This window comes from Lederbergia citrea (assembly GCF_018343525.1).
Classification (GTDB): domain Bacteria; phylum Bacillota; class Bacilli; order Bacillales; family Bacillaceae_C; genus Lederbergia; species Lederbergia citrea.
The window spans coordinates 749,727-865,069 of record NZ_JAGYPH010000001.1 but is presented as its reverse complement, the minus strand read 5'-3'; the positions used below and the strand labels follow the sequence as shown (position 1 = coordinate 865,069).

The following is a 115,343-nucleotide window of genomic DNA, read 5'->3' as shown; positions in this document are numbered from 1 at the left end:
AGGTCTAGCCATCGGTGCTGCCGGCATTTCGTTACAAAGTACATGGCTCATTATGTTAGGTGTTTATATTAGCATCGCTTCCCGTCTCCCCCACCGCTCATTAACCCATTCACTCATTGGTTTAGGTTATTTTAGCGGATTTGGATATTTTTTAGAACAAGACATAAAAATCGACGGAGTCATGTTCGTATGTAGTATTGGTTATTTAAGCCATCTCATTTTAGATATGAAATGGATCCCGAAAAACCGAAGAGGCGTTAAGTTTTTTCAACCATTTTCTAAACTCGAACTATAATAAAAGGCTGTCGAATAACCTTCGATGGCCTTTTATTTTATCCTCATTCTTTAATAAATCACCACGTAAATTTAATATAATATTATTACATGGCTCTTCAACATGTCTGTTGATTTGCGCTCCAGGCGCTTCGCTTTCCGCGGGCGTGCCGGGGAGCCTCCTCGGCGCGGGGCGCCTGTGGGGTCTCCCCTGCCCCGTACTCCCGCAGGAGTCTTCGCGCCTTCCGCTCCAATCAACAGGCGGATTCAATAAAGACCTTCATCTCAACAATAAGTGGTGAAATCAATGTTTAGGCCAAAAGAGTTTAGCCAAAGTGAATATGAGTTTGTATCTATAGACGAATTAGTTCCGGATTTACAACCTTCTACGTTTAATCGATAAATATATTGATTTTTCTTTTCTATTTGAAAAAGTTCGCCCATTTTATGGCGATGACAATGGACGCCCTACTGTTCCCCTGCTTTTTTTTAAAATGATGTTTATTGGTTATCTTTACGAATTCTATTCATTTCTGATAAAAAAATCTTTAGAATAATCGCTCACAAACGTTACCATCCTACTACCGGTTTATTTCCGAAATGGAAATTTGAATAGGACAAATCCCGAGATCTAAATGTATGCCCTAATAAAAAGGAATTAGTCTACAGTACAACAAACCGTGAGGGTTACAGCAAATACAAATCGGATTCAAAGAAATGTGAAAACTGCCCTCTTCTTTCTCAATGTACACGTTCAAAATATAAGGTAAAGGTAGTGACACGTCATGTTTGGTAGGAGCATAAGGAAAAGATCGAGACACACTTATTCAGGCTGGAAATAGTGTGTTGCAATTCTTTAGGTTGATTTCCCTCTGGTCTGGTGATTGGAGCGGAGGGCACTCTACTCCTGCGGGATTGAGAGGTCACGGGAGACCCCGAAGGCGCCAAAGCGCCGAGGAGGCTCCCGGACCTCCCCGCGGAAAGAGAGTGCCCGGAGCGGAAATCAACAGGCCACGTAGCAGGGATCATCCATTAATAAAAAATTGCCGAGAAAAATACAATTTCTCGACAGCCTCTTATGCTTACTTAATTATTATGATCCAATCCTTTATCAATGATCTTTCCAGATTGGGCATCTACTTTAACCTCGATTTCAGTATTGCCAGTTTTTATATCAATTTCATAGTAGCCATTATCCGGCTCCAAATCGACTTCCATTACCTTTCCTGGAGTATCATCAATCGCCGTCGCAATAGCTTGTACTTCAGATATTCTGAAGTTCTGTTTCATTGCGAGACTATCATTGTCTTGATCCCCGTCATCATCGGTTATTTCTTTTTCCATCTTAATGACCTCACCAGATCTAGCATCTATTCTTAAATCGATATCTAAAAAGCTGCCTTCTTGTTCAATCTCTACATCATAAATAAAGCGTCCTTGCGCATCTTTTTTCAAATCAATACTATCAACAATTCCACTTCCTGCCCTAGCAGCAATATCTTTAGCCACTTCAATCTTAATCAAATCTCCATTTTTATCTATATTTTGGTTTGTATGAGCACCTGCACCAATTGCTCCTCCAAAAAATACTAAGCCTGCTCCTAAAATACTCATTAATGTGTTATTCATCTTAAATGTCCTCCCGTTTGTTTCTTTATCTTACTTATATCTTATATTGAAATTATGAGGACACTTAGATAACAAGATGAGAATTTGATGAGAGTCTCGTATGTTGCATTCTTCAATCTGATTTTCAATCATTTTTTCTCAGCAAAATATTACATTTTTAAAAGAACTCTTTTTCCTTTTCTCTATACATACTTGTATAGTTTCATTATAATTAAAGAATCTATTACAACTCATTTACTTGAGGAGGTCTATTATGTCTGAAGGTCCTAAGAAAATTTCGTTACAAGAAGCAGTCCAACAACGCCTAGCTGAAAAAAAAGCAGCACAAAATTCAAAAGCAAATTTAAAAGGTAGCACTGCTACAAAAAAGCTTTCAAGTCAACAAACGAAAAAAGCGAGTAACACGCGAAGAAAAATGGGTACTTAACTTAAATGAAAGTTCTAAACAATAACAGCTGATGGATATAATTATCCATCAGCTGTTTTCGTGAAAACTGTAAACAGAACCCCTTACCTATTACAAAATCCTTTTTTATTTTTCGCCCTTATGATTAATTACTAACCCATCAACATGCCTTTTTTCCATTTGGCGTTCTACCTTTCGATTTTCTTTAGTTTCAAAAATAATATTAAAATCATAGTCATCTGGATATAGCTCTTTTGCCGAAATATATAGCTTCAAACGCTTATGATTATAGGTTCGTTTCTCATTTTGCACTTGAACAATATAGTTCCCCATCGAATCAGGCCCTTTATAGATGATTCCAAATTCCCCTGTAGCAAGAATACGGACATTATCACCTTGAAAAAAGTTTTCGACGTTTTCTTTGTCTAATCTTTTTTCTTGTGTTTTATTACGTGCAAATCGATTTATCGAAATTTGCTTCTCAAGTTCTTTCTTTATATATAAATCTGTCACATCCAATGCATATTCTTTTTCTTCTTTATACGTGATTCTATGTGCATCTTCAATAATCTTCGGATGCATCCCTAGTTTTAGAGCGATTCCAAAAGCTTGACTATCTCCTCCTTTTCCGATGATCAACCGGTATGTTGGCTTTAATGATTCAATATCGAATTCCATCGAACCATTGATAAAGCCATCTTGTTGGTCTGCAAAATCTTTGATTTCACTATAATGGGTAGTCGCCAACATACTTGTTCCTTTTTGGGAAAATTGCTTTAGCAATGCAGTTGCTAATCCCATCCCTTCTCCAGGATCTGTTCCCGATCCTAACTCATCCAATAAGATAAGGCTGTGATCATTAGCCTCCTTCAAAATATCGATAATATTTTTAATATGCGAGCTAAAAGTACTCAAATTTTGCTCTATACTCTGACCGTCCCCAATATCTAACAACACTTTTTGAAAAATACTTACGTGACTCCCTTCAGCGACAGGGATATGAAAACCGGACTGAATCATTAATGTTAATAATCCAACCGTCTTAAGCGTTACAGTTTTTCCTCCAGTATTGGGGCCGGTTATCACTAAGGCTTGATAATCTCTTCCTAATTCTACAGTAAGTGGAACAGCCTGTTTACCTAACAAAGGGTGTCTAGCTTCCTTTAAATAAATATGATGTGAATCATTCATTTCAACACTTCTTCCATTTATTTCACGCGAATATTTGGCCTTAGCAAATAAAACATCATAATGGACCATCGTTTCAACGGCTAAACGTATTTGTAATTGATTTTCTTCCACTAAACCAGTTAAATATGTCAAGATCCTTTCAACTTCCATCTCCTCATATGCTTTTAACGAATTAATTTCATCATGGAAGGATGATATAACTGTTGGTTCAATATATAAAGTTGCACCGGATGCAGATGTATCTAAAACGGTACCTGGAATTTTCCCTTTATGTTCTTTTTTAACAGGAATGACGTATCTTCCATTTCGTTCACTTACAATCGCTTCTTGAATGTAAGTTTTATACTTATTAGACCTTACAATTTGATTGACCTTTTCCTTTAACCGTTCATCCAAAATAGTGATTTGTTTTCGGAGCTTTAATAATTCTTTACTCGCGTAATCATCTACTTGACTATTTCGGATACTCTTTTCTATTTCCTCCAAAAGATGAGGAAGTTCTTCTATGTTGTACACATAGGCAGTAACACGAGGAGCCAAAAATTCTTTATCCTTCATGAATTTTTTCAATTTTTTACAACAAGTTAAAAAATCAATAAGCTTCATGAATTGATCTGGTCTTAAAGTGAGCCCTTTATTTAACTGCTGCAATATTTGTTCAATCCCATTTAATCCTGAGATCGGGATGCTAGAGCTTTTTTTAATAATTTCCACAGACTCTGTAACCTCATCTAACCATGCACGTATTTGCTTCATATTCGTTGACGGAATGATATCCTTAATTTGTTCTTTTCCTAAATCAGTTAAAGCAAATTCAGAAACCTTTTCTTTAATACGATTAAATTCTAATATTTCGTAAGTGTTTTGATTCAACGTTCTTTCCTCCTTTAAATGTAAAAAGCCGCAATGAACAATGTTCATTGCGGCTAAAGAATTATGAAGACAAAGTAAACTTTATCTTCTCGTCCCTACACGTCCATCCAATATGAATGGAAATAAAAAAGCTATGCCAAATTGACACAGCTACGTAGAGTCGTTTATTCTATGTGCTATGAATTGTCCTTAACTATCATCCTTTTTTAGGTAACTCAAATAAACGTTTCCGTTAGCATTTTTTTGCCCGGAACGTAAATAAAAAAGAATGACCGTATGAAATTACGGATTAGTTAAGAACGACACCATACATAAAATAATCTCCTTTATTAACAAATTAAGTTAATACCTCCCTTTAATGTACGATATATACTATTGTTTTGTCAATTGGTATTATCGGAATATTTTTTCTGTAACCGTTTTTCTAAAATTTTTTTTTAAAATGACTTTTTGAATTTTAAGTTCACATTGACTGTTAAGACCCTATTTCCTATACTTGAATAGCTAAAAATAATGAAATAAGGTGTTTAATATGGATTTTGAAATACGTTTTTTATCTTTTTATGTTATACAGGTAGATGGAAAAGATGAGGAAGCAAGTAAACAACATAAACATTTCCAAACATTAGATACAGATGAATACGATCAACATGCAATCAAGGACTTTTTAGATGGAGAGTTGACAAAAATTGTAAAGCGGAAAGTGGAACGCCATCCTAAATCAGAAGCCGCCCCCACAAAGCTTGGACATTTCATCGTTGAGCCTGGCCATGAGCTCGATTCGAATCCAAACTACAACTTGTTTAATCGATTAAGGAATGCTGAATCTAAAGCTGATTTTAAAGAAGGAAGCGAAGCATTGGTTCAATCTTATTTAGATACGAGTGCCGTGCGCGGCGGTGCCTTTCTCGTCGCCTCTGCCCGCCCCGCGAAATATTTTGATGATAAGTTTGTGTTTATTATGAAATGCGACTTCGAACCGAAAGTTGCCTCCATCGCGGATGAATCAACACTTATTCGAAATGTTGAAATGGCAATAACAACAAAAAATATGAAATCCATTCAATATCCGTATATGCCTGAAGAAGGAATGATTGAAGAAAGCGAATTGAAAATTCATCAATCCTCTCACGCAAGGTATTTTGAGGATTTCTTAAAATTTGTAGAATACGGCGAGTCAATGCCCGAAATTTTAAGGACCCAAGTAAAATCAATGGTCGAAGAGCATTTTCATGAAGTGTTAGCGGATAACAGCGAAGAGCTACAACAATTTGAGCAAGATATGGAAATTTGGGAAACTAGTCCCCAGCGGGAAATTCGTGAAAGATTATCAACTGAACAAGTCGTTGAAGCAGCTGCACAAATCGTTGAGCTTGCCCCTGAAACTGAGTTGAAAATGACAGTTGGTGAAACATTTATTAAAGGATACCTTGCCGATTTTGGCGAAAGCATTCATTTGGCGAAAGTAAATGATAGGTATGTATTACTTGTCGAAGCTGATTCTATTACCTTTGAAAAAGGTGTATCTCCGATTGAGTTTCATAGACCGGATGATTTGCATAAGATTATTGAGAGAATCCGGTTAAAACAGTAATTATGAGTAAGGAGCCTCAACTTCCATTTAAAATGCTGCTTGAATATTGATAAAAGTGTATAAGAATTCCCTCTGCCTTTTCTGGTAGAGGTTTTTGTGCTTAAATTCCATTGTTTATTCCTTGTTCTATGTCCATTAAACTATGATTTAAGGCTATTTTTTGGATTTGTCTAAATTCGGAATGATTGTCTATTTTATGGTCGGGTGATGTTCCATATATTATAATAAAGGACGGATAAAGAATTATTTTACACATCCTGAGTTAAGGGGAGGAGTGATTACTTGGACACGATTACCCATACATTATTTGGCATTGGAATCTACAAAGCTGTCAATAAAGAAAATATGAGTAAAAAAGAAAAACAAGCTCTTTTATTTACTTCTATCGGAGCAAGCCAAATTCCTGACATTGATGTGATTTCCCAGCTTTGGGACACGACCGGGCAATATCAAATGTGGCATCGAGGAATTACTCACTCTATCTTCCTTGTTCCCGTTTGGGCAGTTTTATTTTCTTTATTAAACTCGCTTTTTTTCCGTCTCAAAAACTGGCATTTCTTTTGGATTGCATTTCTTGCTGTATTTATTCACATAACAAGTGATGTGTTTAATGCGTGGGGAACTGGATATCTTGAACCTTTTTCTAACGTAAGACTGACATTTGGTACCGTTTCTATTATTGATTTTGTTATTTGGTTTCTTTTCTTAATTGCTTTTATTATCTCTAAAACGGCAAAAAGAATAAAGGAATATCGTCTTTTCCGTTTCACCTGGGCATTGATTGCACTTCATGTTCTCGTCCAATCTGTCCAAGGTTATATTCTTTACGAGCAACATAAACCCCATTATGAACAAGTGGCTTTATCAGCTAGCTTTGTTCCCTGGAATTTCTCCATTATTGGTAAAAATGGAGACACAGTAGATATTATACAAGATTCGCTCTTAACGAAAGGACGATTGATTTACCAACTACAATCGGCTAGTGATAATGATTTAGAAGAATTATTTAAGCAAAACCCAAAAGCCAGAACATTAAATGAATGGTCTCCTTTTGTTGTGGTCGTAAATAATGATCAACAGTTTGGGATTTACGATCCAAGATTTTATCGAAAAGGGCAATCATTCCTGTTTGAATACATCGAAAAAACTCAAAAATAGACCAATATAAAACCGTTATTTTTATCGTATTTGAATCTATCAATAAACAGAAAAACTGTAAGTAAGATAAATGCAAGAAACTGCGTTTATCTTACTTACATCATTTAGTTTTTATCAATTCATTAAAAAGTCTTATCTCAATCCTGAATCATTAAACCCACTTAGTTTTTATTACAACCAAATTTCTAAACAATTTGGGCTTTAATAATAACCGCAGCCACCACCGACAAAGCTTGCACCGATGATAACAAGCAGGATGAATAAGACTACCAATAAGGCAAAGCCGCCGCCACCAAATCCTACAGCACCATCCATTTAATTCCCTCCTTACTTTTTCAAGGTTATCTTATGTAATGGGAATCTTTTTGTGTGGGCTATAATTCTAATTTATCCTCGCCTCAAAGCCCCCCCCAGCAGCAGCCAGTCAGCGAACTGATTTAAGCACTAAATTATGACCGATTATCGTTAGAAATCAGCCGATTAGCTAAAAGTGGAGCAGACATCATGATTAAATATAACTGGCTTGAGCAACCACCAGGAACACTAGATTGAACGGAATTAGCAAAAAACAAGGAATAAAATTATTTATTGAAAAAGGCGTTGTCTAAAAGTCCCTAAAAGCTCATGAAGACAGGATTGCTTTTTTTCTCCCCTCCCAATCTCCATGAAAGCTAACATTTCTGGACATCTCCTTATTCAAAATAATTATTCATCTCCATAAGATTTTTTCTATTCTCTGAAGACTTTTTTGGATGTCCAAATGAGGGATTGGCAAATACGGTTGCAATTCCGCCCATGCATGCTCATGTTCAATCTCGCCTGATGTACCAAAGAAAATCTGCATACCATAATCTGATATTTCCTGAAGGCACCACCGGTATATGTAAAATTCAAAGGTTTCCAGGTGAAATTTAGCCTCGGGACGGATCTCTTTATATGTTGAAATAAATTTCCCGAAAAATTCATTTTCCGAAAAAGCCATTAAATCTCGTTCAATCGGTCCGATAGCAATCTCACCAAAGTCAATCAAATACAGATCGCCCTGCAAATCACGCATAATATTTGCATAATTAGGATCGCCGTGAGTAATAGTCCAATCCAAAGAAGCTGCTTGCAATTTTTTTTGCATAGTCTTCATTTTTATTAATGTGGCTTGAACATCATCTTTTTCTTTTATCAATAATTCTGAGGCTTGCTGCTGATAATTAGTTCTAGACTGATTCCCATTTTCCGCCGAATGTATTAGATTTAAAATGTTATTTTCAAACGGATTATCAAAAGTTTCTCTACGTAGATGTTCGAATTTCTTATAATTTATGCTATGAAAATCAGCCATCATAGTCGCAATTCGTTTTGAATCCTCTAGCGTTAACATAGTTTCATATATTGACGCCCCTTGAATAAACGGAAAAAGTGAGATTTGATATTGACCGAAATTCGCTGACACATTACCTTTATTCGTTTGAATCGGTGCTAGAACGTATTTTTTTTCATAATCATCATGTAATTGTTGAATGATTGATAATGCTTCTTCAAGATGTGATTGAGTTTTTAACGCCTTTACAAAATAACCGCTTTCATTAATGTCTTTTATATAGTAACAATACCCTTCTTCGCCTTTCGGTATAAATTGTATTTCGCTGACCAAATCGATTTGGAATCTATCATTAATAAATTCTAAAAGTTTAGCAGTATCTATTTTACTATTATCAAATTTCATAAAGTTGTTCTCCTTATACAAAAAGCTTATGGGCCACATGAGGTCCATAAGCTTTTCTTATTTCCATTCAAATGGTGTTTCTTGGTATACATAGTAATTAAGCCAATTTGAAAAAAGTAAGTGGCTATGTGACCGCCACGTTTTGAGCGGTGTCTTCGTATAATCATTGTCGGGAAAGTAATTTTCCGGCAGCTGAATATTAATCCCTTTATTTAGGTCTCGCTGGAATTCTTCTGCCAATGTTGTAGTATCATACTCGAGATGTCCGGTAATCATAATATTCTTTTCATCTTTTGAAAGAATAATAAATGGCCCGACATCCCCATTTGAAAGAAGAATAAGTTCAGGATGCTGTTCGATCTCATTCGCTCGGACACCTGTGTGACGGGAAACTGGAGCAAGAAAAACATCGTCAAATCCACGAACAAGTTTTATCGTTGGATCCGTAATATCATGCTTAAATACCCCAAAACATTTTGAAGGCAGGTCAAATTTATCAATTGCATAATGGTGATATAAAGCTGCCTGGGCTCCCCAACAAATATGCATGACAGAAGTTACGTGATCTTTTGTCCAATTCATAATTTCTTTTAACTCATTCCAATAGTTCACTTCTTGAAATGGCAAATGCTCTATCGGCGCACCTGTAATGATCATACCGTCAAAATAATTGTTTTTGACCGTCGAAAAAGTTGTATAAAACTGGTCTAGATGTGACTTGCTTACGTTTTTCGATTCATGCGTTTCCATATGCAAAAACGAAATATTTACTTGCAGCGGGGTATTCCCGAGAAGCCGAAGCAGTTGAACCTCTGTCTTTTGTTTTTCCGGCATCAAATTTAATATTAAAATATTCAATGGGCGGATGTCTTGTTTGTTGGCACGCTCTTCGTCCATCACGAATATTTTTTCTTTTTCCAAAACCTCTCTCGCCGGCATCTCTTTTGGTATATTAATTGGCAACCATAACCCCTCCTGGTGTACAAAAAACTAATTAAAACTATTATAAAGATGTTTGATTATTTCAGCAACGGTGAAATAGGAAATAACTACTCACTATCACATTTACTTATCTTCATAAAAGATAATTCGATTTCCGAAAGGGTCCCCAATTGTTATCTCTTTCGTATTCCATGGAGTATCTTCAAGGCCGGGCCGTGCATATTTATATTTTTTAGAAAGCAGCCTTGTATGTAATTCTTCAATATTTTTAACGGAGATTCTAATTCCGGAGCCAGGGCTGCTATCTCCATGGTGTTCTGACAGATGGATAACGCACTGATCATACGATATTTGCATGTATAAAGGTAAATCTTCCTCAAAACGGTGTTCCCAATCTACTGCAAATTCTAAAAACTCTTGATAAAATTCTCTTGCTTTCTGCTCATCAAAAATTCTTAGGATTGGAATCGTACCGTTCATTGAGATAGTAGGTGAACTCATTTAATTCTCTCCTTTAATTTTATGGTAATTCAATCATAATTTATCAAGAGTTTTTTTGCGAGTGCTTTGTATTAATAAACAGGTATGCTTTATCTGCACACCTGTTCGAAAAATGAATTATTTATCCAAACCTTCTAAAAACGACAGATCGATCATCCCATCGATATTATTACTTGGGATGTATTCCGCTTCTTTACTAATATCAGCCATTTCTTGTATCACTTGTTCATTTACATCTGTTGTTACTTGTAATCTTTTAAAAGCAGCTGCTGTTTCTTCTTTATTTATTTCTTTTCCTGTTAAATCTTTAATATGCTTAATAACCAAGTCCTGCGCTTCTTCAGGGTTTTCTTGAATGAATGCTACTGCTTTTTTATGTGCTTTTAAATAAGACGTAACAAGCTCTTTATTTCCCAAAAACTCTGCTCTTGCAGCTACAACTGTATTGGTTGAATCTTTCCCCCATGCAAACTGATCCCAGTCAAGTAAAAGTTTACCGTTAGCCTGCGTTTCAAGTATATTGCCCCAAGGCTCTTGTGTTGCCGCAGCATCTACTGATTTTTGAACGAAAAGCGTAGCAGTATCAGCAGGTGCAGCAGCGAATAGCTCTACTGTTCCCCCATTTGTTGTTGCGTTTAGCTTAACATCCTTAAGCGCTTTTCTTAACATCACATCTTGTGTGCTTCCAATTACAGGAATAGCCACTCGTTTACCATCTAAATCTTCTAGCTTCTCGATATTGCTGCCTTCACTTGCTACAAGGACCGCTCCTCCATTAACCGCACCGGAAATAATGTGGAATTTAGGATTTTTCACGTAAAAGTTGAGAAGAGGACCCGGACCGACTGTTCCTACGTCGATCGCTTTAGTCGTCATAGCTTCCATAAATAGTCCACCGTTATTGACTGTTTTTGTTTCAATTTTCACATTTTCTCCGAACTCTTCCTTAAAATAATCTTTTTCAAGCGCAACAATAGTAGCAATATGTGTTAAATTCGGAAAGTAGCCGATTTTTACTGTTTGGCTACCAGATTTTTTCCCCTTCTCATTTCCAGCTTGTGAACAGGCACTTAATAGTCCAATCATTAAGATAATAGCAAATGCCGATGTGATTATTTTTTTATACACGGTTCTCTCTCCCTTTTCTAAGATTGGTTAACTCCCCATTTTGTTTGGACAGAGCGTTCCAAACGCATGAATATAATATTATCCATAATCGTCCCAATCACTGCGATAATGATCATGACTGAAATTACAAGATCCATCTGTCCGAGCGATCGTCCGGTTTCCAGCAATTGTCCTAGGCCCCCACCTGCACCTAGCAATTCCCCTGCCATTAAGGCCCTCCAAGAAAAAGCCCATGCTATTCGAAGGCCAGAGAGCAGTTGTGGAACAGAGGCGGGAATAATTACTGTCCGTATAAAATGAAAGCCGCTTGATCCATATGTTTTCGCTACACGCTGATAAAGTTTCGGCACATTTGTAAAACCGCTTGTCGCACTAATCGTCATCGTCCAAGTTGCTCCAATCGTTACTATAAATAAAATGGCGAAATCATTCAGTCCAAACCAGATAATGGCAAGTGGAAACCAGACAATGCTCGGAATCGATTGAAGTGCTGTGACTAAAAATCCGAGAGTGTCCTCAACCAATTTATATCGCCAAATCAAATAACCCATGATAAGGCCTAAGAAAATAGCAATGGAAAATCCGATTAAAATTCTGCTAAAACTTTTAGCAATCGCCGTGGCAATTTGCCCATTAATTAACCCATTAAAAAGCGTTTCAAAAACTTGTGTAAGGCTCGGAAACATAAAAGCTGGCAGACCGGAAAATCTAGATGTGACTTCCCATATCACCGCTATCATCGCGATGAAGATGATCCGTCTTAAAGCTGTAGTCATCACCCATTTCCTCCTTTAACACTTTTTCGATTTCATCTTGCAGTATCGCTAAGATTCTTTGTTCAGTATGAAGTGTGACACTATCAGGCATCACGCCATCTTTTGTTGCAGGAACGGGAATAACCTCTTTGATTTTTCCTGGTCGAGTTGCAAATACAATAACTCTTTCGGATAACAAAACTGCTTCACGAATATTATGAGTAACGAAAAATATTGTTACTTTCGTTTTTCTCCAAATGTCGAGAAGTTCTTTATGAAGTACCATCCTTGTTTGTTCATCCAAAGCGGAAAATGGTTCGTCCATTAATAAAATATCCGGCTCCATTACAAGTGCCCGGGCGATAGCAACTCTTTGCTTCATACCGCCTGATAGCTGATGTGGATAAGAGTCAACGTAACGGCTAAGATGAACCATCTTAAGAATATCAAGCGCTTTAGCCTTCGCCTCTTCTTTCGGCATTTTTTTGAGTAACAGGCCATAAGTAACGTTTTCCATTACAGTGAGCCATGGAAATAATCCCGCTTCTTGAAAAACAACAACCCGATCAGGTCCAGGCTTCGTCACTTTCTTTCCAGTGATTTGGATGTTCCCGCGATCTGCTTTTTCCAATCCCGCGATTAAATATAGAAGGGTCGATTTACCGCAGCCTGAGGGGCCAACAATCGATACAAAGCTCCCCTTCTCAATCTCAATATTGATATTATCAAGAACCTTCGTCTTATTATTTTTATCATCTATAAAACTCTTTTCTATTCCGTCAATTGAAAGATACATATTTTCACCTCTAGTAAACCAAGTTGTTTAATAGGAAATACACTCCATCTATCATGATTAATCCTATGAATTTTGTCAACAATATTTTTTAAAAAAATAAACAGCAAGTAAATTCGCTGTTTATTCAAATTGAAATAGATCACTCGATAAATAACGCTCACCTGTATCTGGCGCAATACACACAACCGTCTGATTAGATGAAAGACGTTTTGCTACTTGGATTGCCGCGAAAACGGAAGCTCCTCCTGATGGGCCTAACAAGATGCCTTCCTGTTTTGCTAATTTGCGCACAGTATCATATGCCTCATGATCCTCGATTTTAAAAATTTCATCGTATACGGATGTGTTTAAAATGGACGGAATAAAGCCTGGACTAGTGCCTACTAATTTATGCTTACCAGGTTCTCCTCCCGATAAAACTGGCGAGCCAGCAGGCTCAACAACATGGACTGTAATCGAATCATTATATTCTTTTAGCGTTTCCCCTGTGCCGGTAATTGTCCCGCCTGTCCCTGAAGTTCCAACAAATGCAGCCAAGTTTTTTCCATTTGTCTCCATTGCTTCAATAATTTCTTGGGCAGTAGTTACGCGGTGAATATCAGGATTTGCTTCATTTTCGAATTGCATCGGTATATAACTATTTGGGATTTTGGCGGCAATCTCTTCTGCTTTTTTAATGGCTCCTGGCATTTTTTCATCACTAGGCGTAAGAACCACTTCGGCACCATATGCTTTTAATATATTAATTCGTTCCGCCGTAGCCGAGTCTGGCATCACAATAATGGACTTATAGCCCCGTGCAGCAGAATTCATCGCAATTCCAATACCTGTATTCCCTGATGTTGGTTCAATGATCGTAGCGCCCGCTTTAAGTAAGCCGGATTTTTCTGCTTCCAGTATCATATTATAAGCAGCGCGATCTTTCACACTTCTGCTAGGATTAAAATATTCGAGCTTTACATATATTTCAGCTCCATTCGGATCAGGGAGCTTGTTTAACTTTACCAATGGGGTGTTTCCGATTAATTGTGCAATATTTCCAACAACTCTCATGTTGTTCATCCTTTCTGTAACATGCTCGCAATAAAATGATTATACCAAACTTAAATCATATTATACACACCTTATAAATCGGATTAATCTCTATTGTAGTATTCCATTGTCTCTGCTTGATTAATTATGATATATATTAAACAACGAAACTATGTAAACCAGAGGAGGCGTATAATGAAAAAATGGCAGCTTCTGACAGCGATCACATTTTTAATACTAACTGGGACCGCATGCAGTACCGGAACCACTATATCATCAGCTAAACCACAACAAAGCAAACAAATACAAAAAGAAACTGATCCGTTTACAAAACTGGCAGAAGAAACAAATAAGGAGCTAAAGCTTGTACCTTTAGAGCTTACAGGCTATGCAGATATCATTGGCGCCACCCTTTTACAGCCAGTACACCAATCCTTCGCTGTCAATCATGAGTTCACCGTCTCCGGAAAAATTGATAAGCACGAACAGCTTTTGGGTAACTTTGTATGGATTAAAATGAAGCAAGTGGATACTAATGAACCAAATGATACATTTGAGTACTATGTACCCATTGAAGATGGAAGTTTTGAACAAGTCATTCATTTTTTTAACGGAGCTGGCAATTATTCCATAACGATTCTTTTACCTAGCACGGAACAGGAAAATTTCTTTTCGGAATTGGCTAATTTTGAAGTTATAAATGTAAATGAGACGATTGAGCGGGACATTACATATACACCAAACGGCCACGATTCAGGGCTTGTGATTCATGAACCCAGTTCTGGAATGCTTGAAGCAAATGAACTTATCCCTATATCTGGTGAAATTAAGAAATCAGCAGAAAATCAAACGGTCATGCTCCAATTAAAAAAAGAAAATGATTCTTGGCAACATGTTTTACCTGTTACAGATGGAATTTTTTCGTATAACCTCCCATTATTTTTTGGTGAAGGCATTCATGAAGTGCAAATTTATGTACCAGATAAGGAATTGGAGAATCGTTATCAATATGGTAGCTCATTCTTAGTAAACAATGTTTCTACTAAAAGGATGGAACCAATTGAATTTCACCGCGGATATGAGGAACGGGGAATTCAGCTTGAATCGCCAAAGTATGGAGGAGATCAAGCGAATCTGACGTACAAAATTAGTGGGAAAATAAACCCCAATGCACCATCAGCGAAAGAGATGACACATATGTATATAAAAACTACGAAAGGACAAGATGAAGCGCTTGATATTATTCCCATTCAAAACTTTGCGTTTGATGATGAAATCTATTTGCGATTTGGGCCTGGGGATTATGAAATGACCATTAACATTCCGGAAATTAATCAGGAAAATACAGCGTATTTTAGTTTTCATTCTGTAGCATCATTAACGGTCACGAACACCGCAAACGAAGATAAGCGGGACCTGCTGCCTTCAAGAGGCATTCAATCGGAGGCGCCGGAAATCATCGCCTTGGCAAATGAAATTACAAAGGATAAAAAAACAAATCGAGATAAAGCTAAAGCAATTTACGATTATACAGCCAAAAACATTGCCTATGATGTAAAGAAATTTAAAAACAATGATTTTAAATGGGATGATGGCGCGCTAAAGACGATCCAATCGAAAATGGGTGTCTGCCAAGACTATGCGTATTTATCTACAGCCCTTTTGCGTGCTAGCGGGATTGAAGCAAGACTCATTGGAGGTAAAGCAGGAACAGGTGCCTTTAAAGAAAACCACGCATGGGTCGAAGCCAATATTGATGGTGACTGGTTAGTGATGGACCCGACTTGGGGTGCAGGCTTTGTAGATGATGACAAGTTTGTGGCAAAATACACAGATAAATATTTTGATCCAAATGAAAAAGAGTTCAATGAGACACATATACGCGAGAAACCCGAGTATTAAATAAAAATGAAGCCGCCATTTTCCTGCTGGAACCATGACGGCTTCATTTTTGTACTCTTTGTCAACCACTCTCTTTTACCAACTGGCTATGAAAAAGACCTGCATAAAATCCTTTATTTTCTAAAAGGGATTGATGATTTCCTTGTTCAATGATGCTGCCATTGTCTAAAACGAGGATTTGATCAGCCTTCTGAATGGTGTTAAGCCGATGTGCAATGACGAAGCTTGTTCTCCCCTTCATCAACCGATACAAAGCTTCTTGGATTTTCATTTCAGTAATTGTATCAATATTACTCGTTGCTTCATCCAAGATTAATAATGAAGGATTTGACAGCATTGCCCTTGCGATGGATAATAATTGTTTTTGGCCTTGGCTGATGCCGCTTCCATCTTGTCTTAAGACTGTATCATATTGGTTTGGTAGTTTCATAATAAATGAATGTGCATTGGCCATTTTAGCAGCCTTTTCTACTTCTTCATCTGTCGCTTCTAATTTTCCGTAACGAATATTCTCTCTAATCGTCCCTTGGAATAAATAAGAATCCTGTAAAACAAAGCCCATTTTACTTCGGAGGTTGTTTCGTTTTATTTGTCTTACATCAATACCATCTATGAGGATTTCACCAGATTTGGTCTCATAAAAACGGGCTAGTAAATTGATAATAGTTGTTTTACCAGCACCAGTAGGACCAACAAGGGCAACCGTTTCTCCTGGTAAGGCACGAAAGTTCACATCGTTGATTGTTTGCTGATCATCACCATATGAAAAAGAAACATTACGGAATTCTACTTCCCCTCTTACGCGATCCAAAGTCATGCTGGACTTTATATCCCTTTCTTCATCCTCATCCAAAATTTCGAAGACCCTTTCCGCACCTGCAACTGCTGAAAGTAACGTGTTAAATTGGTTTGCGAGGTCATTCAAAGGGCGCGTGAACTGGCGAGAGTATTCAGTAAAAACAATAATCATTCCAATTGTTACGTGGCCTTTAAGGGCTAGTATCCCTCCAGCTCCTGCAATAATAGCGAAACTTAAATTATTTAACATGTTCATCAGCTTTGGAATAAAACCCGAGTAAGTTTGTGCCCAGTAGCCGGCTTTTCTTAATCGTTCATTTTTTTCCATGAAATCTGCAATCATCTTCTCTTCTTGAGAAAAGGTTTTGACAATTGTTTGCCCTGAAATTGTTTCTTGAATAAATCCATTCAGGTCACCTAAATATCGCTGCTGTTCCTTAAATAGCCGACCCGTTCGATTTGTAATCCACTTCATACCAAAGTACATTAGCGGAATTACTGACATGGTTATAAGGGTTAAGATTGGACTGAGAATCAGCATCACAGTGATTGTTCCGGTAAGCAATAAGAAGCTTGAAAACACTTGAATAATTGAACTGTTTAGCGTCTGGCTCACATTATCAATATCGTTTGTTAATCTGCTCATCAGTTCACCATGTTGCCTTTTGTCAAAAAATTTAATTGGTAGTTGATGGAGATGATGGAACAACTTCGTTCTCATAGTAAATACTGTTTTCTGGCCAATTCCAATCATCCAGTAGTTTTGAAGAAAACTAGACAACGAGAAACATAAAAAAGCAGCCGCAATTATAATCAAAATTAATCCAAGTGTATTTCCACTATTATTGGCAATATACTCATCTACTGTTCTCCCTATTAAGTAGGGGCCAAGCAGTCCTAATCCCGAACTAATTAACACTGTGAACAAAACGAGTAGCAGCTGGCCTCTGTAAACATCCAAGTACTTCCATATTTTTAAAAGTGTTATTCTCCAGTTTTTTGTTTTTGACAATTGTTTATTGGACATCCGCTAGTCCCTCCTTTGCAAATTGGGATTTGTAAATATCCTGATATAATGCAGAGGAGATCATCAAATTGTTATGGCTACCTCTTGCGATAATTTTCCCATCATCCAACAATAATATTTGGTCTGCCTTCATTGCGGTCGTAACTTTTTGAGTAATGATAAAGGTAGTACAATCATATTTCTCCAATGCTGATAGTAGTCTAGCTTCAGTTTTCAAATCAAGTGCACTTGTGCTGTCATCCAAAAAAAGCAGCTTCGGCTTTCGAATAAGCGCTCTCGCAATGGATAGCCGTTGCTTTTGCCCACCCGATAAATTGACTCCCTTTTGGCCAATTTTTGTATCATATTTATTTGGGAGCTTAAGAATCGTTTCGTGGATTTGTGCATCTTTTGCACTTTCGATTATTTCCTCCATTGAAGCGTCCTCTTTACCCCATGCAATATTGTTTGTCACTGATCCTGTAAATAGAATAGATTCTTGGGGAACAAATCCAATTTGCTTACGCAATGTTTCAAGTGTCATCTTTCTTATATCAATTCCATCAATCTTAATCGTTCCATTTGTTACATCATACAGCCTCGGAATAAGTTGAAATAAAGCAGATTTCCCTGATCCGGTAGACCCCATCACAGCGACTGTTTGCCCCGATTCCGCTACAAAGGATAAATTAGATAAAACGGGCTTATTAGTCCCAGGATATGTAAAACTTACACGGTTAAAATCTACTGTGCCCTCTAAGATGGTTTTGTCAGATGAACTTTCTGCTGTATTTGTAAGATCAACATCCGTAGCCAATACTTCAGATATACGTTGGGATGATGCTCGCCCCCTTGAGAATGCCATCGTAATCCATGTTAGGATGGACAGTGCTGAAGTAATCCGAAAACCATAGTTTACAATCGCAACTACCTCTCCTACATTCATACCTTTTTGGTTCACTTCAATCGCACCGAACCAAAGAATTAATAATATGCCAATATTCATCACGAACAAAAGTATAGGACCAATCAATTCGACAAGACGCAAAGCTTTCACTGTCTCGTCACGCAATTCTTGGTTTGCTTTATTAAAACGTTTTTCTTCAAATTTCTTTCTAATGAAGGCTTTGATTAATCGCATCCCTGTCAAATTTTCTTGCATTACATTATTTACTTTATCTAATTTATCTTGGACAAATCGAAATAATTTCCCGCTCCTTTGCATCATCCAGATGAGTAAAACGACTAGTATGGGTATCGGAAATACCAAAAAGAGAGCAAGCTTGACATTGACAAATAATGCCATTGTTGCGCCACCAATGATTAGCAAAGGAGCGCGCAAGGCAACACGCAAGCTCATAAAAACAGTGTTTTGCACTTGCGTTACGTCATTAGTTAACCGGGTAATGAGTGATGATGTTTGGAAATGAGCTAAATTATTAAAAGAAAATGACTGTACTTTTTTAAACAACGCAGCCCTCACATCAAAACTGAAACTTTGGCTCACGTGTGATGAGAAAAACGAATTGATTATACCTGCGATGAATCCGAGCATGGACATACCGACCATGATTCCTCCCCAATACATCACAGCATTAAGATCTTCCTTCAAGATTCCTTCGTCAATTATTTTTGCCATGAACAGTGGATGCCAAAGCTCTACAACTAATTCAGTAAGCATGAGCATCCATGCTACAGCCATCGCTAAACGATATGGTTTTAAATATGATAATACTTTTACCATGCGCCATCCTCCGTGCCGAGAGCAATATCCATCCCATATATTTTATACTGACTTTTCTTAATTTTATATTATATCAAAATGTCACACATATGTAAAAACGATTACAAGGTTTTGACGTCGACAATAAAGCATGTTTTCCCTCTTCATCAACGAATTAAAAAGCCGTAAATCGCGGGTAAAAATAAGGCATATTAGACACAATACAATGGAACTTATTATTAAAGGGGAATATTTATTGATGAAGAAAAACTCATTGTTTTTCGTATCACTTTTTTTCATTTTAATCATCTTATTTTCGTCTGCGCATGTGCATGTAGAAAGTAAGGAGAAAGAGATTTATATCAAGATTGATTTGTGGTCAAATGAACTACTCGTCTTAGAAAATAATAAAGTAATCAAAAAATATTCCATTGCCCCTGGAACCGAATTATCCCCTACACCTATCGGTACCTTTATGGTGACGAAAAAATCAAAGTCATGGGGAGGTGGATTTGGTTCAAGATGGCTAGGTTTAAACGTTCCTTGGGGTATGTATGGAATTCATGGTACGAATAAACCTAGTTTTATAGGTCGTAATGTAAGTAGCGGATGTATCCGTATGCGTAATCAAGACGTTGAACAATTGTTTGAAATCATCCCAAAAGGAACGATGGTACATATAGATGGACCCATAACTGGTATAGGCAAAGGAGAGTATAAAAACTTATCTGTCGGATCAAAAGGAAATTTAGTGCAGCTTGTTCAAGAGAGGTTAAAAGGGATGGGGTTGTATAATGGGCCAGTCGATGGGATTTACGATTTTCAGACAGAAAATGCAGTAAAGAAGTTTCAAAAGGCTAATGATTTTCCTATCAACGGTGTAGTCACTGTACATGAATATAGGCAATTAGGGTTATTGGAGTAACATGGCATATCGGGAAAAGGACGGGAGGAAAACCATGGTCTATCGTCGGGTACTTAAATACATATTTGTCTTGATTTTTATCTCATTTTTTATTTTTATCTGCCCTCCTAATTTCCTAGCGAAAGATTCAAAACAGGAAGCCTTTTTAAAATTTGAAAAGCAGATTTATTATTTAATCGATTCTAGTATGGAACCCTTAAATCAATTAAGCGATGACCAAGATGAGGAAAGCCTATATCATGCGGTTATAGCAACAAAACAAAAATTTGCAGATAATTCCTTAGTTCTCACTAAACTTCTGGTGCCATCCGTTCTACCAAATGATATAAAGACCTCCTTGGAACATACAAAGGAAGAAATCTTGACAGGTTTTAAAGCATTAGAGGAAAGCATGGACTACTTTGCACAATATATTGTAAATCGAGAGCCCATTTTATACGAGAAATTCATCGAGAAACGTGACAAAGGTTTTCTATATATTGATGGCGGATTAACGTCATTAGCTACGGTAAGATTGCAGTTAGATGCACCAAAGATTAGGTCAATTCCTAATGCATGGAAAGTAGGGAGAAGACAATTTTATCAGTTAGAAAAGAACTTCCTGCAAAATGATAAGGCAGTTCCAATAAAAAGTGAACATAGGTAGCAAATAGCTGCTCACACTGTAAGCAGCTTCTACTTTCCATTATAAAAATAAAAGAGTGATTTAGAAAAGTAATATCTAGTACTTTCTTGGTTTGGAGAAGCGTCCGCTCGACTCCTGCGGGATCTGCGAGACAGCCGAGACCCTGCAGGAGCGCAGCGACGAAGCGGCTCGGCGCTCGCCCCGCGGAAAGCGAGCGGTAAGCTTCGAGAAACCCGCTCTATCCAATATAAAAATAAAGACTGGAAACAACTCGTTTTTTCTGAGTTTGTCTACAGTCTGAGCTGCTCACACTGTAAGCAGCTGATTTTATTTTAAAATATTGCTACCTGGAATAGCGTCAATTCCTGTTCTTTGCAAAAGCTGTGAAACAGTCACAAATTCATAGCCTTCTTTTTCAAGGGCAGGAAGAATGATACTTAAAGCTTTAACCGTTTGTGATCGATCTCCTCCAGCATCATGGAATAACACCACATCTCCTGGTTGATGACCTGATAATACTTTTGACACAATTTTATTTACACCTGGCCTCTTCCAATCCTCTGTATCTTGGTGCCACGACCACATGATCACCCTATAGCCTTCATGTACAGATGTATTGATTATTTGATCATTATAATATCCGCCAACTGGTCGGTAAAAAGCTGGCTTAGTACCAGTAATTTTATAAAGTATATCGTCCGTCTGTCTTAACTCCTTCTTCAACGCTTCTCCTTTTTTAATTGGATTATAGTGGGTAAATGAGTGATTGGCTATTTCATGGCCTTCTTTCACTTGTCTTTTAATAATATTTGGAAACTTTTTTGCATGCTCACCAATTACAAAGAAGGTAGCCTTTGCATTATATTTGGCAAGTATATCTAAAATTTGTGGAGTAAATGTAGAATGAGGGCCATCATCAAAAGTCAAAGCAATCAATTTTTCTTCCGTTACAACATCCCATACTACGTCTCCACTTTCTTCATAATAAGCTCTCCCTTTATTTTCCCCGGCATGGGTATGAGATGCGATAGAAAAAAGCAAAATGAAAACACTGGCGACCTTAATACCTATATGATTCATACACCATGTCTCCTTTTATCCCCCTGCCCCGAAAGGCAGGGAATGTTTTACTCAAGATTGTTGCTGATTTTGTCCTGCGTTTTGTCCTGAATTCTGACCTGCATTCTGGGACCTCATGGTAGCCCCAGGTGCAATTTCCTTAGAAAATTCTGTGATTGTATTAACAGCTAATGCTGGTATGGTTGGAAGGGCATTTGTATTTGTTTTGCTCAATATATTTTGAATTGGACGCATATATTTTCCGTTTTTATATTTTTGAAGTCCGTATACCGCCGCACTCAAGCCGAGTGTTGCCAGTAGAGAAACCCAAATTTTATTCGAACCATTGTTTCTTGTACTTCTAAACATCTGATTTGTTTTCATTGGTTGCGCTCCTTTGATCTGCATTGTCCAAACGTCTTAGGACAATTATATTGTTTGCCGAGCTCAACCTGCTTATACTTTCCGGGCATTAACAATGATTCTCAGGATTCTTTAAAACTGGTTTTTCACTCGCGGATGATTTATCATATTATGATGATTGATTGATACTACATCAAGAATTGGAGCATACATATGGGTCAAAATCGAGAACAATGGTCATCAAAATTAGGATTTATTCTTGCAGCAGCGGGATCAGCAATTGGATTAGGAGCGATATGGAAATTCCCTTATATTGCAGGGACGACGGGCGGAGGAGCTTTCTTTCTTATCTTTCTGCTTTTCACAATACTCATTGGACTTCCAGTTCTTCTTGCTGAGTTTACGATTGGGCGAGGATCACAGTCGGATGCTGTTTCCGCCTATCGCTTTTTCGCACCAGGAACAGCTTGGCCTTGGCTAGGGAGAATTGGGATGGTTACTAGCTTCATCCTTTTGTCATTTTACAGTGTTGTTGGAGGATGGATTATTGTTTATCTATTCCATGCGATAACTGGCAAGCTTTATGGACTATCGGAAGAAGATTATGGACAACTTTTTACCACATCCATTTCACATCCCTTCATTTCGGTAGGTGCGCAATTTCTTTTCATGATTATAACGATTTGGATTGTGGCACAAGGAATTCAAAAAGGAATTGAACGAGCGAATCAGATTATGATGCCCGCTCTCTTCATTTCGTTTATTATTTTAATCATCAGGTCTCTAACACTGGAAGGTGCCTCTGAAGGTGTGGCCTTTCTTCTTTTGCCGGATTTTTCCGCTTTGAATTCTAAGACCATTCTATTCGCTTTAGGACAATCTTTCTTTGCTCTAAGTGTTGGAAATTCCGTTATGGTTACTTATAGTTCCTATTTAGCAAAAACAGAAAGTTTACCGAAATCGGCATCAGTGATTGTAATTATGAATATTTTTATTTCTCTTCTTGCCGGCCTAGCTATTTTTCCCGCTGTGTTTTCTTTAGGGATGGAGCCAGCAGAAGGTCCAGGACTTTTATTTGTAGTTTTACCTGCTGTATTTAATCAAATGCCCTTTGGCATGGTTTTTCTAAGTATATTTCTGTTACTATTTCTATTTGCCACCTTGACTTCAGCGTTTTCGATGCTTGAAATTCTTGTGGCGGTTACCGCAAAAGATGATTTAAATAAAAGGAAAAAGGTAACCTGGGTGATCGGAATCCTTATTTTTCTGGCCGGTGTACCTTCAGCACTTTCTTTTGGTATCATGGATAAAATAAAACTATTTGATAAATCGATTTTCGATTTTGCTGATTTCTTAGTTTCCAATGTGTTACTTCCTCTCGGTGCATTGGCTATTTCACTGTTTGCCGCCTATATTATTCCTAAAAGCAAACAGTATCATGAAATTACTACTAGTACAGGACATGGCAAGCTCATTTTTTCAATCTGGTATTTTTTGATTCGTTACATTGCACCGGCAGCAATTATTATTGTTTTTATGGATGTAATCGGAGTATTGCCGTGGTTTTTCAATTTTTTTAAATAACATATATATGGGGGAAAATCATTTATGGAAAAAGAATTGCAAATTGCCACCTTTGCGGGTGGCTGCTTCTGGTGTATGGTTAAGCCCTTTGATCAATGGGAAGGTATTCATGGTGTCGTGTCAGGCTATTCGGGAGGACATGTTGAAAACCCGACATATGCTGATGTGAAATCGGGTGAATCAGGACATTATGAGGTCGTTCAAATTACATATGATCCGAAGATTTTCTCGTATGAACAATTATTGGAGATTTTTTGGCAGCAAATTGACCCAACCGATGCTGGAGGGCAATTTCAAGACAGAGGCGACTCTTACCGCGCGGCCATATTTTACCATAACGAAGAACAGAAGATTCAAGCCGAGAAGTCAAAAGCTGCCCTTGCAGCAAGCGGGAAATTCAAAAAACCAATTGTAACAGAAATCATCCCGGCAAAAACCTTTTATCGAGCTGAAGACTATCATCAAGATTTCTATAAGAAAAATAAAGCTGAGTATTTGGAAGATCGGCAGAAATCCGGGCGTGATGAATTTATTAATCAATATTGGGATTAGCCAAAAAGATTCGACTAGGTCATTCGGTCGAATCTTTTTATGTTTACAGCTCTGTATTAGACATCGGCTAGTTATCAACTTATAATAGCGATTGTAATCATTTTGAGAGGGAGTAAATCAATTGAAAAAAACACATATCACTTTTGCATTTATTAGCATATTTTGTTTGCTTTTGGTCGGATGCTCAGGGGGAAATAGTAAAACGCCGATTAATGAAGCCCATAATCCAAACCAGCTCATCTACGCATCAGAATCTGAATACGAAAACTTAAATCCAATTCTTGAAGAAACGAATCTCGATGCACTTATTTTCCGTGGATTATTCAGATTTGATGAAAACAATGAACCAAAGCCGGATATTGCAGAGTCATATACACGTTCTAATAACGGTTTAACATATACAATCAAGCTTAAAAAAGGAATTACATTTCATGATGGAAAACCACTGACAGCAGATGATGCCGCTTTTACGATAAACGCCATCCTTGATGATCATAACGCCTCGTTTTTAAAAGCCGACTTTAATGAAATTAAGTCAGTTGAAAATAAAAGTGACGAGGAACTCATTATCACTTTGAAAGAACCGTTTACTCCCTTATTAGACAAACTAACTGTTCCGATCTTGCCTAAGCATGCATTCGAGGGGCAAGACATGAGAACGGCCCCTTTTAATCAAAAACCTATTGGTGCTGGCCCTTACAAGTTCGAAAAATGGGATAAAGGAAATAGTTTAACGCTTAAGGCATATGATCACTTTTTCGGCACCGCTCCTTCTATTGAAACAGTCATATTTAAATTTATTCCGGATAGCAATGTCCGTGCGTTACAGCTGCAATCTGGCGAAGTCGATATCGCTTTATTGGATCCTGTTCAGGCTGAAAAGTTAAAGGAACTGGACAATTTGCAAATATATGATATCCCGACTGCTGATTATCGTGCAATTTTATATAATCTAAAAAAAGATTTATGGAAAGATGTAAATGTAAGAAAAGCATTTAATTATGCAATCAATCGTTCGCAATTAGTTTCGGGCTTATTAAAAGGATATGGAAAAGAAGCATATTCACCACTGCAAGTAAATGAATTCCATAATGAAAATATCGAGAAATATGAATACAACCCGAAAAAAGCAGAACAACTATTAGACGTTGCTGGATGGAAAAAGGAAGAGGATGGTTTCCGTTATAAAAATGGCGAAAAGCTCGCCTTTACGATTACATCACCGGTTTCGGATACTGTTCGGGTAAATATGGCTAATTATGCTGCTGAAGAATTCAAAAAAATTGGTGCTGATGTTTCGGTGGATGCGCTTGATTGGAGTGTTATTTCTATCGAAGACTCAGATGCCTTCATGATAGGTTGGGGAAGTCCGTATGATGCCGATCATCATACTTATATTCTCTTTCATGCAGATCAATCAAGCTTAACGAGTACTGGCTATAATTTTGGCAGCTATTCGAACGCTAAAGTAGACAAGCTTCTGGAGCAAGGTCGAACAATCACTGATTCAACGAAGCGAAAAGCAATTTATCAAGACTTTCAAGAACAGTTAGCCAATGACCCGGCTTATAATTTTATGGCCTATGTAAACGCCATTTATGGTCTTAATAAAAATATAACCGGCATATCAGAGCGGACATTAGGACATCACGGATCCGGGTTCCTCTGGAATGTCGAGGAGTGGAAGTGGAATGATCGTTAAATGGGCAGCGAAAAGGATTGGCATGAGTATTGCCGTCCTTTTTCTTGTTAGTTTGCTTGGATTCTCTATCATGCATTTAGCCCCTGGAGACCCCGCCACAGCATTTTATGGAGGAAACGTACAAACACTTACAACTTTTGAAAAAGAGAGAATTAACCAAGCTTTTGGGCTGAATCGTTCCGTTTCCACCCAATATATATCTTGGTTAAGGGAGGCATTAGTCGGTAATTTCGGGTTTTCCTCTCGAGAAGGAAGGCCCGTGTTGGATATCGTCATGGAGAGAGTGCCGAACACCCTTATCCTCTTTTCCGTTTCAATGGTTTTCATTATTATCTTTTCGATTGCACTCGGTATGAAAGCAGGCATGAACGAGGGCTCTATTTTAGATAAAGGCCTTTCTATCGCAAGTATTGCATCTTCCTCTCTTCCCGCCTTTTGGATCGGAATCCTTCTTATTTGGATTTTCTCCGTTCAACTTGGTATCCTTCCCTCATCCGGAACAGCAGATATAAGCGGAAAAAGTGGATTTCTTGATAAATGTCGCCATTTAATTTTACCAGCATTCGTTCTCATTGTTACACATGTCGGCATTTATGCACGCTTTTTACAAGAAAATATTAAGGAAGAAATAAAAAAATACTATTGTATCGTGGCAAAGGCAAACGGTGTGAGCCAAAAAGAATTAAATAAAGGAATCTTACGCAATGCCTCCCTTCCCTATTTAAATTATTTAGGTATGACCATTCCTTCTTTTTTTGGCGGATCGATTATTATCGAATCATTATTTGCATGGTCAGGTTTAGGGCAGTTATCTGTAAAAGCGACAATGACAAAAGATTTCCCACTTTTAATGGGATGTATATTGATTACGGGAATAATCGTCGTAGCAACAATGTTGATCATCGATCTATTAACTTTTCTGCTTAACCCAAAATTAAGACAGGAGGAGATGGGCCGATGATTGTAAAAAACAAAAGAATGACCGCTATGTTCTTTTGGGGTGGATTATTTGCAATTATTTTAGTTAGTACCGTATTTGCACCCCTTTTCTCGACGCATAATCCGAACGAAATAGATTTGACTGCTGTTTACGCATCTCCCGGAAAAGAACATTGGCTTGGGACGGACAACCTTGGGAGAGATGTTTATTCTCGGATTTTATACGGAGGCAGAGTGACGTTAGCTGTAGCTGCGCTGGCAGGCTCTCTCTCCCTTTTGTTCGGTATTATTTATGGCGGCATTAGCGGCTACTTTGGCAAATGGATCGACTCTGTCATGATGAGGTTCTTGGAAGCTATGAACGCAATCCCTTCACTCATTATCATTTTGGCTTTTCAAGCAGTTTTGCACGGTGGAATTATTAGTATGGCTTTATTAATTGGACTAACAAATTGGCTCGTCACGGCTAGAATTATTAGGTCACAATTCCTCAACTTGAAAAGCAAAGAATTTGTAACAATGGCAAAAATGTTCGGAACACCTATATGGAAAATAATCACAGTCCATTTATTACGCAATAGCATCCCAGCTATTTTCGTCGTCACTCTTTTTAACTTTGCCGGTGCCATATTTATTGAAGTATCATTAAGCTTCCTTGGAATCGGCGTCCCCCCTTCTGTTCCATCCTGGGGAAATATGCTTTATCATGCACAAAATGATATTCTAATCGGCGCTTGGTGGATTGCGCTTTTTCCAGGAATCATGATCTTTATTTCAATCCTATCGATCAATTTTCTTGGAGAATATTTTAAATAAACAGCATTCGATAAGAAGGTGGTTTTTGAATGGGTGAAAAACTTTTGCAAGTTAACAAGCTTACTGTTGATATTAAGGGGGAAAAAGCCGTAGATGAGGCTAGTTTTTCCGTTAATAAAGGGGAAATCACTTGTATTATTGGTCAAAGCGGAAGCGGAAAGAGCATGTCTATTAATGCATTGCTCGGGATACTTCCCCCAACCGCTACATCAATGGGGGAGGCTTATTTTTCGGGAATGAATTTATTGGCTATGAGTGAGAAAAAATTGCAACAAGTAAGAGGTACAAAAATTTTCACTATTTTTCAGGATGCAGCGAACAGCTTTAATCCATCCATAAAAATGAAGCACCAACTTTATCAATTGACCGGAAAAAAGCTTGGACATTCATTTCCTGTGTTTAGGAAAAAAATTCATGAAATATTGCGAGACCTTCAGTTCACAGAACCACAGGCAATCACTGAGCACTACCCTTTTCAACTTTCGGGCGGAATGCTTCAAAGATGTATGGTTGCTTGCGCCCTATATACTGAACCTATACTGTTAATCGCAGATGAACCAACCTCTGCACTTGATATGATTTTACAAAAAGAGTTAATAGAGATGCTGATTAACATGAATCAAAATACAAGAACGTCTATCTTGCTAGTAACCCATGATCTTGGAGTAGCGGCGGAAGCGGCCGATGAACTTATCGTTATGCTAGAAGGTAAAGTCATTGAAACTGGTAACACACTAACTATATTTGATCACCCAAATCATCCCTATACGAAAAAATTACTTGAAGGCAGATTGTTAACATGCTAAGGAGAGAACGATATGCTTCTGAAAGTGGATAACGTTCATAAGAGCTATCGCCATACATCTAGCTGGCTCACGTCCAACCACCAGTCCCAACATGTTTTAAAAAATATTACGTTTGAAATTGCAGATAAAGAAATCGTCGGCTTAGTCGGTGAAAGCGGAAGTGGTAAAAGCACGCTTGCCAGAATATTGATGCAGCTAGAACGAGCAGATAGCGGCTGTTTGTTTTTTATGAAAAAAGAAATAGAACTAACCAAAAAATTAGCGGATAAAAAGTTTTATCAAAATTGCCAAATTGTTTTTCAAAACCATTTATCTGCCCTTAACCCTTCTTGGAAGGTACTCAATATTTTATTAGAACCATTATTGAATCTTAATCTTTTTGAGAAAAAAGCGCATTTAGATCAAATCAGCTATATGCTTAATAAATTTCATTTAAACAATGATTTGCTCGAACGCTACCCTCATCAATTAAGTGGGGGCGAAAGGCAAAGAGTTAACTTATTAAGATCCATTCTTTTACAGCCCAAACTACTCATTTGTGATGAAGTTGTATCCAACTTGGATGTCATTGTACAAAAAGATATCATTGATTTATTAAAGAAAATCAATCAGGAAATGAATATGGCTATTTTATTTATTTCACATGATTTACATGCCGTTCAATATTTTTGTGATCGCCTGTTAGTTATGAAAAATGGAGAAATTATTGATCAACAAGCAAGAAATGATGACAATTCATTCAGCTTTTCTCACCCATATTCACAAAAACTCTTTTCTTCAATCATGATTGCAGATCCAGCTAATCGACAGAAAAAATAGCGGAAATTCTCAACAGAGAATTCCGCTATTGTTCCTATTCCGTATAGCTCAAGCACCTTTGTTCTCATGAGGTAGTATAGTCAATACTATCTGGGTCAATTCTTTTCAATGGCCTTTGTGCTGGCCCTTCAATTACTTCTCCTTCATAAGAAAATCTTGAACCATGGCATGGGCAATCCCATGTACGATCACCGCTATTCCAGTTAATCTCACACCCCATATGGGTACAGGTCGTATCGACCACGAACAGTTGGCCTGCTTCCGTTTTAAACGCGCCAGCTCGTCCGCCCTTGATCGTGACAACCGCACCTTCCCCCTCTTTAATATCCTTTAATTCCTTGTCCGGTCGATCAAATTTTCCGCTAATGAGATTTGCTGCAACGTTGATATTTTCTTTTACGACCTTTTTAATGCTTGGATCTGTAACAAAACGTGAAGGAGAAAACAAATCCGTATATCGGTTGTCCTTGCCAATAATTAAGTCCGTTATTAGTAAGGAAGCAAGTATACTCGTGCTCATCCCCCATTTTTTATATCCCGTGGCAACGAATACATTATCATTGCCCTCAGATATCCTTCCGATATAAGGAACTTTATCTGGTGTGACCAAATCTTGAGCTGACCAGCGGTAGATAATCTCCTTTGCCCCAAAATTTTCTACAGCAAATTTTTCTAAAGCTTCATAATGCTTGATTTCCGGTTCACCTTGCCCCGTTTTATGTCCATCTCCGCTAATGAGTAGAGCTTCATTCCCATTAATCGTAACTGATCTAATGGAACGGGTTGGCTTTTCTGCATTAATATACATTCCTCCAGGAAACGGTTTATCCGTTTTAACAGCAAGCACATATGATCTTTTTGGAAATAATCTTGCGAAATAACCCCGACCATCATGAAAAGGGAAATGGGAAGCTGAAACGACATATTTTGCTTTCACTTTTACTCCGTTTCTAAAATGGACAACTGCTGGATTTCCATTTTCCATTTGGGTCGCAACTGATTGCTCGTAAATTACTCCGCCATTTTCTTTAATAAAATCAATCAGCTTAGATAAATATTGGAGAGGATGAAATTGTGCCTGGTTTTTCATAACGACAGCACCGACTGCATTGATACTTAGAGGAATTTCTTCTGTAAAACCGCCGTCAATCCCTAGTCGCTCGTAGGCATCCGCTTCTTTCTTAAGATCCTTGACATGGTCTTTTGAACTGGCATAAACATACGCGTCTTCTTTACCGTAGCCACACTCAATTCCATGTAAGTTAATACATTCTTCGATAAATCTTCGTGCGTTTTCGTTAGCTTCAAAATATTGCTTGGCACTTTCTTCGCCAAAATGACTGATCAATTCATCATATATTAAACCGTGCTGGGCTGTAATTTTGGCAGTTGTATGTCCAGTAGTGCCATTCAGTACAGAACTTGCTTCAAAAACAGCCACTTTGAAACCTTCTTTAACAAGGTTAAAGGCAGTCGAAATTCCAGTAATACCACCACCAATGATTGCCACTTCTACGTCGATGTCTTTATCAAGGGTTGGAAACGTTTCAAGTTTGGTTGACTCAATCCAAAATGAAGCGGGTGCATGGGGAAGTATTTCCTCTCCGGTATTCTTTGTATTCATAACTTGTCCTCCCTTATAGTTTCTCTACTACTTGATATCCCCCATTTGCACTATTTTCATGTATAAAAAGAAAAACAACTCCCGTTTTTTAAGGAGTTGTTTGTTTTAAAAACTTTATATTAACTAATTACTGGTAAAACTCGTGTTTCTTTCTCCATCTCTGATTTGCAGATTGGGCAAACTGTTTTTTCATCTGTAGAAAAGGCATCCCTCATCCAACATGAACAATCTTCATTTGTGCATGACCAAACTACTGTTTCTTCTTCAGGGATAGGCTCCTGAGGTCCCCTTCTATAAGCCATGGCAAGATCCCCCTTCTTATTAATATTTCTATTATACGCTATCATGGATCATAAACCAAATCGGTTTGTCAGTAAAATAGAAATAAGCTGGTGGAAATTGCCCTTACTATTAAGCTGATTTAGTTGACGGATAAGTCGTTTTATTTGTCTTCAATAATTGCGTTCTCATTGCAAGGATGATGGACAACACGATTGTACAAGCCAAAAATGAAAAAAACATCGTTATTCCGTTCGCTACAAACGAATATACAATTGGTGTTTTGCCGGCTTCTTTAGCATAACTTCCAAAAAATACAACACCTGAAATGAAATGCCAAAAATACCTACCTAAACTTCCAATAAAGATTCCGATTGTTAAAGCCATTATTAAACCATTCCTATTTCCTTCAGCAGCCATTTTTTGGACACTCGGGGCTAACATTCCAGCTAAACCGATGAAACTAAAAGCAATCGGATAATCGATGATTGCTTGTATTGGAGTTAAGATCCAAGCGTCTCCAGTAGCAAACTGTAAAAGCGACCATAATAAACCCGAAAATAATGCTGCCTTTACTCCCCATCTAAACGCAACAATAAAAACAGGAACCATGGCAAACGATATCGAAATAGATGGCCCAAACTTTATTGACGGCAGTAAATCCAACACCAATGCCATAGCAGCAAAAATCGCCGCTTCAATCATCGCCTGCAAAGAAATTTTCCCCATAAAAAAACCCCCTATGATTTGTTTTTCCGTACGTATCCATAGGGGAATAGAAACAGTGTTATACACCATTTCTTATTCTGCCACATCCCTGCGCTAGTATTATCTAACAGGTTCAAAGGGTCTGGATTTTTTCATCCACTCTCAGCAACTTGCTCCCCCTGTGGTACGCCGATTCAATTATACTCAAACCCCATTATAATGCAGATTAATAATAAAGCAAGCAAAGGATGGATTTAAGTTTACCGATTTTCATCCGTGCTAAAGAAATTTCGCGGGCGATAAATTTTTTCGGAAGTAAAATCGTTGCTTGATTAAAGTGAAGCTTATTTTAGACATCACCAAATAAATGTACAGTTTGGTACATTTTTTGAAAAAGGTTGGTGTGTTCGGATGAGGGTGTTGATTTCCGTTCTGGCTGGGCGCTTTCCGCGGGGCGTGTCTTGAGCCGCTTCGTCGCTTCGCTCCTGCAGGGTCTCAAGCCGCACGCTCATCCCGCAGGAGTCGCCAGCCGCCACTCCAATCAATGCGTTTCAAAATAGTACAGATCGTACCAGAATCACCAAAAACCTTTCTTATTCAATTTGTCCCTTCAAAGCTGGAGCACAAGTTGCTTAGACCGCTCGGCTTTTCTATGTACTTAAAATGCTGAATGCCCGCAGAATCCTTTTCCAATATTGCCTTCATTCCTGATGAATATCGGTATAAAAACATCCGAATTTATCATCGGCTTTAATGCCCCTTGCCCTCCTAATAACGGTATGGAAAAAGACATTTTGCTTCTCCGTTTTAAATGACATGAAGATAGTCATCATGGATATAAATAATAGCATCCTGTTTAATCTATTTAAGGTACGAACACAAATGGATTCTAATTGAAATCACCCTGGTCAAGAATCTTTTTATTGACAGCCACATTGTTGTATGGATCGTCTTCATGAAATGCTTCTAAATGGGTAAATAACCGTTTAACTGTCTGAATAGTATCGAAGGGTTCTTCAAGTGTTTTGGCAATGTCGGATTTGATAATGGATTTTCCCTTCGCTATTCCAAACAGCATATCCATTAAAAAATCCTTGTTGGGTTTTTGCATTCCGTAGCTTAATTTTGAAGAAAAGTTAATAATTGCCCTTTTCGTCGATAAAATTCCAACACACTTTTGGAGGCTTTTTCCTTTTGGCTCTGTTAAACTGAATATTGATTTTAGCAGGTTCCGTTGATTGTAGCGGAAGGCGGTGACTCCTGCGGGATGAGCGGTCCACGTGAGATCCCGCAGGAGCGAAGCGACGAGGAAGCTCACGGGCCGCCCCGCGGAAAGCGTCCGCCTAGAGCGAAAATCAACAATATTCTATAAAATAGCCTACCTTTTAAAAAGCTTAAAATCCAAAAAACCGATTTTTCATTGGTTTTTTTGGATTTTCATATAAAGGTCAAGCTTTATTTTAGGGTAAACTTAAAAAGGATGGAATAATTAGATAACTTCCATTCTTAAATAAGAGGAATCTAAAAGAAAAACATGTTATAATACTTTAGATAATGTACTATTGGAGGAATGGATACACCTTGATTACAGTAAATAATGTTGGTCTCCGCTACGGCGACCGTAAATTGTTTGATGATATAAATATTAAATTTACACCTGGGAATTGCTACGGCCTAATTGGCGCAAATGGAGCAGGGAAATCCACATTTCTGAAAATTTTATCAGGAGAAATCGAAGCGCAAACAGGAACTGTCTCGATGACACCTGGTGAGCGCCTAGCCGTTTTGAAACAAGATCACTTCCAATATGAAGAGGAAGAAGTTTTAAAAACAGTGGTGATGGGCCATTCACGTTTATATGAAATCATGCAGGAAAAAGATGCGATTTATATGAAAGCTGATTTTTCCGAGGAAGATGGCATGAGGGCCGCCGAGCTCGAAGGCGAGTTTGCTGAATTAAACGGTTGGGAAGCTGAGTCAGAAGCAGCAATTTTACTGAAAGGCCTTGGGATTAGCGAGGATCTTCATACTAAAAAAATGGCTGAGCTTTCGGGTTCCGAGAAAGTGAAAGTACTATTAGCTCAAGCCTTGTTTGGTAAACCTGACATTCTCCTTCTTGACGAGCCGACAAACCATCTTGATATAAAAGCCATTCAGTGGCTCGAAGAGTTTTTAATTAACTTTGAAAACACAGTCATTGTTGTTTCCCATGACCGTCACTTTTTAAATAAAGTATGTACGCATATTGCAGACTTAGACTTTGGTAAAATCCAAGTTTATGTTGGAAACTATGATTTCTGGTATGAATCGAGCCAACTTGCACAGCGTATGGCGCAGGACGCTAACAAAAAGAAAGAGGAAAAAATTAAAGAACTGCAAGCTTTTATCGCGAGATTCAGTGCGAATGCTTCAAAGTCTAAACAAGCAACATCCCGTAAGAAGCTACTCGACAAGATTACACTTGATGACATTCAGCCTTCATCTCGTCGTTATCCATTCGTAGGCTTTACCCCAGAACGAGAAATTGGGAACGACTTGCTTAGAGTAGACGGTCTTTCAAAAACAATCGATGGCGTAAAAGTACTTGATAATATTAGCTTTGTCATGAATAAAGGCGACAAAATAGCACTTGTTGGAAAAAATGAAATAGCCAAAACCACTTTATTTAAAATTCTTACAGGTGAAATCGAGCCTGATGAAGGAACATTTAAATGGGGCATTACAACATCACAGGCGTATTTTCCAAAAGACAACTCGGAATTCTTTGAAGGCTGTGACTTGAACTTAGTTGATTGGCTTCGTCAGTTTTCACCTCAAGATGACAGCGAAAGCTTCTTACGCGGTTTCCTAGGAAGAATGTTGTTTTCTGGAGAGGAAGTATTGAAAAAGGCCTCTGTCCTGTCCGGTGGTGAAAAAGTAAGATGCATGCTTTCGAAAATGATGCTAAGTGGGGCAAATGTGCTATTACTTGATGAGCCAACAAACCATCTTGACTTGGAATCCATTACAGCATTGAATGATGGGATGATTAATTTTAAAGGGTCCGTCCTTTTCGCTTCTCATGACCATCAATTTATCCAAACCATTGCTAATCGAATCATTGATTTAACACCAAAAGGCATAATCGATAAGCAAATGACATATGATGAGTACTTGGAAAATGAGCAGCTTCAAAAACAACTACAAGAAATGTATTCATAACCAACAACCCTTGAGACTTATCCTCAAGGGTTTTTCTTATTCATTAAGTAGGTATTGAGATTTTTTTATGATGTTTTGCAGTTTTTTAGCATTCCTATTATACATCTCTTTGGCTTCAGCCGAATCTGTTTGAAGTGCATAAGATTCAAAATCAGCCTGGCATTTCTTTAATGCTGTCAAAAGACTTTGCCTCGGTTTTGATTGTGGTAATTTGATTTTATCGTCAAATATATCTACAGTCAGTTTCCCATAAGTATCTATTTGCCCTACGAATACGTTATCGATTGCAACATTTAATTTTTGTAATTCGACATCAAGCCATGCCCGAGTAAAACCACTTGCCGCTAATGCCGAATCCACGATTTCACCTTCAAGGATAACGGTTTGCGGGACTTTTTCAGGAGCAACATCCATTTGTAGATCCGCAGGAGTTAGAGGCTGTTTCTCTTTTTTCAGCAAGACATTCAAATCTCCGTTTGATTCTAATACCGCAAATTCTACGTCTGCTACTTGAAATGCATTTTTCTTTCTAAGTAATTCTAGCAATTCATCAACAGAGTATTTTTCTTTAGTTAATGTTTCTTCTTGAATTTTTCCGTCCTTTATTACGACCGTAGATTTTCCTTCGATGATATTACGGGCTTTTTTGCTTTTAATTGCAAGCATACCCGCAAAAAATGGAATCGCAGTCCAGACAAGTAAACTGTATATACCATGAAAGAAATTCGTTTCCAATCCTGTAGATACTTCCGCTGCGATACTGCCGATTGTAATACCGGCGATATATTCAAAAAAAGATAAATGCGACAATTGTTTTTTTCCAAGCCATTTTGTAAGTAAAAATAAAATAAAGACAAGAATGGAAGATCTAATAATAATATTTAGCCATTGTGGTATGTCCATCTTGCTTGCCTCCTCTCAAGATTTTCTATATTGCAGTTCTTCTGCTTTCATAAATTCAATCCTTTGCTGTAACTCATCAATAATGTCAATCGTTTCTATCATGCAATCATGAAAAATAGCCTTTGCTTTCTCGTCTGTACTCACTTGTGCATAACGGCTTAATTCCGCTTGGATTGCTTTCATATTTGCAAGGGTTCCTTGTACATTTGCGAAAACTGTCACAATGAATCATCCCCATCTATTTATTAGTGAAGGATAGAGTATATTGCAACTCCATCCCTCAATATGTTTATTGTTGGTTATATTGTGGTTCTTCTTGCATGATTTCCTGTACACGTGGGGACAGTGAATCAATTACTGCCTGAGTTTGTTGGGCAGCCGTTTGAAACATTTGTTTTGCTTGTTGATTATCCGTATCAAGAGCGAATCCTTCCAAGCTTGCCTGAGCTGTTTTCAAACCCGTAAGAGTTTGTTGTACTTTAGTAATAACTGTCATACGATAACCTCCCAAATCTCTATTTGTTCTAGGGAACGTTTCTAGCATGTGAAATAAAAGCAACAAATATTAGAGGAAAAATAAACAAAAAAATAACCCGCATTAAAATGCGGGTCGATTTTAGTCAAGCTTAATGTATCGATATAAATGACTGACTATTACTTTCAATAAAGCATAAGCCGGTACTGCTAGGATTAATCCGACAAGGCCTCCAAACTGACCTGCGATTAATAATACAAATATGATCGTAAGTGGATGCATATTTAACTTTTTTCCCATGACAAAGGGAGAAAGAAGATTGCTTTCCGCTTGCTGTACAATAACCACTACGATAATAACTAGCAATGCTTGAAACGGAGACGTAAACAATCCGACAATTAAAGCCGGAAAAGTCCCAATCCATGGTCCGATAAAAGGAATGACATTGGTAACCATCGCAATGAGACCGAGAACAAGCGCATAATCAAGTCCAATGATTAAATAACCGATAAAGGCGAACAATCCGACACAGAAGCTAATTATTAATTGTCCTTGAATGTATGAACTTAACGCTTCATCCATATCTTCCAATACACTTTCTGCTTCTCCCTGATGTTTTTTTGGCAATATTTTCATCAAATTTGTCGGAGCATTCTTTCCATCCTTTAACATAAAAAACAATACAAATGGAATCAATGCCAGCACCATTACCATACTAGCAATTACACCGACAGTGCCTGCAATTTTGGTACCGGCACCCAGGAGAATATTCTTCGCATTCTGTTCAAATGCAGCTGTCATTTTCTCAAATGATAAATAGTCATTTTCCTGAACCTTCATAAACCAATCTTTTTCTGTTAACGATAAGGTCCACTGCTGAAGATGTTTCGTATATTTAGGTATATTTTCCTGTAATAGATTAAATTGCTTCTGCAGCTCTGGCCCGATTAATAAAACGGCACCTGTAGCACCACCCGCAATGGCAACAAAGACAATGATAATGGCCAAAGTCCGTGGCATTTTTTTTGAAAGTAGTGTCACTATCGGTCTTAATAAATAATAAAGGACTCCAGCTAAAACAATTGGTGGAAATAAAGTATTTACGATAATGACAAGTGGTGTAAATATAAAGCTAATTTTCGTTCCTAAAAAAATAATTAAAAAGATCATAATGATCGCTGTGAAAACTTTAAACCATTTTTCCTTTAACATAGTTCTCCTCTTTTCTATCTATACAATTACATCTTATTATCGCATTTTTTTATGGAATTACAATGCATTGCTACTATTAAAAATATTAGCTTATTTACTGCCTATCCGATATAATTTAATTAGCTTTACGAAATAATTAAAGGAGGATCACCTTATGCAAACGATGGAAAAACGATTAACACGGGCTGAAGTTCCCGAAGAATTAACTTGGGATTTAACTGATTTATTTCAAACTAGAGACGAGTGGGAAAAGGCGCTTCATGATATTGAAGGCGAGCTACCGAAAATAACGAAATTTAAGGGTAAGCTGGGTGAAGGTGCCAAAACATTGACAACTTGTTTAACTGAAATGGAAAATTTGCAAAAACAGATTATTCGTATTGCTACATATTCAAGTTTACGCCAGTCTGCCGACGGAACGGATCCCGCCAACCAAGCGGATTCTTCGAAGGTTGCTGCGATGATGGCAAAAGTAAATGCGGAATTATCATTTATTCATTCTGAAATTTTGGACTTGCCGGATGGCATGGTTGATACATACTTAAACGAAGAAAAGGGCTTGGAAAAGTTTTCGAAATATTTAGCTGATATACTTGAAGCAAAACCGTATAAGCTCTCTCCCGACACGGAAGAAGCGCTTGCCTCACTTGGCGAAGTATTGGGAGCACCTTATAATATTTATCAGTTAAGTAAATCCTCTGATATGCAATTTGATTCCATTCAAGATGATAATGGCAATGAGCTTCCTATGTCATTTGCTCTTTTTGAAGACCGATATGAACTTGCACCAAATACAAACACTCGCCGTCAAGCATACGAATCATTTGTCGATACGTTAAAACAATATAAAAACACCTATGCAGCAACATATGCGACAGAAGTAAAAAAACAAGTGGCATTATCTCGTCTACGCAAATATGAATCCGTGACACATATGCTGCTTCAACCGCAACAAGTGACACTTGAGATGTACAATAACCAGCTTGATATTATCCAGAAGGAACTTGCACCACATATGCGCAGATTTGCAAAGCTGAAAAAAGAAGTGCTTGGTCTCGATGTAATGCGCTTTTGCGATTTAAAAGCACCACTTGATCCTGCATTCAATCCATCAACGACCTATGAAGAAGCTTCTGAAACGATCCTTGAAGCGTTAGAAGTCATGGGTGAAGAATACCATGTAGCTATGAAAAAAGCGTTGACGGAACGTTGGGTAGACCTCGCTGACAATGTTGGTAAATCAACAGGAGCATTTTGTTCGAGCCCTTATGGCGTTCACCCATATATTTTAGTTACTTGGACGGATACAATGAGAGGCGCCTTTATTCTTGCTCATGAACTAGGTCATGCAGGACATTTTTATATGGCAGGCCGGAATCAAGAGCTTGTTAATACACGACCATCCATGTATTGCATTGAGGCGCCGTCAACAATCAATGAATTAATTCTAGGGGAACATATTTTATCAAAAGCCGAAGACGACCCGAGAATGAAACGTTGGGTTATTCTGCAAATGCTTGGAACGTATTACCATAACTTTGTAACACATTTGTTGGAAGCGGAATTCCAGAGAAGAGTGTATACTCTTGCTGAAAACGGAACGCCACTTACTGCCAGTGTGTTCTGTGAGCAAAAGGCAAACGTCCTGAAAGATTTCTGGGGAGATACAGTTGAAATTGATGAAGGTGCAAGTCTCACATGGATGCGCCAGCCGCATTACTATATGGGATTGTATCCATATACTTATTCAGCAGGATTAACCGTAGCAACAGCTGCTGCACAAATGATTAAAGAGGAAGGTCAGCCTGCCGTCGATCGCTGGTTGGATATGCTGAAAGCAGGAGGCACATTAAAGCCGCTAGATTTAATCAAACTTTCAGGTGTAGACATGTCAAAACCTGATGCTATAAAAAAAGCGGTAGACTACGTTGGTTCACTTATTGATGATTTAGTTGAAAGCTATCAATAAAAAGCGTGTAAATAATAAAAAATAGCTGGTACCCTATTTAGTGGATACCAGCTATTTTTTAATTTACCGCCATTTCCCCTTCAAGTAATTGAAGTCTTTCCTTTACTTCTTCCTCTGAAAGGTTATGTTCTTTAATATATAAATTTCTCGGATGAACACGACATTCATCAGTGCAGCTTCTCATGTATTTATGTTCATTTTCTTCCGAGCTCAGAATTTGTTTATTACATTCGGGGTTCGCACAGTTTATATATCGCTCACAAGGAGTGCCGTCAAAATAATCCCGGCCAACGATTGTATGTTCCTTTTGGTTTACCGGAACAGCAATTCTTTCGTCAAATACATAGCATTGCCCGTCCCATAGTTCACCTTGGACTTCAGGGTCTTTTCCGTAAGTGACAATTCCCCCGTGTAGCTGTGACACATCATCAAAGCCTTCTTCCAACAGCCAGCCAGAAAATTTCTCACAACGGATACCGCCTGTACAATAAGTTAAAATTTTCTTTCCTTCTAATATTTGTTTATTTTCACGCACCCAATCCGGAAGATCTCGGAATGTTTTAATGTCTGGACGAATGGCTCCCCTGAAATGACCAAGATCAAATTCATAGTCATTACGTGCATCCAGAACTACAGTGTCTTCATCTTGCATCGCTTCGAAAAATTCCTTTGGACTTAAATATTTCCCAGTTACCTCATGGGGATTTATATCATCTTCCAAGCGCAAAGTTACTAATTCAGCACGAGGACGGACGTGCATTTTTTTAAATGCATGTTTATCTGACTCATCAATTTTGAAGACCATGCTTTCAAAGCGTGGATCACTTTTCATTTCGTTCATGTATGCTTCTGTTTGATCCCACGTACCAGAAACAGTTCCATTAATACCTTCTTCTGCAACTAGTATGCGTCCTTTTAGCCCGAGTTCCTTGCAAAATTTCAAATGTTTGTTTGCAAATACTTCTGGCTCTTCAATTGTTACATATTGGTAATACAACAAAACTCTATACTTCTGATTTTCTGACATGCAAAATACCACCTATCAACTTATATTTGCAAGATATAAACGTGTTTAGGGGGATATGGTTTCGGACATTTGTACAGCCCGAATATATACACTTTACTCTTACAACAAGGTATTTTACATGCAAAATGAGATAAAATCAAGACTGTACTTTTTTCCGGTCATGTGCTTCACACCGCTTGTATCCACCGAATTCGTTTTCGAGTATCTCACCTAATTGAAAGACAGCGTCTTCATTCCCATTCTGACTAATTAGCTGCACACCAATGGGCATCCCTTCGCTATCATTCCCCACTGGCATAGTCAGGGCTGGCAAACCCCATGTATTGGCATAAGCAACATAAGGCATATACATTTTAAAAGTCTTTTTGATTGAAAAAAGTTCTCTATATAAGTCTCCATGATTAGGAGCTGTCCGATGATAAACGGGTAAAATTAATATTCGTTTTTTCAAGTATTCACGGAGGAACTGATCCCCAGCCAATATCGTTCTCTCTATTTCCTGCACCCTCTTAGCACTTGGTTTAAAAAGTCGTGTACCAATAAGCGCCCAAGATAAATAATAATGATAGTCTGATTTCCCGGTTAATTTTTCTTTTAAAAATTCTTTTGCCGGGTTCAAGCTTCGATGCATTAATGCTGCCTCTGCCGTTGTTTTACCTCCGTCAATCGACATCGCTTCCTGCCAGATAACAGCGCTCTCTTGAAAATAAGGAGGAATATGCTCTTCAATTTGTAGCGAGCGTCTTAACTTCTCCCTAATTTTATTCATCAAAATGGCTGTTTCATGAGTTAATGGATAACTGGTTTTCGGCAAAATTTCTATCTTAAATTCTTCTAAATTGGCTTGCGGAGCTGCTTCTTTTGCAATAATATTGTAAATTAGTTTTGTGTCAGCAATTGTTTTCGATATGGGACCTATTCCAAACATTCGTTCTTGAAGAGGATGCTCAACTGCCGGAAAGCTTCCATGCTGTGACACTTTTCCTTTACCTGATTTAAAACCAATGACTCCATTAAAATGGCTTGGAAAGCGGATTGAACCGCCAATATCTGAGCCGATACCCGCAGCAGCCCCTCCAACAGCAATTAACGCCGCTTCCCCTCCGCTTGACCCTCCGGCGGTCTTATCGATGTTCCATGGATTATTCGTTCTTCCATACAATTTATTATCGCTTTCTTGGCAAAAGCAAAGCCCTGGCGTATTCGTTTTACCTAAAATAATCGCACCTTCAGCTCTTAACTTTGCGACCACTTCTGCATCATGTTGTGCAATAGTATCTCGCCGATGCATCAGGCCTCCAGTCGTTTTCATGCCGCTAACATCGAATGCTTCTTTCATACTAAATGGCACGCCAATTAATGTTCCTTTTGCAGTTCCTTCTTGAATCTTTATATCCGCAGCTTCTGCTTCCTCAAGGGCCAGCGAAAAACGATTCTCGACTAAGCAATTAATTCTAGGGTTAACATACTGAATATGTTCAATATATGCCTTTGTTGCTTCCACAGATGAAAGTTTTCCGGCACCTATTTCCTTAGCCATCTGAGATGCATCCATATCCAAAATTGTTTGCAATTTCACCTTATCTTGATTTTGCATTGTTTGCATAGTGCATCCTCTCTTCTTCACATATTTAATCATTCATATTCGCCTTTTTTAGTGAAAATTCCTTCAATATAATAGAGAGAATGTAGTTTTTATTAATTCCCAACCGTTCTTACTTTTTAGTAAAAAGTTAAAATGTTTTTCAGTTTACATAAAGTTTACTATAATTAATTTTAGAAACTTGACTTGAAAGGATGATGAAATGGACAGTCCTCAACAAATTGTGGAAAAAATGAAACATAGAAGACTGACGAAAAAGGCAATTTTTTGGCGGGTCTTGTTAGTCACTATAGGCGCAACCCTTATGGCAACCTCCCTCGAGCTATTTTTAGTCCCCAACCATATTTTAGACGGCGGCATTACAGGAATTTCGATTATCCTTGCCCATTTGACTGGCTGGAGACTTGGAATTATCATATTCCTCTTAAATCTTCCGTTTATTTATATCGGCTATAAGCAAATTGGGAAAACGTTCGCCTTTACAACTTTGTACGGAATTTTCGTTCTTTCTGTTGCATCCATACTCCTTCATGATGTCATGGTAGTAACAGACGACTTATTGCTTGATACCGTTTTTGGTGGGATCATTCTTGGTGTGGGAGTCGGCATTGTTATTAGGTATGGGGGGTCACTTGACGGGACAGAAGTGTTATCTATTCTGCTTAATAATAAGCTTCCTTTTTCTGTCGGAGAAATTATTATGTTTTTTAATTTTTTCATTTTTGCGACTGCTGGCTTCGTATTCAGCTGGGAGCGTGCCATGTATTCGATTATCACGTACTTCGTCGCTTATAAGGTAATAGATATTGTCATAGAAGGTTTAGACGAATCAAAGTCTGCCTGGATCATTAGTGATCATGCTGAAGAGATTGGGGATGCGATTTTAGCCCGGCTTGGACGAGGTGTCACTTATTTAAAAGGCGAAGGAGCATATACTGGTGATGACAAACGAGTTATCTTTTGTGTCATTACTCGACTTGAAGAAGCAAAGTTAAAATCCATTATTGATGAATTGGATTCAAGCGCCTTCCTCGCCGTAGCAAACATTTCTGAAGTACATGGAGGGAGATTTAGAAAGAAACATATTCATTAACATAGAAAGCCACGATCCAAAAAAACCCGTTCTTTTTCCTATAACGGGTTTTTTTCTAGTTAAATATTTAATTCACTTACTCTTTCATCGCTCGGCAACAGCCAAGTAAATACCCCCAAGACTGGTAACCAGCTACACACAATCATGACAAATTTAATACTATACAAATCGGCAAGAGTCCCAAATAATACAGCCCCTATTGCTCCCATGCCAAATGCGAGACCTACAATCAAACCGGAGACCATCCCAATTTTCTTTGGTACAAGCTCCTGTGCATAGACGACTGTAACACTGAAGCTAGAAGTAATGATAAAACCAATTAAGAAAAAGATCGGAATAACCCAGAATAGTGAAACATACGGCAATAAGATCGTTAATGGGGCTGCACCCGCCATGGACAGAAAAATAATATTTCTTCTTCCAAATCGATCTGCAAGCGGTCCTCCAAAAAAGGTGCCAAGTACGCCAGCTATCATAAAAATGAAGATATATAATTGCGACTGTTTGATAGACAGGCCATAATCATTAATTAAATAAAATTGATAAAAATTGCCTATCCCCGCTGAATACCATGAGCGTGCGAAAACAAGGAAAACTAATAAAGTGATCGCGGCCTTAATTTTCGGATGAATGGGTGATCCACTTTCACTATTCTTCTTTCTACTTTGTTTAAATATTTCTGTTTCTAGCTGTAATTTATACCATTTCGATACAAATAGAAGTAGAATGATGCCCATTAATGCGACCATTGTAAAGCCCAGTGCCCCCTTTTGTCCAAATCGGACAAATATAAAAGCTGTAAATAAAGGGGCCAACGATTGTCCGAAGTTTCCACCAACCTGATAAATTGACTGAGCCAATCCCCTTCTCGTCCCTGCAGCCATATACGCAACCCTTGATCCTTCCGGATGAAACACCGCCGAACCGATCCCGATGAAAAAAACCGAGGCAAGGATAACGTAAAAATTTGGTGATAATCCAAAGCCAATTAAACCAAGCATGCTCATAAACATACCTAATGGCAAAAGGAAAGGAGTTGGTTTCTTGTCAGCAAAATAGCCGAACACTGGCTGCATGACCGAAGATGTCATATTAACTACAAAAGCAATCCAACCAATTTGGGCATAGGATAAATTTAAAGTTTTTACAAAGATAGGATTCATAGCTGGGACAACTGCCTGGATGGCATCATTAAATAAATGACCGCCACTTATGGCAAATAAAACACCATACACTGTTGCCAATTGCTGTGTCGGTTTACTTGCTTTTGCTGTATCCATATGTACATCTCTCTTTCCGGACTTCTACAGTCGTATCCGACTTTTGATCGTCAATTTCTAATAAAACATATGGTTTATGATTTAACATGATTAAAAGTCCGTAAAATACTTGCAGGTCATCATCACAATGATCACAAAAAAATGAGTCCCCATCATTCCAAAATGCTGCCATTGAAGAGTTTTTTAGTTTGGAGTGGTCACATTGCCTGTTGAGCTGGTTAAATAAAGAAAAATATTTCTGAACGGCTGCCTCTTTATTGTGAAATGTAAAAGATTCGATAATATCTTTTTCCCAACCTTCAAAAAACCACCATGGCTCATTCTCACTTTTAGTCATAACGATTTCCCAGATGTCTTTCATAGTAATTCCCCCGTACAACGAATTTACATATTGTTCTTTAAACAATAATACTTGTATATTTTGATAATAAAAAGGACACCTCTAACAGTAAGGGAGGTGTATTTATTTATGGCAAAAATTGGTGTTGAACAAGCGTTGACAAACGTACAACAAGCTTTACAAGAAAAAGGTCATGAGGTTATTCCCCTTCATAATGAATCAGATGTACAAAACTGTGATTGCTGTGTTGTATCGGGAATCGATAATAACGTGATGGGTATGCAAACAGTATCTATGCAAGGATCAGTCATTGAAGCAAGTGGCATGTCAGCTGAAGAAGTTTGTCAAGCCGTTGAGAACAAATTAAGATAGACAAATTTAAATAGCAAAGAGGTTGTTCCATGAGTTAGGCACTTATGGGACAACCTCAAGATTTTCAAATATCCCTTTATAAAACACCTTAACAAACAGATCTAAATCATCTATTAAAAAAATTTCATAAGCGTTGTGGGATGTTATGGGAACCCAGCTAATGACCGCTTTAATATTTACTAATTTCTCTAATAGATAAAGGTCATCATCATTTCGAATAATCACTACTTTAGGATATGAAGCGTGTTTATAACCTTCTATAAGAATAAGGTCCATAGAAAAGTTTTTATAAACATGAATGATTTCTTCTAAATCCCAAGAATTTTTATTGGCTTCTATATGTAGTGATCCATTCCCTTCCACGCTAGTAATTTGTGCACCTGCATCCCTATGCTTATCAGTATCTTTGTTCAATACGGTCTTTTCAGGTACTCCGCCATGCCCGTGATGCTTGATCGTCCCTATGCGCAAGCCATTTTTTGTTCCATTAAAAATCATTTTTTTCATTAATGTTGTCTTGCCACTATTTTGAAAGCCTACAATTTGGAAAGCTTTGCTTCCTGCCATGGTTTCTCACTTCCCTGCTGGTCGTCCAGTAACAAAATATCGACTTGATCAGCCTGTTGAAACCCTCTTGTACCTCCTGGAAGCACTATTAAACACTCGGCCCATGCGAGAGAAGTTACAACCCCAGATTTATCTAGTCCTACAGGTTCTGCGTATATTTTTCCATCCTTATATATTAGTTGGCTTCGGACAAATCTACTAAAAGGATTTGGTTTTGGAAAATCAATGTTTAGCGTCCCTTGTAAACAACGTAGAAAAGGCCGTTCTGAACGAAGCCAGTACCTTATAATTGGGCGTACGAATAATTCAAATCCAATATAACAGGCAGATGGGTTTCCAGAAAGGCCAAATAATAGCTTTCCGTCTTTTTCCCCACAACTTGTCACACTGCCTGGACGCATGGCAATTTTATTAAATAAAAGGTTTGCCCCAATACGCTTGTAAATCTCGGGGAGAAAATCATAATCTCCGACAGATACGCCTCCAGTTGTAATCACAACATCGCATTCGGCCATTGCAGTTTCAATTGCATTTTGAAGAGCTTCCAAATCATCAGCAAAAGAGCCATATCGCTTATAAAGCCCTCCAGCCCTAATGATCTGTGATTCGATCATAAACCCGTTGCTGTTGCGAATTTTACCAGGAACCAGTTCATCTTCTGGCTGCAATAATTCACTTCCCGTCGCAATTACTCCAATAACCGGGCGCTTGCCAACCGTTACTTTACTATAGCCAAATGTTGCAAGTAATGCTTTTATGCCGGGATTGATTAGTACACCTTGATTGATGAGTGGGCTTCCTTTAATAGTATCTTCGCCGCGAAAAGAGATGTTTTCACCAGGCGTCAAGGAACGTTTAATTTTAATAAAGGTTCCATCATCACTTTTTTCCTCTTGGACAAGTTCAAGCATAATCACGCAGTCGGCACCAATCGGAATTTGCGCACCCGTCATGATCCTAACTGCCTCCATATGACCCACATTTTTATTACTCACCTGACCTGCACCAATTTCATCAATGACTCTTATATTAAGTGGGTTATCGCGAGATGCTTGTACAGTATCTTCCGCTCTTAATGCAAATCCATCATACGGCGAGCGGTCAAATGGGGGAACATCATGATCCGCTACAAGCGGTTCGGCCAAATACCGCCCATCACAATCATCGATTGAAATTAACTCTTTCTCGCCACGTATTTTATATCCCATCACTTGTTCAATTGCTTCTTTCACCCAAATAGGTTTTCTTCTTTCCACCACTCCTGGATGCCCCCTTCATTGTCTAGCGCAAGCTCCAGCATTAGCAAGCCTCGCGGATTTATACATCCCGAACACGGTGCTTGCGCTTTACATTATCCACCAATATAGGACATTTCAATTTTATTTTTATTTAGTGATGTTGTCGCCCCTTCAACACGTTCGTCTGAATAGCGATCCTTTCGGTTTTGCCAAATATCCGCTATTTGTGTATGAACCTGTTTGTCATCGTCACAGTTTCTTAAAAGTGATCGTAAATCATGCCCTTTTCCTGCAAACAGGCATGTGTAAAATTTTCCATCTGCAGAGATACGAGCTCTCGTACAAGTGGAGCAAAATGATTCAGAAACAGACGTAATAAAACCAATTTCAGCTTCGGAGTCTTTGTATTTATATCTTTTGGCCACTTCGCCGAAATAATCGGGATCCACCGGCTCTAAAGTAAAATTCTTAGACAGCATTTCAAATATATCTTTTTTGGATACAACCTGATCCCAGTTCCAACCATTTGAATTTCCAACATCCATAAATTCAATAAAACGAAGGGTAACACCCATTTTCCTAAAATGCTCTGCCATTGGAATAATCTCCGTATCATTGACTCCTTTTTGGACAACCATATTAACTTTTATAGAAAAACCTGTTTTGAGTGCCGCCTCAATTCCTTTTAATACAATTTCAGACTTAACTCCGCGGCCATTCATTTTTTGAAATATATCATTATTTAGTGCGTCTAAACTAATGTTTAAGCGACGTAAACCGGCATTATATAAATCTTGTGCGTATTTCACAAGTAAAACACCGTTAGTAGTCAAGCCGATATCTTCTATCCCCTTAATTTGTAATAAACGCCCAATTAACTTTGCGACATCTTTGCGCATAAGGGGTTCTCCGCCAGTTATTCTTAATTTTTTAACACCTAGTTCGCTAAAGATGCCAGCAACTCGTTCTATTTCTTCAAATGATAATATCTCATTTTTATTTAAAAATTTGAAATCGGGACCGAATATTTCTGCCGGCATGCAATATTGACAGCGAAAATTACATTTGTCGGTTACAGATATTCTAAGATCATGTAGCGGTCGTTGAAGTTTGTCTTTTATCATGTTCTACTGATCACTCCCATGTGAAAAGTCCAACCATCTAAGAATAATTGTATCATTTTTCTGATTCCATCACTATTGAAAGGTTTTTAATTTAAGTTTGCTGATATATAGGTTAAATTTGGGTATATGAAATGAATAAGAAATAAAATGAAACTTTTTTACGTTTCATTCGTTCTATTATGTTATGAGGAGTGATAAATGATGAAAAAAGGTTTAGGGGCAATACTTGGAATCGTAGTGGTAATAGCAATAATATTGATTCCTTTAATGGGAAGCTACAACGGTTTTGTGAATGCAGAAGAAGATGTAAACCAAACCTATGCACAAATTGAAAATCAACTTCAAAGAAGGATGGATTTAATACCGAATCTTGTAAACACGGTAAAAGGTTATGCTAAGCATGAGGAAAAAGTTATGGAAGATATTGCAAGTGCAAGATCCAGCCTTGTTGGCGCCAAGGGGCCAGAGGAACAGGCTAATGCTGATGCTGCGTTGTCGAGTGCTTTAAGCAGATTACTTGTCATTTCAGAGAATTACCCAGATTTGAAGGCTGACAAGCAATTTACGCAGCTTACAGATGAATTGTCTGGTACCGAAAATAGAATCGCTGTTGCCAGGATGGATTATAATAATCAAGTGACTGTTTTTAATAAGAAAGTGAAACAGTTTCCGGGAAGGATTGTCGCCTCAATTTTCGGTTTTGATCAAAAAGAGTATTTCAAAGCTGACGCAGCTGCAAAAGAAGCGCCTAAAGTCGACTTTGAGGGGAATGGGGATTAATGAAAAAAGCGCTTCTCAATTTTTCTTTGATTGCGTTCATTGTTTCATTTATGATTGGCACCCAGGCACATGCAGCAAGTGTGCCTGCTCCAGTCGGTGATATTTATGTGCAAGACTTTGCTAATATTATGACTGCAGAGCAAAAAAAAGAGTTAGTTGAGCTTGGTACGTTTCTTGATGATCAAACAAAAGCACAAATCGCAGTTTTGACTGTAAATGACTTGGAAAATATACCTGTTGAAGAATACGCTCTCCAAGCATTTCGCCAGTATAAACTTGGAGGCGCAAAAAAAAATAATGGAGTACTCTTGGTACTCGCTTTACAAGATCGGAAAATCAGGATTGAAGTAGGATACGGACTGGAAGGCGCATTGCCCGATAGTAAAGTAGGCAGAATTTTAGATAGCTACGCTTTACCATATTTAGATGAAGGAAAGCTTGATCTTGCCATTACTAATACGTATAAACAGCTTTTTAATGAAGTTTCCGATGAATATAAACTGGATAAACGAGCTGAAGCTCAAGGATATGAATATGGTTCTAACGAAGGACCATCGCTATTTTCTGTTATTATCTTTACTTTGATTATCCTTGGAATCGTCTTTCTCGACTTTAGATTTTTCGGCGGTGCATTAACCTTAATGCTGCTTAGAATTTTAAGTGCAGCTTCTCGTGGCGGCGGTAGAGGCGGCAGAGGCGGAGGAGGCGGTTTTGGGGGCCCCCGCGGTGGGGGTGGTGGTTCAGCTGGTGGAGGCGGTGCCAGTAGAGGCTGGTAATCGGAAAAGCGGAAGCGCCTAGTGCTTCCGCTTTTTTTATTATATAGATTTTGAAAGTAATCTTTTTAATAAAGGAAATAATATATCGGGCAATAAGTCCACTGATGGAACGATAATACTGAATGGTCCATATATGTTTTCAAAAACTTTTCTTTGCCCTTCTTCCACGCCATTTGTAGAGAGAAAAATATTGAATACTTCAATGCCTCTTTTTCGGGCATCCAGTACAGCTTCGTGCGTATCCACGATGCCATTTTGGCTATACCCGTATGCGGCAGGTTCACCATCAGAAAAAACTAATAAAAACTTTTGTTTTTCGTATCTTTCAAGCAATCTTTGACTAATAATCCTGATTGCAAACCCATCCCTATTGTCCTCTTCCGGTTCAAGCTGCATGATTTCCGGACCCGCTTTAGATGTTAAAGACGCGGGAAAACCGATAACACGTTTAAAATAATTCGGCTGGTAGTCCGTATTGGCCTCATTGGCATCCTCCCAGAAACCTGTAACTTCATGAGGAACACCGACTGATTTCAACGCTTCATGAAACAAGACGATTCCGCGTTTAGTTTCTTCCATTTTATCCTGCATTGAAGCAGAACAATCTACAAGCAAACTAAATGCAGCATCAATTTCTTTAGACTCTTCATTTTTCTTATAAAAAAGCCTTGGCTGTTCATCCGTAAAGAATTTTACGAGCTTTTTATCAAGAATGCCAAAATGCAAACCGGACCGTGGCCTGATTTTTTTATGCTCCAATGTCAGGTCAATTGTTTTCTTAAGTTTTTTTTGATAAAGAAGGATGCTATTTTTATAATGACTGTATTGATTTCTTTGTTCGGCGTTTGGCTCATTATTCGTTAAAAAAATAGCTTCCGCATTTTTATTTTCTTTTCCATAGGGAGCGATTCCCTCTCCGCTATCATTTTCCTTTTGCTCAATTACATCTAATTCTGAGAAATCCTTTTTTGTACTTTTTCTGGCCGATCCTTGAACAATTGCAAGCGCCTGATCTCCTGGTTCACCTTCCCTTGCTTCATCAGCCAAGATGTCAGTTTGTGTGCCTTGATCTAAATCAAATTGAAGAAAGGTATTACCCGGACTGCTTGTTTCCCGATGCCACGTCTTCATTTCTTCATCAAAGACCGTTTCGTCCCCATCGGAATTTTCGTCTGCAACATCAGCATTATTGAGAGGATCTTTCCTTAATAAATCATTGTAATCCAATCCTTCCTCCATCCCAATTTCTGATGTAGGAAGGTGGAAATATTCGTTCAGCATATCACGCTTCATATAATTCTCTATTAAAAGTATAATTGCCCTGCAATTAGTAGTTATTTCATTTGTAGTGGCAGCCTCAAAGAAATTCTCTACCTTTGATCGAAATAAAGGTAAAATTCGATCTATATCTTCATTAAATCGCGGCAAATGGAAAAATGGCATTTGCGTATTCATGATTTTATAAACAAGATTAAATAATGCATCAATAAATAGGCTCTTTTCTAAATTAACCTTCATTTGTGAATCAAAATAATTTAAATAAGTCTCACGTCTAATCCGAAACTCTTTACCCATACCCGGCCTAATCTTTTTGCAACGCTCTTCAATGCGTAGGTCTTCAGCAAGGGTGAAAAGTTGGATTGCAAAGCGTGGAATTTTAGTGCTTTCACACCATTTTATATATCGGCTTACGGCTTGATAATCCGTAAATGAATGATTACCTAACGCTCTTAAAAAGACATCGCTCTTCATTCCGAATTCCATCACTTGATCCGAACGATGATTCCAAAAATGACTGACATATATTTTTTTCTCACTTTTACTTAAATAGGAATGAACACGAAAATCCGCCTCGTATTCGGGATTTCTGGCAAGAGTCTTGGACAGATCCGATAATTCCATCAATAGCATTGAATCAATGATTTCATCGTTAAAATTGATGAATCGGTACATGCTGATCCTCCTCCTTATACAAACAGGGTTGCCGCAATATTCATAATTGCTGCCTTCTCCCTCTCCTCTTCAAGTTTGTCTGCTATACCACGTTGAATTGCACGGAGAGGAGGTAAATAAGCGGCGAGATCGCATGTATCAATCAATGCACGTATAGAAGCTGCTTCCTCTGGAATCTGTCCATTACGAACTTGAATAATCAAATCCTCGGATAAAAGGACGAATTTATCAATCAATGATTGATCTTGTAATCCACTTTCCTTCATAAGGACGCCTTTTAAAACATCACCTTGTATATACGGTACATCAAGGACTATAAATCTATTTTTTAATGCTTCGTTTAACGGTACAGTTCCAACATATCCTTCATTGATTGCTGCAACTACGCCAAAACTTTTCTTTGCCCTTGCCACGTCTCCAGTAAATGGATTAAAAACCATTCTACGATAATCAAGAACACTATTTAAAATCGGCAATGTTTCAGGTTTTGCCATGTTTATTTCGTCAATATATAAAAGATGGCCCATATTCATCGCCTTAATTACCGGCCCTGGTACAAATTCAATTTTATTTAGACCGCTTTCTTGTCCAATTGTTTTAAATCCAAGCAAAGCCTCTGCATCCATATCAACAGAACAATTAACACTATGCATCGGTTGCTTAAAAATATTGGATAATGTTTCGGCAAGCTTTGTTTTCCCTGAACCTGTAGGACCTTTTAATAAGACATTCTTTCCTAGTGATAATGCAATCACTGCATCTAATAATAAATGCTCATCTGCTGCTTCAAATCCACCATTAGAAATCATATCTTCATCTATATTGGAAAATGTTAAATGTCGTTCGCGAATGATTTTTTCTATATCGTTTGGTAACTCGATTGTTTTCATAATAGGTAATCCTTTCTTTCGTGGTGAAAGTTATTTTATGCTCTCATCTATTTTAACAAAAAATAAGCTAAAATAAAAAAATAAAAAAGCTTGCAAATAGCAAGCTTTCAGCCTTTATACAAACTCGAAAAAACAAGTTGTCTTAGTATGTTTATTTTTATATTGGATAGATTAGGTTTTCCGAATCTTACCGCTCGCTTTCCGCGGGGCGAGCGGACGCTTCTCCAAACCAACAATGTGCTACATTTTACTATTCTATTTACTCATTCATTTTTGTAATGGAAGTAACCAAAAAGACTCTAAAATTCAATATATGATTTTAGAGTCTTTTTTTATGAATTAGGTTTTTTTCTTTTTATTTTAATCAATTAATATAAATATTCTTTTTAGATTTACTGTAAAATTTCACTATTTTTAGCTTCTATTTTGTACCGTTCTTTCGACTTTTCTTTAAAATAATCGCTTTATTGAAATTTTGTCTGTTCTGCATGTTCATCTAAATGGATACTTACAGAATAAGTTTTAATTTAGGCTCTATTAAGCTCGAATGTAGATTTTTAGCAAGCTCCGTTGATTGGAGCGGAAGGCGGCGACTCCTGAGGAATTAGCGTGACAGGTGAGATCCCGCAGGAGCGCAGCGACGAGGAAGCTCACCGCACGCCCCCCGGAAAGCGTCCGCCTGAAGCGGAAATCAACAGACACGTTTCAAAGATGCACAAGCAAAAAAAGGGCCCTAAAAATTATACTTATAGGACACCCTCTGCGAGCAGCAAGCCTTACAATTCTTTTGTATTCAGTTCAACAACATCAGTTAAATCCTGGCCTAAAAAGATGGTTTGATTTTCTTGTTGGTAATAATATAAGCCTCGTCCTACTTTAATAATGTTCTCATCTGCTTTTTCGATCGTTTTCATGAAGGTAGTCATATTAGCAATGCGAAATCCTGTTCGATCTTCAATTTTTTTCTGTAATTCTGATCCTCGAATGGGAGAATTATGTTCCTTCATGATGGCAATCGCCGATTCTCTCATTTTTGTTGTTTTACTCCGTCTTGATGGACGCCCTTTTCTTGTTTTTGATTGATCGGCAAGCGCATCTTCAGTTGGCCCTTCAATAAAGGAGTTTGTAGATTCTAAATAATGAACTTGCTCTGAAGTATCTGTAGCTTTCTCTCTTTCATCTAACTCTCTCAGTCTATTAAAAATATACCCTCTTTCCTTTTGCAATTCTTTCAGTAGTCGCTCTTCCGCATCATTCATTTGTTCCAATCTCATTTTCAGCGCCATTCTTTCATTAAACATTCATTTTCCCTCCGAACTTTATAGTTTTTTTAATAAAAGTAATATTACATATATATTAATCTATGTTTGTGAAATTAGTAAAGTAAATATAATGGTAATATTCATACAACTCCAATGATTTTGTCGAATACTTAGATAAATTGTAAAATAATATCAGAATCAATCAAAAAGTATTGGTTGAATATTCTAGAGTAGACTATTAAAATAGTGTTTGTAAGCGTCTTCATCCGCCTGATAGATTCTCTCTGGAAAAATTATTACTATTTTAGGAGGAATTCAATGAGCCAAGTTACGCTGAATGTTAACGACAAAATACAAAGTTTTCTTCAAGGAACTAAAAAGCTATTTATTAACGGAGAGTTTGTTGAGAGTGTTTCTGGAAAAACATTTGACACTCCAAATCCGGCCACTGGAGAAACCCTCGCTACTTTATATGAAGCATGTGAGGAGGATATTGACCGTGCAGTGAAAGCAGCACGAAAAGCGTTTGATGAAGGAAAATGGGCAAAAATGAGTGCTTCCTCTAGAGGGAGGCTTATGTATAAGCTTGCTGACTTAATGGAAGAAAATAAAGAAGTATTGGCACAATTGGAAACGCTGGATAACGGGAAGCCAATTCGTGAAACGATGAATGCAGACATTCCATTAGCCATTGAACATATGAGATATTACGCAGGCTGGACAACGAAAATTACTGGACAAACCATTCCAGTTGCCGGGCCGTTTTTCAACTATACACGCCACGAAGCAGTTGGGGTCGTAGGACAGATTATCCCATGGAATTTCCCATTATTAATGGCAATGTGGAAATTGGGGGCAGCTCTAGCCACTGGCTGTACAACCGTTTTAAAACCAGCTGAGCAAACACCACTTTCTGCCTTATTGCTAGCGGAGCTTATCCAGGAAGCTGGATTCCCGCCCGGAGTAGTTAATATTGTTCCTGGTTTTGGAGAATCTGCTGGACAAGCGCTTGTCGATCATCCGGAAGTGGATAAAATCGCCTTCACAGGTTCTACAGAAGTTGGGAAATTAATTATGCAGAGAGCATCCAGTAACCTTAAGCGTGTAACGCTTGAGCTTGGTGGTAAATCTCCTAACATTATTTTACCTGATGCCGATTTAACTAAAGCAATACCTGGAGCATTGAACGGTGTCATGTTTAACCAAGGTCAAGTATGCTGTGCTGGTTCCCGTGTCTTTATTCAAAAGAAACATTTTGATAATGTTGTCGCTGATATGACTTCACATGCCAAAGGTATCAAACAAGGGGCAGGCCTCGAACAAGATACACAAATGGGACCACTTGTTTCGTCAGAGCAGCAAAACCGTGTGTTGAGCTATATAGAAAAAGGCATTGATGAAGGGGCAGAGCTTCTAACCGGGGGTCAAAAGCCGCGCGATGAAGGATATTTTGTTGAACCGACGATATTTGCGGATGTCAATGACGAAATGAGCATTGCTAAAGAAGAAATCTTCGGTCCTGTTATTGCCGCATTGCCGTATGATGATTTAGATGAAGTTGTCAATCGGGCTAATAACAGTGACTATGGCCTTGCTGCTGGATTATGGACTCGTGATGTAGCCAACGCCCACTACATCGCCAACCGACTCCGTGCTGGAACAGTATGGGTTAACTGCTATAATGTGTTTGATGCTGCGTCACCGTTTGGCGGATATAAGCAATCAGGGCTTGGCCGTGAAATGGGATCTTACGCCTTGGACAATTATACGGAAGTAAAAAGCATTTGGATTTCTATGAAGTAATTATTTATGAAAAAATGCAGCATTCCTAAAATGGAATCGCTGCATTTTTTCATAAAAATTAAAAGATAATGCTTTCCTTTTTTATTCAAAGAATGTAGAATAGTTGAATATAGAGAATAATTCAATTTCACGAGGAGGGTTTTGCTAGCAATGAAAATCATGAGTAATGAACAGCTTGTTGCAGCCTATCGAGACGCGAAAAAGAATGATCATGGTATTGAAGTAGTTAGATTGTTAAAATCGGAGATCAGAAAACGCGGCTTATTAAATCCGTGAAGTCTCAAAACTTCTCTATTAAACTTACTTAATGAAGCCCACTGAAGTTAGCCGGGCGCTGGAGTTAGACGACCATACAAGCGTGCACATTATGATGCACGCTTTTTTTATCGGTTAATTCTTTTCAATTAAGGGGCTATTTTCAGGCGTAAGCTCATGATTAGGCGCGATCGTTTATTTTTTTTCATACCTAGGCGCGGCCGGGTCACAATCAGGTTTTTTTGATTTTGTTGATTCCGCTAGTTTAGTTAAGTAATAACATTCTTCGCGAAACATATGGTCCGCCATTAAAGCCGGAAACGTTCCGAGTACTTGTTCAGAAATGTCGAGCTCTAAAATCTCCGTTAAGAACATTTGAAATGCTTCTATTTCTAATTTAGCTTCCTTGTTCATACGGCCTAACGCAGGAAATTGATAAACCTCTGTTCGTAAATAACCAGCAAGTTCGACTGCCTTTAAATATAAATGTTCAAAATGATGGGTGAACTTTTCACTTCTCTTTCTTAACATTTTTTCGGTAGCATCCAACTGATCTTCAATTGCACCCGCATGCCCTGAAGCATCTAGTAACCATAGTAAATGATGGTGAAGTTCGTGTGTGAGTGGTGGCGCTTCTCCTCTTTGAAAATAACTTAGGATACGTTCGTATTCCTCAAGTTCGTTTACCATGTGGTTAATAAACGTCGGTGAAAGATGAATTTTAACTTTTTTAAAGATCAGTCTTTCCAGTAATGAAAGCTTAAAACTTTTTAGTTCTTTGACTAATAGTTCAGCCCTCTGAGTCACTTTTGCAGCACTTTGCAAATTATTTAAATTTCTTGCTTCAGTCAACAAATGATCAAATTCTGTTTTTAATCTTTTTGCTGTTGCTATGGCTTTTGTTTCAGATGGACTTAAGGAATCAAGGATAAACCTTGAATGGTCTCCCAGCACTTGAAGCCAAAATTCATGTTCAAATTTTGCCTCTTTTAATGTTAATGCCAAATTGGTTGCCTCCTTTTACGTTCCTTCATATCAGCATATTCGACCTACCTCCTCATTCATGAATAAAAAAAGATGTGTTGCACTTGGATGTTGATTTCCGCTCCAGGCGGACGCTTTCCGCGGGCGGTCGGTGAGCTTTTCCCGCAGGAGTTGCCGCCTTCCACTCCAATCAACGGAACCTGCTTAAATCCATATTTAATCTTTAGAGCCTAAAGAAAAAAGAAATAATACCCTAAACCCTAAGGGGGTTATTACTTTTGCTTTATACTCACTTTCAAATAAAAGGTTGCTATGTTAAAAAGTCAACAATCAATGTTTTTTAGTACATATATGGAGATTTATGATTTAAAAGTTTCCATAGGATAATATTTTGCGTAAAGTTAACCGATCTGGTTGACTTTTCATTTGTTTAAAATATAGATTTTATTGGTTTGGAGAAGCGTCCGCTCGACTCCTGCGGGATCTGCGAGACAGCCGAGAGACTAAAGGAGCGCAGCGACGCAGCGGCTCGGCGCTCGCCCCGCGGAAAGTGAGTGGTAAGCTTCGGAAAACTCGCTCTATCCATTATAAAAATAAAAAAACTGTAGACAACTCGTTTTTTCGAGTTTGTCTACAGTCTTGAGCTATCACTATTATGATCGCTGTATAATAAATGATATTATCCTTGAAGAAGTAGATCTTCTGGATTTTCTAGCAATTGTTTTACTGTTACAAGGAAGCCAACAGCTTCTTTTCCATCGATTACACGGTGGTCATATGATAAAGCAACATACATCATCGGACGATTTTCCATACGTTCTGCATCAATGGCAACAGGTCGTGTTTGAATTGTATGCATTCCGAGAATTCCAACTTGTGTTCCATTTAAGATCGGAGTGGATAATAATGATCCAAATACTCCACCATTCGTTATTGTAAATGTTCCGCCTTGCAGGTCGCTAAGAGCTAATTTGTTGTCACGAGCTTTTAATGCAACACCAAGAATATCAGATTCGATTTCTGCGAAGTTTTTGCGATCACAATCACGGATGACTGGAACAACAAGGCCTTCATCTGTTGAAACAGCTACTCCGATATCATAGAACTTTTTCAGAACTAGCTCATCACCTTGTAATTCTGAGTTAACGGAAGGATACTTTTTCAAAGCAGCTACCACTGCTTTGGTAAAGAATGACATAAATCCGAGACGAACATCATTCTGCTCAAAGAATTTATCTTTTTTCCGTTTCCGCAAATCCATTACTGCTGTCATATCAATTTCATTGAAAGTTGTCAGCATAGCCGCGTTTTGTTGTACTTCAACCAATCTTTTTGCAATCGTTTGGCGACGGCGAGACATACGTACGCGTTCTACTGGCTTCCCAGACTCTTGATTTGCAGCAGGAGTTGCTGCTTTAGGTGCCGGAGCAGCTTGTGCAGGTGCCTGCTGAGGCTGATTGGAAAATGACGAGACATCTTGTTTACGTACTCGACCAAGCGGATCAACAGTTGGAACTTCACTTAAATCGATTCCTTTTTCCCTCGCCAGCTTACGCGCGGCAGGTGAAGCGATAGTACGTTCTTTCTTTTCAGAATCAGCTTGTTCAGGACTCGGCTCAGCTTTTACTATATCAGCGGCTTTCTCTTCCTTTGCAGGTTCAACAGCAGGTTCAGAAGTACTCCCAGCAGAAGCGCCACCCGCTTCAACAATCGCAATAACTTCGCCAACCTGAACTGTGTCACCTTCAGCTGCTTTCAATTCTTTTACTACGCCGGCCTCTTCCGAGATGACCTCAACGTTTACTTTATCTGTTTCAAGTTCAACAATATATTCTCCCTTTTCCACAAAATCGCCCGGCTTTTTTAGCCATTGTGCGATGGAGCCTTCAGTAATTGATTCTGCTAATTCAGGCACTTTAATTTCAGCCACTTTTAAATCCTCCTCTAATATATCCGATCCATTTTTCAGTTATAGCTATTTGCAACAGTTGCTTGTAAAAAGGTATTATTTTATAAATGCTTCTTGAATGATGCGATTTTGCTCTTTTCTGTGAACAGTTGGATCACCTTCAGAAGGGCTTGAGCGTCTGCGACGGCCTGTATACTTCACTTCTACTCCGGCAGGAGCCAATTCTCTCAAATATGGATCAACATGCATCCATCCGCCCATGTTTTTCGGTTCTTCTTGCACCCAAACTAGTTCTTTTACGTTTGAATAACGTGCTAATATATTTTCAATCTCTTTTTTCGGGAATGGATACAATTCTTCCACTCGTAAAATGTGAATCCAATCTAAATTGTCTTCATTCTTCAAATGCTCTTCTAAGTCAATAGCGACCTTCCCACTACAAAGCAAGATGCGTTCCACAGCCTTATGATTTTCCCCAAGACCAGCTTGTTCTAGTACCGGTTGGAAGCTGCCTTCTGTAAGGTCTTTCACTTCCGCTGCAGCAAGTGGATGGCGAAGCAAACTTTTTGGTGTCATAATGACAAGTGGTTTAACCCCTTCTTTTTCCAGCGTAGCAGCTTGTCTTCTCAATATATGGAAGTACTGGGAAGCAGTTGATAAGTTTGCAACCGTCCAGTTGTTCTCAGCCGCACTTTGAAGGAATCTTTCCATACGTCCACTAGAGTGCTCAGGCCCTTGACCTTCATATCCATGTGGAAGAAGCATAACAAGTCCTGATTTTTGACCCCATTTCGCCCTGCCCGAAGAAATAAATTGATCAAAGAAAACTTGTGCCATATTGGCAAAATCACCGAATTGCGCTTCCCAAATGACAAGTGTTTCGGGTGCGAACACGTTATAGCCATATTCAAAGCCAACAACTGCAGCTTCTGTCAATGGGCTGTTATATACGACAAATGAAGAATTGACGCCTGAAATATTATGCATCGGAATGTATTCTTCACCCGTTGTTTCATCATGTAACACAAGATTTCTTTGGGCAAAAGTTCCACGCTGGGAATCCTGACCGGTAAAACGAATTGGTGTACCATCCTTCAATATGGAACCAAAAGCAAGCGATTCTGCATGCGCCCATTCAATTTTACCTTCATTTTCAAAGATGTTTTCCCTTCGTTTTAAGATTCGACTTAGCTTTTGAAAAACATTAAAACCTTCAGGCCACTTCAAAAGTTCACTATTAATCGCTTTTAATTCAGCTTCAGGTACATTCGTGTTCAATTTCTGCAAACGATTCATTACATATTCAGGCGGGTTCATTGCGGTATCTAGGTCTTTTTCTTTTCCAGATACTGCATCATATGCTGTTTGTAATCTTGCTTGGATCGCTTCATCAATCTCAGCAACGGCTTCTTTTGTAATTACACCTTTTTCAATTAAGCGTTCGGCATAAATTTCCTTTACTGTTGGATGATTTTTCACAATCTTATACATTAATGGATTTGTAACCATAGGCTCATCCATTTCATTATGACCGAATCTTCTGTAGCCAATTAAATCAATCACAAAGTCTTTGTGGAATTTCTGACGATAGTTATAAGCGAGAACCGCCGCGGCAATTACGGCTTCTGGATCATCTGCATTCACGTGTACGATAGGAATTTCAAATCCTTTAGCAACATCGGAAGCATATTTTGTTGATCTGGAATCCGAGCTCTCTGTCGTAAATCCAATCATGTTATTTGCAATAATATGGATAGTGCCACCAGTATTATAGCCATTCAATCGACCCATATTTAAAGTTTCCTGGACGATTCCTTCACCTGGAAATGCAGCATCCCCGTGAACAGAAATAGCAACACAATTAGCCATGTCTTGGTCAGGATACCCAGGTTTGTTCCGATTTTCCTGAGCCGCACGAGTGTAGCCGTCAACAATTGGTCCGATGACTTCAAGGTGGCTTGGGTTATTAGCAAGCGTAATTCTTGTGTTTGCCGTACTGCCCCGCTTTAACCGACGATCTGCACCAAGATGGTATTTCACGTCCCCTGTCCATCCGTATGTAATACCAATAGAGCCCTCTGAAGGAATCAAATCTTTATTCGGAGCATGCTGAAACTCGGAAAAGATTAATTTATATGGTTTCTCTAATACATGCGCGAGGACATTCAAACGGCCACGGTGAGCCATACCGATATTTACGGTTCTGGTCCCTGTTTTCACTGTAGAACTAATTATTTGATCCATGAGAGGAACAAGTGTGTCCAGACCTTCAATCGAGAATCTCTTTTGGCCTACAAAAGTACGGTGAATAAATGTCTCAAAGCCCTCAACTTCCGAAAGGCGAGTCAATAAACTCATTCTTTGTTCTTTTGTCAAAGATGGATAAAAGCTTTCTGATTCAATTTGTTGTTGAAGCCAATTTTTTTCTTCCAAATCATGAACTTGATGATATTCAAAAGCTAGTTTTTTTGTATACACCTTTTTTAAATGGTTAATGGCTTCGAGACCATCTTTTAAATTTGAAGGTGCGTTTGGCGAAATAAACGAGGCAGGAATTTGCCTTAAATCCTCCTCAGTTAAGTTATATTCGGCTAGTTCAATTCTTCTAATTTCTTTTTGCTTATCATTTAGGGGATTAATATCCGCAGCCAAGTGTCCATAAGTACGAATATTGTCAGCAATTTTTACTGCTGCGACAATCTTGCTATACATATCCGGATTTGCTGGCATCTGGAAAGAAACATCTGCTTGCCCCTTTGTATTTTCTTCTTCGCCCGCAGGAGATGGCGCACCCCATTGATCAAATAGTTCTTTTAACTCCGGATCTACACTATTAGGATCAACAAGATATTGTTCATATACTTCAATTACATATCCAAGGTTAGGCCCGGAAAAGTTTTGCCATGGTGTTCCTTGATATGAAGCTTCTTTACTCATTTGTGATACGCCTCCACCATTTCAACCATAATATTTTTGATTTACAGTAACAAGAAAAATATGTATTTCATAAACGTTTCAAAAAACGCTTACAGCCATTTTATCACTGTAAAGCACCAAGATAAAGAGTAAACATCCATTTCCAAATTGATTTTAGCAGTTTTTGTCGAATGCAAAGTCAATCGGAAAATTCCATATATAATCTTACTACTATTAACTAAAAAAACCAATGGTTTTGCATTTATTGTTTAAGTAACATAAAAAAAACTGAATAACCAATGACTCCCACCTATCTAATATCCCGCATATACATATTATGAAATGGTAAAGATGGGAGGATTAAAGATGATTCCATGGGGAATGTTTCCTTTTAACGATCAAATAAAAAAAATGACCGAACAAATGAACAATGGTGATGTTCATTCCTATGTACAAGAAATGATGAAAAAACTTGTCCCTTCTCCAATGGAAACAACCCAAAATCCATTCAATACCGAGAGGACCCAAAGTCAACCGTCGTCGCAAACTGATTTTCAAGTCAATGTTTTTGAAACCTTTGACGATGTATTTGTCAGGATTTCGTTGCCTGCTGATGTTTCTCTAGAAAATATGAAGATCTTTCACACTTCGAATCAAGCCATTGTGGAAAATATGCAAGAAAAAGGAAGCCGAAAAGTGATTACTCTTCCCTGCTTAGTCAAAAAAAAAGGAGCTACCGCTCAAGTAAAGGATGGTATTTTAGAAATTAAAATTCCTAAAAGTGATGATTTTCAATTCACAGAAATCTCTATATCTGAAAAATATTAAGAATACTCTTTTGGCAAAAGTTTCTGAAATTTCTCCTTCATCGCTTCAGCAAGTTCTGGGATCAATAATACATTCGTAATATTACTATATTCATTTCGGGCATGGAAGAATAAACGATGAATCTCTGCAATTGTAATATCTGGATGGGGCCGTGACTGTAACTCAAGCATAGTTCCCGCTTCTACAACGCCACCCTCAAGAACCTTAGCAAAAAAACCCGTTTTCCCCGTCCGGATTACTTCATTAAACATCCCCTTCGCTTGGTTAAAGCGATCAATTGTTGAACAAGGAATTCGTCCTTGAGTGATTTGGACGAGCACATCACCCATTTTGTAAATATCACCTACACAAACTTCGCTTTCTAACATATTTGTTACTGTAGCGTTTTCACCAAATGCAGGGATCGTTAATTGTTTGCCAAAAGTAGCATCCCACCATGAGTAATGCTCAAATGGGTAAAAACAAACTGCACGGTCTTCCCCTCCATGATTATTCAAATCAGCGACTCCATCATTATCAAATCCTTGTTTATGAAGGAGAACTGATTGAACAGACTTTTTCCTAATTCCAGATTTGAAAGTTTGGCCGTATTGATTGCTTATTAATTGGGGTCTTCCGACATTTATTGCTTTAATAATCATTAATATCCCTCATTTCTTATTCACTTCAGTGAGGATAAAAAAATTAATACAGTGAATATTAAGCTTACTATGTTTGAAAGGAAATAGCCATGGAACTGAATGAACATGACTCACGATTAAAATCAGGCAGCGATGTAAGAAAAAACAAATGGGCAATCGTATCCATTGCCTCCATTCCTCTTATCATGACACTAGGAAATTCCATGCTTATCCCAATTTTGCCTTTAATGGAAAAGAAACTAGATATCACAAAGCTTCAATCCAGCTATATTATTACTGTTTATTCCGTTGTCGCCATCCTCCTTATTCCCATTGCAGGCTTTCTTTCGGATAAGTTTGGAAGAAAAATGGTTATGATTCCCTCCTTAATCATCACAGGAATCGGAGGAGCTGTCGCTGGCTGGGCGTCATGGCAAATGGAGGCAGCATTCATGTGGATCATTATTGGCCGAGTCCTTCAGGGAATTGGTGCAGCTGGAGCATTTCCAATCGTCCTGCCCCTTGTTGGAGATTTGTTTAAAAGTGAAAAAGATGTTAGTAGCTCCTTAGGAATAATCGAAACATCTAACACTTTTGGAAAGGTTTTAAGCCCTGTTCTTGGTTCGGTTTTAGCTGGTTTCATATGGTTTCTTCCGTTTTTCGCCATTCCTATATTTAGTCTTATTTCATTACTATTAATCATATTCCTTGTAAAAAAGCCGAAGGATGATAAACACGAGCTCAGCTTTGGAAGATTTGTCAAAAATACAAAAGAAATTTTTACGGAGCATTGGAAGTGGCTTATCGCAGTTTTTATTATCGGGGCAATTTTAATGTTTATTTTGTTTGGGTTACTTTTTTATTTATCTTCTATCCTTGAAGATAAATATCATTACGATGGGGTAAAAAAGGGCTTCTTATTAGCAATTCCTCTCGCCGCATTGTGTATCGCTTCATTCACTGCCGGAAAAATAATTAAAGACAGTTTAATAAAAATGAAATGGATTACTTTTTCAGGAACTGTATTAGCCGGAGCGGCTGTAGCTGCAACGATGATTTCAGATCAGTTTATTTATTTGATTATCGTATTTTTATTTTGTGGGATCGGAATAGGCGCTGCGCTTCCGTGCTTAGATGCCATATTGACGCAGAGTATTGAAAAGGAAATGCGGGGAACGATTACGTCTATATTTAGTTCCATGCGATTTGCAGGAGTTGCTGCCGGCCCACCAATAATCGCTTTGTTAATGAAAGGGAAAATTACAGATATGATATTTCTTCTAACTGGACTCAGTATTATCGCTGCCCTCCTTGCATTTAAAGCGATAAAACCGGAAGATGATCCTAAAGCAATTGATATGAAGCCGATCGTGGAATGATTTTTCTATAGATTTTACAAATACGTGTGAAAGTGTACGATAATCCCACCAAAATGAAATAAATAAACAAAAAAGTGACCCGATCATCTAAATCGAGTCATTTTTTGTGACCAAAGAAATTATGACAAAAACGAAAAATGATATTATGACGGGTAGAACTACAGTATGCATGCCGAAAGCGTTCGGTATAAACAAATGAAAATAAATATACGATCCCATGCCTGCAACCATTGAACTTATGGCTCCGTATTTATTACCTTTACGCCAATATAACCCGAGTACAATCGGCCAGATAAATACTGCTTCAAGCCCTCCAAAAGAAAATAAATTCAACCAAATGAGCAATTCAGGAGGATGAATGGCTAACAGAAACACGGCTACACCAATTAAGGCAGTCGTCCAAAAACTAACCATCTTTATTTTTGTAATCTCTGCCCTTGGGTTCACGTACCCCACATACAAGTCTTTTACAATGGCAGAAGCAACGAGTAAAAGTAGGGAATCCACTGTTGACATGATGGCTGCCATCGGAGCTGCCAGGACAATTCCTGCTGCCCATGGTGGCAAGATTGAAAGTGCCAAAGTGGGCATTACAGTATCTGGAACAGTAATGCCCGGAATGATCGCCCTAGCGAAAACCCCTGCTAAATGCATACCGAGCATGATAATTCCAATCACTACTGTACCAATGATGATGGCTCTATGCATGGCTCGGGCATTTTTATAAGACATAGCCCTGACTGAGACTTGCGGAAGCCCGACGACACCTACACCGACGAGAATCCAAAAAGAAGAAATGTATAATGGTGTTAAGCTTCGATCAGAACCGTATGGGCTTAATAAATCGGGATTCTCAGCTTTTAGTTCAGCCATAATATTCTCCACACCACCACCGGCGATAATCGCTGCAACAACAAGGATGATTGTTCCCGCGAGCATGATTATTCCTTGTATGCTGTCCGTAATGGCTACAGCACGAAACCCACCAATGATTACGTAGACCATAACCGAAATTGCAAAAATGAATAAAGAAGTTGTATAGGAAACACCGACGACTGATTCTATCAGCCTTGCTCCCCCTACCCATTGCGCAGTCATCGCGGAAAAAAGGAAAATAATGATACTGACAGCTGACAGAACGCTTACCCAATGAGAGTTATACCTACTCTTCAAAAAATCGGTCAAAGTGACTGCCTGATATTTTCTTGCCATAATAGCAAATTTCTTTCCGAGCACCATCAAAATAAAATAACCTGTGACAACCTGTATCATTGCCAGTAAAACCCACGCAAGCCCGTAATGATAGGCAGCTCCTGGACCTCCTAGAAAACTGCTTGCACTTCCATAAGTAGCAATCATCGTCATCGCCAAAACAAATCCACCTAATTGCCTACTTCCAAGGAAATACTCCTGTAAAAATGACTCTGATGACTTCACATATTTAGCTGCATAAATTCCAGCAATGAAAATTACTACAAGAAAAAACAAAAGAGGAAGGATTACTTGAAAGTTCAATGAGAATCACCTTCCTCAAAGTCAAACGGAATGTCTTTGAATAAAAATTTTACAGCTGCTGAAACCAGGATAAGCATAACTACAAAACCGACCACACAGCTATAAAAAAACCATGCCGGCAATCCGAATAGATAGGTGTACTCATCTACAGGACGTTTCCCCAACCCATAAGCAAACCCATACCACCAAAGAAAATGAATGGTAGCCAAGCTTAGTCCGATCCACGCTTCCTTATGCGCTATTTTAAAACGCCAATCAACATCTTTTACGTTCATTTAAGTACTTCTCCTTTTTCCCTTCCACTAATCCCTCATATTATATAGAAATGAAAGATATCTCACAAATAAAAAAGTGTGCAGAATTTTTCATTCGCACACTTACTTCATATTTAGGTTTAACTTATCTTGTTATTTTTTAAAGATAATGGATATTACTTCGTCCATCGTCATATCACTTTCTACCTCATATGTGCCAGGTCGTAATGCTTTCGACAAACCTTTCTTTTCAACTTTATTAAAAAACTCCTTGGCATTATCAATGATTTTTGCCTTCTCAAGGGCCCTACCAACATCAATGCTTGTCATACCAGAAGACACAGACAGCATTGTACGGTATATCACCGTTTCTTTTATAACTTCTTTCGTTTTCTTTTCAACGGTTTCAACGGCAGCAAGTTGATTTTTCCACTCTTCTTCTGTCAAGATGACATAGCCTTCTGAAGTTAGCAAACTTTTCATCTCTTCTTCCGATGGTTTTTCTTCCACAATCTGAGTGCTCGTTGCTTCACTCGGACCAAAGAAATATACTGCGCCACACGTACTTGCTGCGATAATAAGTCCTCCGGCAAAGCTGCGGATAGATTTAGATGTCATTGGCAACTTTGCTCCTTTCTTCCTTTGTTTTTATGTAAGGGGCAAGCAAGTGTTCTATCTCATTCTTGGTCAGCTGATTTTTCGCTGCAATGCTTTCAAATGAGTAACCACGCTTATGTAAGTCGAGCGCATCTCTTAATAAAATTCGTCGCTTTGAAGAACCCGCCAAAATACCAGCTTCTTGTGCTGTAATTTCAGCATCTATCTCAACGTTTCGAATTTTTTGTTGTAACTCATATACCTCATCCATTAATGAAAAAGAAAGCTGATCCATTTGTTGCTCTATTTTTGAAGATGATTGCTTTGATTTAATAAACGACAAAATGAGCAGCAAAATTGCTGCACCGAACAAAATGGCTAATGTCCATTCCATTATTCTATTATCCTCCCTTAATTGAATCTATTATTCTCCCATTAGTTATTATACATAATTTGAATTAAAATTCGATTTTTAACAACAAAACACCACAATAGTCACGTGCTTATGACAAAAAAAGGAGGTAGCTACTACGCATAGATAGGACTTTTCGTGTAAATGAAACATTATTTATTTTTAGAATTGGTTTCTTTAATGAGGACAAAATAACGACCAACATGAAACATTTAATTAATTCCCCGAATGAATATGTTAATGGAAGGTGATATTGTGCCATACGTATTAAAAGTATTAATATTTTTGATAACTTCTTTTGTCTTATTGAAAATTCTAGGAAAACGCGCATTTTCGGAAATGACTGTCATCGAATCCGTGGTTATGATTTCGTTAGGAACACTTTTAGTTAATCCTCTTAAATCAGAAAACTCTTGGCTAGTTGGCTACGGCGGATTATTGTTAATTATAGGATCATTAATTCTTTCCTATCTGCAAATTTATTTCCCCTGTTCAAAACGATGGATTATAGGTCAGCCGATATTAATTATCGAAGACGGTAAAATAATTCCTAAGAATTTAAAACGTGCTCGTATGACTGAAGATGATTTGAAGATGCAATTACGTATGCAGAAAATAGCTGATATTACAAAAGTAAAACATGCTACTTTTGAGGTAAGCGGATATATGGGTGTAGAATTATATCCGGAACATGCCCAAGTAACAAAAAAGGAATTTGACTCATTAAAACAAGCCATCGACCTAATAGCAAAAAAATTGGATATCGAGCCACAAACATTGCCAAGCTCCAATAAAACCAATAAAAATCTATTTCAACAAATTGAAAAAATACATCAAAACGAGACCCAAAACAATAAACAATAATTTTCAAACCTAAAGAGGTTCTGATTACTGGGCGGAAGTTTTATAAAAAATTATAGACCATCAACGATCTTTGCAAATTCCTCAATAGTAGTGGAATACTTAACATAGATGCGCGGTAAAAGATAGCGTTCGTTTTTAGTGCCTTTCTCATAAAATGGCTCTGGTATTGTCGTTAGTCCGAACTGATAGGATTTCTTCGTTTCTGCTATAACTTTGTCATTGTATTTTCCGTACGGATATGCTAGAGCAATAACTGGTTTTCCCGTGATTTGTTGAATTTTATCGCTGGATTCTTTTAGTTCATATTCGTAATTTTTGATTTTCGTTAAATCAGGATGTGTGGCAGTATGAGACTGGATTGAGATTAATCCGGAAATAGCCAACATTTTTAAATCTGATTTTGACAATCGGTTTGAGCGCCCGATAAAGTCAGAAATCACAAAAAAGGTGCCTGACGGATGAAATTGATCGGTTTTCAATTTTTGAAAGGTAGTAAATACATTAAGATTGTTCTTGTATCCGTCATCAAACGTAATGAAGATAGGTTTGTTAACCTTATCAATATCTTGCCAACGCTCAAAAGTTAATAATGTGTAGCCATGATCCCTTAAATAAATCATTTGCTCCTCGAAATTCTTCGGAGTTACATATAACTCTTTAGAACCATGACCAGTAAACTCATCGATTGAATGATAAATTAAAATTGGTACTTTTCGCTCCGCAAATGCTTGTGATGGGACAATTAAGATAAGAAGACAAAGAAATAACAGTGCATACTTTTTCATTAATAGTACCTCACTTTTTATACTTTTTATTTCTTCCCCACTTATTGTTCCTTAACATTTTGTTTCTATTATGATTGCTCATATCAATATTAGAGAATAATTTTATCCACTGGATTCGCACTCAAATTTATTTTAATATAACTTTTCTTTACGGACTCTTCCCTACTGTTTATTCAACGATTCCAACACTTTTGAAGAGTAAAAATACAAAGTAAACCATTGCAAGATTGATCACAATTTACTATACTACTATTGTTAATTAAATATTCCCATTCACCGATGGGGTAGAGGCTGCGGTTTATAAGAGTAGAGCGGGCGAGATTCAATGAAATTTATGACTCCGTTTGAAAGGATAAGCTGCCGAAGTTTGGATAGATTCATTGTATATCCATGCTGGTGATGTATTCGAAAAGGAACATTACTGTCACGTGATTTTAACGTGGAGGGCTATCTTCGGAAGGATTAAACGGACTTAAAAAACAGCCGTCGATCTTTTTCGACTGGCTGTTTTTATTTATTTGATCATAAATCTTCCATCATAGAAAAGGAGAGAAGAATATTGGCGAATACACCAACGACAACAAACCAAACTCAATTAAAAAGAAAGCTTAAAGCACGCCACCTAATGATGATTTCTCTTGGGGGATCAATTGGCACAGGAATATTTTTAGCAAGTGGCGGGGCGATTCATACCGCCGGACCAGGAGGAACATTACTCGCCTATGCAGCTGTCGGTATTATGGTTTACTTCTTAATGACAAGTCTTGCAGAGATGGCAGCCTACATGCCGGTTGCCGGTTCCTTCAAAGTGTATGCCACGAAATTCGTTGATCCAGCATTTGGTTTTGCAATTGGCTGGAATTACTGGTATAACTGGGCGATTACGATTGCCGCTGAACTTGCTGCAGTTGTACTAATAATGAAATTTTGGTTTCCAGAAAGTCCTTCCTTTATTTGGAGTGGAATTGCACTCTTGATTATGTTTGGCTTTAACTACCTGTCTGTCAAAGGGTTTGGAGAAGCAGAGTTCTGGTTTTCTCTAATTAAAGTCGTTACGGTCATTATCTTTATTATTATTGGATTTTTAATGATTTTCGGTATTATGGGAGGGGAATTTATCGGCTTTACAAACTTCACTATTGAGGATGCACCATTCAACGGTGGGTTCTTCGCGATTCTTGGAGTTTTCATGGCAGCAGGCTTCTCATTCCAAGGGACCGAATTACTTGGGGTAGCCGCTGGAGAGACAAAAAATCCTGAAAAAACAATCCCAAAAGCGATCAACTCTGTATTTTGGCGAATTCTTCTTTTTTACATTTTATCAATTTTCGTTATTGGGTTGATTCTTCCATATACGGATGAACGTTTATTAAGTGATGCGGTTTCCGTAAGCCCGTTCACGCTCGTTTTTGAACGTGCAGGATTTGCCTTTGCTGCATCAGTAATGAACGCAATCATTTTAACTGCAGTATTATCTGCTGGTAACTCTGGAATGTACGCATCCACTCGTATGCTTTGGGATTTAGCACGCGACGGAAAAGCACCAAAATTCTTAGGAAAATTAGATAAAAGAGGAGTACCAGTTAATGCCTTGATCGTAACAACTTTAGTTGGTTCCCTTGCATTCCTATCAACTTTCTTCGGAGATGGTGTAGTCTATATATGGTTGTTAAACGCTTCAGGAATGGCTGGATTTGTTACATGGCTCGGCATTGCAATTAGTCATTACCGTTTCCGCAAAGCCTATATCGCTCAAGGTGGAGATATAAACGATCTTCCATACCGTGCAAAATGGTTTCCATTCGGTCCCTTATTTGCGTTGATCCTATGTACTTTCATTATTTTAGGTCAAAATTTTCAAGCCTTTATAGGCGGCGAAATTGATTGGCATAGTGTATTTGTTTCCTATATCGGCTTACCTCTATTCTTAATCGTTTGGCTGTTCTATAAAGTAAAATACAAAACAAAATTAATCCCATTGAAAGATTGTAATTTTGAAAATAATCAACTTTAACCGAAGCCGCTGAATGAAAAAGTTTATTCAGCGGCTTGCTTTATTACATACCGATGAAACAAAAAAGCGTGTTATCTTTCTTTTGAAGAACTGATTGGATTATTCTTTTTTGGAAACACTACTTTTGACCAAATTAAAGAATTACAAAGGAGGACGAGTATGATGGCTAAAGACAAAAGAAGTCCTAGCGGAAATAATAGAGGGACGAATAAAGGAAAAAAAGCTACTAGTGTAACCCCGCAAGGTTACGGGGATACGGAATTCGCACAAGAGCCAAAAACCAAACTTGAAAACGCAGCCAAAAAGAAAAACACTAAATAAAGCTATCGGTAATTGAAGGTGGATTAGTTTTACAACCACAATCAAATGTTTATTTTTTATTCTTTTTAAGGTATGGTATTATTAAGGAAATCATAAAATAAAAGACCGCCTCGATGCTGTAACATCGAAGCGGAAATGCAATAGCAGATTCCCTTTAAGGGGTCGGCACTCATTGGGAAAATAATCCACTCGAGCTCTCCATACTCAAGGGTGGGTTATTTTTTATGGTTAAATGACAGGACAGCAATGATTAAGCTTGCAAACGCAATTGCAAACATTAATGCCTGATAGACTGTCAATAGCATCACCCCCTTTCAATCGGGGATGTGCCAACCACTCTTGAGCAATCTTTCTATTGCTTTTTTATTATACCATTAAATACAAATAGAACAAATGTTCCTTTTGGAGTATTTTTCAAAGAATACTTAATTATTTGGATATGTTTTTTTCAAAAACGATACAGATTGCTTAATCAACTCTATTAAAACATCGACATTAATATCTGCAACTTTATTGATGTACACACAGGCTTTCCCTGATGTATGTTTGCCAAAGTCCTTCAATAATTCCTCTCGTTTTGTGTCACCTGTCGCAAAATACAAACTGATTTTGGCTTTTCGAGGTGAAAAACCAACTAGTGGTGCATCCCCTTCGTGACCGGATTCATATTTATAATGATATGAACCAAATCCAATAATACTTGGTCCCCACATCTTTGCTTCATAACCAGTAGATTCAGTAAAAATATCTAATAACTTGTATGCATCCTCACGTTTCTTGGGGCTATCGACACTTTCAATAAACTCGATAACACTACTGTCCGTTTCTTTTGTTTTAAGTTCGTACATATTAGAATCCCTCCCTTTTTTCTAAAACACCCTAAATTTTATTTTGAGTTTAGATTCTCTAATATAGGAAAAAGCTCTTCTAAATGCTGAATTTCAAATGTTGGAATAACTTCATTCCGTTCTTTGTCCTCACGGTTAATCCATACAGATTTTATTCCGGCCTGATTAGCACCAAGAATGTCGGTCATGAGGTTATCGCCTACCATGATCACTTCATCTTTCTGGAGGGACATAAGCGATAACGCGTGTTCAAAAATGGAGGGATCAGGTTTTCCTTTTCCAAATCCTCCAGAAATAACAACTTGGTCAAAGTAAGGAGTAAGCTCTGGCGTTATCGTCAGCTTAGTATTCTGTAGGTCTGGGGAACCGTTTGTTAAAAGTAAAAGTCGATAATTCTCTTTTAGTGTATCTAAAACATTAAATGTTTCATCGTACACAAATGGTAGTTTCCTCCGTTCCTCTGGGAATCGTTCGGCTAATTCATATCCAAAATCAGTATCATCTACCCCCATAGTTTTTAAACCCGTTGTCCATGCATCTTTACGATATGTCGGGACGATTTCTTTCATTTTTCTAAACTGATCATGATCATCTAAAAAATTCCCCCATAATCCTTCAAATGGATTAATCCCTATCATTTGTGTAAAGGAGTAGGTTTCATATGTAGAGTATAGGTTTCTTGCCGCTTCACGTACTGCTTCTTCAAGCTCATGATAGTCTATGCCATATCGCTCTTCCGCAACTTTACACGTGGCTACAAAGGCTTCCTTTACGCTTTTTTGGTCCCAAAGAAGTGTGTCATCTAAATCGAAAAAAATTGCTTTTATCATCTTAATCCTCGCTTTTTTATGTATTTACATGTTAGTTTACCATTACTCAACATTGAAAGAATATTATTATATGAAATTTCATAAAAAAGACTTGTTTATAGTTCATGCTTTCATCTGTCTTTTTTTGGGTTATACCTTTTGATTAGTTAGGTAAAATGTTATATTATGTAAAAGTGTTTTCCGATGATTAACATTTCAAAACCAAGGAGTGGTGCTAATGGCTGTTGATGTTTATCTTAATTTTAATGGAAACTGTCGTGAAGCAGTAGAGTTTTACGCCCAAGTATTTGGGAAAGAAAAACCTAAAATAATGACTTTTGGAGAAACGCCTCCTAATCCTGAATTTCCTCTTCCGGAGGAAGCAAAAAATTTAGTCATGCACACACGGCTTAATATTAGTGGAAGTAATGTTATGTTCTCTGATACGTTTCCTGGAATGCCATTTGTCGTAGGTAATAACATAAGTCTTGCATTTGTCAGTGATGATTTGGATGAAGTTAAATCAACATTTAATAAGCTTAAAGAAGGCGGCACTGTAGGCATGGAACTTCAAGAAACTTTTTGGAGTAAATGCTATGGCCAAGTTACAGATAAGTTTGGAATTGAATGGCAATTTAACTTTGAAGATGGTGATATGGCTTTCTAATTTTAAAAAATAAAGGATAGGGTATTTTTCTTTTAAAGAAAAATACCCTATCCTTTTTGTGTATACCATTTACTTTTGTCCATTTACATATATTAATTTCATTCGCGTTCTTCCAACTCTGATATTTCTACAATGGATCTTTCTTCAAGAGGACCTCGTAAATGAACGGTTGCCATTTTCCCATCCTCATTTACTTGATCTATCCATACAGAAACGCCCTTATATTTAACTTCTATATCTGCTGATGAGGAAAGAATTTGCTTTACTCGATTAACATCCATTACATTCACTCCCTGTTATTTGTCATGATATTTTTTGACAGAAAGTGAATTTTATACCGGAAAATCAATTCTTATTTAAACCAGCCCTTTTTCTTAAACCAAATGAACATTCCCGATCCAATTAAAAACATTAGAGCTAAAGCTTCAAAATAACCGTATTTCCACTTTAACTCGGGCATGTTTTCAAAATTCATGCCATATATGCCTGCGATTAATGTAAGCGGCATAAAAATAGTAGTGATGACTGTGAGAACCTTCATTACACGATTTGCTTGGTGTGAATTTAAGGAAATATAGCTGTCTCTTATGTCCGTTGTCAATTCCCGATTTTCCTCGATCATTTCAGTAAGTTTTAATAAGTGGTCGTGAATATCAGAAAAATACGCTTTCTTCTTTTGAATTTCAGTAAACCTTTGAGAATTGAGAAGCCGATAGGCAAGATCTCTCATAGGCGACACTACATGTCTTAAAGAAAGAAGATGATTTCTCGTTTCAAATAATTCATCAAGAAGTGATCCCATTGATTTTTTATTGGAATTTTCATCAATTTCATTTAAGGTATCCTCAATTTTTTCCACGAGAGGGAAGTAATTATCCACAATATTATCGAGAATATGATACAAAATCTGGATTGGTTCCCATTGTTTTAAATTTGACGAAAGTTCGAGTTGTTTCCATACCTTGTCTACTTCTTCAGTAACCCCTTGGTGGAAAGTAACTATATAATTTTCCCCTAAAAAAAGATTTACTTCTTCTCTTAAATGGGTGGTCGGATTAATTGACTGGGTTACAAAAAATATATGATCTTCATAGTAATCTAATTTGGGCCTTTGTAATGTATTTGTGCAATCCTCTATCGCTAACGGATGAAAGCTTAATGGTTTTTTTAATAATTCAATTTCTTCGTGATTCGGTCGGTCAAAATCTATCCAGTACCATAAATATTCTCCAGAAACTAATTTTTCTATCTCAAGATCTTTAATCAACTCATACGCTTTATTGACAGCAATGGTTTTAATCATTATAGCTCCTATACGTCCATTTGAAATTTATGTTATATATTCATTTCTATAGTTTTACCCCTAAACCATAAGGTCCACACTTTTCTCTTTAATAATAGTTGTTCCCACTCTGTTCCCTATTCCAGAATATTCAATTTTATTATATAATTCTAACAAAGCGCCTATGACGAAAGGATGAGTTCAGTGGAAGATAAGGAGTTTATTACACATAAAAAACCGGAAGATAAATTCGGAGCAACGATTACTTATGGAGACAGAAATAATATTGATTTTCCTGACGATGCTATTGTTTCTATCACCCTTGGTGAACGTTTTTCAGTTTGGAAAACAATTGTAAACGGGATTGTAAGTCAATTTGTTATGAAACAAATGAAAAAGTCAAAAGGATTACTTTATGCTGAGATGAAAGGTCATATCAAGGAGGGGTATGGACTTACAATGACTGTATGGGAAAAGAAATCGATGGCTAATTTCCGAAATAAAGGGGCTCATAAATTTGCTATGAAGTTTTTTAGTTGGGTATTTTATAGTGGAAAGTCTCACGCATACTTCTTAACATACAAAGCAAATGGTGATATTCCGACGTCCGAAGAAGCGCAAGAATTAGTTAAAAAGTATGGGAAATTTTATGATGGAGGAAAATTAATACGTAAAGCAAAAAGTCCTACAAAGAATAATGCTGCAACGAATTAGGATTTATTCATCTTCTAAAATATAATACGAATAAAAACAAGATGACATAAGGAAAGTATGCCATCCTGATATCTTAATCTCTATAAACAACCTATTATTCCGATGCTTGAATTTCAGCTAACATCCATTATTCCTCCTCATCTGTACAATCATTATTTCATTATATCCTTGACCTACTTCTTTAGATATATCAACTTCTAAAATGTATGGTATGAGTACAACTCCCTTATGAATAACTATATTTTAAGGCTTATTATAAAGGAGTATAGTATGATGAAGAAAATAGGAAAAGATGAGTTTATTTCGGGATATGTTCCCCATCACAATCATGGTTCTGTTGATTACACATCTGTTAACGCAGGACATGTTCATCAATGCCTCGATGTAACTTCCCCTGCGATTCCAACTGAGGATGGAAGCCATGTTCACTATACAGAAGGCTATGTCCTCTTTGAAGATGGTCATACACACCATTATAAGGCATATTCAGGTCCCGCAATCCCAATCGGAAATGGAATGCATGTGCATTATTATGATTTCTTTACAACAGAGGATAATGGACATCGTCATCATGTTAAAGGTGTAGATCAGCCCGCACCAGGTTCAAAATAAGATTAAGCAGAATAATATTTTACAACGAGGTGGGACAAATAGATGTCAGCTCCCTTTATTGGTATGAACTCCAATCAAAGAGATTACTATCTTGAAGCCATCACTGCTACCTTAGAAAAAGGAATGGCTGCAAAAGAAGTCGTTTGTTCAATAACTACCGGTTTTCGCAAGGTTCCTTCAATACGAACCGCACCTGGACTTAATCCCTACCATGCTTCTGTAGCTGATATCGGCTATGATTTTGATTCGGTGCATGGGACGATAAACCGATTACGTAAAAGTGAACATATTCCTCTCGCAAAGGAAATGCTTGTGTTTGACCTTGATACATTGCGTATTAGTGCAAAGCAATTAAGTCCAAATTTTGAGCTAGCTGTAACAGGGGCAAATCCCGATGTATTTTATTTGATTCAGCTAAGTAGGAATTTAAACCGACAAATGGCACAATTGATTAATGAGGCAATCCGGCTCGGGCAAGCCCTTCTTGGATCTGAATGGGAGAGCATCCTAAAACGGATCGAGAATATTCAAGCGATTCCCCGTCTTTAACTGAGGAAGTAAAGGAGGTAAGGAAAAAGATGCTTGACACGCGGCCTATGAGTATGAGTGTAGAGGAAAAACGGCGATTATTAGATTGGTGGAAAACAATGGAGTCTGCAAAACTAATAGTACAACGGTTAGTTTCACAAGTGAGTGAACTTCGGTTACACCCGGAATCAAGCCATGCTGACGGAATGATCCTTTTTTACCGGGCTATCTCTGAAATATCTTATGGTTATGCAGGTGTAAGAGGAGGTGTCCGCCGGGAATTTACTAGTGAATATAGCGAGGGTCTACAAATCAATATGGTTATGTGTCATAGCTTTGCCCCTAAATTTGCAGTTGATGCGAAAATACTTCTCGAACGAATCGCAAAGCAAATCACCGGACCAAATGCACTTATTTTAGTAGAGCAGATCCGAGTAACCTTATTTGAAAACGATATGATGTTAAATAAATTAGAGAAAAAAGCCCATGCTTTCTTTGGAAAGAAAAATTTTCAAGCGAAGCAAAAAAATATGATGCAGGATATGACCTTGCTAGGATAATAGGAAATATATGATTTCATAAGTAAATAACTCACCATTTTGGTTGAATAATGATTTTTCTTTTTAGAAATTTAGTATCTAATGCTTGAATAGCAAAAATACCAGATAAATCAATTTCTCTACGTATAGATGTTTTTCTTAAAATCATGACTTCATCTATGGAATCGGTCGTATTTCCGTGGATATCAATAGGAAGCAGCAATGAAATAGTAGCACTGCACGAACGCATATTAATAGATTCAATACGGAAGAAATTTGTAAAAAAATATTCTTTTTCTCCATTAACTTCATGGGAACCCATTATTCCCAAAAAACCTTCATTTGTTTGCAGGAGGAAGGGGATTGTGTCTGCATCTACAATTCTAGCTAAAAGATTTCCGAAATATGGTGTCTTACTTTCCACAATGAAATCCTGTAATTTTTTTATCTCTGCTAATGCTTTGCAAATATCATGATGTTTATCATTGCTATCCATCTTTTATTCCCTCCTCCACAATATCTGTGTGTTCACATTAACATATTCAATTTTCATGACAATCGTATAGGCAAAGTAAGAAATTAGACTTTCACCTATTTATAAGATAAAGACAGTAAGGAATTAAGCGCTTTGCAACCTCAAACTCACGATTTTTGGCACCAGGACGCCAATTGACTTCAAATATCCAAAGCTTACCATTTTGATCTATTGCAACATCTATTCCAAGTTCATCAAATGAGTGTTCATATAAAGTATCAAAATGTGTAGAAAACTGTATGCCGAAGGTCTCAAGTAACTCCTTGATCTCTGAAGCCCGGTTATCAAATTCTTCCCGTAAAAATGAAGATAATTCTCCGCGATATCCTCCACTGCTAATATTGCTAATCAATTTATTATTACCGCTAATTCTTGGGTAAATTAAGTTAACCTCCCACTCCCCAAGCCCGTTTTTTTGTACATGAATACGAAAATCATATATTAGACCCGCTTTCGTTTTACATTCTATAAAAGGTTGGAGCAAGTATGACTGTTGATCTGTTAATGTTTCAACAAATGTGAGTAATTCATTTTTATTGCTCATCCACTTGCTCAAACTATCCGTAATAATAACCGTTCCATCCGTTCCTTGCTCAAAAAAAATAACATTTTCTCCATGATGACCAGTAAAAGGCTTTATGACTACTCTTGAATTCGTATTCAATAAACTTAATATTTCTTCCCCACTATTTAATTTGACGGATGGTATTAAAGCATGAACGAATTGGTCCCCTTTTTTTATTTTTTCATATACTTTCATTTTGTTTCCAACCGGATAACTCGTAAATATTGTACTTGTTTTTAATTGTCTTTGAATAACTAATTGTTTTTTTGTTTTTGGAGAACTAATATTGATAACAACATCTGGAAACCTTATTTCTCTTTGATCCCATTTCCCATCTTCATATACCCAGCCATTAATTTTTTTACTGTTAAAATCGATTGAGTTATAGGAAAAATAGACGAACGGGACATTTTCCATTTTTGCAACAGCGGCACATGCATATGCTTTTTTCACTTCTGAAGGACTTTTACGAAAATGGAGCATTCCTATTAATGTCAAACAAACACATCCCTTAATATGGTTCGATATAGAATTTAATTTCCTTTGCAGCGTTCAGCGCAATCCGCTCAGCTTCTTCTTGCGTATCAGAACTTGCGATTACGTATGCATATCTATTTCCAAGCGAGTACGGTTCCGTTAACAAACTCCCACAATGCGGCTTAACATACACATCTTTTACGCCTTCATAGTTTGCTGCACGATTTTCACCTGTCACCTTTAATAATCTTCCGGCCGATGAAACTGTTAAAAAGCGGGCATATACATGCGTATTTCTCGAAGTAATAAAAGAGGGAATCTCGCCTAAATATAATTTTATAATTTCCTTGGCTAAATTTATTCCAGTTCCTTCGTAAAGGATCCGGTTCATCGCTCCTCCAGACATTCTTGGATTAATCTCGATTAACTTCCATTTCCCTTTAATGTTTCTCATTTCTAAATGACAAGATCCATCCCTTAAATCTAGTGAGTTTAAAATGGTCGTGATTGCTTCCTCGAGGATTTCATATTCTTCGTGGACTAATGCCGCAGGATATTTATAACCCATCACGATAAAGCGATTATCATTTGAAATTTCCTGCTCAATAACTCCAATAATATTTAATTGATTGTTATAAGCCACAACTTCAATTAAATATTGGGGCCCATTTAAGTATTCTTCAACTAAAACTGGCATATTAGGGTGCTTTTTTTTCAATTGTTTTAGGCCTTGCCTAAAATCGCTTTTCGTTTCAACAAGGAAGATATCTTTCGATCCATTTGAGGCTGGGGGTTTTAAGATAAGAGGTAACTGATTTTTGTATTGTTCAACAAATGAATCTACCAATTCGTTTGGATGGAATAAAGTATAAAAAGGAGTGACAGAAAGATTCTTCAAAGCTTCACGAATCCGGGTTTTCTCTTCCATTTTAAATAAGGCATCTGTCGATGACTGGAATAAGCCAATCTCCTTTGAAAGCATTGCTGCAAGGTGAACATAAGGGTCGACAAAGCTAATACAAGCACAAATGTCTATTCCTTGCTGTTGTAAAATAGTTATTTGTTCTTTACAATGCGATCGATCGATACTCTCTACATAAATCATCTTCTTCACATCGTGGAATTCATCTCTTTGTTTCATAAAACGATCCTTATTCGTTATTAAGACTGTGAAGTAACCGAGGTCTTCTGCAGCTTTGATGGCATCCCTACTAGTACCTGATTTGTTGCTCCCTAAAAAAACAATTGATTGCATATGAAAACACCATCCTCTAAGTCGCTTAAAATATTTTATGTGCTGCCGTAAAGAATGACTCAAAGGATGTTATATCTTTAAAATAATAACCGCTCAAGATTTCCTGCAATATTTCTTTACGACTTCCCGATATGCGCCTTTCATTTTCCCTAAAGACATCTTAAATAAAATAATCGGTTCTTTATCGCATATACTTTCTAAGACAGAATCAAGTTTTTCGGCATCATCAACGAAGCTTACTTTAGATGCGTCCATTCCTAATTCAATCACTTTTTTTCCTGTTAATGCAGCATCTGGACCAACAGTTATTAAATGGTCGACTCCGCCCATTTCCATTATCATGTTCCCCAGCTTCAAATGCTGTTCTTTTGTCTTGTTCCCGAGTCTTTGCATTTTTCCTAAAACCATGATTTCTTTTTTTTCGTTTGCGATTTTTTTTAAAACTTTGATCGCAGACATAACAGAGGTTTTATTACAGCTCCAAGTATCATCGATAATGGTATGATTCCTGTATCCTTTATGCACTTTCACATGGCGGTCCATTTCATTGAAAGTCCGTAGCCTATTTATCGCTTCTTGTATCGGAATACCTACCATATGTGTAGTTGCAATTGCAGCTAAACTGTTGTAAACATTGTGTTCTCCGTGACTTGGAATATATACTTCATACATATTTTTTGAATGAACCAATGTATATCTCATACCACTTTCTTCATACTTAATGTTAGATGCTTGATAATCAGAACTGTTATTAATACCGAATAAACGAACAGTACCTTCATAACAATCCATTGGTATTTTCTTTGAATATTCATCATCGGCATTTATGATGAGCATTCCTTTATTATCTAAAGCCTCGAGCATTTCACCTTTAGCTTTAATATACGCATCTAAAGTTTTGCAACCATCCAAATGAGCTTCCCCTATATTAGTAATAACCCCGATGGTAGGTTTAAAGTATTTACCACTAACTTTAATATTGCCCGGATAAGCTACTCCCATTTCAAATATAGCTACGTCGGTTTTTTCTTCTAGTCCGAGCAGATAATTCAAATTAAACTGCAAACCATTTTGGCTTAAATATGTGGAATGAGTGTGATACTTTTTTCTAAAAATATGTTTCATCATTTCTTTCGTCGTTGTTTTTCCGCATGTTCCTGTTACACCAATAATAGGAATCTTAAATTGATCACGATAATAATTAATAAAATCCCAGTAAGCCTGTTTACTGTCATTCACAATAAGTAATGTTCCTTTTCCGTTCATTGTTTCGGCTACGCTTTTATCATCCGTTACAATTACATAATTGTTCATTTCAGAAAGCATTTCTTTATTGATGTCTCTTTTTCCAAAATGAAAAAAAAGTGTGTGGTCTTTAATATTTTCACAGCGACTTACAACATGTTTTATTTTCTCATCCTGGTTTCCAAACATCATTGATGCTTCAATAGCGGTCACTATTTCACGGATGGTCATTTGTTTCACTGCTCTCCCTCCTTATGCTTTTGATTATTTTTCATTAAAAAAATCGCATAGTTAAGGGGGGTAATATGGGTTGCTTTCCATTCATCCATCATGGTTGCATTGCGGAATGTTATTCTTAAATCTCTCGCATTACATTCAATAAACATCGGGAACCCCTCATTAGTTATCCCAATATCTAGACCAATGTCGGCAAGATAAGGTATATGCTCTCCAAGTTGTTCTGCAATCTCGATGGAAAAGTTTTTGATCGTTGTTGAAACATCTTCTAGATTAAGATGGGGCAAATCTTGTAATAAAACGGATAATGGACGGGAAGTGCCTCCTTTTGCTAAATTTGTTACATACATTCCTTTTTGTGCAACTTTCCCGACAATTCCGGATACTTGCCACTCTCCAATACCATTACGTTGAACAGAAACCCGTAAATCAAAAGGACTTGCTTGATAGGTTGCAAGCGGGATTCTTTGCTGGATAATATAGCGTGGGTTAGAGACGATTGTTATTAATTTTTCAGGCCATTTTATATTTGCAAATGATTCCTTTACTAAACTCTTATTCTTTTGAAAAATTATTTCCCAGTTTTCATTGCTTACCTTGGCTACTTTTATAATACTGTTTCCAAGGCTTCCACTACTGGGCTTAATGATTAACTCATCATGTTTACTCATCATTTCCTCCATATGATCTTTAGATGCTTTTACTGTTTCAGGTAAATAAGAGCATAAAGAACTCTTCTTCGTCAATAGTTCATGAACTTGTAATTTTTCATACCGATTCCAGCTATTAAATAAGATGATTCCCTCTTTCTGTAAGGCGGCAATCTTTGATCTCGCCATTTTTGTAAAGAAAAGACCTCTATTATGAATAATTGTCGGCTTAGGGATAACTTGTAAGTCATAGTTATTCCGTTCACCGAGAACATAAGCCGTAATCGTACTATTTCCAGGATTAATATCCTTCAAGCGAAAATAACACGGTTTAAAATGATTATTCCGACCTGCTTCCTCGTAATATGGTAAACATTCAAAATACGTATATCCTTTTTTAACGCCACTGTAAACGAGTCCGTCTACTAAGATGCCAATATAGGGGCAATACATTATCCGCTAACCTCCAGTTTTATAAATTGTTGGTGTTTTACCGCAACAATTCAATCCATATTCTTATTACATGCTAAAACTGAATACAAGGTAACTGATATGTTACCCATTAATAAAGAAGAAAAAAGGTAAGCTTTAAAAGGCTTACCCCATGTGTATTTCACAGCACTTTCCATAAAGAAAACTTCCGCATCTATTCATTCCTTAATTTTGAAAAAATGATAAAACCAGTCTGCCAGTTTTTCACCAACGGAGTTATAATGTTTCGCACTTATACGATTATCTTTTTTTCCTTTAATCATGCTTACGTTATCACCATGTGCGAGAACCCAGGTAACGAATGGCAAGTCAATCATTGTGTGGTTTTTTACGTATTCTGGAACTTTAACATGGGATTTAATAACATTGTTAAATGGAGATTTCTTTACATCTGACTTAGTTGTCTTTGGAAAATTCTCATTAGAAAAGTAAAACACCGCACTACTCCCACATCCTTTATAAAAGAGATCCCTTACCCAAGCTTCATTTTGAAATACATTGACCATAAATCCTTTGTTTAGAATAAATGCATCAGAAATAGGAAGGGACCGTATATATTCAACGAATCTATAATGTATCCAATCATCGGCATCTAAAGGCATAAAGTACCCAGAAAAACCACTTTTTCTTAAATATGCGCCGATAGCCTTGCGTTTACGATACTTATCACTCACAAATCCTCTGGAACTTTTTGGAGGTGGAAACTTTACGGGTACCCATGTAACGCGTATATTATTAAGCTCCTCTATATTTGGCTTTTCATGTCCGGCAATAATAACGCGGAAATTTTGGTCAGTGTTACTAAATAGCGATCTTAAGGTTAAAGCCAAGTTTTTTTGCACTTTTTCCCAATCATGCGAAACAGTTTTGCTCTTAAGAGAAATAGCAAATGCAATTTCAGGTTTTTGTTTATTTTCTTCGTTAAAAGTGCTAATTCTAAAATATTCTTCAATATTATTTAAATTCTTTTTTAGAGAGAACTGTATGTCGGATGTTTTCTTTTCTACCGCATTGGAATCACTAAAATCATTCAGTCCTAAATTCCAATAGGGACGGACCCCTTCATCTGCGAAAAACCTAGGATTTACTAAGTATTTTGACTTCGGAAAATGAGCAGCTGTTGGTAAGGTGATTGAGGATTGAGGAATTGAAAACCAAATAGGTAAATAGCGATCTAAATTAAAATCATCAATTTGCTTAAAAGGCCATTTTTCCCCAATTTGAGAAAAAAGCCATTGGATCCCTTTTATCAAGCTAGCTCCATTTGGTGCTTCATAAGACCAGAGATTGGTACCCCATCTAGAAGCAATTTGTGCCATATATATCCATCCTTGCATGTTATAAAAGCAATAATGTGCAGATGTTTGTCTTTTTTGTTCCTCTGGTTGTAAACCATCAGAAGTAATGTGAGTCGCGATTCTTGATTGTGCTCTAACTAATGTTTCAAACAATAATGATTCATCATGTAAAAAATCCGCAATAGCGGCGACTTGTATATCATAATATATCCCATGATTATTAAGTGCTTTTCGCTCTTCCTTTCCTTGAGGTGATTGAATTAACCAATCAAGGTAATTTGAGAGCCACTCCTTAAAACTATTTAAAGATTCCTGTGCTATAGCGCCGGCTGAATAAAGTATTCGAACGGCATCAAGATAGAAGTACATATCCTTCAATTCAATAATTCCTCGACTCGTACCAGTATTCTTTTTATGTCCCATTCTAACTTGAGCATATTTTAAATGTGGTGACATTCTCGTTTCTTGGTTTATAAAAAATTGATGAAATATGCTTGCTCCATGTTCAGCGTATTTTTTATCGCCCGTGAAAAAACAAGCAAGCGCTAAGGTAATAGAGTCATCAAACACGCGCTGAATTCGTGTCCGGTCATATTTATCACTTTCGGGTTCATACAACTTTGTTCCGGGAACCCGTTGTCCATCCTTCCAAATATATGGAAGTCCATCTTTTTTCTTCGGATTCGGCCACCAATAAGGAGCAGGATGCCAGTAATCATGGATGAGGCCACTTGGGGGAAGTGTACTTTTGTCGGTAACTGAATAAGGCCCTCTTGTTAAAGCCTCTTTGGCATCATTGATAAGCCGTTCTACCGGAGGTAATTGTTCTCCATTTTGATAGTTATTCCTTTCTTTATTTAAAACCTCACTCTGATAGGTTAAAAGATCACTAGAATTTTTTCTCCTTGAAACCATTGTGTCCAAATGCCTAATTGTACTAATAATTGCGTCAATTCTTGCAAGTCCCCTTTGTTTAAAGCTTTTTTTCGAATCCTTCTCAAGTTTCTCCATACCAGAATACATTCTGGCTACCCAACCCCCAGCTCCGAATTGGTTTGCTTCGGCTGATTTCAGTCCCCGATTTTGGTCCCAAGGATCATCTTTCCAATTATCCCACTTTCCTTGAATACCAAGACGCCAAAACAACTCAACTTTATCCCGACGACCATAACAGAATTGCTCATTAAATTCTTCTAAGGAATCATTTCTAAAAATTATTTGAGGTTCTTCAACTGGATTCGGAATAAACTCATCAGTCAATAATTGTGCATTATCGATCACTCTTGTCATTGGGACTGTAAAATATTTTATATCGGAGGAAGAAAGAACATCTGTGCAAATTTGTTTCCAAGCGGTTTGTGTAATAAAGCAATTTCCATCCCAAGGTAGAATCCATTTTCCCCGCGACTTTCCATCGCGCAAAGCAGCATTTCGAGCACCGTTTATGTTCATTACGTAGTTATTTTTCAGTCTGTATGTTGCCGCTATTACTCTTTTCCTTATTTCAGAATTCAAAGATTCAAAATCCTTGCTGGCGAGATATCCAGGCTTAGGAAGACAATCAGTATCCCATCCAATCTTTCGGTATTCATCTTCTAGAAATGGAAGATGAATAAATTGTTGGTTATGGTGTTGCAATAGCTCAATAATCTCCTTTTCCTCATCTCTATCAATAATTCGATTAACGACCCATTTTTTTTCGCAATTTTCCAATTCCGCCTCATTTTCAAGAACAAATTTAAGGTTTTCCCGCGATTGACCTTTTTTGTGTCTTGGGTGCAAATCATTGCCAATAATCCGGTAAAGAATAAAATGATTATTTATTATAATTTTCATTGACAACCGGCCTTCCAATGGAATAATACTCGATAGGATATCCCATCATTTTAATTATTGAATAGCAATTCCTACCATCGAAAATAATAGGTTTTTTCATTAACTCTACATATTTATTTAATGGGAAATCGATAAATTCTTTCCATTCAGTAACAATAAATACAGCATCTGTTCCATGAATGGCTTCCTCGATACTTTGTGCAAATTGGACTGTTGCAGGTAATATTCTCTTTGCGTTTTGCATTGCAACCGGATCGAAAGCAATTACTTCTGCGCCTTCTTCTATAAATCTAGTTATATTTACTATTGATGCCGCCTCTCGCAAATCATCAGTGTTAGGTTTAAACGCTAAGCCCAACACGGCAAATTTTTTTCCCTCTAAAATACCAAATCGTTGCTTAACTTTGTCTACAAGAAGGGTTTGCTGCTTTTTGTTAACATCTATGACTGCTTTTAATAAGGCAAATGAATAATCCTCATGGGTGGCGATGTGAAAGAGGGCATTCGTATCTTTTGGGAAGCAAGAACCGCCATATCCGAGTCCAGGTTTTAGAAACTGATAACCGATACGTGAATCTTGCCCCATGCCAATAGCAACATCCTCTACATTTGCGCCAATTTTTTCACAAATAGTTGCGATTTCATTAATGAAACTAATTTTAGTTGCTAAAAAGGCATTTGATGCATACTTAATCATTTCCGCACTAATAATGTCGGTTCTAAAAATGGGTATCTGAAAGGGTTTATTGATTTCTTCAATTAAATTTGCGGCGTCCTGGCACTCTGCTCCGATAACTATTCGATCACCATAAAACGTATCACGTACAGCTGATCCTTCACGTAAAAACTCTGGATTTGAAACAATATCTACTTTTATATCAGATACTAAATATTGGAGGATAATATTCTTGATCTTTTCATTTGTACCAATTGGAACTGTACTTTTTGTTACAACAATTACATCTCGTTTGGCATGAAGGCCGATCTGTATTGCAGCTTGTTCAATAGATGTTAGGTCCGCAAAACCATCTGACTTCTGTGGAGTACCAACTGCAATATAAATGACTTCAGAATTCTTAAATGCTTCCGAATGATCAGTCGTAAAATATAAACGCTCGCTTTTAATGTTTTTTATCATTAACTCTTCTAAATCTGGCTCAAAGATAGGTGACTTTCCGGAATTTAATTTATCTATTTTCCCTTGATCTATGTCTATACAAATCACATTATGACCGATTTCCGAGAGACATACACCAGTAACTAAGCCTACATATCCAGTACCTACTATCGCAAGATTTTTCATGTTGTAATCTTCCCCTCATAAGCAGGCTTCCTTTTGCTATGTTTATTGGAAGTCATATTTCCCTGTCAGTTTTATTTCTTTCAATGTTTTTCAGAAACTGCTGATAACTCTTTTTCATTCTTTTTAACCTTACCCACCAATCCAATCCACAATGATGCATAATTACTGGGTTTTTAGAAACATCTTTTCGATTCGGTCGGCTATTCCATTTAAGATGTAAATTTCCGATAAGTGGGGTGTATTCCGTCGGCCCGTTATAGGCAAGGATATTAATATAATCGTTTTTGAACCCGAGTAGCTCTAAAAAAGCTTGTTGGTCCCACCATCCACGACCATGTTTTCTCTTAAATGTCCATACTTTCTCCAATATTTCAAACGTCTTCGGATCGCGTTTAACAACGATAACACCAGAGTTTGGAAAAAGGGGCTCTCTCCCAAAATAACTTGCCATATATACAACATGTTCTGTATTTAGTTCATTTCGAATATCTTCTTCTGGATTAACGAAAATGGTATCAGAATCCATCCACATGACAATTTCATAGTATTTTAATAGGTTATATAATAATAATATTTTATGTTTTTTGGCCATTTCCTTCGGAAGCAGCTTTTCTTTAAAAAATAAGGTATCAATTTTATGAAGCTTTCCATAATATTCGACGGTCGGTTTCATAATTTCAAGTGCATCCTCATGATTCTTACCTGTTGCTAAACAACAGATGACCATATTACTGTTTGGTTTAATCGAAAAATCATAAGCGGGAATCATAAGATCTCTCCTCAATTTTAAAAAATATTAAAATTTGTTTACTTAAGATTTGCCATTTTCATTAAACTTTTACCATAATCGCTTTTTAATAATGGGTGTGCCAATGATTTTAATTGGTCTTTTGAGATAAACCCCTTTTTATACGCAATTTCTTCTATGCAACCTATTTTAATATTTTTTTGATTTTCTATTTCTTTTATATAACGTGCTGCCTCATAAAGGGAATTATGCGTACCTGTATCAATCCAAGCATATTCTTCTCCTAATAACTCAACATGTATTTCGTCCATATCTAGATAGGTTTTATTTATATCGGTTATTTCCAGCTCCCCTCGCGCTGAAGGTTTAAGTTTCTTTGCAATTTCAACAACTCGATTATCGTAAAAATAGAGCCCTGTAACAGCGTAGTTTGTTTTTGGATGTAATGGTTTTTCTTCGATTGAAAACACTTTTCCAGCGTCATTAAACTCGACTACTCCGAAACGCTCAGGATCATTTACAAAATACCCAAAAATAGTTGCACCTGTTTTCCTTTTCATAGCTTTACGTAGCATTGAGTGTAGATTATGTCCATAAAAAATATTATCACCTAGTATTAAAGCAACATGATCATCACCTATAAACTTTTCTCCTAAAATAAAAGCTTGGGCAATTCCTTTTGGTGTTGGTTCCACTTCATAGCTTAAAGAAATACCTAACTGTGAACCATCTCCTAATAACTCTATAAATCTAGGCTTATCATTTGGTGTGGTAATAATTAAAATTTCATTTATACCCGCTTGCATTAAAACAGAAAGTGGGTAATAAATCATTGGCTTATCATAAACAGGCAGCAATGACTTGGAAATTACCCTAGTTAAAGGACTAAGTCTTGTACCAGTTCCTCCAGCAATAATAATTCCTTTCAATATGTCACTCCCTTTAATATAAATCACCTGCCACTCCCTTGATTTGCAAGTTTTTTAAAAACTAATTGAGGATCCAGCATTCGTTGTCCTACATATTATTCAACAATCACTTTGAAGAATAGGTTTGTATCATTCTACATATAAAAATAGGTAAGAATGCAGATTTGCCAATTAAATCACTTTTCTAACATTACCTCATATGATAAAAAAGAATTTTTCTAGGAGGAATGGAAATGGTTTCATTAGTTGCATGTACGATTAGAGACAATATGATGGAAAATATATTTGAGAATTTTGAAAGACAGGAATGGGGAAAAAAAGAGCTTATCATTATATTAAATAAGGATGATATGGAAATTGAGATGTGGAAGGAACGCTCAAAGGACAAAGATAATGTTTCAATTTACCAGCTCCCAGAAGAAAAGTCGCTAGGCGAATGTTTAAATTTCGGAATCGAAATATCTCAATATAATATTGTCGCAAAACTCGATGATGATGATTACTATTCTCCATATTATTTAACCGAGGCTATGGAAGTATTTACAACAACAGATGCACAGTTAGTTGGAAAAGGAAAATCGTTTATGTATTTTGAGAAAGAGCAACTATTAACAATACGTAATATAGGAAGTGAGAATCTAGCGGGAAGTAGTTCTCTAAAGGGTGGAACACTCATTTTCAAAAAGGAAATATATCCAAACAATAAATTTCCGTCTATTGTAGGGAATGGTACTGACAGTAAATTTGTAAGAGCATGTAAAAGGAGTAAAATCAAAATTCATACAACGAGCAGATATAATTATGTATATATAAGAAGAGCTAATAATAATTCTCACACCTATAAGCGCTCTAACAAGACATTAAAGCAAAAAAGCCAAATAATTGGAAAAGTGGAAAACTATGTTCCAGTCATTACGAAAGATTTTGGAAATAATAGTAAATCCTAAACTTTAAACCTTTAATTTTGTTAGTATAAACAAAATATCTACGGCTACGGTTGGTATTACTACAACAGGTCAAGATGGCACTACTATCGTAACAACATTTACTACGCTTACTTCTCCACAAACTTTCATCGGAAATTGCAACGAAACTGTAGGACCGAAGTAGGCGTATTACTCAAGATTCGTAAAAAAGACTTCCTCTAATGGAAGTCTTTTTTACCTTCTTCTCTTTTTAACCTTTTCTATAACTTTTAATTATTTCATAGTCATTTTTATCCTCAACCTTATTAAACATAGCAATATTTGGTGTCAGGTTTGCTTCAATAATCCATATTCCCCCATCTTGATCAATTCCCATATCAAACCCAAAAATGCGTGTTTTCGTATAATATTTTTCTAATTGGCTGGCTGCAGTTAACGAAACCTGATCTATATCAATTAACAATGTTTTTAATAGTTGAGAGTTTAAAGATGATCTTTTAATAGCTTCTTCTAAAGGTACAAGTTCTTTTGCCGCACTTGTAATGATAAAACCATCCCGCGCAATCTTGGCAAGTTTACCGGTGACATTCCATTCTAATGAGTCTTTTTTACGTTGTACAATCACTCGAATATCAAATGGACAATCAGTTATCTTGGCAAGTGATATCTTTTTCTGAACGATATAACGTCTTTTAGGAGGGCAGTGGTTTTCCCTTAAATAATCATATAATGGCTTTTTTCCATGAATAGTAATTTTTTCAATTCCAGCTTGAATATCAAATTCCTCTTCTAAGGATGAAGTTATTTGAATGACACCCTTCCCTCTGTGACCAAAGCATGGTTTAATGATTAGTTCATCATATATGTCCATCATTTCCCATAATGATTCCTCTGTAAATAATTTAGTTACAGGAAGATAAGGGGCAAGATTTTCATCTTCCAAAAGCAACTTATATTTAGTCCACTTTCCTACAGAAACGCTCATGTGTTGCCACCTCCTTTTTTTCGCATGGAAACGATGTTACCCTTACCTACTTCTTAATAATCGAATCATCGTCCAAGGGATAAAGTTTTATAGCATGTGGAGCATGATTAATAATTTTATTTTTTATTTCATCAGCTAAAGCGGAGTTATAGTGTTTACTTTTGTTTCGATTTGATAGTTTAACTTTTTCCTTGTATGAATGACCGGTTAATTGTTCAAAAACTCGGGGATTTTTAATGATTTCCTCATATTTCAGAAGATGAATATCATTACTAAGTGATAGGTAGCGCTGACAAAATAAGTCGTAAATGGAAACTAATGGAGCAAGTGACTTATCTTTTGAGCGAGTGATATTTCGGAGTTCCTTCCAAAATGGTTCACCGTGAGGCAATCGGCCATTACTAATAGGAATATTTAATGATTTCCAAGACATAATGGTTGGAACTGGATGCCTTACAATTGCAATAATAGAAAAAAAATCAGTCTCTATTAATTGAGGAAGTATACTTGTATAATGGGCATTGTGTTTCATACCTAACAAAAAATCTTTATTTTCAACTTGAAACGTAACCTCTCTTTGTTTTCGAATGTTTTCCCGTTCTCCGTCCTTTTTATCGTTAAAATAGTTTGTAATTGGGCTGCCATTTTCGTTACGGAAATCTTTAATCGGTTTATTTTCGATAATATCACTGCGAACTTTTTTATAATCATTCACTACGAGTTCCGTTACCTTATTAGCATCGCTTATTCTTTTAAACCATCTTGATTGCCAAGACGGCTCACTTAAGCAAATTGCATTTTCTAAATTATCCAATAAAGCCGCCGATAATGTAGTTCCTCCTCTTGGAATCCCGGTTACAATTACATCTTTTTTGATTTTAGTCAATGCAGGTGCCTCCTGAGCTTGTATAATTTTCATTTATTATATTTATGTAAGAATGTAGTGAATGGTGAAGGCATTAGTGGAGAGTGTATTACTCGTTACAAAAAAACACCGATCGTTTATTGTCGGTGTTTTGCCTGTCCTTTTTTTCATCCTTCTCGTCAGAAAGCAAAATAAATGCTCTTTGCCCTCCCACTATTAAGACGGTTTAATCTTTTGATTCACCATTATTTATATAAGAATTAATTTTTTTAATATGTTTATCAGTTTTTTTGTTTCCCGATTTTTTAATTAGATTCTTTTTCGTTACACGATTATGATAATGAATAATATAAGGATCTATTTTATCTGGGTTGAATTTTGATTGTATTCTGTTATGAATTGGGAAATTCATCTCGATAGGAAACGTCTTATTAGGAATTCCTTCGTCAGCTAAAGCTAGTGATAGCGCAATTTGATCAGTAAATGTTCTGACTTTTGATAGACTATCAAGTTTTAATAGCGCATGAATATACTTTTCCCAAGATGTTAATAATTTGTCATTGTAGATTTTTGGTATTGCCACAACCCCACTGTTAAAATATGAAATTGTTTCACGGTTCGGACCTAAAAGTTCATACCTTTCAGAAGGTAACTTAAGATTAAAATGTGAAAATAAATTCTCCCACTCTTCGATTGTTAGAGGATCCATATAGGGGGTACAGGCCTGTATAAAATTAGAGGATATCTCACTGGAAAAATCTTTTGCGACGACCAGATCACAATCAAGTGCAAGTAAGACGTCATATTCCTCCTTCATTTCCAGCATCCTTAATTTGTTGGCATAAGGGTATCCTTGAATAAAAGGCTCCACTATGTTAACTTTTACCCCTATATTTTGTAACTCTTTCTCAACGTGAGGGTCAACCGATTGTACGAAGTTCGCAACCGACTTCGCTTCAGCAAGTTTCCCACCATACTTTTTAAGGGTCTTGAACAAAGTCAACACCCGAAAATTAAATTTATCCGTATTCTCGCCTACACAGGAAATTAAAATTTTTGGCAAACTCGTTTTCATCAATACTAACCTCCCTCAATCTTTCCTTCCACTATTATGAAAATGGTGAGAAATTTTCCAGTTTTTGTTTAGTTATACTGTCTAAATTGTTTATTTTTTCCTCAAGCGCATTTTTCGCAAACTCGTATAATTCCATATCCAACTGATTGTTTTTCTTAATAATATCAATTACTTCTTCTGGCAGTTGATCTTTTGTCAATCTATTGGGGTTTACATGTTTCTTTTTATAATTGATGTTAAGGTTACTCCAGCCTAATTCCTGACTCATGAAAAATAAAGATTCATTATACATTTCAGTTATGCCGACTACCGAAAAGTAGTTTTTCAAGTTTTCTTTCGCCAATTGTAAATCTGGAGAGCCCCCTCCTGAAAATTGTCGAGTTTGTAAATTTTTTGTCTGGATTTTAAAAACATCCTTTTCCAAAAACTGTTTCATATTTAAGTTTTTTGCCTTCTGATACATACGATTTTGGGGACTCGTTATGATGTGATAATATAATGAAATTACGCGTTCAACAGGATTTCGGAGCATTGTACAATAGGTAAATGTTTTTGGAAATTGCTCATGTATTCCAAATGGAAAATGACCTCTAATACATTGAAGCTTTTGTATTTGCTTATCCGAAAAATGATTTTTCCAAGGTTTTTTGTCTCCCCAAAACCCCCCATTGCGTACTATTTCGGTTTCTTCGTATTGTTTTTTTAATATACTGTTTAACGTCCCTCCACCTGTCTTCGGAATATGCATAAAAATGACTAATTTATTTTTTTTATTATAATTGTCCATTCGCTTCACTTCCTTATACTAGTTTCCGCCCTAATTTTCTAGAAAATATCACACAGCCTTTAATTAATACAGAGACAGATATAAACTTTTTACATTTCTAGTTTCATTGTATGAAGCGCTGTCTCATTGTGACAGGACAAATGCTAAAGATAATATGACTCATTTTGGCAATATTTCGTTCATTCCTATTAAAACTCCGCAAATACTTATCCCTAAACGAATTGATTTTCATATACTATTTTGAGGGTCCCATCTGAAAATGGAGAATGATTAAGGAGGTTAACAAGTGGGCAAAAAGAAAGAGCAGTTCCTAGCTTCACACGAAAGGATGCCGGATTTCTTAATTATCGGTGCCATGAAATGTGGAACGACGACACTTTATAAAAATCTAGTTAAACATTCATCGATTGTAAGCGCCAAAAGGAAAGAGCTTCATTTTTTTGATAAAGAAGATGAGTATAGTAAAGGTATAGATTCGTACAAAAATAATTTCCCTTTACTTAACAAAAAGAAATTAATAAATAAACCTAATTTAGTTACAGGAGAAGCAACACCAAGGTATCTTTTCATACCAGAAGTCCCCGAAAGAGTATTTAATGCCATGCCAAATGTAAAACTAATCGTATTGTTAAGAAATCCTGTCGATAGAGCATATTCCCACTATCATCATTTTAAAAGGAGGGAATTGGAGAAATTGACCTTTGAGGAAGCAATCGACAAGGAATTAAACGGAATAATTGAGCCAAACATAAATAGAACTTACTTGGCAAGAGGGAATTATGTAGATCAACTGAAAAGATGGATGGACTTTTTTCCAAGGGAACAGTTTTTGATATTAGAGAGTGAAAATTACTATCGCAATCCAAGGATAGGTATAAATCAAGTTTGTCAATTTTTAGATTTACCTGAATGGAATTTTGAGTATACGAAGGAAGCAAGTCATCCATATCCAAAAATGGAGGAGCATATGAGGGAAAGATTAATTAAATATTTTAAACCTTATAATGAGAAATTGGAGGATTATTTAGGCGATAATTTTAGTTGGGAACGCTAAAGAAATGAATGATAACCGTACTTCTTTTAAAGAAGGCGGTTTTTCTTATTTATCCTCCAAAAAAAACAGGCCATCAAAAAAGAGGCTTTTCTGCCTATCTCATTCTAGTCATTAACTAGTTACGTACCTAAACAAGCTTTCAACTTAATCAAGCATTGGCGATGGTGACGACGGCATCTCCGTAGTTTACGGCGCAATCTTTTTGCTTTCATCTATTATTACACCTCCTTCCTTTCTTATATTACTAAATGCAGATTTCAACAGAATGTTATGGGACAAAGCGGTTTAAAATAAAATGAATGATTCTCATAAACTCAAATTTCCAGAGAAAACAAAGCTGGCTATCCTTTATACAAAGAATAGCCAACTAGAGTATTATCTTTATGCCGCTAATTAATATGATCACCGCCATAATGAATCTAAGTGGTTTTGCAGGTAATTTTGTAGATAGAGAACTTCCTAATAGTACGCCGGGTATTGATCCTATTAACAGATTACCCGCCAATAGAAAATCGACATTTCCAAGTCCTGCATGTAGTAATCCTGCCACTGTAACTAAAGCGAATGCATGAGCAATATCTGTACCAACGACTTTAGATGTTTTAATTCTGTAAATGTACAAGAATGCAAGTGCAAATAATGAACCAGATCCAATCGATGTTAATCCAACAATAAATCCTAAAACAAAACCAATTAATATCGTTAACACTTTCTTTCCTTTTATTGGATCAGCTTGCTCCTGTTTTTTATTAAAGTGATTACTAAAAAAATTTTGATAAATTGTTGCGGCAGCGACGAAAATGAGAACATACCCAATGGAATGTTTGATAATATGTTCTTGATTTTGAAAATAAAAGTCAAAAACCTTGAGTAATACTATTGCGATCACCGCACCTGGTATACTACCGAAGGACAAATACAATACTAATCTTCCATTAATGGTCTTCTGTCTCCAATGTTGGATTGTTCCAAACAATTTAGTTACAGAATTATAAAACAGGTCGGTCCCAACAGCTACGACAGGGTTTATCCCTATTAACATTAATATTGGAGTTAAAAGTGCCGCTCCCCCTACTCCAGTCAAACCGACTAGAAATCCAACAAACAGTCCCATACCAATAATTCCTAATTCCATTATCACTTCCCCAATCGAATCCATTTCGGATTAAATATGTTTCCTAAAAACATAATAATTTTTCCAATTTTCTGATACATGATATGTTGAAATACTATAATTTGAAATAGGAAAGTTGCTGAAAAAACCCCCATTTTGAAAAGCAATGGTTTCATAGGTTTATGCTTGTTTTTTATTTATGCCGTTTCCAATGTATTAATCTATCCATAAACTGAACTGTATATTAGAAAATAATTAGCAGTGTTTTTCTATATCTCCGCAAATGGAGTTTTTTTACTCCGATAGATAATCAAACTAGTTGAGCATAAATAAACTTGAAAGGAGCATGGTAGCTTGAATAATAATGGTGAGTCAGATAAAAATATTGTTTGGCATCAATCAACGCTAACAAAAGAGGAGCGACAAAAGCAACATGGCCATAAAAGTATAATGATTTGGTTTACCGGACTATCGGGATCAGGAAAGTCAACCATAGCCAATGCTGTTCAGAATGAATTATACAAAAAGAACATTAGTGTTTATTTATTAGATGGGGATAATCTTCGTCACGGCATTAATAGTAACCTTTCTTTTACTGCTGAGGATAGACAGGAAAATATTAGGAGAGCAGCCGAAATCGGCAAGCTGTTTGTGGATGCTGGAGTGGTAGTGCTTGCTGCACTTATTTCTCCATTTGAAAAAGAGCGGATGAATGCAAGAGCCATATTTAAGCAAGATGAGTTTATTGAAGTATATGTGAAATGTTCAATTGAAGAGTGTGAAACGCGGGATCCAAAAGGACTGTATAAGAAGGCAAGAAAAGGAGAAATAAAAGATTTCACAGGAATCGATCAGCCATATGAAGAACCACAAAACCCTGAAATCATTATTGATACAAATAAATTATCGATAGATGAAGCTGTAGAAATCCTTTCATCTTACCTTTTCGATACTCTTGAGCTAAATACGAAGGAGTGATTAATTTTGACATTGAGTATCCCTCATGGTGGGAAGCTAGTGAATCAAATCGATTTAGATTACAATGCTTCTGAGCTTACTAGTGAAATTGAAATAGATGCAATGGCCCTTTCTGACTTAGAATTAATAGCCAATGGAGCTTATAGTCCACTTATTGGCTTTCTTGGAAAGGAAGATTATGAATCTGTATTAGAGAATATTAGATTAGCAAATGGGATAGTGTGGAGCATCCCGATTACCCTTCCAGTTTCTGAAGAAGCTGCACAAAAGCTAACGATCGGAGAAACGGTAAGGCTAACCTTTAATAATGAAACTTACGGTGTGTTACAACTGCAAGAACTTTTTGCACCAAATAAAATAGTGGAAGCTAAAAAAGTGTATCAAACAACCGATCCCGATCATCCCGGGGTAAAAAAACTTTTAAATCGGCCAAATGTATATGCAGCAGGACCAATTAAATTAACAAAATTTCCGCCAAAAAAACCTGAATTTAGTAATTACTACAAAACTCCTTCAGAAACAAGAAAAGAATTTGCAAATAAACATTGGAGCACAGTTGTCGGATTCCAAACAAGAAATCCTGTTCATAGAGCACATGAATACATTCAAAAGACAGCATTAGAAACGGTTGATGGCTTGTTTTTAAACCCTTTAGTAGGTGAAACTAAATCAGATGATATTCCAGCAAATATTCGTATGAATAGTTATGAGGTATTATTAAAGAACTATTATCCGATTGACCGGGTATTCTTAGGAGTATTTCTGGCGGCGATGAGATACGCCGGACCAAAAGAGGCAATTTTTCACGCCCTTGTCCGCAAAAATTATGGCTGCACACATTTTATCGTCGGAAGAGATCATGCTGGAGTAGGTAATTACTATGGTACTTATGATGCTCAAAAGATATTTACTCAATTTAGTTTTGAGGACATTGGCATCACGATACTCGCCTTTGAACATAGCTTTTATTGTACAAAATGCAAAAGTATGGCTTCTAGTAAAACATGCCCACATGACAAAAAAGACCATTTACACTTATCAGGGACAAAGGTTCGAGAAATGTTACGTAATGGGATTACACCACCTCCTGAGTTTAGTCGGCCCGAAGTGATTGAAATCTTATTAAAAGGATTAAAAGATTGATAAAGAAGAGCTGTTTCTTTTGAAACCAGCTCTTTTGATATTAAAATTCGAATCCAAACTCCCCAATCGTATGATCTTCATTATGAAAATCTGAGCCGCCTGTTATTAGTTTTTTATACTTTTTTGCTAGGCTTTTATACTTGATGATGTCCTCATTGCGATGTTTGCGATGCCAGACTTCTATTCCATCAAATGAGAGCTGCATTAACTCTTCTACTATCGAATCATCTTGAATTAGTAAAGGATGCGCTAAGACAGCTGTACCGCCGGCATTGTGAATCAACCTTATCCCTTCTTCGGGAGAGAGTACCATTTTATCCACCGCACATGGTTTTCCATCACCTAAATAAAGATCAAATACTTCTTGGGTATTTTTTGCATATCCCTTATCAACGACTGCTTTTGCAATATGAGGGCGGGCAATTACGTCTCCTTTACTATATTTTTGAACATCTTCAGAGGTAATCGTCATCCCCAGTTCACAAAACTTGTTTACAATTAATTGAGAGCGATTATAACGATGATCCCTCATTTTCTGTAAAACATCTGATAACTCTTTTGATTCATGAATATGATAGCCTAAAATATCTATGGTCCTTCCTTTATACTTCGTGCTTAATTCGATACCAGGTATAACAGTTATCTTTAATTTTCTTCCCACTTCCAAAGCCTCGTTAATCCCATCAGTTGTATCATGATCCGTAATGGCAATCGTTGTTATACCTTTTTGCGCAGCCATTTTCACAACTTCACTCGGAGGAAAACTTCCATCTGAAGCAGTTGTGTGTAAATGCAAATCAAAACAGCCGTTCTCTATTATATTTTTTATCTCCAATTTCTTCCCTACTTTCATGCTGAACATTAATCATTGCTTCCCATTGCGACTGACTTAGCAAATAACACTGGATTTGTCTTTACCATATAATACATTTTCTTGTCTTTAATTATTAATGGAAAATCATGATCAGGTCTTTTATTCATCTCGATTACCCATATCTTTTCGTCTTGATCAATACCAATATCAATGCCTAAATCGGCATAAGCTCCTTCACCAACTTGGTCTAATTTTGCTACAATATTTTTACAAACATGAATGATTTCTTGATATTTTTGAAAAGCTTTTAAATCATCGTATCCAAATTGAAGTTTTAATGCGTCTGCACCTTCCTTCGCAAAACCACTTGCTTTGAAATTGGATGAAATCGCATTCGTTTTTCCGAACCTTGCAATAATACCAGTACAGGGCCAGAAACCGGTTTCACTTTTTTGCAATATTACTCGGTAATCCACTTTTCTATCCTCAAATGTATGAAGTCGTATCGGCTGCTGTAATAAGTAATATTTGTGCTTCGATATATATTTGGACATTTCATCCTTTGACATATACTTCACTTCATTATCATAATTCTTTATGACTACATATTGATTATCCTTTTTTTCAATATAATGAATACCATACCCTCTTGAACCATTTTTAGGCTTCAAATAAACACCGTTATATTTTCCAATAAAATGATCAAGCTGCTGTATATTCACGTTATTTGTTGTTTCAGGAAGATGGTCCCTAAGTTCCTTATATGGAGAAAGTAAATTCCAAAACTGCCATTTGTCAAAGTAGTAAGAATTGAAAAAGCTTCTGCCCATGATATTAATAAGACCAGCTAGTGTTTTCTTAGAAAGTTCCACCCGTCGAAAAATCGCCCCAGGGAAAGGCAATTCAACTTTTCTCCAATGATTTGCTGAATGTGGATCATATACATACCCTGTGATTTGCTCTCGTAAAAAATCAATTTCCTCTTCACTAAATACAAACAGGACACCATTAATTTGTTCGTATATCATTGTATATATTAAAAATCGGTCCATGTTTTTTGTTAATTTTGCTTCTGATCTTCCTAATAATAATCCTATAACAGGTCCAATGATTAGCTCTGAGTTTTTAAAAGCAACTTCATATTTTACTTTCGAATCAATCAAAAGTTTTTGTATCACCTGTTCACTAATTTGGAGCGTATTTTGGTCGGTTAAGTTAGAGATAATAACTAACACTTGATGTTTTCGTTTCCCATATGACAAATGAATTTTCTGATTGTTTTTAATTCCAAGACTTACCGCAGTGTCTTGATTGATTGACATGGTAGAAGTTGATGTTTGTTCGGATTGAATATAATAAAGGTTCATCTCTTTTCACCCCCAAAACCAGCTAACCATTTAGCGTAAAATAATGGAGCTGACTTGATTCGATAATAAAGCTGTTTGTCTTCCGCATCCAATGCAATGGTCATATCAGGGTTGCGGTTATTTATTTCAATGACCCATAGATTTTTATTGTCATCCATACCAACATCCATACCTACATAAGCTAAATGGAGCCCTTTTAGTTCCAATGTCGCACAGCATAAAATAGCAAGCTGTTCCATTTCTTTATACTTTTTAAAAGCTTCTTTTGCGTCATCATTATAAATCTTCATTAAAGTACTCCATGCTTTTTCCGCTGATCCACCACTTGAAATATTACTTACAATACTTTCTTCAGCTCCAAATCTAGTTATCATTCCCGGAACAAACCATGAGCCGTTAGCATCTTTTAATACAATAATTCGAAAATCTATTACTCTATTATTATTTTTCAGTAAAGTAAGTCTTTTTTGAGCAATATATTTTTCAAGATTAAGCTCATCTCGTAAAAAATGCTCCACTGTTTGCCAGCTATCTAAAACGGCTGTAGTATTTCTGCCATTTAACCGGTACTTTAAATGATACTCTTCCTTTTGTTTGGCAAGCTGATAAATTCCCGTTCCTTGCATACCTGAAATGGGTTTAATAAAAATCGTTTCATACTTTTCTAATAGTTGCTTCACATTGCTAATATTTTTTGCTTGAACGGTTTCGGGCAGATAGTTGCTCAATGATTCAATTGCCGAAAACCACTCCCACATTTCCCACTTATTAAAAACATGTGAATTAAAGAATTCTTCTCCAATTAATTGGTTTAATTTACTTCTATCAGTATCTTTTATCGCTTTTCGGCAAAACACGACTGATGGGAAAGGAAAATTTCCTTCCACCCACTCCTCCTCAATTGGGTGATAGACATATCCATAAATGGTTTTGTTTTTAACATTAATTTCATCTGAGGTCAAAAGCAGAATGAGCCCATTTATATAGCTGTATTCATGAAGATAATTTTTATATATCTTCATTCTTTGTTTGTTCATTTCAGCCTTTTTCCCTTTAATTAGCAAACCGATGACAGGACCGACAAACAAAATGTCGTCCTTTACTCTAATTTCATATTCAAGGAAATCCGGAAGTGAATATGTTGTAAAAATATCCTTCGATATAAATATAATGGACTCTTGTTCGTGGTGTTCCGCAAGTGTTACTGTTGCTTTCAAAGCACCTATACTTATCAAAATTTCTCTGTGGGCAGATAATGATAAATTATCCAAAACTTTAGAGTGGAGGGAGATCGTTTCGCTAGAAGTATCACTGATTTTGATTGTAAACTTCATCGAAAACACTCTCCTCTTCTAAGACGTCAAATCCTTGTAATTTCACAGCATAAAAAAGAGGCTGATAACGAATTTTTAAGTACATATCAAAATCAATATCTTTAAATCCTTTAAAACTCGGAAAAATATTCGCCTCTAAAAGCCAAGGATATCCTTGTTCATCTAAAGCGATATCTAACCCAAACTCAGCATAGTGCTCTTCTTTTTTATCCATTAAATCACAAAAATCATGACAAATTAATAGCATTTTGTTTTTTATTTTGGAATAAGAAAGGTTTTTACCAGAATCTTGAATTACTTCCTCCAACGTCATTGCTTTTCCGCCTCTTGCTATATTCGTTAAGTCCTCGTTTTCACCAGCAATCCTACATTCAATCCCTGAACATACCCATTTGTTTTTTTTATATTTTTGCATCACCACTCTAACGTCAAAAGGTCGTTCATTTACGTTTAACAAAGGAATATACGTTTGAAACAAGTAATTTTGTTTAAAGATGCCTAAGCTTTCCAACATGTCATGAAATGCTATTGAATCACTTAGGAGATGGCGAACTCTATACTTTTTCCGATAATCATATAATATAAATCCTTCAAGCTCTTCCTTATTTTTTTCAATAATAAATATCCCACGCCCACGTGATAAACTTACCGGCTTAAGGATAACTTTTTGTTTTAAATTGATAAACTCTATTAATTTGTCCATATCGTCCAATATGTGTGTTTCAGGCAAATGGTCACTAATTTCGAGGTCTTCCCGGAGATTATATAGATCGGATTTTTTGAAGTGATGGGAGTTAAATAATTGATTCTCTGTTATGTCCCTTAATTGTTTTATGGTTTTTTTATTTTGATGAAAGTTTCTTCGATATAAGGTGGACGGGATAGGTGCAGAATTGTAAATCCATTTTTTTTGCTTTGGATCGTAAATCATTCCATATACAATTTTTTCGTTCCAATCGATTGATCGAGTCGAAAAGGCGATTGCTAAGCCGCCAAACTTTTCATATTTACCAAATCGATCAGAAAATTTTTTCATGTATTCTGGATTATACAACTGGTTTTTTTCCCCTAATAAAAAGCCGATTGTTGGCCCAATCATTATTTTTTCATTAGATATTTTTAATTGATATACTAAATTTAATGGAATTCGCATGCGTTCAACTAGTGATGATGAAACGAAAATGACAAGCGGATATTCGTAACAATTATTACGTAAATAAGCAGTTTCTTTGCTGATAAAATAAACACATGTTTCTTTTTTTACCCCAAATTGTATATCATATAGTTGATTTAGTTTATGTTTCAAAATTCCTTTAGGGACTTTTATAATCATTTCATCATCTTGAAATGGTTCAAATTTCACCCAAACATGATAATCTGTACCCTCTAGATACAAGCTTGGTTGAAATTTATCATTTTCATGTTCATTTTGATTATTAATCTCTTTCAAATATTCATTTTTCAGCTTAATTTCATAAGCTAATTCAATTGGCCATTCCACAATTTTTTTCCATAATTGTTGATTCCAACCGAAAAGATCCTTCTCTATGCTTTTTTTAGTACAAAATGATTTTAATGTTACTTCGCCATCCTGGTTTAAGATGAATTGAAGACCAATTTCATTAAGGCCAGGGTAATAGTACTGGATGATGCTCAATATATTTTGGCTAATCTCATTAAGTAATACATTTTTATTTTCCTTTTCAGTATGATTATTATTTATTAATTGATAGGCGTCTTCATACGAATATTTTTTTTCATCTAAATCTTTTGCAAATATAATAAAAACTTCCCATTGTTGTTTCATATTTTTTTGACCCAATAAATAAAAAGTAATAGAAGAATCCGTTTGATATATTTCGTTATTTACATACTTTTGCAATTCGGGTTGAGATTGAATGATGTCAAAAACGTACTTGTCTTTCAAGACATGGTGTTCATTTATTAAGTGAACATTAGGATGCTGCGATAGTTCTCTTATCATTTTAATGTTTGTTTTTCGGTTGAATTTTGTTGGATTATAAATAATCGAGGGAATGTTAACCATCCCTTTGTGTATTATTGTATTATTTTTTATTACTATTGCTTCGGCCTTTCCTTCCGTGATAGAAATATTATTTATGGGAATAAATACAACTTCAAGGTTGAGCTCTTCTCCTTTTTTAGCATAATGATAAAAAGAAGTTTCAAGATCAAAATTTGCACGGTTTAATTTATTCCATTCCCGCCTTGATAGCAAAATTCCTATAGTGTTCCCAAGCATTACCCTTCCTCCCACAATTTGAAGAATCTTTATCAGGTTATTCATTGTTGGTGGAAAAGTGTATTCCGCAGCCGAAACTAGGCCGTCCAAAGCTGATAAATTAATAACAATGAAAAAAGCGGTCCTAACATCGAAAAAATACCGACGCAGTAGGACAGCTATCCAATCATTTAAACTTATTCATTATAAGCAATTAAAGCATTCACACTATGGGCAAGCGCTGATCCAGCTTTAAGCGCAACTGCAACAAAAATTGCTTCTGATATTTCTTCTAAGCTTGCTTCTGCTTTTTTTGCAGCTTTCGTATGAAGATCAATGCAGTATGGACATCCTGTTGTATGGGCAACTGCCACTGCAATCAGTTCTTTTTCTTTCACACTTAGTTTTCCAGCTTTCAATGACTGTTGATCAAAATCAATAAATGTTTTGAATGCATCTCCGCTTAATTTTGAAAATTCAGCAATTCTATTAAAGTATTCAGCCTTATACAGTTCATCATCTTTTTGACCGTCAAATGAGTTCAATGCATTTACACCGTGTGCAAGTGCAGAACCAGCTTTTAATGCTGTTGCAACGAAGATAGCTTCTGCCACTTCCTCTTTTGTAGCTTCCGCTTTTTTTACTTCTGTTACGTGAAGATCTATACAATAAGGACACCCTGTAACATGAGCTACTGCCACCGCAATAAGTTCTTTCAATTTAACGGATAGTTTTCCTTCAGCAAGTGCTTTTCCATTAAAATTAAAAAACGCTGAAAATTGTTCTGGTGCATATTCCTTCAATTCTGTAATTCTGCTAAAATTTGATTTTTTATAAAGGCTATCTACTTTTTGTGCTGTTGTCATGATTCTTTCCCCCTAAGATTATTTAGTAAAACAAAGGCTAACTGCAAGGTCAATTATTTTTGCATCCTAAACAGTGAACAAATGCGCAAGCGCCTTGATCAGCCCCGACAAGCAAATGTTCTGAGACAGGAAAAGTCCGGTCTTGACTTTTATTGGCTCAGGTTATTTGACCTCGAGGGGCTAGGCGCTGGAACTGGACGACTACACACCTTCTTGCAACTTATCCACACGGTGGTATTTTATAATTTCCTTAACAGACAAAAAAACCTCTTCAATTAAGGAAGAGGTTTTATGGTATGTATCGGTCTCTCCCTTATCTTCCAAGCTATATCCGCTTGCTGGAATGAGCACCTTTTCGCTAATTGTTTTTCAAATAGCAATGGTTGCCGCGGGATCACAGGACCAGTTTCCTACCCCGACTCTTGATAAGGTATTATTTAATTGTTAAGGATTGAATTCATCATATCACAACAAAAATAAACTGTCAAGCAGGAATCTTATGCATTTTTAGAATTCTCTAATGTACTAAGTGTTTTGAATCACATTAGTGATTCTTTTTCGATCTTTATGAATCGATTTAAATACAATGTAAAAATAAATCGATCCGCATAAATACAAAATACAAGTAATTGAAAAGACGAGCGCATAACCGTTATAAGATCCGTAATAGGCTACGAGGCCCATCGAAACAGGCCCCATTAATGCCCAGCCTAAATTAAATACCATTTGGTTCACCGAATTGGCAAATCCTTTGACGGAATCATCGACTTTTGACATCATTAACGACATCTGAATCGGATTTCCTGCATTCATTAAAGCTTGCCTAAATAAAAAGCCAATGGTTGCCAGTAGCAAGCTGTTTGTAAAACCAGTCAATAATAGAAATGGCAACGAAGCTAGCTGAAGTAAAACAACAGCCCTGACCTCACCTACTCTCCTAACGACTGCAGGACCAATAAACATCGCCACTGCCGTTGCTGCTTGGCCAAGAGAAATGATTAATCCAATCGAAGCGTTCGACGCGTGAAAACGATCTGCAAAATATAAATTTAAATAAGGGATGACGAGCCCTGCTCCAAATCCTATTAAAAGCTGAGCGACAGCGAATAAAATGATCAATTTCACATTGTTTTTTTGAATTTTTAAGTTATTTAAACTTCCTAAACTTTGTTTTGCATCTTTCACAAGACTCGGTTTTCGTTCCTCTTTAATTTTTAATAAAGGAAATAACCCAATAAAAAAAATAATTGAACCGATCATTAATGTAACCCGAATACTCATCAATGGTGAATATACCGAACCAAGTGTATCCGTCATAAATCCTCCAAAAAGATTTCCGATTACATTAGAAGCGGTCATTACTCCAAAGTGGAGAGCAAACAATTGAACGCGCTCTTCAGATCGGGAATTTTCGGCTAATAAAGGAATAATTGATACTTGAATAAAAGCCTGGGTCAACCCGGTGCCAAAAGCAGCAACTAATAAAAAAGACTGAGGTTCAATAATACTTCTAAAAAACAGTGATAGTCCGGTTAATGCCATTCCAAATAAAATGACTTTTTTCCGACCAATTCGGTCACTTAATATTCCAGCTGGAATCAAAATGATGGCCGTCGCGAGTGCAGTCATCGAAATGACCTGCCCGTTCATTTGATCCGGAAAGCCGAGTTCACGTATGTAAAAATTATAAATGACCATGAAAACACCAAGGCCTATTTGACTAAAGATATTTGCGTAAAAAGCATTTCTAATATTACTGTTATATTTTTTCCACTTATTTGCCCATTTGAAGGTCCAGGTCATTTTCAGTTGCCCCCAGATATTTATTTCGATACCCTAAACAATAATAAGCCTCGAAGTGGAAAAAGTAAACTTTCATTTTACTTTCAATCCGATAATTTTAGGATATGGAAAAGTATGTCGTTTTTTGTTGCCAATCTTTATTTCACATGCTACTATTATTTTAAATACTATATTTAGTGATTAACACTTTAATAACTACAACATATTGAATTCCAACGAGTAAAGGTGCCCAACCAGGGCTTAATAGGGAATCCGGTGAGATGCCGGAACTGTCCCCGCAACTGTAAATGCGTACGAACGGAAATGCCACTGCATCGATTAGCTTCACGGCTGCGATGCGGGAAGGTACCAAGTAGGATGATGCATGAGTCAGGAGACCTACCTTGCTTGTCAGAGTTTCAATTCTTCGGGGACTTAAGAAGATGAAACGATAGGGAAAAAGTTTTTCTGTCTTTTTCCCTATCGTTTGATCCGCTTCGTTCCCGAGGCGGATTTTTTTTATTTTATAAATGAGGTGAAATTGATGGCGACGATGGTTACAAAAGATCAAGGAAATAGAAGGTTGGCATTTGACAGGAAACGTTTATCCTCCTTTATCGAAAGGGTTACGTCAATTAATTCAGCGGATTTCAACGAGAAAATAGTTCGAAGTTTAGAATCAAAAAATGAGGTTAAGGCGAGTCACATTACTGATCTTCTCATTCAAAAAGCATTAGAAAATGTCGATGAAGCAAACACTCAATGGACGTTTGATGCTGCAAAGATTTACCTTCAAGATCTCTATAGGAAGGCAAGTCAAAATCGTGCCTATGACAAAGAATTAAAATACGGTGATTTTTACGGTTTATTAAAAACCTTAGCTGGAAAAGGGATTTATTCACCGAATATTTTAGAAAAGTATAATAGAACAGAAATCCTTGAATTAGCTAGCTTAATTGAGCCAGAGCGTGACTTATTATTTGATTACATTGGTTTACACACGTTAGCAACACGATATTTAGCAACTGATCATCAGAAAAATACATATGAGCTCCCGCAAGAACGATGGTTGGTGATTGCTTTACACCTTATGCAGGATGAACCGATTGAAAAACGTTCCGAACTCGTCGCTGAGGCATATTGGGCTTTATCTAATCTATATATGACAGTTGCAACACCTACTCTGGCGAATGCTGGACTTGCCCATGGCCAGTTATCTAGCTGCTTCATTGATACAGTTGATGATTCTTTGATGGGGATTTATAACAGTAATACTGACGTTGCCAGGCTCTCTAAAGATGGCGGCGGAATTGGCGTCTATATGGGGAAAGTAAGAAGTCGGGGTAGTTCAATTAAAGGCTTCAAGGGTGCTTCTTCCGGAATTTTGCCGTGGGTAAAACAGCTCAACAATACTGCAGTCAGCGTAGACCAGTTGGGCCGCAGAAAAGGCGCCATTGCTGTCTATCTTGATGTATGGCATGCGGATATTCTCTTATTCTTAGATTTGAAACTTAATAATGGAGATGAACGTCAACGGGCACATGACATTTTCACCGGCGTTTGCTTGCCTGATCTCTTTATGGAACAGGTAGAAAGGCGCGGCGATTGGTACTTATTTGATCCGCATGAAGTTAAAAATGTGATGGGTTATTCGCTAGAAGATTTTTATGACGAGAAAAAAGGTGAAGGCAGTTTTAGGGAAAAATATGAGGAATGTGTTCAAAGCAATGCAATTAATAAGACAAAGGTTCCTGCGATTCAAATTATGGCAAGAATTATGAAATCACAGCTAGAAACTGGTACTCCTTTCATGTTTTACCGGGACGAGGTAAACCGAAAAAACCCGAATAAGCATGAAGGAATGGTTTATTCCAGTAATTTGTGTACAGAAATTTTGCAAAATCAGTCCCCCACGATTCAATATGATGAAACAGTAGACGGTGACACAATCATCACCTATAAAAAAGCCGGTGATTTTGTTGTTTGTAACCTCTCTTCTATTAATCTTGGAAAAGCTGTTCCGGAAAATGTGCTAGAGCGCCTCATTCCCATTCAAATGAGGATGCTAGATAATGTGATCGACTTAAATACGATTGATGTCAAACAAGCGACGATAACGAATAAAAAATATAGAGCCGTTGGGCAGGGTACTTTCGGATGGCATCATCTATTAGCATTAAAAGGAATTCCCTGGGAATCGAAAGAGGCAGTTACATTCGCTGAAGAACTTTACGAACGCATCGCCCAACTAACCATTAAAGCTAGCATTGACTTAGCAAAAGAAAAAGGTGCCTATCCAAAATTTAAAGGCAGCGATTGGCAAACAGGCAAATACTTCGAACAACGCGGTTATTTAACCGGAGACAATGCAAATTCGTGGAAGCAGCTGATGAATGAAGTAGCTGAACACGGAATTAGAAATGGATATTTAATGGCTGTAGCACCAAATTCAAGTACGTCCGTCATCGCTGGTTCGACAGCGAGTATTGACCCAATTTTTAAACCTTTCTATCACGAAGAAAAGAAAGACTTTAAACTCCCAGTCGTCGCGCCAGACTTGGACCACAATACGTATGATATTTACCGACGTTCTGCCTATATTGTTGATCAACGCTGGTCGATTCAGCAAAATGCAGCTAGGCAACGTCATATTGATCAATCTATTTCTTTCAACTTCTATGTTCCGAACAATATCAAGGCGAAAGTGATGCTTGATTTACATTTACAAGCTTGGGATTCAGGAATGAAAACAACGTATTACGTCCGCTCTACTGCGTCGGACATTGAGGACTGTGTTTGGTGCGAATCTTAATATGTTACGCAAGTTTTAGTGGAAATACGAAGGAAGTTGCAGAGCTTATAGAAAAAAAATTATTAAAAGAAAACCAAGACGTCTATGTATACCGAATAGGATCTGGAAGCATTCCGGATCCTTCACTCTTCGATGTAATGATGATTGGTTCTTTTACTTGGGGAAAAGGCTCTACGCCAGAGGTAGTGAAAGATTTTATATATGAAATCGGTTATAAGCCCCCCACTGTTTTTGTTTTCGGGACAGGTGATACTCAATTTGGTGGCGATTTGTTATTTTGTCATGCTGCTGTTAAATTAGCAAAGTTTTATCAATCATCATATGAACCTTTAAAAATTGAACAAAGTCCAAGAGGAGCTCAAGAAGAAAAGGTGATCTCTTGGACGGAAGGAGTGCTGACGCATTGTATGAACTACTTGAAAAAGTAAAAGTATTAGAGCCAACCAACCCTAATAAGTCAACTGCTTTATTTGGAGGTAAAGCAAGCGGAATTTTAAATTGGAACGATATTGCCTACCCCCACTTTTATCAACATCGGGAGCAAATTCGCGCATTGTTTTGGCGTGCAAGCGAAGTTGATATGACACAAGATACTAAGCAGTTCCCTACATTATCGCACCAGGAACAGGATGCGTTTTTAAAAATCATTGGCTTGCTAGCAACACTAGATGGCCCGCAAACAGATGTAGCTTCAAGAATTTCAAATTTATCTACCGATCCATCCGTCAAGTCAATTATGTCTACGATTGCTGACCAGGAGAGCGAACATAATCACAGCTATGCATATGTTCTCTCTTCCGTTACAACGCTGGATAAACAAATTGAGTCATTTGAAACTGGAAGAACAGATGGTGTTTTATTGAAGCGGAATGAACGAATTTTGGAAGTTTATAATGAATTTGCGGAAAGTCCTACTCTATTAAATGTACTAAAGGCAATGGTTTATACATCATTACTTGAAGGTCTCTTCTTTTATTCCGGCTTTGCCTTTTTCTATAATCTTGCTAGAAATCAAAAAATGGTTGGAACTTCGACAATGATTTCTTATATAAATCGCGATGAGCTGCAGCATGGACGTTTCATCAGTGACTTATTCCGTGCTACTTTAGCAGAAAATCCGAACTATAATACGAGTGAATTTACTAACTGGGTATATGATCAATTTCGTCATTCGGTTGAACAAGAAACAACATGGAGTTGGTATGTACTAGGTGGCATTGATGGGATTGACCTTATTGAAATGGAAGGATATATAAAGTATCGAGCTAATAAAATGCTGAGATTATTAGGGTTGAGTGATATATACGAGGGATTTACAGAAAATCCAATGAAATGGATTCGTGCATACGTGGATAATTTCGATGATACGAAAACGGACTTCTTTGAACAAAAATCCCGGCAATATACGAAGACTAGTGATCTAAATGGCTTTGATGAGCTATAGAAAAAACAGTTTGTGAATTAATGACATAAATAGTAAAAAGCAGCCAAATCGGCTGCTTTTTTTATAAAGATAAAACTGCCCCAAGGGGCAGTTTTTCAGTGAACTTAATTATAGTTTAACAACGTTTTCAGCTTGTGGGCCACGTTGTCCTTCAACGATTTCAAATTCAACTTGTTGACCTTCGTCAAGAGTTTTGTAACCTTCGCCTTGAATAGCGCTGAAGTGTACGAATACGTCGTTTCCGCCTTCAACTTCGATGAAGCCGAATCCTTTTTCACTGTTAAACCATTTTACTGTTCCTGTAGCCATTGGTAAAAACCTCCAAAAATTTTTTAATATGTTACTCATATTTACGGTGTAAATAAAAATTCACATATTATAAACAATACCCACATCCTGGAGTAGATATTCATTATAACATGCGAATTTAACTCCATACATACTTATTAATATTAAACAATGCAGCCGGGTGTTGCGTGGTAATGACAGGATTACTTATAATAATTGGTCGTTTTGTAAATCCAAAACAACGAAAGCCCTTCCTCTCTCTCGTCCTTACGGCTCCTAGGCCGTGCCAGTGAGATTTGTCTTAGCAAAACAATGTACTGAATATTTTCAGCCATTGGAGGAAAAAGGATCTTATGATTAAAGGTTAATATATAACCTTTATTTTGAAACTGTAATTAAGTTCATTCTTATAATACATGAGTTAAATTTAAAAAGCAAGAAAATGGGCGAAAACTTTTTTCTGCATTTTTCGCCAAAAACTAATTGGCTCCAGCTTTTTTTATTATTTGTCCAACGGCCACCCCCAGTCTTTGTCTAAAATTATAACAGTTTATTTTTAACTTTCAACTATTATGTTAGCGCTTTCCTATTTTTTTCAACTAAACCAAAAATTATACTGCCTATCCCTATCCATAAGGTTCCTGCAGCGTAACCGGCAATTACATCACTCGGATAGTGAACGCCAAGATAAATACGACTTAAACCGATAAGGATGATGAGTACACTTGCAATTATACTCCCGGTTAATGCAGTTCGATTCCATCCATACATCTTGTATAGTACAAAAATTACACCACCAAAAAATATGACCGAACCCATTGCATGTCCACTTGGAAAGCTAAATCCATGTTCTTTAACGAGTTGCAAAATGTCAGGTCTCTCTCTTTTGAAAATTGCTTTTAACAGTCGGTTGAAAACGCCTGCTCCAATGGCAACTGAAATAACTAAATAAAGAGCTAATAAGCGATTTCTTGTGAAAAAGACAATACTAAAAAATACGATTGTCATTAATGCGACTCCCTTAACGGAACCAAAAAAGGTAATGAATAGAAAGAATGTGGTTAATGATGGACTGATCATTGCTTGAACTGGTTTAATAATCGATAAGTCAAAACGTTCTAGGGCTGAACTATTTAATGTCGCTGCAAGAAATAGAAAAATCCCTGTGCCCACTAATGCAATTACAATACTGATTAATGGAAAATCATTAGCTTTTTGTTGTGTGTTCATAAAATTCCTCTTCCATTTTTTTCTCTATATTAACATAAACACAAATAAATGGAACTTATCTTTTATTTGGACTGTGCTTCCTTCTTCGCTGTTTTTCTTCTAACGGTTTTTTTAGCAGCAGGTTTCGTTCTATCAATGGATGCCTGTAATGCAGCCATCAAATCCGTCATATTGGCGGCAGGTGCTTTTTCCTTCACCGTAACCAATTCTTGCCCACTTCTCTTGGCTTCGATCAATTCAAGTAGCTTCGATCTATATTCGTCATGATATTTTTCTGGATTAAAAGTAGTCGTTAACTGATCAATAAGTAAAATGGCCGTGTCAATTTCTTTTTTTGACACTTCATCGGCAGCTGGAACATTCGGAACATCTGCAGCTTTTCTCACCTCATCAGGGAAGTGAATGGTTTCCATTAATAATGTGCCTCCGAAAACGCGAATTACAGCTAGTTGCTCTTTGGATCGTATGATTATCTTGGCAAGGCCTGCTTTTTCCGATTCAGTCAACGCTTTCCGTAACAGTCCATAAGCCTTCATTCCACCTCCATCAGGAGACATATAATAACTTCTATTAAAGTATATTGGATCTATTTCATTTAACTTAATAAAATCGATGATTTCGACAGCTCTTTCACCAGTTGCTTCGCTAAGTTCTTTTAGCTCGTCTTCTTCCACAATGACAAATTTCCCTTTCGTAATTTCATACCCTTTGACAATTTCTTTTATATCTAATTCTTTTTCACATACTGGGCATATTTTTTCATACTTAATCGGGGTATGACATTCTTTATGAAGAGAACGAAATTTCACATCTTTATCTTCCGTAGCTGCATGCAGCTTTATCGGGATATTAACTAGACCAAAACTGATACTTCCCTTCCACATTGTATGCATATAATCACCTTTTTCTTTTTTATTAGTTTTGACTAGTTATATCTCTGTACACACAACAACTTATGGTAAATATTGAAGCTTCAGGGGCATACTAGACAAAACATAAAAAAGGTGTGTTCGTTTTTGAAACCTATGCTTCCTACTTTAGCATTCAAGCCTCCCGCTCAAGGTGAATGGCTATACGAAATTAAATATGATGGTTTTCGCGGTATTCTGGTATGGACAAAAGATGAGTGTTTTTTATGGAGCAGAAACGGGAAGGACCTATTACCTCAATTTCCTGAAATTAAGTCCTTTCTACTCCAATATCAAGAAGCTGTTTCTGACTCTCTTCCTCTAATTTTGGATGGTGAATTATGTATATTAGAAAATGAATGGAAAGCAAATTTTGAGCAAATCCAGATAAGAGGGAGATTGCGATCGAAGGATAAAATTGAAAAGGCTGCTGCTGATAGACCATGTACGTATCTTGCATTTGATTTATTATCTGTTGCTGATAAGAGCACCAGCTCTCTTCCCTATTTGAAAAGAAAGGAAGAATTATTAACTATTTTTACACGATTCGATTCATTAGTTTGCCCTTTTAAAATTGTCTCACATTTTAAGTCATATAAAAAAATAAAAGAAATAGTGAAGGACCATGATAGTGAAGGGATTGTTGCTAAACTAGCTAATGGCGTTTGGGAAGAAGGAAAAAGAACGTCAGCTTGGATAAAAATAAAGAACTGGAAAACTGTCTCCTGCTTTCTCACAGCATTTGATGATAATAATGGCTTTTTTCACGTCGGCGTTTGGAAAAGCAAAAAAGTCGTCTCATTAGGACTATTTGTAAATGGATTAAATTCAGAAACCAAAAATGCTTTGCGGGAATCAATCATCCGTAATTTCAATGAACGCAAAGATAGCTTGATACAAATTCAACCTGGAATATGTTTAGACCTCCATTATTTAGAATGGAAAGGTGAGCAGCTTCGTGAGCCTTATTTTAAGAATCTTCGTCTTGATTTAGACCATGAACAGTGTACATATGAACATTTTTTGGCTTCTGAAGCAGCTTTTCCGGAGGAGGTGGTCATCACACATCCGGAAAAAAAGTTATGGCATAAAAACTCGATAACGAAATTGGATTATCTTCGTTATTTAAAGAAAAGTTCAGCATTTCTGCTTCCGTTTTTAAAAGATCGGCTATTGACCGTTATTCGTGCCCCCCATGGAGAGTTTGGCGAAGCTTTTTATCAAAAAAGTATACCGGAATCGGCTCCGTCCTTTGTTCAATCCCATATGTATGAGTCAAATGAGATGATTGTTTGTAATGATTTAAAATCATTGATCTGGTTAGGAAATCAACTGGCAATTGAATTCCATATTCCGTTTCAAACGATCAAAAGCCAATTTGTCAGTGAAATTGTATTAGATCTGGATCCGCCATCACGGGAATATTTCTCGTTAGCAAGGAAAGCTGCATTAATCCTAAAAGACGTTCTAGATCAATTGAAACTGACTAGTTTTGTCAAGCTATCTGGTAATAAAGGAATGCAAATTTATATACCATTACCTGATAATCGTTACACATGGGAGGATACCCGTCATTTTACGGAATTTATTGCCAAGTTTCTCATTACCTATGATCCGCAATCTTACACCATTGAAAGATTGAAAAGAAATCGGGCAAAAAAACTTTATATTGATTTTATCCAACATGCAGAAGGGAAAACGATTATCGCTCCCTACTCAGTTCGAAATAATTCCGATAATCTGGTAGCAGCGCCATTATTCTGGCATGAGGTCAATGATCACTTAATCCCGGACGATTTTACAATGGAGACAGTACTCAAGAGAATAGAGGTTTTCAGTGATCCATTTTCGTTATTTTTCCATAGCAAAAAGACCCAACCTTTTCATCAAGTGCTGCAAATGATTAAAGAGGGAGAGTCGAATTGATTATCGGAAAAATAGGGCTAAACAAAAATGGCGTTCATAATCTTTTATATTGCTATCAAAAGTTACGACAGGAGTACTCGCATAA

At 37.0% G+C, this 115,343-nt stretch carries 111 protein-coding genes, 2 pseudogenes and 4 riboswitches (2 of these 117 cut by a window edge); of the genes and pseudogenes, 43 read left to right on the top strand and 70 right to left on the bottom strand.

Annotation, left to right across the window (positions count from 1 at the left end):
- From KHA88_RS04445 to KHA88_RS21375, 3 genes and pseudogenes are all read left to right on the top strand, one after another.
- Positions 1 to 295, top strand: the end of a protein-coding gene (locus KHA88_RS04445) for a metal-dependent hydrolase (protein WP_213121434.1). It extends 335 nt beyond the left edge of the window; the window shows 295 of its 630 coding nt (coding positions 336-630); its start codon lies off the left edge, out of view; it ends in the stop codon at positions 293 to 295.
- Between the two features lie 352 nt (positions 296 to 647).
- The gene (locus KHA88_RS21515) at positions 648 to 830 is read left to right on the top strand and encodes a transposase (protein ID WP_488153872.1); all 183 of its coding nucleotides are present in this window, start codon (positions 648 to 650) and stop codon (positions 828 to 830) included.
- Positions 803 to 1,066 (top strand): annotated as a pseudogene (locus KHA88_RS21375) (transposase); the annotation flags it as partial. The gene KHA88_RS21515 and the pseudogene KHA88_RS21375, both read left to right, overlap by 28 nt.
- Before the next feature lie 293 nt (positions 1,067 to 1,359).
- Here the strand turns inward: KHA88_RS21375 and KHA88_RS04435 are convergent.
- Positions 1,360 to 1,902, bottom strand: coding sequence for a PepSY domain-containing protein (locus tag KHA88_RS04435; protein WP_213121433.1), 543 nt, complete (start codon positions 1,900 to 1,902; stop codon positions 1,360 to 1,362).
- Between the two features lie 253 nt (positions 1,903 to 2,155).
- Between KHA88_RS04435 and KHA88_RS04430 the strand changes: the two genes are divergently transcribed.
- Positions 2,156 to 2,329 (top strand): hypothetical protein, encoded by a 174-nt coding sequence (locus KHA88_RS04430; protein WP_213096973.1) that lies wholly within the window; start codon positions 2,156 to 2,158, stop codon positions 2,327 to 2,329.
- A 105-nt stretch (positions 2,330 to 2,434) separates the two neighbouring features.
- On the opposite strand, the gene KHA88_RS04425 is transcribed toward KHA88_RS04430, so the two are convergent.
- Entirely contained in the window at positions 2,435 to 4,372 is a 1,938-nt protein-coding gene (locus KHA88_RS04425; RefSeq protein ID WP_213121432.1) for an endonuclease MutS2, read from the bottom strand.
- 532 nt (positions 4,373 to 4,904) lie between these two features.
- Here KHA88_RS04425 and KHA88_RS04420 point away from each other — a divergent pair.
- Together KHA88_RS04420 and KHA88_RS04415 are read left to right on the top strand one after the other, a co-directional pair.
- Positions 4,905 to 5,966 carry a DUF3900 domain-containing protein gene (locus tag KHA88_RS04420; protein WP_213096975.1) on the top strand — a complete coding sequence of 354 codons (1,062 nt, stop codon included), beginning with the start codon at positions 4,905 to 4,907 and terminating at the stop codon, positions 5,964 to 5,966.
- 282 nt (positions 5,967 to 6,248) lie between these two features.
- Positions 6,249 to 7,124 (top strand): metal-dependent hydrolase, encoded by an 876-nt coding sequence (locus tag KHA88_RS04415; RefSeq protein WP_213096976.1) that lies wholly within the window; start codon positions 6,249 to 6,251, stop codon positions 7,122 to 7,124.
- Positions 7,125 to 7,325: 201 nt separating this feature from the next.
- Here the strand turns inward: KHA88_RS04415 and KHA88_RS04410 are convergent, their stop codons facing one another.
- Positions 7,326 to 7,439, bottom strand: coding sequence for a YjcZ family sporulation protein (locus KHA88_RS04410; RefSeq protein ID WP_213096977.1), 114 nt, complete (start codon positions 7,437 to 7,439; stop codon positions 7,326 to 7,328).
- A 98-nt stretch (positions 7,440 to 7,537) separates the two neighbouring features.
- On the opposite strand from KHA88_RS04410, the pseudogene KHA88_RS20830 reads away from it, so the two are divergent.
- Positions 7,538 to 7,676 (top strand): annotated as a pseudogene (locus KHA88_RS20830) (DUF3231 family protein); the annotation flags it as partial.
- Positions 7,677 to 7,833: 157 nt separating this feature from the next.
- On the opposite strand, the gene KHA88_RS04405 reads toward KHA88_RS20830, so the two are convergent.
- The 7 genes from KHA88_RS04405 to cysK form a co-directional block, all read right to left on the bottom strand.
- Positions 7,834 to 8,844, bottom strand: a complete 1,011-nt coding sequence (locus KHA88_RS04405) for a phosphotransferase (RefSeq protein WP_213096978.1) — start codon at positions 8,842 to 8,844, stop codon at positions 7,834 to 7,836.
- A gap of 57 nt (positions 8,845 to 8,901) precedes the next feature.
- Positions 8,902 to 9,807: a homoserine O-acetyltransferase MetA gene (gene metA, locus KHA88_RS04400; RefSeq protein ID WP_213096979.1), complete on the bottom strand. Its 906-nt coding sequence runs from the start codon at positions 9,805 to 9,807 to the stop codon at positions 8,902 to 8,904.
- A 102-nt stretch (positions 9,808 to 9,909) separates the two neighbouring features.
- Entirely contained in the window at positions 9,910 to 10,287 is a 378-nt protein-coding gene (locus KHA88_RS04395) for a glyoxalase superfamily protein (RefSeq protein WP_249305829.1), read from the bottom strand.
- A 117-nt stretch (positions 10,288 to 10,404) separates the two neighbouring features.
- Positions 10,405 to 11,415, bottom strand: coding sequence for an ABC transporter substrate-binding protein (locus KHA88_RS04390; RefSeq protein WP_213121431.1), 1,011 nt, complete (start codon positions 11,413 to 11,415; stop codon positions 10,405 to 10,407).
- 17 nt (positions 11,416 to 11,432) lie between these two features.
- Entirely contained in the window at positions 11,433 to 12,191 is a 759-nt protein-coding gene (locus tag KHA88_RS04385; RefSeq protein WP_213096981.1) for an ABC transporter permease, read from the bottom strand.
- The gene (locus tag KHA88_RS04380) at positions 12,124 to 12,966 is read right to left on the bottom strand and encodes an ABC transporter ATP-binding protein (protein WP_213096982.1); all 843 of its coding nucleotides are present in this window, start codon (positions 12,964 to 12,966) and stop codon (positions 12,124 to 12,126) included. Before KHA88_RS04380 ends, KHA88_RS04385 begins: the two co-directional genes overlap by 68 nt.
- A 120-nt stretch (positions 12,967 to 13,086) precedes the next feature.
- Positions 13,087 to 14,019: a cysteine synthase A gene (gene cysK, locus KHA88_RS04375; protein ID WP_213097848.1), complete on the bottom strand. Its 933-nt coding sequence runs from the start codon at positions 14,017 to 14,019 to the stop codon at positions 13,087 to 13,089.
- Between the two features lie 174 nt (positions 14,020 to 14,193).
- Between cysK and KHA88_RS04370 the strand changes: the two genes are divergently transcribed.
- Positions 14,194 to 15,900 carry a transglutaminase domain-containing protein gene (locus KHA88_RS04370; protein WP_213121430.1) on the top strand — a complete coding sequence of 569 codons (1,707 nt, stop codon included), beginning with the start codon at positions 14,194 to 14,196 and terminating at the stop codon, positions 15,898 to 15,900.
- A 61-nt stretch (positions 15,901 to 15,961) separates the two neighbouring features.
- Here the strand turns inward: KHA88_RS04370 and KHA88_RS04365 are convergent, their stop codons facing one another.
- Together KHA88_RS04365 and KHA88_RS04360 are read right to left on the bottom strand one after the other, a co-directional pair.
- Positions 15,962 to 17,725, bottom strand: coding sequence for an ABC transporter ATP-binding protein (locus KHA88_RS04365; RefSeq protein WP_213096984.1), 1,764 nt, complete (start codon positions 17,723 to 17,725; stop codon positions 15,962 to 15,964).
- Entirely contained in the window at positions 17,715 to 19,448 is a 1,734-nt protein-coding gene (locus KHA88_RS04360; RefSeq protein ID WP_213096985.1) for an ABC transporter ATP-binding protein, read from the bottom strand. Before KHA88_RS04360 ends, KHA88_RS04365 begins: the two co-directional genes overlap by 11 nt.
- 238 nt (positions 19,449 to 19,686) lie before the next feature.
- On the opposite strand from KHA88_RS04360, the gene KHA88_RS04355 reads away from it, so the two are divergent.
- Complete coding sequence (locus tag KHA88_RS04355; protein ID WP_249308368.1) at positions 19,687 to 20,352, top strand: L,D-transpeptidase family protein; 666 nt, start codon at positions 19,687 to 19,689, stop codon at positions 20,350 to 20,352.
- Between the two features lie 34 nt (positions 20,353 to 20,386).
- Complete coding sequence (locus tag KHA88_RS04350) at positions 20,387 to 20,998, top strand: hypothetical protein (protein ID WP_213096987.1); 612 nt, start codon at positions 20,387 to 20,389, stop codon at positions 20,996 to 20,998.
- A 306-nt stretch (positions 20,999 to 21,304) separates the two neighbouring features.
- Here the strand turns inward: KHA88_RS04350 and KHA88_RS04345 are convergent, their stop codons facing one another.
- Positions 21,305 to 22,057 carry a polysaccharide deacetylase family protein gene (locus KHA88_RS04345; protein ID WP_213096988.1) on the bottom strand — a complete coding sequence of 251 codons (753 nt, stop codon included), beginning with the start codon at positions 22,055 to 22,057 and terminating at the stop codon, positions 21,305 to 21,307.
- A gap of 51 nt (positions 22,058 to 22,108) precedes the next feature.
- The gene (locus tag KHA88_RS04340; protein ID WP_213096989.1) at positions 22,109 to 22,420 is read right to left on the bottom strand and encodes a hypothetical protein; all 312 of its coding nucleotides are present in this window, start codon (positions 22,418 to 22,420) and stop codon (positions 22,109 to 22,111) included.
- 192 nt (positions 22,421 to 22,612) lie between these two features.
- On the opposite strand from KHA88_RS04340, the gene KHA88_RS04335 reads away from it, so the two are divergent.
- From KHA88_RS04335 to KHA88_RS04305, 7 genes are all read left to right on the top strand, one after another.
- A complete protein-coding gene (locus KHA88_RS04335; RefSeq protein ID WP_213096990.1) occupies positions 22,613 to 23,983 on the top strand; it encodes a sodium-dependent transporter in 1,371 nt (456 codons plus the stop codon).
- Positions 23,984 to 24,007: 24 nt separating this feature from the next.
- Entirely contained in the window at positions 24,008 to 24,535 is a 528-nt protein-coding gene (gene msrA / locus KHA88_RS04330) for a peptide-methionine (S)-S-oxide reductase MsrA (protein WP_213096991.1), read from the top strand.
- Between the two features lie 121 nt (positions 24,536 to 24,656).
- Positions 24,657 to 26,237: an ABC transporter substrate-binding protein gene (locus KHA88_RS04325; protein WP_249305825.1), complete on the top strand. Its 1,581-nt coding sequence runs from the start codon at positions 24,657 to 24,659 to the stop codon at positions 26,235 to 26,237.
- Positions 26,227 to 27,198, top strand: coding sequence for an ABC transporter permease (locus KHA88_RS04320; protein ID WP_213096992.1), 972 nt, complete (start codon positions 26,227 to 26,229; stop codon positions 27,196 to 27,198). The genes KHA88_RS04325 and KHA88_RS04320 overlap by 11 nt, the downstream gene beginning before the upstream one ends.
- Positions 27,195 to 27,992 (top strand): ABC transporter permease, encoded by a 798-nt coding sequence (locus KHA88_RS04315; protein WP_249305823.1) that lies wholly within the window; start codon positions 27,195 to 27,197, stop codon positions 27,990 to 27,992. The genes KHA88_RS04320 and KHA88_RS04315 overlap by 4 nt, the downstream gene beginning before the upstream one ends.
- A 29-nt stretch (positions 27,993 to 28,021) precedes the next feature.
- The gene (locus tag KHA88_RS04310) at positions 28,022 to 28,798 is read left to right on the top strand and encodes an ATP-binding cassette domain-containing protein (protein ID WP_213107004.1); all 777 of its coding nucleotides are present in this window, start codon (positions 28,022 to 28,024) and stop codon (positions 28,796 to 28,798) included.
- A 12-nt stretch (positions 28,799 to 28,810) separates the two neighbouring features.
- Positions 28,811 to 29,617 carry an ABC transporter ATP-binding protein gene (locus KHA88_RS04305; RefSeq protein WP_213096994.1) on the top strand — a complete coding sequence of 269 codons (807 nt, stop codon included), beginning with the start codon at positions 28,811 to 28,813 and terminating at the stop codon, positions 29,615 to 29,617.
- A gap of 64 nt (positions 29,618 to 29,681) precedes the next feature.
- Here the strand turns inward: KHA88_RS04305 and KHA88_RS04300 are convergent, their stop codons facing one another.
- The 4 genes from KHA88_RS04300 to KHA88_RS04285 form a co-directional block, all read right to left on the bottom strand.
- Positions 29,682 to 31,241, bottom strand: coding sequence for an FAD-dependent oxidoreductase (locus tag KHA88_RS04300; protein ID WP_213096995.1), 1,560 nt, complete (start codon positions 31,239 to 31,241; stop codon positions 29,682 to 29,684).
- Between the two features lie 119 nt (positions 31,242 to 31,360).
- Positions 31,361 to 31,543: a cold-shock protein gene (locus tag KHA88_RS04295; RefSeq protein WP_213096996.1), complete on the bottom strand. Its 183-nt coding sequence runs from the start codon at positions 31,541 to 31,543 to the stop codon at positions 31,361 to 31,363.
- A gap of 109 nt (positions 31,544 to 31,652) precedes the next feature.
- Positions 31,653 to 32,249: an energy-coupled thiamine transporter ThiT gene (gene thiT, locus KHA88_RS04290; protein WP_213107003.1), complete on the bottom strand. Its 597-nt coding sequence runs from the start codon at positions 32,247 to 32,249 to the stop codon at positions 31,653 to 31,655.
- Positions 32,250 to 32,317: 68 nt separating this feature from the next.
- A riboswitch (TPP riboswitch) is annotated at positions 32,318 to 32,418 on the bottom strand.
- A gap of 699 nt (positions 32,419 to 33,117) precedes the next feature.
- Complete coding sequence (locus KHA88_RS04285; RefSeq protein ID WP_213107002.1) at positions 33,118 to 33,339, bottom strand: hypothetical protein; 222 nt, start codon at positions 33,337 to 33,339, stop codon at positions 33,118 to 33,120.
- 470 nt (positions 33,340 to 33,809) lie between these two features.
- Between KHA88_RS04285 and KHA88_RS04280 the strand changes: the two genes are divergently transcribed.
- Positions 33,810 to 35,429, top strand: coding sequence for an ABC-F family ATP-binding cassette domain-containing protein (locus KHA88_RS04280; RefSeq protein ID WP_213107001.1), 1,620 nt, complete (start codon positions 33,810 to 33,812; stop codon positions 35,427 to 35,429).
- A 36-nt stretch (positions 35,430 to 35,465) separates the two neighbouring features.
- On the opposite strand, the gene KHA88_RS04275 is transcribed toward KHA88_RS04280, so the two are convergent.
- The 4 genes from KHA88_RS04275 to KHA88_RS04260 all read right to left on the bottom strand — a co-directional run bounded on the left by KHA88_RS04275 (position 35,466) and on the right by KHA88_RS04260 (position 38,019).
- Positions 35,466 to 36,332, bottom strand: a complete 867-nt coding sequence (locus tag KHA88_RS04275) for a DUF421 domain-containing protein (RefSeq protein WP_213107000.1) — start codon at positions 36,330 to 36,332, stop codon at positions 35,466 to 35,468.
- Between the two features lie 15 nt (positions 36,333 to 36,347).
- Positions 36,348 to 36,554 (bottom strand): DUF1657 domain-containing protein, encoded by a 207-nt coding sequence (locus KHA88_RS04270; protein ID WP_213097001.1) that lies wholly within the window; start codon positions 36,552 to 36,554, stop codon positions 36,348 to 36,350.
- A 67-nt stretch (positions 36,555 to 36,621) separates the two neighbouring features.
- Positions 36,622 to 36,828, bottom strand: coding sequence for a DUF1657 domain-containing protein (locus KHA88_RS04265; protein ID WP_213097002.1), 207 nt, complete (start codon positions 36,826 to 36,828; stop codon positions 36,622 to 36,624).
- A 120-nt stretch (positions 36,829 to 36,948) separates the two neighbouring features.
- Positions 36,949 to 38,019, bottom strand: coding sequence for an AI-2E family transporter (locus KHA88_RS04260; RefSeq protein WP_213097003.1), 1,071 nt, complete (start codon positions 38,017 to 38,019; stop codon positions 36,949 to 36,951).
- Between the two features lie 154 nt (positions 38,020 to 38,173).
- Here KHA88_RS04260 and pepF point away from each other — a divergent pair, with 154 nt between their 5' ends.
- Positions 38,174 to 39,988, top strand: coding sequence for an oligoendopeptidase F (gene pepF / locus KHA88_RS04255; protein ID WP_249305821.1), 1,815 nt, complete (start codon positions 38,174 to 38,176; stop codon positions 39,986 to 39,988).
- A 58-nt stretch (positions 39,989 to 40,046) separates the two neighbouring features.
- On the opposite strand, the gene trhO is transcribed toward pepF, so the two are convergent.
- Together trhO and KHA88_RS04245 are read right to left on the bottom strand one after the other, a co-directional pair.
- Positions 40,047 to 41,015, bottom strand: a complete 969-nt coding sequence (gene trhO, locus KHA88_RS04250) for an oxygen-dependent tRNA uridine(34) hydroxylase TrhO (RefSeq protein ID WP_213106999.1) — start codon at positions 41,013 to 41,015, stop codon at positions 40,047 to 40,049.
- A gap of 136 nt (positions 41,016 to 41,151) precedes the next feature.
- Positions 41,152 to 42,621, bottom strand: coding sequence for an amidase (locus tag KHA88_RS04245; RefSeq protein ID WP_249305818.1), 1,470 nt, complete (start codon positions 42,619 to 42,621; stop codon positions 41,152 to 41,154).
- A gap of 199 nt (positions 42,622 to 42,820) precedes the next feature.
- Between KHA88_RS04245 and KHA88_RS04240 the strand changes: the two genes are divergently transcribed.
- Positions 42,821 to 43,711 (top strand): YitT family protein, encoded by an 891-nt coding sequence (locus KHA88_RS04240; protein WP_213097005.1) that lies wholly within the window; start codon positions 42,821 to 42,823, stop codon positions 43,709 to 43,711.
- 59 nt (positions 43,712 to 43,770) lie between these two features.
- Here the strand turns inward: KHA88_RS04240 and KHA88_RS04235 are convergent, their stop codons facing one another.
- A complete protein-coding gene (locus KHA88_RS04235) occupies positions 43,771 to 44,991 on the bottom strand; it encodes an MFS transporter (RefSeq protein ID WP_213106998.1) in 1,221 nt (406 codons plus the stop codon).
- The gene (locus tag KHA88_RS04230; protein WP_213097007.1) at positions 44,969 to 45,352 is read right to left on the bottom strand and encodes a DUF1033 family protein; all 384 of its coding nucleotides are present in this window, start codon (positions 45,350 to 45,352) and stop codon (positions 44,969 to 44,971) included. The genes KHA88_RS04235 and KHA88_RS04230 overlap by 23 nt, the downstream gene beginning before the upstream one ends.
- Positions 45,353 to 45,460: 108 nt before the next feature.
- On the opposite strand from KHA88_RS04230, the gene KHA88_RS04225 reads away from it, so the two are divergent.
- Positions 45,461 to 45,703: a YkuS family protein gene (locus KHA88_RS04225; RefSeq protein WP_213097008.1), complete on the top strand. Its 243-nt coding sequence runs from the start codon at positions 45,461 to 45,463 to the stop codon at positions 45,701 to 45,703.
- Between the two features lie 42 nt (positions 45,704 to 45,745).
- On the opposite strand, the gene mobB is transcribed toward KHA88_RS04225, so the two are convergent.
- From mobB to moaA, 3 genes are all read right to left on the bottom strand, one after another.
- Entirely contained in the window at positions 45,746 to 46,270 is a 525-nt protein-coding gene (gene mobB, locus KHA88_RS04220) for a molybdopterin-guanine dinucleotide biosynthesis protein B (protein ID WP_213106997.1), read from the bottom strand.
- Positions 46,240 to 47,529, bottom strand: a complete 1,290-nt coding sequence (locus KHA88_RS04215; RefSeq protein WP_213106996.1) for a molybdopterin molybdotransferase MoeA — start codon at positions 47,527 to 47,529, stop codon at positions 46,240 to 46,242. Before KHA88_RS04215 ends, mobB begins: the two co-directional genes overlap by 31 nt.
- A gap of 92 nt (positions 47,530 to 47,621) precedes the next feature.
- Positions 47,622 to 48,632, bottom strand: a complete 1,011-nt coding sequence (gene moaA, locus KHA88_RS04210; RefSeq protein WP_213106995.1) for a GTP 3',8-cyclase MoaA — start codon at positions 48,630 to 48,632, stop codon at positions 47,622 to 47,624.
- Positions 48,633 to 48,833: 201 nt separating this feature from the next.
- Here moaA and KHA88_RS04205 point away from each other — a divergent pair, with 201 nt between their 5' ends.
- Together KHA88_RS04205 and KHA88_RS04200 are read left to right on the top strand one after the other, a co-directional pair.
- Positions 48,834 to 49,412 (top strand): LemA family protein, encoded by a 579-nt coding sequence (locus tag KHA88_RS04205; RefSeq protein WP_213097012.1) that lies wholly within the window; start codon positions 48,834 to 48,836, stop codon positions 49,410 to 49,412.
- A complete protein-coding gene (locus KHA88_RS04200; RefSeq protein WP_213106994.1) occupies positions 49,412 to 50,188 on the top strand; it encodes a TPM domain-containing protein in 777 nt (258 codons plus the stop codon). The genes KHA88_RS04205 and KHA88_RS04200 overlap by 1 nt, the downstream gene beginning before the upstream one ends.
- Before the next feature lie 39 nt (positions 50,189 to 50,227).
- Here the strand turns inward: KHA88_RS04200 and KHA88_RS04195 are convergent, their stop codons facing one another.
- From KHA88_RS04195 to KHA88_RS04185, 3 genes are all read right to left on the bottom strand, one after another.
- On the bottom strand, positions 50,228 to 52,141 hold the full coding sequence (locus tag KHA88_RS04195; protein WP_213106993.1) for a vWA domain-containing protein: 1,914 nt from the start codon (positions 52,139 to 52,141) through the stop codon (positions 50,228 to 50,230).
- A gap of 14 nt (positions 52,142 to 52,155) precedes the next feature.
- Positions 52,156 to 53,031: an ATP-binding protein gene (locus tag KHA88_RS04190; RefSeq protein ID WP_213106992.1), complete on the bottom strand. Its 876-nt coding sequence runs from the start codon at positions 53,029 to 53,031 to the stop codon at positions 52,156 to 52,158.
- Between the two features lie 776 nt (positions 53,032 to 53,807).
- A complete protein-coding gene (locus KHA88_RS04185; protein WP_213097016.1) occupies positions 53,808 to 54,332 on the bottom strand; it encodes a Rok-like winged helix domain-containing protein in 525 nt (174 codons plus the stop codon).
- A 279-nt stretch (positions 54,333 to 54,611) separates the two neighbouring features.
- On the opposite strand from KHA88_RS04185, the gene KHA88_RS04180 reads away from it, so the two are divergent.
- Together KHA88_RS04180 and sda are read left to right on the top strand one after the other, a co-directional pair.
- Positions 54,612 to 56,096, top strand: coding sequence for an aldehyde dehydrogenase family protein (locus KHA88_RS04180; protein WP_213106991.1), 1,485 nt, complete (start codon positions 54,612 to 54,614; stop codon positions 56,094 to 56,096).
- A 150-nt stretch (positions 56,097 to 56,246) separates the two neighbouring features.
- Positions 56,247 to 56,372, top strand: coding sequence for a sporulation histidine kinase inhibitor Sda (gene sda, locus KHA88_RS04175; RefSeq protein ID WP_213097018.1), 126 nt, complete (start codon positions 56,247 to 56,249; stop codon positions 56,370 to 56,372).
- 174 nt (positions 56,373 to 56,546) lie between these two features.
- Here the strand turns inward: sda and KHA88_RS04170 are convergent, their stop codons facing one another.
- From KHA88_RS04170 to KHA88_RS04160, 3 genes are all read right to left on the bottom strand, one after another.
- On the bottom strand, positions 56,547 to 57,356 hold the full coding sequence (locus KHA88_RS04170; RefSeq protein ID WP_213106990.1) for a DUF2935 domain-containing protein: 810 nt from the start codon (positions 57,354 to 57,356) through the stop codon (positions 56,547 to 56,549).
- A 658-nt stretch (positions 57,357 to 58,014) separates the two neighbouring features.
- On the bottom strand, positions 58,015 to 59,265 hold the full coding sequence (gene odhB, locus KHA88_RS04165) for a 2-oxoglutarate dehydrogenase complex dihydrolipoyllysine-residue succinyltransferase (protein ID WP_213097020.1): 1,251 nt from the start codon (positions 59,263 to 59,265) through the stop codon (positions 58,015 to 58,017).
- Positions 59,266 to 59,340: 75 nt separating this feature from the next.
- Positions 59,341 to 62,181, bottom strand: coding sequence for a 2-oxoglutarate dehydrogenase E1 component (locus KHA88_RS04160; RefSeq protein WP_213106989.1), 2,841 nt, complete (start codon positions 62,179 to 62,181; stop codon positions 59,341 to 59,343).
- A gap of 345 nt (positions 62,182 to 62,526) precedes the next feature.
- Here KHA88_RS04160 and KHA88_RS04155 point away from each other — a divergent pair, with 345 nt between their 5' ends.
- Positions 62,527 to 62,988, top strand: a complete 462-nt coding sequence (locus tag KHA88_RS04155) for an Hsp20/alpha crystallin family protein (protein WP_213106988.1) — start codon at positions 62,527 to 62,529, stop codon at positions 62,986 to 62,988.
- On the opposite strand, the gene KHA88_RS04150 is transcribed toward KHA88_RS04155, so the two are convergent.
- Entirely contained in the window at positions 62,985 to 63,629 is a 645-nt protein-coding gene (locus KHA88_RS04150) for an MOSC domain-containing protein (RefSeq protein ID WP_213106987.1), read from the bottom strand. The genes KHA88_RS04155 and KHA88_RS04150 overlap by 4 nt on opposite strands.
- A gap of 89 nt (positions 63,630 to 63,718) precedes the next feature.
- Here KHA88_RS04150 and KHA88_RS04145 point away from each other — a divergent pair, with 89 nt between their 5' ends.
- Positions 63,719 to 64,987, top strand: coding sequence for an MFS transporter (locus KHA88_RS04145; protein WP_213106986.1), 1,269 nt, complete (start codon positions 63,719 to 63,721; stop codon positions 64,985 to 64,987).
- A gap of 87 nt (positions 64,988 to 65,074) precedes the next feature.
- Here KHA88_RS04145 and panF read toward each other — a convergent pair whose 3' ends face one another.
- The 4 genes from panF to KHA88_RS04125 all read right to left on the bottom strand — a co-directional run bounded on the left by panF (position 65,075) and on the right by KHA88_RS04125 (position 67,747).
- Positions 65,075 to 66,502: a sodium/pantothenate symporter gene (gene panF / locus KHA88_RS04140; protein ID WP_213106985.1), complete on the bottom strand. Its 1,428-nt coding sequence runs from the start codon at positions 66,500 to 66,502 to the stop codon at positions 65,075 to 65,077.
- Positions 66,499 to 66,777: a YhdT family protein gene (locus KHA88_RS04135; protein WP_213097026.1), complete on the bottom strand. Its 279-nt coding sequence runs from the start codon at positions 66,775 to 66,777 to the stop codon at positions 66,499 to 66,501. Before KHA88_RS04135 ends, panF begins: the two co-directional genes overlap by 4 nt.
- Positions 66,778 to 66,909: 132 nt before the next feature.
- Complete coding sequence (locus KHA88_RS04130; RefSeq protein WP_213106984.1) at positions 66,910 to 67,374, bottom strand: MltG/YceG/YrrL family protein; 465 nt, start codon at positions 67,372 to 67,374, stop codon at positions 66,910 to 66,912.
- On the bottom strand, positions 67,364 to 67,747 hold the full coding sequence (locus KHA88_RS04125; protein ID WP_213106983.1) for a hypothetical protein: 384 nt from the start codon (positions 67,745 to 67,747) through the stop codon (positions 67,364 to 67,366). Before KHA88_RS04125 ends, KHA88_RS04130 begins: the two co-directional genes overlap by 11 nt.
- A gap of 246 nt (positions 67,748 to 67,993) precedes the next feature.
- Here KHA88_RS04125 and KHA88_RS04120 point away from each other — a divergent pair, with 246 nt between their 5' ends.
- The gene (locus tag KHA88_RS04120) at positions 67,994 to 68,629 is read left to right on the top strand and encodes a DUF421 domain-containing protein (protein ID WP_213106982.1); all 636 of its coding nucleotides are present in this window, start codon (positions 67,994 to 67,996) and stop codon (positions 68,627 to 68,629) included.
- Positions 68,630 to 68,679: 50 nt separating this feature from the next.
- Here KHA88_RS04120 and KHA88_RS04115 read toward each other — a convergent pair whose 3' ends face one another.
- A complete protein-coding gene (locus tag KHA88_RS04115; RefSeq protein WP_213097031.1) occupies positions 68,680 to 69,414 on the bottom strand; it encodes a polysaccharide deacetylase family protein in 735 nt (244 codons plus the stop codon).
- A 277-nt stretch (positions 69,415 to 69,691) separates the two neighbouring features.
- Positions 69,692 to 69,872, top strand: a riboswitch (Lysine riboswitch).
- 101 nt (positions 69,873 to 69,973) lie between these two features.
- On the opposite strand from KHA88_RS04115, the gene KHA88_RS04110 reads away from it, so the two are divergent.
- Together KHA88_RS04110 and sspL are read left to right on the top strand one after the other, a co-directional pair.
- Positions 69,974 to 71,428, top strand: a complete 1,455-nt coding sequence (locus KHA88_RS04110; RefSeq protein ID WP_249305815.1) for an amino acid permease — start codon at positions 69,974 to 69,976, stop codon at positions 71,426 to 71,428.
- Between the two features lie 162 nt (positions 71,429 to 71,590).
- Positions 71,591 to 71,749 carry a small, acid-soluble spore protein L gene (gene sspL, locus KHA88_RS04105; RefSeq protein WP_213097032.1) on the top strand — a complete coding sequence of 53 codons (159 nt, stop codon included), beginning with the start codon at positions 71,591 to 71,593 and terminating at the stop codon, positions 71,747 to 71,749.
- Positions 71,750 to 71,964: 215 nt separating this feature from the next.
- On the opposite strand, the gene KHA88_RS20825 is transcribed toward sspL, so the two are convergent.
- The 3 genes from KHA88_RS20825 to KHA88_RS04095 form a co-directional block, all read right to left on the bottom strand.
- A complete protein-coding gene (locus tag KHA88_RS20825) occupies positions 71,965 to 72,054 on the bottom strand; it encodes a putative holin-like toxin (RefSeq protein ID WP_249305814.1) in 90 nt (29 codons plus the stop codon).
- A 120-nt stretch (positions 72,055 to 72,174) separates the two neighbouring features.
- On the bottom strand, positions 72,175 to 72,597 hold the full coding sequence (locus tag KHA88_RS04100) for a DUF1801 domain-containing protein (protein WP_213106981.1): 423 nt from the start codon (positions 72,595 to 72,597) through the stop codon (positions 72,175 to 72,177).
- A 38-nt stretch (positions 72,598 to 72,635) separates the two neighbouring features.
- The gene (locus KHA88_RS04095; protein WP_213106980.1) at positions 72,636 to 73,427 is read right to left on the bottom strand and encodes an HAD family hydrolase; all 792 of its coding nucleotides are present in this window, start codon (positions 73,425 to 73,427) and stop codon (positions 72,636 to 72,638) included.
- A 217-nt stretch (positions 73,428 to 73,644) separates the two neighbouring features.
- Here KHA88_RS04095 and KHA88_RS04090 point away from each other — a divergent pair, with 217 nt between their 5' ends.
- The gene (locus KHA88_RS04090) at positions 73,645 to 74,073 is read left to right on the top strand and encodes a VOC family protein (protein WP_213097035.1); all 429 of its coding nucleotides are present in this window, start codon (positions 73,645 to 73,647) and stop codon (positions 74,071 to 74,073) included.
- 98 nt (positions 74,074 to 74,171) lie between these two features.
- Here the strand turns inward: KHA88_RS04090 and KHA88_RS04085 are convergent, their stop codons facing one another.
- Positions 74,172 to 74,354: an H-type small acid-soluble spore protein gene (locus tag KHA88_RS04085; protein WP_213097036.1), complete on the bottom strand. Its 183-nt coding sequence runs from the start codon at positions 74,352 to 74,354 to the stop codon at positions 74,172 to 74,174.
- A gap of 71 nt (positions 74,355 to 74,425) precedes the next feature.
- The gene (gene corA / locus KHA88_RS04080) at positions 74,426 to 75,376 is read right to left on the bottom strand and encodes a magnesium/cobalt transporter CorA (protein ID WP_213097037.1); all 951 of its coding nucleotides are present in this window, start codon (positions 75,374 to 75,376) and stop codon (positions 74,426 to 74,428) included.
- Between the two features lie 183 nt (positions 75,377 to 75,559).
- On the opposite strand from corA, the gene KHA88_RS04075 reads away from it, so the two are divergent.
- From KHA88_RS04075 to KHA88_RS04060, 4 genes are all read left to right on the top strand, one after another.
- The gene (locus tag KHA88_RS04075; protein WP_249305812.1) at positions 75,560 to 76,069 is read left to right on the top strand and encodes a hypothetical protein; all 510 of its coding nucleotides are present in this window, start codon (positions 75,560 to 75,562) and stop codon (positions 76,067 to 76,069) included.
- Positions 76,070 to 76,342: 273 nt separating this feature from the next.
- Positions 76,343 to 76,681, top strand: coding sequence for a YmaF family protein (locus KHA88_RS04070; protein WP_213106978.1), 339 nt, complete (start codon positions 76,343 to 76,345; stop codon positions 76,679 to 76,681).
- Positions 76,682 to 76,723: 42 nt separating this feature from the next.
- Complete coding sequence (locus KHA88_RS04065; RefSeq protein ID WP_213106977.1) at positions 76,724 to 77,230, top strand: hypothetical protein; 507 nt, start codon at positions 76,724 to 76,726, stop codon at positions 77,228 to 77,230.
- A 29-nt stretch (positions 77,231 to 77,259) separates the two neighbouring features.
- Entirely contained in the window at positions 77,260 to 77,769 is a 510-nt protein-coding gene (locus tag KHA88_RS04060) for a hypothetical protein (protein WP_213106976.1), read from the top strand.
- A gap of 31 nt (positions 77,770 to 77,800) precedes the next feature.
- Here KHA88_RS04060 and KHA88_RS04055 read toward each other — a convergent pair whose 3' ends face one another.
- The 9 genes from KHA88_RS04055 to rfbA all read right to left on the bottom strand — a co-directional run bounded on the left by KHA88_RS04055 (position 77,801) and on the right by rfbA (position 89,318).
- The gene (locus KHA88_RS04055) at positions 77,801 to 78,244 is read right to left on the bottom strand and encodes a CotY/CotZ family spore coat protein (protein WP_213106975.1); all 444 of its coding nucleotides are present in this window, start codon (positions 78,242 to 78,244) and stop codon (positions 77,801 to 77,803) included.
- A 91-nt stretch (positions 78,245 to 78,335) separates the two neighbouring features.
- Positions 78,336 to 79,301: a YheC/YheD family endospore coat-associated protein gene (locus tag KHA88_RS04050; protein ID WP_213106974.1), complete on the bottom strand. Its 966-nt coding sequence runs from the start codon at positions 79,299 to 79,301 to the stop codon at positions 78,336 to 78,338.
- A 58-nt stretch (positions 79,302 to 79,359) separates the two neighbouring features.
- Positions 79,360 to 80,580, bottom strand: coding sequence for an ATP-grasp domain-containing protein (locus KHA88_RS04045; RefSeq protein ID WP_213106973.1), 1,221 nt, complete (start codon positions 80,578 to 80,580; stop codon positions 79,360 to 79,362).
- Between the two features lie 93 nt (positions 80,581 to 80,673).
- The gene (locus KHA88_RS04040; RefSeq protein WP_249305943.1) at positions 80,674 to 82,056 is read right to left on the bottom strand and encodes a UDP-N-acetylmuramoyl-tripeptide--D-alanyl-D-alanine ligase; all 1,383 of its coding nucleotides are present in this window, start codon (positions 82,054 to 82,056) and stop codon (positions 80,674 to 80,676) included.
- A gap of 5 nt (positions 82,057 to 82,061) precedes the next feature.
- On the bottom strand, positions 82,062 to 83,165 hold the full coding sequence (locus KHA88_RS04035) for a YheC/YheD family endospore coat-associated protein (RefSeq protein ID WP_213106971.1): 1,104 nt from the start codon (positions 83,163 to 83,165) through the stop codon (positions 82,062 to 82,064).
- 197 nt (positions 83,166 to 83,362) lie between these two features.
- Entirely contained in the window at positions 83,363 to 86,338 is a 2,976-nt protein-coding gene (locus KHA88_RS04030; RefSeq protein WP_213097047.1) for an alginate lyase family protein, read from the bottom strand.
- The gene (locus KHA88_RS04025) at positions 86,319 to 87,641 is read right to left on the bottom strand and encodes a UDP-glucose dehydrogenase family protein (protein WP_213097048.1); all 1,323 of its coding nucleotides are present in this window, start codon (positions 87,639 to 87,641) and stop codon (positions 86,319 to 86,321) included. The genes KHA88_RS04030 and KHA88_RS04025 overlap by 20 nt, the downstream gene beginning before the upstream one ends.
- 52 nt (positions 87,642 to 87,693) lie before the next feature.
- Entirely contained in the window at positions 87,694 to 88,410 is a 717-nt protein-coding gene (locus KHA88_RS04020) for a putative nucleotide-diphospho-sugar transferase (RefSeq protein WP_213097049.1), read from the bottom strand.
- A 38-nt stretch (positions 88,411 to 88,448) separates the two neighbouring features.
- On the bottom strand, positions 88,449 to 89,318 hold the full coding sequence (rfbA, locus tag KHA88_RS04015) for a glucose-1-phosphate thymidylyltransferase RfbA (protein WP_213097050.1): 870 nt from the start codon (positions 89,316 to 89,318) through the stop codon (positions 88,449 to 88,451).
- Between the two features lie 233 nt (positions 89,319 to 89,551).
- Between rfbA and KHA88_RS04010 the strand changes: the two genes are divergently transcribed.
- The gene (locus KHA88_RS04010) at positions 89,552 to 90,265 is read left to right on the top strand and encodes a glycosyltransferase (protein WP_213097051.1); all 714 of its coding nucleotides are present in this window, start codon (positions 89,552 to 89,554) and stop codon (positions 90,263 to 90,265) included.
- Between the two features lie 229 nt (positions 90,266 to 90,494).
- Here the strand turns inward: KHA88_RS04010 and KHA88_RS04005 are convergent, their stop codons facing one another.
- The 4 genes from KHA88_RS04005 to KHA88_RS03990 form a co-directional block, all read right to left on the bottom strand.
- Entirely contained in the window at positions 90,495 to 91,229 is a 735-nt protein-coding gene (locus KHA88_RS04005; protein WP_213106970.1) for a YheC/YheD family protein, read from the bottom strand.
- Positions 91,230 to 91,275: 46 nt separating this feature from the next.
- Complete coding sequence (locus tag KHA88_RS04000; protein ID WP_213106969.1) at positions 91,276 to 92,115, bottom strand: sulfotransferase domain-containing protein; 840 nt, start codon at positions 92,113 to 92,115, stop codon at positions 91,276 to 91,278.
- A 205-nt stretch (positions 92,116 to 92,320) separates the two neighbouring features.
- Positions 92,321 to 93,169: a glycosyltransferase family protein gene (locus tag KHA88_RS03995; protein ID WP_213121429.1), complete on the bottom strand. Its 849-nt coding sequence runs from the start codon at positions 93,167 to 93,169 to the stop codon at positions 92,321 to 92,323.
- Between the two features lie 34 nt (positions 93,170 to 93,203).
- Positions 93,204 to 93,956, bottom strand: coding sequence for a sulfotransferase family 2 domain-containing protein (locus tag KHA88_RS03990; protein WP_213097055.1), 753 nt, complete (start codon positions 93,954 to 93,956; stop codon positions 93,204 to 93,206).
- 286 nt (positions 93,957 to 94,242) lie between these two features.
- Between KHA88_RS03990 and KHA88_RS03985 the strand changes: the two genes are divergently transcribed.
- Entirely contained in the window at positions 94,243 to 95,010 is a 768-nt protein-coding gene (locus KHA88_RS03985) for a sulfotransferase domain-containing protein (protein ID WP_213097056.1), read from the top strand.
- 367 nt (positions 95,011 to 95,377) lie between these two features.
- Here KHA88_RS03985 and KHA88_RS03980 read toward each other — a convergent pair whose 3' ends face one another.
- Positions 95,378 to 96,145, bottom strand: a complete 768-nt coding sequence (locus KHA88_RS03980) for a sulfite exporter TauE/SafE family protein (protein WP_213097057.1) — start codon at positions 96,143 to 96,145, stop codon at positions 95,378 to 95,380.
- 333 nt (positions 96,146 to 96,478) lie between these two features.
- On the opposite strand from KHA88_RS03980, the gene cysC reads away from it, so the two are divergent.
- Together cysC and sat are read left to right on the top strand one after the other, a co-directional pair.
- Complete coding sequence (gene cysC, locus KHA88_RS03975) at positions 96,479 to 97,102, top strand: adenylyl-sulfate kinase (protein ID WP_213097058.1); 624 nt, start codon at positions 96,479 to 96,481, stop codon at positions 97,100 to 97,102.
- Positions 97,103 to 97,108: 6 nt separating this feature from the next.
- Entirely contained in the window at positions 97,109 to 98,245 is a 1,137-nt protein-coding gene (gene sat, locus KHA88_RS03970; RefSeq protein ID WP_213106966.1) for a sulfate adenylyltransferase, read from the top strand.
- A gap of 40 nt (positions 98,246 to 98,285) precedes the next feature.
- Here sat and KHA88_RS03965 read toward each other — a convergent pair whose 3' ends face one another.
- From KHA88_RS03965 to KHA88_RS03940, 6 genes are all read right to left on the bottom strand, one after another.
- Positions 98,286 to 99,098 carry a PHP domain-containing protein gene (locus tag KHA88_RS03965; protein ID WP_249312893.1) on the bottom strand — a complete coding sequence of 271 codons (813 nt, stop codon included), beginning with the start codon at positions 99,096 to 99,098 and terminating at the stop codon, positions 98,286 to 98,288.
- A gap of 8 nt (positions 99,099 to 99,106) precedes the next feature.
- Entirely contained in the window at positions 99,107 to 100,426 is a 1,320-nt protein-coding gene (locus KHA88_RS03960; RefSeq protein ID WP_213121428.1) for a YheC/YheD family endospore coat-associated protein, read from the bottom strand.
- Positions 100,423 to 101,760: a YheC/YheD family endospore coat-associated protein gene (locus tag KHA88_RS03955; protein WP_213121427.1), complete on the bottom strand. Its 1,338-nt coding sequence runs from the start codon at positions 101,758 to 101,760 to the stop codon at positions 100,423 to 100,425. The genes KHA88_RS03960 and KHA88_RS03955 overlap by 4 nt, the downstream gene beginning before the upstream one ends.
- On the bottom strand, positions 101,735 to 104,023 hold the full coding sequence (locus KHA88_RS03950; protein ID WP_213121426.1) for a YheC/YheD family endospore coat-associated protein: 2,289 nt from the start codon (positions 104,021 to 104,023) through the stop codon (positions 101,735 to 101,737). The genes KHA88_RS03955 and KHA88_RS03950 overlap by 26 nt, the downstream gene beginning before the upstream one ends.
- 176 nt (positions 104,024 to 104,199) lie before the next feature.
- On the bottom strand, positions 104,200 to 104,868 hold the full coding sequence (locus KHA88_RS03945; RefSeq protein WP_213097064.1) for a carboxymuconolactone decarboxylase family protein: 669 nt from the start codon (positions 104,866 to 104,868) through the stop codon (positions 104,200 to 104,202).
- A gap of 310 nt (positions 104,869 to 105,178) precedes the next feature.
- Positions 105,179 to 105,300: riboswitch (SAM riboswitch) on the bottom strand.
- A gap of 93 nt (positions 105,301 to 105,393) precedes the next feature.
- Complete coding sequence (locus tag KHA88_RS03940) at positions 105,394 to 106,671, bottom strand: MFS transporter (RefSeq protein ID WP_213121425.1); 1,278 nt, start codon at positions 106,669 to 106,671, stop codon at positions 105,394 to 105,396.
- A 205-nt stretch (positions 106,672 to 106,876) separates the two neighbouring features.
- Positions 106,877 to 107,071, top strand: a riboswitch (cobalamin riboswitch).
- A 123-nt stretch (positions 107,072 to 107,194) separates the two neighbouring features.
- Here KHA88_RS03940 and KHA88_RS03935 point away from each other — a divergent pair.
- The 3 genes from KHA88_RS03935 to KHA88_RS03925 are packed head-to-tail and all read left to right on the top strand — an operon-like array spanning position 107,195 to position 110,906.
- The gene (locus KHA88_RS03935) at positions 107,195 to 109,462 is read left to right on the top strand and encodes a ribonucleoside-diphosphate reductase subunit alpha (protein WP_213121424.1); all 2,268 of its coding nucleotides are present in this window, start codon (positions 107,195 to 107,197) and stop codon (positions 109,460 to 109,462) included.
- A complete protein-coding gene (locus KHA88_RS03930) occupies positions 109,450 to 109,890 on the top strand; it encodes a flavodoxin (RefSeq protein WP_213121734.1) in 441 nt (146 codons plus the stop codon). The genes KHA88_RS03935 and KHA88_RS03930 overlap by 13 nt, the downstream gene beginning before the upstream one ends.
- On the top strand, positions 109,866 to 110,906 hold the full coding sequence (locus KHA88_RS03925) for a ribonucleotide-diphosphate reductase subunit beta (protein WP_213097068.1): 1,041 nt from the start codon (positions 109,866 to 109,868) through the stop codon (positions 110,904 to 110,906). The genes KHA88_RS03930 and KHA88_RS03925 overlap by 25 nt, the downstream gene beginning before the upstream one ends.
- Before the next feature lie 108 nt (positions 110,907 to 111,014).
- On the opposite strand, the gene KHA88_RS03920 is transcribed toward KHA88_RS03925, so the two are convergent.
- The 3 genes from KHA88_RS03920 to ku all read right to left on the bottom strand — a co-directional run bounded on the left by KHA88_RS03920 (position 111,015) and on the right by ku (position 113,317).
- Positions 111,015 to 111,215 carry a cold-shock protein gene (locus KHA88_RS03920; protein ID WP_144919921.1) on the bottom strand — a complete coding sequence of 67 codons (201 nt, stop codon included), beginning with the start codon at positions 111,213 to 111,215 and terminating at the stop codon, positions 111,015 to 111,017.
- A 549-nt stretch (positions 111,216 to 111,764) separates the two neighbouring features.
- The gene (locus KHA88_RS03915) at positions 111,765 to 112,424 is read right to left on the bottom strand and encodes a phosphatase PAP2 family protein (protein WP_213121423.1); all 660 of its coding nucleotides are present in this window, start codon (positions 112,422 to 112,424) and stop codon (positions 111,765 to 111,767) included.
- 62 nt (positions 112,425 to 112,486) lie between these two features.
- Positions 112,487 to 113,317: a non-homologous end joining protein Ku gene (gene ku / locus KHA88_RS03910; protein ID WP_213121422.1), complete on the bottom strand. Its 831-nt coding sequence runs from the start codon at positions 113,315 to 113,317 to the stop codon at positions 112,487 to 112,489.
- A 132-nt stretch (positions 113,318 to 113,449) separates the two neighbouring features.
- On the opposite strand from ku, the gene ligD reads away from it, so the two are divergent.
- The gene (gene ligD / locus KHA88_RS03905; protein ID WP_346729167.1) at positions 113,450 to 115,258 is read left to right on the top strand and encodes a DNA ligase D; all 1,809 of its coding nucleotides are present in this window, start codon (positions 113,450 to 113,452) and stop codon (positions 115,256 to 115,258) included.
- Here the strand turns inward: ligD and KHA88_RS03900 are convergent, their stop codons facing one another.
- Positions 115,259 to 115,343, bottom strand: partial view of a hypothetical protein gene (locus KHA88_RS03900; RefSeq protein WP_213121420.1) — the 3' portion only. The gene runs 644 nt beyond the window's last position; only the last 85 of its 729 coding nucleotides appear in the window; the start codon falls outside the window, past its right edge — the gene reads right to left on this strand; it ends in the stop codon at positions 115,259 to 115,261. It abuts the gene before it with no gap.

What these genes read in the sequence shown, in the direction of transcription:
- KHA88_RS03915 (WP_213121423.1), bottom strand. Translation starts at nt 112,424, where the DNA reads ATGAACACACAACAAAAAGCTAATGATTTTCCATTAATCAGTATTGTA.
- KHA88_RS04380 (WP_213096982.1), bottom strand. Translation starts at nt 12,966, where the DNA reads ATGTATCTTTCAATTGACGGAATAGAAAAGAGTTTTATAGATGATAAA.
- KHA88_RS04230 (WP_213097007.1), bottom strand. Translation starts at nt 45,352, where the DNA reads ATGAAAGACATCTGGGAAATCGTTATGACTAAAAGTGAGAATGAGCCA.
- KHA88_RS04295 (WP_213096996.1), bottom strand. Translation starts at nt 31,543, where the DNA reads ATGGCTTATAGAAGGGGACCTCAGGAGCCTATCCCTGAAGAAGAAACA.
- corA (WP_213097037.1), bottom strand. Translation starts at nt 75,376, where the DNA reads ATGATTAAAACCATTGCTGTCAATAAAGCGTATGAGTTGATTAAAGAT.
- KHA88_RS04310 (WP_213107004.1), top strand. Translation starts at nt 28,022, where the DNA reads ATGGGTGAAAAACTTTTGCAAGTTAACAAGCTTACTGTTGATATTAAG.
- KHA88_RS04365 (WP_213096984.1), bottom strand. Translation starts at nt 17,725, where the DNA reads ATGTCCAATAAACAATTGTCAAAAACAAAAAACTGGAGAATAACACTT.
- KHA88_RS04155 (WP_213106988.1), top strand. Translation starts at nt 62,527, where the DNA reads ATGATTCCATGGGGAATGTTTCCTTTTAACGATCAAATAAAAAAAATG.
- KHA88_RS04355 (WP_249308368.1), top strand. Translation starts at nt 19,687, where the DNA reads ATGAAGAAAAACTCATTGTTTTTCGTATCACTTTTTTTCATTTTAATC.
- KHA88_RS04320 (WP_213096992.1), top strand. Translation starts at nt 26,227, where the DNA reads ATGATCGTTAAATGGGCAGCGAAAAGGATTGGCATGAGTATTGCCGTC.
- KHA88_RS04335 (WP_213096990.1), top strand. Translation starts at nt 22,613, where the DNA reads ATGGGTCAAAATCGAGAACAATGGTCATCAAAATTAGGATTTATTCTT.
- KHA88_RS04145 (WP_213106986.1), top strand. Translation starts at nt 63,719, where the DNA reads ATGGAACTGAATGAACATGACTCACGATTAAAATCAGGCAGCGATGTA.
- KHA88_RS03920 (WP_144919921.1), bottom strand. Translation starts at nt 111,215, where the DNA reads ATGGCTACAGGAACAGTAAAATGGTTTAACAGTGAAAAAGGATTCGGC.
- KHA88_RS04385 (WP_213096981.1), bottom strand. Translation starts at nt 12,191, where the DNA reads ATGACTACAGCTTTAAGACGGATCATCTTCATCGCGATGATAGCGGTG.
- KHA88_RS03965 (WP_249312893.1), bottom strand. Translation starts at nt 99,098, where the DNA reads ATGAAAGTAGGGAAGAAATTGGAGATAAAAAATATAATAGAGAACGGC.
- cysK (WP_213097848.1), bottom strand. Translation starts at nt 14,019, where the DNA reads ATGAGAGTTGTTGGAAATATTGCACAATTAATCGGAAACACCCCATTG.
- sspL (WP_213097032.1), top strand. Translation starts at nt 71,591, where the DNA reads ATGGCTAAAGACAAAAGAAGTCCTAGCGGAAATAATAGAGGGACGAAT.
- KHA88_RS04345 (WP_213096988.1), bottom strand. Translation starts at nt 22,057, where the DNA reads ATGAATCATATAGGTATTAAGGTCGCCAGTGTTTTCATTTTGCTTTTT.
- KHA88_RS04040 (WP_249305943.1), bottom strand. Translation starts at nt 82,056, where the DNA reads ATGACCATCCGTGAAATAGTGACCGCTATTGAAGCATCAATGATGTTT.
- KHA88_RS03960 (WP_213121428.1), bottom strand. Translation starts at nt 100,426, where the DNA reads ATGAACCTTTATTATATTCAATCCGAACAAACATCAACTTCTACCATG.
- KHA88_RS04005 (WP_213106970.1), bottom strand. Translation starts at nt 91,229, where the DNA reads ATGAGCGTTTCTGTAGGAAAGTGGACTAAATATAAGTTGCTTTTGGAA.
- thiT (WP_213107003.1), bottom strand. Translation starts at nt 32,249, where the DNA reads ATGGGGAAAATTTCTTTGCAGGCGATGATTGAAGCGGCGATTTTTGCT.
- KHA88_RS04125 (WP_213106983.1), bottom strand. Translation starts at nt 67,747, where the DNA reads ATGGAATGGACATTAGCCATTTTGTTCGGTGCAGCAATTTTGCTGCTC.
- KHA88_RS04315 (WP_249305823.1), top strand. Translation starts at nt 27,195, where the DNA reads ATGATTGTAAAAAACAAAAGAATGACCGCTATGTTCTTTTGGGGTGGA.
- KHA88_RS04055 (WP_213106975.1), bottom strand. Translation starts at nt 78,244, where the DNA reads ATGGATAGCAATGATAAACATCATGATATTTGCAAAGCATTAGCAGAG.
- KHA88_RS04160 (WP_213106989.1), bottom strand. Translation starts at nt 62,181, where the DNA reads ATGAGTAAAGAAGCTTCATATCAAGGAACACCATGGCAAAACTTTTCC.
- KHA88_RS04205 (WP_213097012.1), top strand. Translation starts at nt 48,834, where the DNA reads ATGAAAAAAGGTTTAGGGGCAATACTTGGAATCGTAGTGGTAATAGCA.
- KHA88_RS04090 (WP_213097035.1), top strand. Translation starts at nt 73,645, where the DNA reads ATGGCTGTTGATGTTTATCTTAATTTTAATGGAAACTGTCGTGAAGCA.
- KHA88_RS04010 (WP_213097051.1), top strand. Translation starts at nt 89,552, where the DNA reads ATGGTTTCATTAGTTGCATGTACGATTAGAGACAATATGATGGAAAAT.
- KHA88_RS04135 (WP_213097026.1), bottom strand. Translation starts at nt 66,777, where the DNA reads ATGAACGTAAAAGATGTTGATTGGCGTTTTAAAATAGCGCATAAGGAA.
- KHA88_RS04190 (WP_213106992.1), bottom strand. Translation starts at nt 53,031, where the DNA reads ATGAAAACAATCGAGTTACCAAACGATATAGAAAAAATCATTCGCGAA.
- KHA88_RS04095 (WP_213106980.1), bottom strand. Translation starts at nt 73,427, where the DNA reads ATGATAAAAGCAATTTTTTTCGATTTAGATGACACACTTCTTTGGGAC.
- KHA88_RS03955 (WP_213121427.1), bottom strand. Translation starts at nt 101,760, where the DNA reads ATGAAGTTTACAATCAAAATCAGTGATACTTCTAGCGAAACGATCTCC.
- msrA (WP_213096991.1), top strand. Translation starts at nt 24,008, where the DNA reads ATGGAAAAAGAATTGCAAATTGCCACCTTTGCGGGTGGCTGCTTCTGG.
- KHA88_RS04020 (WP_213097049.1), bottom strand. Translation starts at nt 88,410, where the DNA reads ATGATTCCCGCTTATGATTTTTCGATTAAACCAAACAGTAATATGGTC.
- ligD (WP_346729167.1), top strand. Translation starts at nt 113,450, where the DNA reads ATGCTTCCTACTTTAGCATTCAAGCCTCCCGCTCAAGGTGAATGGCTA.
- KHA88_RS04370 (WP_213121430.1), top strand. Translation starts at nt 14,194, where the DNA reads ATGAAAAAATGGCAGCTTCTGACAGCGATCACATTTTTAATACTAACT.
- KHA88_RS03940 (WP_213121425.1), bottom strand. Translation starts at nt 106,671, where the DNA reads ATGACCTGGACCTTCAAATGGGCAAATAAGTGGAAAAAATATAACAGT.
- KHA88_RS03980 (WP_213097057.1), bottom strand. Translation starts at nt 96,145, where the DNA reads ATGGAATTAGGAATTATTGGTATGGGACTGTTTGTTGGATTTCTAGTC.
- KHA88_RS04420 (WP_213096975.1), top strand. Translation starts at nt 4,905, where the DNA reads ATGGATTTTGAAATACGTTTTTTATCTTTTTATGTTATACAGGTAGAT.
- KHA88_RS04240 (WP_213097005.1), top strand. Translation starts at nt 42,821, where the DNA reads ATGGACAGTCCTCAACAAATTGTGGAAAAAATGAAACATAGAAGACTG.
- KHA88_RS04305 (WP_213096994.1), top strand. Translation starts at nt 28,811, where the DNA reads ATGCTTCTGAAAGTGGATAACGTTCATAAGAGCTATCGCCATACATCT.
- KHA88_RS04265 (WP_213097002.1), bottom strand. Translation starts at nt 36,828, where the DNA reads ATGACAGTTATTACTAAAGTACAACAAACTCTTACGGGTTTGAAAACA.
- KHA88_RS04065 (WP_213106977.1), top strand. Translation starts at nt 76,724, where the DNA reads ATGTCAGCTCCCTTTATTGGTATGAACTCCAATCAAAGAGATTACTAT.
- KHA88_RS04395 (WP_249305829.1), bottom strand. Translation starts at nt 10,287, where the DNA reads ATGAGTTCACCTACTATCTCAATGAACGGTACGATTCCAATCCTAAGA.
- KHA88_RS04340 (WP_213096989.1), bottom strand. Translation starts at nt 22,420, where the DNA reads ATGAAAACAAATCAGATGTTTAGAAGTACAAGAAACAATGGTTCGAAT.
- KHA88_RS04235 (WP_213106998.1), bottom strand. Translation starts at nt 44,991, where the DNA reads ATGGATACAGCAAAAGCAAGTAAACCGACACAGCAATTGGCAACAGTG.
- KHA88_RS04025 (WP_213097048.1), bottom strand. Translation starts at nt 87,641, where the DNA reads ATGAAAAATCTTGCGATAGTAGGTACTGGATATGTAGGCTTAGTTACT.
- KHA88_RS03995 (WP_213121429.1), bottom strand. Translation starts at nt 93,169, where the DNA reads ATGAAAACGAGTTTGCCAAAAATTTTAATTTCCTGTGTAGGCGAGAAT.
- KHA88_RS04195 (WP_213106993.1), bottom strand. Translation starts at nt 52,141, where the DNA reads ATGTACCGATTCATCAATTTTAACGATGAAATCATTGATTCAATGCTA.
- KHA88_RS04150 (WP_213106987.1), bottom strand. Translation starts at nt 63,629, where the DNA reads ATGATTATTAAAGCAATAAATGTCGGAAGACCCCAATTAATAAGCAAT.
- KHA88_RS04430 (WP_213096973.1), top strand. Translation starts at nt 2,156, where the DNA reads ATGTCTGAAGGTCCTAAGAAAATTTCGTTACAAGAAGCAGTCCAACAA.
- KHA88_RS04405 (WP_213096978.1), bottom strand. Translation starts at nt 8,844, where the DNA reads ATGAAATTTGATAATAGTAAAATAGATACTGCTAAACTTTTAGAATTT.
- moaA (WP_213106995.1), bottom strand. Translation starts at nt 48,632, where the DNA reads ATGATAAAAGACAAACTTCAACGACCGCTACATGATCTTAGAATATCT.
- KHA88_RS04245 (WP_249305818.1), bottom strand. Translation starts at nt 42,621, where the DNA reads ATGCAAACAATGCAAAATCAAGATAAGGTGAAATTGCAAACAATTTTG.
- KHA88_RS04285 (WP_213107002.1), bottom strand. Translation starts at nt 33,339, where the DNA reads ATGCAAAAACCCAACAAGGATTTTTTAATGGATATGCTGTTTGGAATA.
- KHA88_RS04180 (WP_213106991.1), top strand. Translation starts at nt 54,612, where the DNA reads ATGAGCCAAGTTACGCTGAATGTTAACGACAAAATACAAAGTTTTCTT.
- KHA88_RS04085 (WP_213097036.1), bottom strand. Translation starts at nt 74,354, where the DNA reads ATGGATGTTAATCGAGTAAAGCAAATTCTTTCCTCATCAGCAGATATA.
- KHA88_RS03950 (WP_213121426.1), bottom strand. Translation starts at nt 104,023, where the DNA reads ATGCTTGGGAACACTATAGGAATTTTGCTATCAAGGCGGGAATGGAAT.
- trhO (WP_213106999.1), bottom strand. Translation starts at nt 41,015, where the DNA reads ATGTCAGAAAATCAGAAGTATAGAGTTTTGTTGTATTACCAATATGTA.
- KHA88_RS04260 (WP_213097003.1), bottom strand. Translation starts at nt 38,019, where the DNA reads ATGTTAAAGGAAAAATGGTTTAAAGTTTTCACAGCGATCATTATGATC.
- KHA88_RS04360 (WP_213096985.1), bottom strand. Translation starts at nt 19,448, where the DNA reads ATGGTAAAAGTATTATCATATTTAAAACCATATCGTTTAGCGATGGCT.
- KHA88_RS04060 (WP_213106976.1), top strand. Translation starts at nt 77,260, where the DNA reads ATGCTTGACACGCGGCCTATGAGTATGAGTGTAGAGGAAAAACGGCGA.
- KHA88_RS04300 (WP_213096995.1), bottom strand. Translation starts at nt 31,241, where the DNA reads ATGAATACAAAGAATACCGGAGAGGAAATACTTCCCCATGCACCCGCT.
- KHA88_RS04130 (WP_213106984.1), bottom strand. Translation starts at nt 67,374, where the DNA reads ATGACATCTAAATCTATCCGCAGCTTTGCCGGAGGACTTATTATCGCA.
- KHA88_RS20825 (WP_249305814.1), bottom strand. Translation starts at nt 72,054, where the DNA reads ATGCTATTGACAGTCTATCAGGCATTAATGTTTGCAATTGCGTTTGCA.
- KHA88_RS04275 (WP_213107000.1), bottom strand. Translation starts at nt 36,332, where the DNA reads ATGGACATACCACAATGGCTAAATATTATTATTAGATCTTCCATTCTT.
- KHA88_RS04200 (WP_213106994.1), top strand. Translation starts at nt 49,412, where the DNA reads ATGAAAAAAGCGCTTCTCAATTTTTCTTTGATTGCGTTCATTGTTTCA.
- KHA88_RS04100 (WP_213106981.1), bottom strand. Translation starts at nt 72,597, where the DNA reads ATGTACGAACTTAAAACAAAAGAAACGGACAGTAGTGTTATCGAGTTT.
- KHA88_RS04030 (WP_213097047.1), bottom strand. Translation starts at nt 86,338, where the DNA reads ATGAAAATTATAATAAATAATCATTTTATTCTTTACCGGATTATTGGC.
- KHA88_RS03935 (WP_213121424.1), top strand. Translation starts at nt 107,195, where the DNA reads ATGGCGACGATGGTTACAAAAGATCAAGGAAATAGAAGGTTGGCATTT.
- KHA88_RS04410 (WP_213096977.1), bottom strand. Translation starts at nt 7,439, where the DNA reads ATGGATGGTGCTGTAGGATTTGGTGGCGGCGGCTTTGCCTTATTGGTA.
- KHA88_RS04115 (WP_213097031.1), bottom strand. Translation starts at nt 69,414, where the DNA reads ATGAAAAAGTATGCACTGTTATTTCTTTGTCTTCTTATCTTAATTGTC.
- mobB (WP_213106997.1), bottom strand. Translation starts at nt 46,270, where the DNA reads ATGGCAGGAAGCAAAGCTTTCCAAATTGTAGGCTTTCAAAATAGTGGC.
- KHA88_RS04045 (WP_213106973.1), bottom strand. Translation starts at nt 80,580, where the DNA reads ATGCAATCAATTGTTTTTTTAGGGAGCAACAAATCAGGTACTAGTAGG.
- pepF (WP_249305821.1), top strand. Translation starts at nt 38,174, where the DNA reads ATGCAAACGATGGAAAAACGATTAACACGGGCTGAAGTTCCCGAAGAA.
- KHA88_RS04120 (WP_213106982.1), top strand. Translation starts at nt 67,994, where the DNA reads ATGAATATGTTAATGGAAGGTGATATTGTGCCATACGTATTAAAAGTA.
- KHA88_RS04185 (WP_213097016.1), bottom strand. Translation starts at nt 54,332, where the DNA reads ATGTTTAATGAAAGAATGGCGCTGAAAATGAGATTGGAACAAATGAAT.
- KHA88_RS03990 (WP_213097055.1), bottom strand. Translation starts at nt 93,956, where the DNA reads ATGGACAATTATAATAAAAAAAATAAATTAGTCATTTTTATGCATATT.
- KHA88_RS04350 (WP_213096987.1), top strand. Translation starts at nt 20,387, where the DNA reads ATGGTCTATCGTCGGGTACTTAAATACATATTTGTCTTGATTTTTATC.
- KHA88_RS04435 (WP_213121433.1), bottom strand. Translation starts at nt 1,902, where the DNA reads ATGAATAACACATTAATGAGTATTTTAGGAGCAGGCTTAGTATTTTTT.
- KHA88_RS04070 (WP_213106978.1), top strand. Translation starts at nt 76,343, where the DNA reads ATGAAGAAAATAGGAAAAGATGAGTTTATTTCGGGATATGTTCCCCAT.
- KHA88_RS04035 (WP_213106971.1), bottom strand. Translation starts at nt 83,165, where the DNA reads ATGTATTGCCCCTATATTGGCATCTTAGTAGACGGACTCGTTTACAGT.
- ku (WP_213121422.1), bottom strand. Translation starts at nt 113,317, where the DNA reads ATGCATACAATGTGGAAGGGAAGTATCAGTTTTGGTCTAGTTAATATC.
- KHA88_RS03945 (WP_213097064.1), bottom strand. Translation starts at nt 104,868, where the DNA reads ATGACAACAGCACAAAAAGTAGATAGCCTTTATAAAAAATCAAATTTT.
- sda (WP_213097018.1), top strand. Translation starts at nt 56,247, where the DNA reads ATGAAAATCATGAGTAATGAACAGCTTGTTGCAGCCTATCGAGACGCG.
- KHA88_RS04225 (WP_213097008.1), top strand. Translation starts at nt 45,461, where the DNA reads ATGGCAAAAATTGGTGTTGAACAAGCGTTGACAAACGTACAACAAGCT.